This is a genomic window from Tropicibacter naphthalenivorans (assembly GCF_900176475.1).
Lineage (GTDB): Bacteria > Pseudomonadota > Alphaproteobacteria > Rhodobacterales > Rhodobacteraceae > Tropicibacter > Tropicibacter naphthalenivorans.
The window spans coordinates 54,938-144,504 of record NZ_FWXX01000010.1 but is presented as its reverse complement, the minus strand read 5'-3'; the positions used below and the strand labels follow the sequence as shown (position 1 = coordinate 144,504).

The following is an 89,567-nucleotide window of genomic DNA, read 5'->3' as shown; positions in this document are numbered from 1 at the left end:
ACATAAGGGCTCGTGCCAAACTGGCCTCCATCGCAGATGCCAGCTTGAATCATGATCAAAGCCCGATGTGAATCCCTTTTGTCAACACGTCCTAGACAAGCCTCGCTGCGAGGGCAACCTCTCGATCGTCGAAGAGTGGGACTTGCCGCGCAGCATGCGGGTTGCTGGGATGAGACCTGCATTACCTGCATCATTAGAGCAGCCGCCCGTCAGATCCCAAATACACGCCATCCGACAAATAAATCGGCGAGCCCTCGGCAATGCACAGGTCGTCATATAGATCGCGAAGATCGCTGCAGCCGGCGGTGTGGTCGACCTCTGCCGGCTGCCCCAGATATCGGGCCATCTCATCGGCCAGTAGAGTAAGGGCTTCGAACAACTGATCCCGCGTGCCGGACAGGCAGATCTCGGCGAACCTGCGGCCTTTGCCATCGCTGTCGATGCAAAGGTCCACCTCGCCCCCGGCAAGGTTCTGGATCCCCACCTGCAGGGCGTTGATCAACGCTTCGCGGTCCCGGTAGATCGGCGGGGCACCAAAATCGCTAGCGGTGGCCGTCTTGATGGCCCCGCCTTGGTGGCCGCCGATGCTGCCAATGGTCAGGCGGAGCAACGTGTGCTCTCCCGCTACGGCAAAATACTGTTCGCGCGCATGGTAGAATTTTGTGGATTGATAGATAATAGCGGACATGTTGCATCCTTCGCTTGCATGGTCTTGAGATAAGCGCGCAGCGGTATCGTTCGTGGGCGTACCACCCACACGAAGCGCATTCTGCGGTCCCTTGAAAAATCACATGTACTTGGTGTTCCGAAGGCAGGAATTACTGCGGAACGGTCGAGATCGGCCTTTGCGCTGGTGATAACAGGTCACGACATTACCTGCGGCGTCGACAATCGCTCTCACCTTGGTCGCAGCTGCAATCATCTCCCCATCGAGGCCAGCGGCTGTCAGGTGCCGGACGGTCCGTCCTGACAAGATGTACTCCTCGCAATCATGCCGCGCCTTGACCCGTGTCCCATGCAAAAGGACAAGTTCGAGACTGTCTTGCCGAATACTCCGTTGGGCCATACGCGTTGCCGCATGGTTGCTGAGGACGAAAGACGCGTCTGCACACACCGCCATCATGCCCACTCCGCCTCGAACTGCTTTTTGAGCTTGGAGCGGTGACGCTGGAGTTCTTCAAAGCGGCGATAGATCGGATCTTCGAACGGGAGAACCAAGGCAATTTTGCCGCCTTCAGAGGCCGCAGCTTTGCGGCTCTGATACTCAGAAAGCGTATCTTCGTTGAGATGCAGATCTTCCTGAAACGGGTTCACCCAGCTTTGAACACGGTCATCATCCGTATACCGCTCAGGGTACCAACCTTCTTCATGGCAATGCTTCGCCACGAGGTCATCATACTCCGCGGCCAGTTCCGGATGGCGTTCGGCATAGAACGCGCGCCAGGCCTTCAGCTTCTTGAGACCTGCCTTCCGCTGATCCTCCATGCCCTGCTCATGCGCTTCCCGAATGGCCTTAGCAAACTCTTCAATCGAGAGGCCACCGCCCTTGGCTTCCTTGGCCTGATGCAAAACCGAGGACAGCCGAATGCGACCTTTCGCGATGGCCTCAGCCAGCTGCGGTTGCCCCCCAGAGAGAGCCTCTACGAGCTCAATGTCCGATATAAATCCGGCCGCATTCGGGGCCTCTTCGGCCGCTGCCCCCACGAACCACTTTGTGTCGACATGGTCTGAAATCTGCGCCGACAGCCGAATGATTGCCTCGCTGAACAGATTCCGCGACGTTTCGGTGCCAGGGTGTGACGTCTCGATTCCGAAACATTTTTTGAGCTTGCTGGCTTGGTCCTCAAGGTGCCCCCCCTGCAGACGCGGATCGGAGAGGCCGTTTTCAAAGGCAAGGCGAGCTACTTCGTCGTCCTGCACCGGCACTCTCAGTGCATGCCCGGCCACAATGGAAAAGAGAACGGGTGCCAGTTCCATGATCTGCTTCTGGCTGACCCCATAACGCCAACGCATGAGTTCGTAGGCATTGTGGGACGCAGCAGAAACATGGGCCTGGATGGACACTTCTCCCAAGTCCACGTCGGCAAAGAACGGATCGAAATCCTGAGGCTTGCAGTTCAAAACGCGGGCAATCGCCTCCAGATCCTTGGGCTTGGGCGGATTGGTTCCCGCCAGCCAGCGACTCACTGTGCGCTTATGCTTCTTGATCGCCGCGGCGAGTTCGTCGCGCGATTTCCCCTCTGCTTTCAGCTTCTTCTTGAGAAGTTCTGCCTTGAACGCCATCGGTGCCTCCCTTGTGTCCATGACATCAAGGTAGGTGCCATTTTATCCTATGTAAATTTGGCATTTTCTGTCACAAATCGGGGAAAGTTGGCTGGGAATGCCCTCCTTTTCGGCTACATTTGTTTTTACGTGACAAAATTAGTGCCATTTTTGCCGAGATGAATGCTCAAGTCAGCGCAACCAAATCAAGCAATATACGTCAGCAATCGCATAGAGTGTACCTTGGCGGGCCGCTTGCCTTCCTCACAAAATACGGTGGCGGCTTCGGTCGCTTTCACACCGATGGCCATGTCGTAAGCGATAACAACATTGTCGAATGCGTGTTCCGTCCGATCCCCTGAACCCCAAGAACAACGTCCTCGCATCACGCATATTCTGCAATGATGGCCCGTGTCGTCTGGACCGCAGCTGCCAGTTCTGCCCTATCCGGCTCCTTGAGCCCCAGCCCCACCGGATCAAATGACAACTGCACTGGCCCACCTCCACTAGCTCCCGCGCGAGCTGCTCGACCCCGCGCACGATTTGGCCGCGAAGCCGTGGAACTCTGCGTATTCGATGCGGGCATCTCCGCCGTTGCCGGTGAGGTCGCTACCCCAGAACCATTTGCGCCTGCGGCCGCCCGCACTTCCTGCAGCTCTTGCTTCAGCTTCTCGACCGTCTCGCGAGTCTCGGACATCTGTCGGTCCCGCCGCAGGCCTTCCTCGTCCGGATATGGGAAGCTTCCCGATTGACAGGCGTGCAGAACCTTAAACGCCGGGTCCTCGAAATACTTCACCCTTCTAGCCCGGATCGGCATTTGCGCGTCGATCACAAGGATGACCTCGTCGAGGTCCATGCGCCGGGCCTCATCCTCTGTCAGAAGCGGGGTATCTTCTGTCCTCTCCGAAACGCTGCGCCCCTCAAACGGATTGCGCCCGACCGCGCGTGACCGGGTCACCACGCGCTTGGTGGTCTTGCCGACGGCCTGGCTTAACTCCTCGATGGTCTTCTGCTCGGACGGTGTGAGGTAGAGCTTCACACCTGCGCCGCCCTGAAGCGACCTGCGGGTGTTTTCACCATAGATCTCGTCCAGCGCGGGGATCGTCTGTGTCACGATTGCGAGGTTGCCGCCGAAGGAGCGCAGCGTCTTGATGCTCTCGGCGACGATTGGCATTTTCCCGAGCCGGTCAAACTCGTCGAGCATGATCATCACGGGCCAAGGCTCGTCATCGCCGGGTTCCTGCGCTTGCAGCGAGGCAATCAGGTCCGAGAAGAAGAGGCGGATCAGCGGTGCAAGCGGTCGGATCATCTCTGACTCGACCACAAGATAGATCGCATGTGGGCGGCGGCGGATATCCCGGAATGAGAAGTCAGAGGTCGCGGTGGCCGCGTCGATCGCGCGGTTGTCCCAGGTGTCGAGACCCGAGGTCATCAGGAGGGAGAGGTAGGAGGTCAGGGTGTCGTTGTTGGTCGAAGCCATGCGCTCGAAGATCAGCTTGGCCGAGGTGTTCTTCACCTCCTGCGAACGCTTGAGATATTCCTTCTGCTTGTCGCCACCCGAGGCGGTGATCCGATAGATCTCGCCGATGGTCGGCACGCCGCGCTCGAAGGCCAGAAGACCGGCCGCTACGAAGAGGTCGATACCCCCGGCCAGAAGCCCGCTCAGCTTTTCATTGTCGGTCTGCAGGAAGAGCTTGGCGGTGAGTTTCAGCTCCATCTGCTGCCGGTCGGGGTTGGTCATGGCGGCGATGCGCGCGAGCGGGTTGTAGCGATGCGTCGGTCGGTCCCAGTCGGTCGGCGCGAAGCGGAAGACCTTGTCCCCCATGCTGGCGCGGAATCGCGAGGTCTCGCGGAAGTTCTCGCCTTTCACGTCGAGCACTACGGCCGAACCCTTGTAGGTCAGCAGGTTCGGAATCACGAAGCCCACGCCCTTGCCGCGGCCCGTGGGCGCCACGATCAGTGCGTGCGGGAAGGTCTTTGACACGAGAAACGGGCGCTTGGACTTCGCGGAGCCGAGCTTACCCAGAAGGAAGCCGCCGCCGGGCTTGGCAAAGAAACCGTTCCTCTTCATCTCGCTGCGGGTCTGCCAATGCGTCGTCCCGAAGCGGGTCAATGCATCCCCCAGAAGCGTGACGCTCAGCATCAGCGATGTGAGGGCGAAGCCGCCCAGGATGAGGTTCACCCAGAGGAAGTCTTTCGGTGCAGACTGAGACAGACCCCGATATTCGCGGGCAAGCAGGGTGACGTCGAAACGCGAGGGAGAAAGCCCATAGCGGAACATGACAAAGCCGGTCGCCACGACATAGCCCATGGCGAGACCGACCAACACGAGGCTCAAAACTCCTAGGGCAATCTTGCCTTTATCCATGGGTGATCCCCTTCTCACCATGTGCCGCGGCGTGGCGCGCGCGCTGCGCCTCGATCTGCTCTTCGGCCAGAGCATCGAGAACGCGCTCCATGGCCGGGCCATGCGCGGTGACCTCGCTGCTTTGAAGATAGGTCTTGGCGAGTTCCAGCTGGCGCAGCGGATCCTCGGTGAACTTCTCCAGGACGTCCGCGTTTCCGGCCCGCAGCGCGTCGATTGCGTCGGGGCTTAGTCGCTCGTTTATCTGCTGGACGATGTCCTGCTGCTCTGACTCGGAGAGTGGGCCCTCGACGTCGGCGTTTCGCACAATGGCCATGACGGTTGGCGCTGTCTCCTCCAGATACCGGCGCTCGGCGTAGTCCTGTCGCGCCTGGTCCTCGATCTCGAAACTGCGCTCGCTGATATAGGCACGCGACGCACCGAGCGAACGCAGGTGATTGATTTCGCGCCTAACGGCCTGCCCGAACTCGTCATCCGGCATCTCCGTGCGATAGCGGGCGAGGGTGCGGAGCTCTTCGGTGATCGGACCGAGATGATCCGAAGGATCCCGCAAGGCGAGGTCCATGTCGCCAGCATGAAGCGTGCGGTCCTGCTCCGATACCGCATATTGCGGCGGCATTCGACTGTCAGTCATCTGTTCCCAAGCCATCGAGGCCAATTCGGCATGTTGCGGAGATCTATGCGCATAGGCGTCGAACGCGACGCGGGCCTCTTCAACCTCCACGGCGCCGGCCCGCCTTACAGACGGGTCGTCGGAGAACGGATGATCGAAATCCGTCCGACGGAACTGCGCCACCAGCGCCCTGAACGCCTGCCGCTCCGATGGGGCAAAAATGTCGGGCCCGTCCTTCTCGAGATCACCCCCGGGTGCCGCCAACCGCTCGCCGAGCGCTGGCTCAGCGTTGTCCACCTCGTCGATCTCGGTTGGCGCACGCAGGACGCGTACGTCGGTCAGGACATCGCCCAACCGAACATGCACGGCTTCCAGTCGGTCGAGCGCTTCTTCCCGGTCCGCAGATTTCTCCAGATCGAGGTCGCTTGCTTTGGCAATCCCCTGCAGATCCTGTGCCAGCCACTGGCGCTCCAATGCGGCATTGGCTGCCCCCTCCCGCAGGCGCGCGGCCACAGCCTCGGCATCGATGCCCATGCCTTGCAACGCCTCGGCCAGCTTTGGTGCCACCTCTCCATCGTCAAGACGCGCGAGATGTTCTTCACTTAAGTTCGGCCTTGCATAGATGCCGTCCCGGGATGGGGCATCGAGCAGGGCGGCGGAGCGATCCCCGAGCGGGTTCAAATGCGCGACCGAGGCCAGAACGTCGGTCAGCTTGCGCTCGATCACCGGCCTCTCGGCCGCCGGCGCCCTGTCGATCGCCGCCTCGATCTGGCGAATGTTCTGAGAAAACTCGGTGATCAGCGTGTCGAACGCTGCTTCGTCTTGGGACATGTAGATGGCTCCGTCAGATTGAATCTGACCGCCACTGGCAAGGATGGTGCTGGCCCTCTCGAGCGCTTCGGCCACGTCTTCGAAATTCGAGCGTGACGCCTCCGCCGCGAGCCCGCGATAGATCAGGGCATTCTGTCGGACAGTTTCCAAAGCGGCCGCCAGGTCAGCGCCGGTTCTCTGGCGCTCGACAGGGGGACGGCCCTCGTCGCGGGCCTTGTAGATTTCATCGATCTCGGCGCGGTAGGTCGTGACGCCGCGATCCAGACGGCGCGTCGCCTCAAGGCGGATCCCATGAACTTGGGCCGCCTCGACCATCGCCTCGCGAAAGGCGTCGTAGTTGAAGTGATGATCCTTCCCGAGAAAGAACATTTCGCCATCCTTGCTGCGGCGGTTCAGAACGATATGCGCATGTGGATGCGCGCGATCTTGGTGTATTGCAGCAATATAGTCGAATTGCGACCCCTCACCTTGAAAGAACTTCTCGCAGACCGCCTGGGTGATATCGCGCACCTCTTCACCCCTGGTCCCAACCGGGAATGCCATCAGGAGATGCGACGTATGGCCAAGCTTGGGGCTGTAGCGCTCGTTCCACTGGTTCTCGAACCGCCGCGCCACTCGGTTGATCTCGGCTTCCGAGAGCTGCTTCTTCCCGTCATGGGTGCCGCGACTGTCGAGGATATGGGTCGACTTCGTCGTGAGATATGTGAGCTGAGCCCGTAGCTGCGCCCCGGTGTGGCAGCCCCCTTTCGAGATAGCCTTGAAGATCGCTGGCGAATAGCCGCGCGCGGCCCGAACCATCTGCGCGCCCTTGGAAAGCCCCTGCCAGGATCCCGAAACTCGGCTCCAGCCGCGGTCAAATAGCGCCGGGTCGATGCCACGGACCCGGTCACTCCGCGCCATTTTCATCCCTCTCGGCGAGGTCCGCCAGGGTAGAGCTGATCTCAAGGTCCAGCACGCTGCGCCGCGCACGCGACATCTCCTGAACCTGGTCGGCCAGATCGAAGACCAGACCCGCAAGGGCGCGGACGTCACGGTGGCTTGAGGCCGGGTAGGACAGTCTCTCGCCCCGCAGCTTGGCCTCGTTCAGACGTCGCGCGATCTGGTTCACATTGTTGCCGACCCGGTTGAGCGCGGCGCCGAGATTGCGCAACTCGTCACACATCTCGTCGTCGGGCAGGAAGACACCTTCGGCCGCCAGCATCAGGCGGCGCATGGCATCCGAGCGGTGCGCAATCCCGCGCCGCGACAGCGCCGCGTCGAACCGGCGCAGGTCGTCGTCCGAGACCCGGATCCCCACAACCCGCGATCGGCTGCCGTTCGCTGTCTGACGCTCATCCCGGTGGTTCACCACGTTGTAGATCGTCTTCAGGCTGACATCATAGCGCGCGGCCAATGACGCCGCGGAGACGCCGTTCCGGCGCTCCTGGGCGATGGTCGATCGTTCGATCTCTGACAGTCTGCGACGGCGGGGCATTTTGAAGTTAACGTTCCTATTTCTTGCCAACTTCGTACAAGCCCGCCGACTCCCAACGCAAGTGGAGTCGGCTATAAGGGCTTGTACTCAATGTAGAAAATCGCCCTGCAGGGGCGATTTGACGCCTTCTGCGGAGTGCATCCCGCGCGCTGCATTCTGCAGCCCGCGAGATGCGCTTCGCGCCCCGTCTTCCGCGTTCCGCGGCCCGTTTCCCGTCTTCTGCCTGCCGTTCTCTGCGGGATGCTGTCTGTTGTCCGGCACCCGACTCACGTCCAGTGCGCCGCGTCACACGCTGACTTAGCTACGCACCCTGCGGCACGGACCGCGTCCCGTGTCGGGTGCTGCGTGCGATCCGCACCCCGGAGAGTGCGCCACGCCGACTGCCCTATGTCTCGCGCGGTCCGCACAATGCTTGACGTCCACAATTGGTCGGGATACCGACGCGGCAATCGTTTTGCGACGTTTCACCATTTTTGCCGGAGATGCCCAGATGCCCAACGACAACCTTGTGGTGATCGCTGCGATGGCCCGGAAGGGGGGGAGTGGCAAGACCACGCTCTCCCGCGCGCTGATCAGCGCCGCCGTCGCAGCCGGCCGCCGGGTGATGCTCATCGATACCGACAGCACTGGCGTGCTGTCGTCCTGGCACGCGCGCGCCGAAGGGGCAGGGTATGGCTCACCGCACCTGCGCTCGTCGGTGGCGGAAAGCGTCGGCGATGTCGACCGGATGATCGAGCAGGTTTACCTGGACGGCTCGGCGGATTTCATCTTCATCGACACCGCCGGGGTAGGGGCCGAATGGTCCGACGAGATCGCGGTGCTCGCCGATCACATCGTCACCCCGGTCATGCTCTCGACCTCGGATTTCGACGTGGGTGGACAGACGGTGGATTGGTTCCGGCAGCTCGCCGCGCGCGTAGACGACGCTACCGCGCTGCCCCGGCATCATATCATCCTGAACATGGTGGACCCCAAGACCACCAAGGCGGATGCGGCGCTGATCGAGAACGCCATCGGGATATTTCCGCTTATCGAGACCGTGATGCTGCGACGGAACGCTTACAAGGAGATGGATGAGAAGGGGCTGTTGCACGCTATAGCGCTTCGCAAGCAGGCTGATCCAAATCCCCTGATGCGTCCCCATGTCCGCCACATGGTCGAGGCCCTCGAGGAAGCGACCGACATCCTCAACAACATCCTCGCGGCTTGACGTCATGCGCAAGAAGATCCCGACCATCACGCGTCCGGACCCCAGCTATGCTGCGGGTCTGAAGATCACTGCGTCTGTCGAACCGCAATTTCACGAGGAAACCAGATCTGATCTGGAACGGGATACGAATACGCAGGTGGGTCAAGGGTCACAGCCGTTGACGCCCGAACGGACACCGGCGCCCCATGCCGTAGCTGTTCCTGATGTCGTGAAACCTTTGACAGGTGCTGGGCAGCCTCAATCCACTCGGACCCGGAAAGTGGATGTGCGGGTGACCGCTCTCGAGCGCCAGGCAGCCGACCTGAAAGCCTGCGGCATCAATCCGGCCCATGTCGTTCGTGCTGCGTTGAGGCGCGCGACAAAGCACTGGAAGATGAAGCCGGAGTTCGTTCCGCCGAGATGCGACCGAACTGCGAAGCCGTCTTCCTGGCGGATGCGCACGACCGTGGCTGTGGATGCGGAGGCCTTGACCGTGATCATGGCCGCTGAGGATCCGCTCGACGTCTGCAGCAAGTGGTCGCTGATCCGCGGCCAGCTCGAGCCGCTGGTCTGGCAGGAGATCGACAAGATTCTGGCTGAGTTGACCGGAGCTAGAGCGCAAAGCGAAGACCCACACGCACCGGATGCCGCCAACAAAACGTCCGACGATGGCTAGCGCCTCGCAAGCAAGGTTATCGATCACAAACGCAAGAATCCGCGCAGCCCCTTGTCAACTTTGGATTGCATGTTGCGAGTGCAGCATGACGCCAATAAGAGGCGGCCAAGAATGTAACAGCGATGCAAATCAATCGCTTTGCATGACGAGTTGGAAGGAGTTCACCATGTCCCAAGCCCCGCGTTTGACCGGAAAAGCCATCATGAGAATCGTCTCCAAAACGTCGGGCAAACTGGTCGGCCATCTCTATGAATGGGACAACGGAGAACTTCAGCCCTGGTGGCTCGATGGCGAGGTTCAGGGCGTGCTTTATGAGCCGATGGGTGGTCCAGTTTAGGACCGCCTAAGCTGTCGATCATCTGGAGCGAGTAGCTCTGTCCGTCAGCAGAAGAAGCTCTTCGCATAATCGCCCATTATCGGAGATTTGAGCCTTCAACGGTGGATTCACAAATGAAGTGCAAATTCTGTATGAAACCAGAATCTTGCATGGAGAATGTAAATGGGCCGCTGCTACCCTCACCTGACTTTCGAGGAACGCCGGAAGATTGCGAAGTGGAGTTAAGCGAAGATGCCGGTTCCGGAAATCGCGGATCATCTGGGCCGCGCGCCGTCGACGATCTATCGCGAGCTGCGCAGGAATGTCTTTGAAGACAAGGAGATGCCCGAGCTGAACGGCTACCACGCCCTCCTCGCGCAGAAGATCTACGAGGAGCGTCGTGCGATCCATCGAAAGCTGATCCGCCATCCCGAGATCAAGGCCGCCGTGGAGGACGCCCTGAAATCAGGATGGTCGCCGGAACAGATCGCTGGCCGGATGCGGCTGGAACGGCATCCGATCCGCGTCAGCCATGAAACCATCTACCGCTTCGCCTATTCCAAGGAAGGTCGGGCCGTGCAATTCCACCGCCATCTATCCGAGCATCGCAGGCGCCGCCGACCACGTGGCCAGAGGCGCCACCAGCATGGGCATATCTTCGAGGCCCAGAGCCTTCGCAATCGCCCCGACGAGGTGGCTGAACGTCAGGAATTCGGACACTGGGAGTGTGATCTGATGATGTTCCGCAAGGAGCACGGCAAGGTCAACGTCACCTCGCTGGTCGAGCGCGTCAGCCGGTTGACCGTGGTGCTCCGCAACGAAGATCGCCAGTCAAAACCGATCGTGGAGGCGCTGATCGGCGGCCTGTCGAAACTGCCTGCCGATGCCCGACGTTCGATCACCTTCGACCGCGGCACTGAGTTCTCGGCCAGGCCGCAGCTGAAGGACGGCATGGGCACCGACAGCTGGTTCTGTGACCCGCAGGCACCTTGGCAGAAGGGCACCGTCGAGAACACCAACAACCGATTGCGCCGGGACCTGCCCCGCACAACCGATCCGACCACGCTGACCCCGAAGCGGCTGCGCACCATCTGCCGGAAGCTCAACTCCACGCCAAGGAAATGCCTCGGCTACAGAACACCCGCCGTGGTCTTCGAAAGCCGCCTGCTGGAGATCAGTAACCGGCTGGAATAGGCTCAGGTGTCAGGCTTTGCACTTCGGCGTGAGTTCACAAACTACAATTCGGCGCGTCGCAACCGAAGTGCGTTGCCGATGACCGATACGGAAGACAGGCTCATCGCAGCGGCAGCGATCATCGGCGACAATAGAAGCCCGATGAACGGGTACAGGATGCCAGCGGCGATGGGTACGCCTGCAGCGTTGTAGGCGAAGGCAAAGAACAGGTTTTCCTTGATGTTGCGAAGCGTTGCGGTGGCCAGTTTGCGGGCGCGTACAATGCCGGTCAGGTCGCCGCCCAGAAGGGTGATCCCTGCGCTTTCGACAGCCACGTCGGCTCCGGTGCCCATGGCAATCCCGACATCGGCGGCGGCAAGGGCAGGGGCGTCATTCACCCCGTCGCCGGCCATCGCGATATAGGCGCCTTGCGCACGCAACTCCTCGACAAGGGATTTCTTGTCCTCGGGCAGAACGCCCGCGCGGACCTCGTCGATATCGAGTTGGCGCGCGACCGCTTCGGCGGTGCGCTGGTTGTCGCCGGTCGCCATGATGACCCTAAGGCCAAGCGCGTGCAGGTCGCGGATCGCTGCGGCGGTCGTGTCCTTGATCGGGTCGGCAACGGCGACCAGACCGGCCAGCGTTCCGTCAAGGGCAACATACATGGCCGTCTTACCGTCCGCGCGCATCGCATCGGCGGGCGCGTCCCCAGCAGACGTGTCGACCCCCAGAGCCGCCATCAACGCCGGGTTGCCAAGAGCCACATCGCGGCCTTCAACCCGTCCGGTGACGCCTTTGCCCGTTACCGCATCGAATTCACTTGCGTCGTGGCGTGGGGCGCCCCTGTCCCGTGCACCCTGAACGATGGCTTCGGCCAGAGGGTGTTCGGAGCCGCGTTCCAGGGCGGCGGCATAGGCCAGCACGTCAGCCTCGTTCGCGCCCGACAGGCCGACCACGTCGGTCAGGGTGGGCTTGCCCATGGTCAGCGTGCCGGTCTTGTCGACGATGACGGTATCGACGCGGGCCATGCGCTCCAGTGCCTCGGCGTCCTTGATCAGCACGCCCGCCTGCGCGCCACGCCCGGCGGCGGTGGTGATCGAGATCGGCGTAGCCAGCCCCAGCGCACAGGGGCAGGCGATGATCAGTACGGAAACGGCGGCGGTGATGGCAAACGCCAGCGCCGGGTCAGGACCGATCAAAAGCCACGCGAAGAAGGCCAGCGTTGCAATACCGACCACGGTGGGTACGAAGATCGCCGAAACCCGGTCTGCCAGACCTTGGATTGGCGCCCGCGACCGGCGGGCGCCCGCGACCATGTCGACGATCTGGGAAAGCACCGTGTCGGCACCGACTTGCGTGGCGCGGATCGCCAGCGTGCCATTCTTGTTGATCGTGCCGCCGGTGACGCGGTCGCCTGCGGTCTTTTCGATGGGCACGGGTTCGCCGGTGATCATGCTTTCATCAACCGAGGACCGACCCTCGACCACTTCGGCATCCACCGGAATGCTGTCGCCGGGGCGGACGCGCAGCATGTCGCCCGCGACCACGTTTTCCAGCGGCGCATCGTATTCCTCGCCATCGGGCAGGATGCGGCGAGCGGTCTTTGGAGCAAGGTCCAGCAGGGCGCGGATCGCATCGCCGGTGCGTTCGCGCGCGCGGAGTTCCAGCACCTGCCCGACGAAAATCAGGGCGACGATGACGACCGAGGCCTCGAAATAGGTGCCGACGCCTTCGCCCATCCGGTAGTCCTCGGGGAAGACACTTGGCAGGAAGGTGGCAAAGATCGAATAGACATATGCCGACCCGACCCCAAGCGAGATCAGCGTCCACATGTTGGGTGACAGGTTGCGGAACGAGTCCAGCCCGCGTCTGAAGAACGGCAGCGCGGCCCACAGGACGATGGGCGTGGCCAACAGGAATTCGATGTAGGTCGCGATACGGTGACCCAGCCAGTCGCGGACGGGCAGGCCGACAAGCTCTCCCATCGTCAGGATGACCAAAGGCACCGCCGCCGCGGCGCTGATCCACATCCGGCGGGTGAAGTCGGTCAGTTCTTCGGACGGTTCGTCGCTGGGTAGCATCGGTTCCAGCGCCATGCCGCAGATCGGGCAGGCCCCCGGTTCGTCGCGGACGATCTCGGGGTGCATGGGGCAGGTCCATTGCGTGCCGGGTTGGGCCTGTTGGCCTGTCTTGTCGGCATTGCCGGACGCATAGAACCACGGGTCAGCCTTGAACCTGTCCTCGCAGGAGGCCGAGCAGAAATGATGGGTCTCTCCTCCAAAGGTCTGCGTTCGGGTGTCGTCCTTGACTTCGATGGTCATACCACAGACCGGGTCCGTGGCCGTAGGGGCGCCAGCCGGGATCGGGGCATGCTGCGAATGGGAGTGGTGGGCATGGTCGGGCATGATCGAAGTCCTTTCCCGTATCAGTCATGGGCCCTCCAGCAAGGGGAAGGTCAAGCGCCGTGATGGTGATGCATTTTGGGCGGGTGCCGACGCAAGAAGATGTGCTCGAAGCCAAAAACGATGATCATTCCGACACCTGCGATCACCACGATCCAAGGGTCGGCCTGCACCTTCATCCCGGCAAAGGCAGCCAACACGACGGCGTCCAATCCGATTGCGGTCAGCAAGACCCAGCCGCGCGCGCCCACCTCGGTCCGCAGATTGCGGAACACTCCCCAATGGATCAGCATGTCCATCACCAGATAGAAGAACGCCCCCAGCGACGCGATGCGTCCGAGATCGAAGAAGATGGTCAGCAGCGTGGCAATCACAACCGTGTAGACTAAGGTGTGGTCGCGGATGACGCCGGGCATGCCGAAATGGCTGTGCGGGATCATCCGCATCTCGGTCAGCATGGCCAGCATGCGGGACACGGCAAAGACGCTGGCGATCAGGCCGGAGGCCGTCGCCACGAGCGCCAGGCCGACGGTCAGGTAGAACCCGGTCCGCCCCAGGGCCGGTTCCGCGGCCTCGGCCAGCGCATAGTCCCGTGCAGCAACGATCCGGTCCAGCGGCAGACTGCTGCCGACGGCAAAGGCGACCAACAGGTAGACCAGCGTACAGATGGCGATGGAAACGATGATGGCACGGCCAACGTTGCGGTGCGGGTTCGTGATTTCGGCCCCGCTGTTCGTGATGGTCGTGAACCCCTTGAAGGCAAGGATCGCCAGAGCCATCGAGGCGACAAATCCGGTGATCCCGGTGTCTTGCTGTCCCCCGGTCGCCTCGAAGCTGATCCCGCCCGCCCAAAGCGCTGCTATGCCGAAAACGGTGATGCCCCCGACCTTCAGCGCTGCCATCAGCACCGACAGCCAGCCGACGGACCGGTTGCCCGCGACATTGACCAGCCACGCAAACACGATGACGCTCACGCCGATGGCGGGCACAAGCCATGTGTCGCGCGGCATGTCGAGCCCGCGCAGCAGGTAGGTGGCAAAGGTCCGCGCCACGAGGCTTTCGTTGATGACCATCGACAGCGCCATCAGCAGGGCGGCCCCGGCGGCGACAGTCGTTGGGCCATAGGCTTTTTGCAAGATCATCCCTATGCCGCCCGCAGAGGGGTAGGCGTTCGACATCTTGACATAGGTGTAGGCGCTGAAGGCGGTGACAACGGCACCGGCGATGAAGGCGAAGGGGAAGAGCGGCCCCGCCAAAGCTGCGATCTGACCGGTCAGCGCGAGGATCCCGGCGCCGATCATCACGCCGGTACCCATGGCGATGGCATCCAGCAGGGTCAGGCTGTTCTTGCGATAGTCCGAAGTCATTCCGTATTCCTCTTGTCATCGTCCCGGTGCCGCAAGGCCAGCACCAGCAGCGGTACCGCCGTGACCAGCCCCAGGCCGAGGGCCAGCCATTCCGCCGACCCGAAATCTCCCTGCATGGCGACGCTGCCCACATGGGCCAGAACGAAGCTGGCGGGCAGGATTCCGGCCATCGTCGCCAGCGCAAAGCGCCAGGCGTGCAGGCGGCTCAGTCCGGCGGCATAACTCATCGCGTCGAACGATACGAAGGGCAGCAGGCGGCTGACAAAGACCGTCAGTGTCAATGCGTTTTGCGAACCGAACAGCCCGCGATCGGCACTGTGGCCCAATAAACGCTCGACCGTGCCGCGCCCGAGCGTCCTGGCAAGGGCAAAGGCGATGACCGCGCCGATCTCGGACCCGAGGGCGACGTAGGCTGCCCCGGCATAGTGCCCATAGGCGGCACCTGCCGCCAGCGCGATGGGCGCGCTGGGGATCGGGCTGGCGACAACGGCGGCGGTCATCAGTGCGACAACGGCGACAGGCCCCCAAGGGCCCGCGGCATGGACCCAAGTTTCGACCCGCGCGCGGTCGATCGTCGGCATCTGCCCACCCAGCAGCCAGTACAGGGCCAGCGCGCCAAGCAGCGCCGCCGCGATCCACACAAAGGGGCGAAGCGCCGGACTGAACCGATCCACGCCGCGCCCGGTCATGTCAGGTCAGCGCCTCTGGGAGGGATGCAAGCGCCGCATCCAGCGGCACCACGGGCAGCCCGGCGGCGATCCAGCCCGGCCCGGCCCCGGAGCCCAGCATCCCCTCGGAGATATCGGCATACCCGGTGTAGCCCGCCCGCATCAACGCGCCCAGCACCGACAGCGACCGCCCGCCCGTGGCGCAGATCAGCCCGACGGTGCGCTCGCCCGCGTGGGAGCGGGCCGCAAAGAGGCGGTCGGCAAAGCGGGCTTCGTGCATGCTGATCGGCCAGACCCCGGCGCCGATCCCGGTTTCCTGCCATTCCTCGCGAGAGCGGATGTCGATCACCCGCGCAGTATCGTTCAACAGCGCATCATAAGCCTGACCGGCGGACCATGCGCCCGTGCCCTGCGCCCAGGAAGGAACTGCAAACGGCGCCGCGCCCGAAGCCGCCAGCCCTGCCAGCACGAACCGCCGCGTGCGATCAGGCCGCATCGACAGCCCCCATCAGCATGTCGCGGACCTGGCCCGCGACGGCGTGCAACTGGTCGTTGTCGATTGCCGCCATCGACGCGACGGGATCGATCGCGCTGACTTCGGTGCCGCCCTCGACTTCGCGCAGGATGACGTTGCAGGGCAGCATCGCGCCGACGCGCGGTTCCAGCCCGATGGCCTCATACGCCATCTTGGGATTGCAGGCACCAAGGATGCGGTAGCCCTCCATTTCGGCGTCGATCTTCTTTTTCATCGTCGCCTTGACGTCGATTTCGGTCAGCACGCCGAACCCCGCCTCGGACAGGGCTGCGCGCACGCGCATGTCGGCGTCGTCGATCGACACGCCGCTCAGCAGGCGGTCATGGGTATAGCTCATGGCAGGTCTCCTATCGTTGCGGCATGGCCCGATTGCCGGGGCCATGCCCGTGTAACTGGCTCATTCCTGCGCGGGGTCCATCCTCGGCATGGAACCGATCCGCCCGGCAAAGCCCTGCATTTCGGAACCGGTGATCTTGCCGTCGCCGTCGGCATCGAGATGCTGGAAGCGATCGACCATCGTCTCCTTCATCATCTGTGCGTGCCAATCGGCGAATTCGTCAAGGCTCAGGCTGTCGTCCCCGTCGCCGTCATGGGACATCATGCCTTGCCGCATCATGTCGCCCATGTCCCCCATGCCGTCACCGGACGGGCCCATCATGGGGCGCATCATCTGCATCATGTCGCGGTCCATCATCCCCATTGCGGAGGACCCCATGCCCATCATCGGCATGTCGCCGCCCGCGTGCATCCGCATCATCATCTGCATCATGGTGTTGTGCATGTCGCCATTCATCTGGGGAATCGCCATGTCACCGCCCGTCGGGCCGGCGCCGTTTCCGGTGTGGTGGTCTGAGTCCGCAAGGGCGGGCGCTGCGGTCAGTGCCAGAACCGCAAGAACAGAGACAGCTTGTGTAAATCGGGGCATCGTGTGCTCCTTTCGCTTGAGAGTGTCGTTTCCGGCCCCAGTCAAACGCTGTTTTCGGGCGACATGCAGCCCCGGATTTGTAACGATCTGTCGCAAAGCCGGGGCGTGATACAAACCGCTACAAATCGACCGGTGAAGTTCCCGGCCCCGGTCCGTTAGAAGGGGCGCATGGGACAGCAACCGCATATTCTCGTGGTCGACGATCACGCCCAGATCCGCGAAAGCGTCACGCGGTTTCTGCAAAAGAACGGGGTGCGCGCCACCGCAGCCAAGGATGCGGCCGAAATGGATGCCTGCCTTGCGGTCGGCCAATTCGACCTGATGGTGCTGGACGTCATGATGCCGGGCGAGGACGGCCTGTCCGTCTGTCGCCGTCTGTCGCCGCAAGGCGATCTGCCCATCATCCTTCTGACCGCCCTTGGTGAGGAAACCGACCGGATCGTCGGGCTGGAGCTGGGGGCGGATGACTATCTGGCCAAGCCGTTCAATCCCCGCGAATTGCTTGCCCGGATCAAGTCCGTCCTGCGGCGGACCACGCGCGAAGCCCCCATGGCCGGGCGGCTGGCGGGCCAGACGGTGCGTTTTGCCCACCTGCTACTGGACACGGACCGGCAGATTCTGCGCGACGAATCGGGCGCCGAAACGGCGCTGACCAGCGCTGAGTTCAAGCTGCTGTCGGTCTTTTTGGAACGCCCGCGCATTGTGCTGAGCCGGGATCAGTTGCTGGACCTGACGGCAGGCCGCATGGCCGGACCGCTGGACCGCACCATCGACAACCAGATCAGCCGCCTGCGCCGCAAGATCGAGCCCGACGTGTTGCGCCCGCGCATCATTAAGACGGTGCGCAATGGCGGCTACAGCCTTGCCTGCGATGTCGAGGCCGAGGCATGAGCCTGCGTGCCGCGATGACGCTGCGCTGGCAGTTGGTCCTGCTGATCGTAGCGGCGCTGACCGTGGCGCAGATCATCAGCCTGCTGCTGTTCGCCGACGAGCGCAGCCTTGCGATCCGTGCGGCGCTTGGCTTCGAGGCGGCGGGGCGTGCAGCCAACGTGGCGCGCCTGATCGAAGAGGCGCCACCCGATCTGCATGCCTCGATCCTGCGGGCGGCAAATTCGCCTCTCGTGCGGTTCGACCTGTCGCAGACGGCCTTGGTTCAGCACAGCGACCATTCCGATGGCGGTCTGGTCGAAAGCCGCATCCGTACCCTGCTGGATGACAGCTACAGCCGCGACATCCGTGTCGAGCTTCACCAGATCGAGGGCCAGTTGATGCCGCTCGCCAATCTGTCGCGCGAGATGACAGAGATGCACATGGCGATGATGCGGGGCGAGCTGACAGCCATCGAGATGAACCTATCCATAGCCATTTCCGGGGGGCACTGGCTGAATGTGGGCACCCGCTTCGAACGCCCGCCGATCCAGTGGCCGCTGGAATCCATGCTGGCCTTTGTGCTGTCGGCTACGGTGCTGCTGATCGTGGTGATCTGGTTCGTCATGACGCGGTTGACCGGCCCGCTGCGGCGGCTGGCGCGGGCCGCCGACCGGCTGGGGCGGGGCGAGGACGTGCCTGAACTGCCCGTTGCCGGCCCGACCGAGGTCCGCGACCTGACGGTTTCCTTCAACCGGATGCAGGAACGCCTGACCCGCTTCGTCAATGACCGGACGCGGATGCTGGCGGCGCTGGGGCACGACCTGCGCTCGCCCCTGACGGCGATGCGGGTGCGTGCCGAGATGGTCGACGACGACGAAACCCGCGACAGCATCGTCGCCTCGGTCGAGGAAATGCAGGGCATGGTCGAGGCAACGTTGACTTTCGCACGCGGACTGACCGGATCAGAGCAGCCCGAACGCGTCAATCTGCACGACTACCTCGGCGCTCTGTGCCAGACCCTGCCCGCCGGGGTCGACCTGCTGGGAGCCGACGACACCGAACTGCGCTTGCGCCCCAACGCCATGCGCCGCGCCTTGCGCAACCTGATCGAAAACGCCCTGCGCTACGGCCATATGGCGCGCATCGATTGGCAAAAGACTGGCGGGGAGGTGGTTCTGATCGTTGACGACGACGGACCGGGCATCCCCGAGGACCAGTTGGACAAGGTCTTTGACCCGTTTGTGCGGCTCGAAGAGTCGCGGTCGCTGGAAACCGGCGGGCATGGGCTGGGACTGTCCATCGCCCGGACGATCATCCAGTCGCATGGCGGCGATGTCACTCTGACGAACCGGCCCGAAGGCGGGTTGCGGGCACGGGTGCGGCTGCCGAACGGACATGCGGCCAACACCGAAGGAGAAACACCATGAGACAGATCCTGATTTCACTGGGCGCGGCGCTGGCCGGCGCAGCACCTGCGCTGGCCGATGCCGATGACGGCATGATGAACGGCTATGGCATGGGCGGTTTCGGATTTGGCCTTGGCGGGTTCGGGATGCTGCTGTTCTGGGGCCTCGTGATTGCGATCGTCGTACTGGTCGTGATGCGGCTGACGGGCCGTGGCGACAGCGGGCCAGCCGTGTCCGATGCGCCGGATCCCCTTGAGGAACTGCGCCTGCGCTATGCGCGGGGCGAGATCGACGAAGAGGAGTTCCAGCGTCGCAAAGCTGCGCTGGACAAATAACCGCGACACCCCCGAGGGAGGCCAAGCATGATCCCGGAAATCGGACATTTCTCACTGGCATTGGCGCTGGCCTTGGCCATTGTTCAGAGCGTGTTGCCTATTCTGGGCGCGTCGCGCGGCAACGTCGTGTGGATGCAATCCGCGCAATCCTCGGCCATGGGGCAGGTGGTTTTTGTCGGGTTGGCCTTTGCCGCCTTGATGCGCTCTTTCGTGGTCAGCGACTTTACCGTGCTGAACGTGGTTGAGAATTCCCATTCGCTGAAACCGATGCTGTTCAAGATCGCCGGCACATGGGGCAGCCACGAAGGCTCGCTGCTGTTGTGGGTGCTGATCCTTGCGGTGTTCGGCGCGGGCGTGGCCTTGTTCGGATCGAACATCCCCGCCGCCACCAAGGCGCGCGTCCTGTCGGTGCAGGCCTGGATCAGCGTCGGTTTCCTGAGCTTCCTGCTGTTCACCTCGAACCCGTTCGAACGGGTCTTTCCGCCGCCCGCGAATGGCAATGACCTGAACCCGCTGTTGCAGGACGTTGGTCTCGCCATGCATCCGCCGCTGCTGTATTTCGGGTATGTAGGCTTTTCCATCGTGTTTTCCTTTGCGGTTGCGGCCTTGCTCGAAGGGAGGGTCGATGCCGCCTGGGCGCGCTGGGTGCGGCCGTGGACGCTGGCTGCGTGGATGAGCCTGACAGCCGGGATCGCGCTGGGATCGTGGTGGGCTTATTACGAGTTGGGCTGGGGCGGCTGGTGGTTCTGGGACCCGGTGGAGAATGTCAGCTTCATGCCGTGGCTAATGGGAACGGCGCTGCTGCATTCCGCCATCGTCACGGAAAAGCGCGACGCCTTCAAAAGCTGGACGATCCTGCTGGCGATCCTGACATTTTCGTTGTCGCTGCTGGGCACCTTCATCGTGCGTTCGGGGCTGCTGACCTCGGTTCATGCGTTTGCCGTCGATCCAGAGCGCGGGCTGTACATCCTCGGGCTGTTGGGCCTGTCCATCGGCGGGTCGTTGGCGCTTTATGCGTGGCGGGCCCCCGAGATGGAGGGCGGCGGCCTGTTCCGGCCCGTCAGCCGAGAGGCAGGCCTGCTGCTCAACAATCTGATCCTCGCGGCGGCGACCGGGACGGTGCTGTTCGGAACGCTCTACCCGCTGCTGCTGGAGGCGTTGACCGGCGACAAGATTTCGGTCGGACCACCGTTCTTCAACGCCGCTTTCGTCCCGATGATGCTGGTCCTCGTGCTGTTCATGGGGATCGGGCCGTTCCTGTCGTGGAAGCGCGCCGATATTGGCGGGGTGCTCCAACGGGTGCGCTTCGTGGCGCTGCTGTGCCTCGCTGCGACTCTGATGCTTTGGTATGTTCAGACCGGTGCGCCTGTGTTGGCCTATGTCGCGGTTGCCGCAGCGCTCTGGCTGCTGTTTGCGACGCTTCGGGAATGGGCGCTGCGGATCAAGCTGTTCGACGCACCGCTGTCCGAATCGGCCCGCCGCGCCCGCGCACTACCACGGGCGTCGCATGGCATGACGCTGGCTCATGCCGGGCTGGCGGTGGTCATACTGGGCATGGTCGGGTCAAGCGCCTGGAAGAGCGAAGAAATAGCCTTTGTCCGACCTGGGGACCGCATCGAGATTGCCGGGTTCGAGGTCCTGTTCGAGGGGGTCGAGAAGCGTCGCGGGCCGAATTATCTGGCCGATCAGGGCCGGTTGAAGGTTTGGCGCAATGGCAGCTACGTGACGACTTTGTTCCCCGAACGGCGCAGCTATCCCGTGGCCCGGTCGACGACAACGGAATCCGCGATCCGCTCGACCCTGGCAGGGGATCTCTACGCCTCGATCACGGAACCGGCCTCGGACACGGCGGCCAAGGGCGGGGCGTGGACCCTGCGCATCCTGTACGAACCGCTGGTGAACCTGCTGTGGATTGGTGCGGGCCTGCTGGTGCTGGGTGGCGCGCTGTCGCTATCGGACCGTCGCCTGCGCGTCGGGGCGCCACGGCGGGCGCGCCGACCGCAACCCCAGCCCGCCGAATAGGAGTGACCATGAAACGCATGTTAGCCGGGCTGCCGTTGGTGTTGGCGGCCATCCTCGGGGCCTTTTTCCTTTGGGGACTGGACCCTGAGCGTGACCCAAATGATATCCCCTCGGTTCTGATCTCGCACCCGGTGCCGGAGTTTGCGCTGGACCCGGTCCCAGGACTCGACGTGCCGGGCCTTGCAACAGCGGACCTGTCGGGCAATCCCGGCCCCGTGGTGGTCAATGTCTTTGCCTCGTGGTGCGTGCCGTGCAAGGCCGAACATGCGGTCCTGTCGCGGTTCGTCGAACGGGACGGGGTGCGCCTTCTGGGCATCAACTACAAGGACAAGCCCGAGGACGCCCTGCGTTGGCTCGCCGAGTTGGGCAACCCGTACAGTGCCATCGGCTCTGACCTCGATGGTCGGGCGGGTATCGAATGGGGCATTTCCGGCGTTCCGGAAACCTTCATCGTCGGCGGAGACGGAACGGTTCTGTATCGCTATGTCGGGCCGATCGTGGGCGAGGACGCCGTGGCAAAATTCACGCTCGCGTTGCAGCAGGCGCAAGGCGGCCTGTCATGAGGGCGGTGGTGCTCGCCGTTCTGTTGGCTGTCTTGCCCATGCTCGCGCAGGCTGTAGAGCCGGACGAGATCCTGGCCGACCCGGCGCTTGAGGCGCGCGCCCGCGTGATCTCCAAGCAGCTGCGCTGCGTGGTTTGCCAGAACCAGGACATCGACAGTTCCAACGCCGGGGTGGCGCGGGATTTGCGGCTGCTCGTACGTGAACGGCTGACCGCGGGCGACAGCAATGCGGAAGTGGTCGACTACATCCACGCGCGCTACGGAGATTTCGTCCTGTTGAAACCGCCGTTCACACGTCGGACCGTGGTGCTTTGGCTTGCGCCGCTGGTCCTGATTTTTGCAGCGGTGCTGACCGGGGGGCTCAGTCTTTCGCGGGCCCGACGCCGACGCACCGACGCGGCGCTCGATCCCGAAGACGAGGCGCGCATTGCAGCGGCCATGGACCGATACAAACAGGGAGGATCGGAATGATCTGGGGTATTTTCGCCATCATGGCGATTGCTGGTCTGACCATCGCGCTGTTTCCGATGCGCCGGGCAGGCATGGCACCGGTCTTGCGCGCCGACGCCGTGCCGGCGGTTCTGGTCGACCAGCTCGAAGAAATCGACCGCGACATGGCGCGGGGGCTGGTCTCTGCACCCGAAGCAGAGGCCGCAAGGCAGGAAATCCGCCGCCGCATGGCGCAGGTGCTGCGGCGCGCTGATCGGCAGACCGTCACGACGACAGGCGGGCGCGGCGCGCTGATCCTCGCGGCGGTGTTTGTCCCGGCCATGGCCTTTGGCTACTATTCGTTCGCCGGTGCGCCCGACGTGCCGGCTGTGGCCTTCGCCGACCGCGCCGACGAGCGCGCCGACACGCGACGGATCGCCGATTTGGCTGGGCAATTGCGCGAAAGGCTGAGGGCCGATCCCGACGGCGGCCCGACCGATGGCTGGATGTTGTTGGGCCAGACCTATGCGCGCATGGGACAATTCGACGAAGCCGTTACCGCCTTCCGGACGGCCTCTGGCCGTGACGACGCGGTTTCGGCGACATGGTCGATGCTGGCCGAGGCGATGATCCGGGCCAATGACGGAACCGTCACGCCGGACGCGGTGACCGCTTTGAACAGGGCGCTGACGCTGGACCTCTCGAACCCGGCGGCGGCGTTCTACCTTGCGATCGCGGACGCGCAGGCAGGAGAGGTCGGGGCAGCTCATGACCGCCTGACGGCGCGACTGGCCGAGACGCCGGGCTACCAGCCCTGGATGGACACCTATATTGCGCAGGCGAATGCATTCGCACAAACACTCGGCCGGGCGCCCATCGCGTCGCGTGCGCCTGTTGCCCGCAGCCCCAGTGCCGCCGATGTCGCCGCCGCACAGGAGATGAGCGAAGGCGACAGGGCGGTTTTCATACGGTCCATGGTGGATCGTCTGGCGACGCGGCTTGAGGATGAACCGGATGACGTGAACGGATGGCTCAGGCTGGCGAATGCCTATGGCGTGCTCCAAGAGATGGACAAGGCGCGGGACGCTTACCTTCGCGCGGATGCGCTGTTGCCCGAGGGCGATGCGCGCAAGGCAGAGGTCAGGGCAAGCATCGCACGTCTGGAAAACCCGTGATCAGTCCGGGTTACCGGGCCGCCATGTCCATCGTTGACCGTCGTGTACCAGGTGGATCGGGGCGAGAGGATGGATATCCAGCCGGAACCCGGCAATAGGCGGCAGGTCCAGCGCGCTGACAATGACTCCGCGCAGCACGGGCGGGGCCGCCAGAGCCACCACACGATCTGCCGACGAGGCCGCCATCTGGTCCAGCCAGGGTCGTACGGTCGCGCAGAGGTCTGTCAGGGAGGTACCCCCGCCGGGGCGAGCTTCGGGGTCACGGGTCCACAGTGACAGTGCCTCGGGATCGGTGGCGGCGACTTCGTCCAGGGTCATGTCTGTCCAGTGCCCGAAATCCTGCGCGCCGAGCGCCGCGCAGTCGTTTGGCTGCAATCCAAGCTCCAAGGCCAAGACACCGGTCCCTGGCGCGGTCTGGCAAGCACTGCCCCCAAGCCGGCCAGAGAGGGTACGTGCCCGCTGTACCTGCGCAGCGCTCATATCCGCGGCAAGGCGAAAGGGGTGATGCGCAGACATGGGCGCGGCAACGAGGATCAGGCGCATGGGGGGGCTTTCGTACAGGCGAGGCAAGAAAATGTTGGCAGCTCGAGGCATTCTGGCCTATCGATCAGACACAGGGAAATACGGAAGCCGGTGAAAATCCGGAACGGTCGCGCCACTGTGATCGCGCAAGCGTAAGTCAGACACGGATCCCTGGAAAATACTCATGACGCGTCATCAGAAGGAGTACCAAATGACTGTCGCAACCCGTCCCGCCGTTTCGAGCGCTCTTCCCGCCATCCCTATGGGGGACATTGCCCCTTGGGCGATCCTGGCCTCGCTGTTGGCTGTCCTGGTGGTCTATTTCGTCGGTGCAGAGCAGGGCGCATGGTCTGTTATCGCCGGGACCGACGTGCATGAATTCGTGCACGATGCGCGCCATCTTCTTGGCTTTCCCTGCCACTAAGTTACAGCGATGACTCGTCTTCTTGTGCTCGGCCTTCTGGCCGGGCTGTTGGCATCCGTGGTGACGTTCGGCGTGGCGCGACTGGTTGGTGAGCCTGCGCTGGACGCGGCCATCGCGCTGGAAACCACCGACAGCCACACACACGCGGCAGATACGCCGGATCATTCCGACACCGGCGGCATGTCGCGCCGATTGCAGGCTGGTCCGGGATTGTTCGTCGGTCTCGCCGCCGTGGGCGTGGCCTTGGGCGGGATCCTGGCAATCAGCTATGCCGTGGCGCGGGGGCGGTTCCTGCATGGATCGACACGGGCCACGGTGGGCTGGATCACGTCGTTGGGGTTCGCCGCGGTGATCGTCGTTCCCATGCTGAAATTTCCGGGAAATCCGCCGGCAGTGGGCAACCCCGAAACGATCGGGGCGCGCACCCTGGCCTATTTCGCCTTTCTGGCCCTGTCGCTGGCAACGCTCGGGCTGGCTGTCTCGGCGGTGAAAGGGATCGCTTCGCGACGACGCAAGATGCTGATCGGGGCGGGGATCTACGCAGGGGTCATGTCCGGGGCAGCGATCCTGTTGCCCTCGTTCCACGAGGTGGACCCGGCCTTTCCGCGCGATCTGCTCTGGCAGTTCCGGGCATCGACATTGGCGGTGCAGGCAACGCTGTGGGCCAGCACGGGGATCGCCTTTGGCTGGCTGGTCGAACGGTTCGGCCAATCCATTTGACGGGAGGTGTACAGATATCGGCACGGTGACGTTCAGAAAGTAACCTTCACGTTCGGTGCTTGCGGCGGAATTCCGGCGCGACCAAAGCGTTGCCAGATCAGCGAGTTGTTTCCCGATGTCAGGGCCGCAACTGGCCGTCCGCACGCGCGACTGGCCAAGACGCGTGGTTTGCGCGCAAGGCAGAGGTTCAGGCAATACTGGCGCAACTCGGGGGAGACTGAGGTCAGCCGACCCGACGGATCAGGCTAAATTGAAAAGCTTGCTCCGCGCCTTTCGGGGTTTGGTGGAGGTGGCGGCGATGCGCCACCGGCGCGAAACTGTCTGCCAAAAGCACCGCGATATTCTCGGGGCTGTAGCGGACGACCGGCAGGCCGCTGCACCGATCCGGTCCGTCCGGCGCAAAAGTGGCTATGATGGCATGGCCATCGATCCGGACGGCGCGTGTCAAGCTCTCGATATAGGCGGCTCTGTCGGCGGGGTCGGTGAGAAAGTGGAATACCGCCCTGTCATGCCACAGGTCGTACTGTCGCGTCGGCGACCAGGTGGTGATGTCTTTACACAGCCAGGTCAAGCTGCCCCCTGCGGGCCCCAGCCGGTCTCGCGCGGCATCCAAGGCCACTTGCGACAGGTCCAAAATCGTCACGTCGCGCAGCCCCATCGCCAGCACGGCGTCCGTGAAACGGGACATGCCGCCGCCTATGTCGATCACCGACGCGCCTCTGGGAATTCCGGCCATCCGAATTAGGTCGAGCGAAACTGTCGGATCGTCCGTAACCGACCGGTTGAGGCCGCCTGCCGGTTGGAAGCGACCTGATCTAAGACACGTGCTTAACGACGTCCTTTGCGACGTGTCTTGGATGGAGGGGTCATGCTGGGCGAAGTTCTGGGCGTTGAGCGACGCCGACGGTGGAGTGACGACGCAAAGCTCGAGATCGTGCTGGCGGCTGGTGCTGACGGGGCGACGGTGACCCAGGTCGCTCAGCGCTACGAGGTGACACGCTCTCAGATTTACGGTTGGCGGCGGGACCTGAAGCAAAAGGGTCTCTGGTCGCCCGGTCACGGCGCTTACTTCCTTCCCGTCGATTTCCCGGAGTCGGCGGCTCCAGCGCCCACGCCGACCAGATCGGTTCCGGTGGAGTTGCGGTTGACCAACGGGAGATGCTTGAGGTTCGACAGCAGCATGGACGGAGAAGCTCTGACGCGGCTGATCCGGGCCATCGAGGCGGCATGATCGGCCCGGGAACGGGCGTGCGGGTCTACCTTGCCTGCGGCGCCACAGATATGAGGAAGGGCATTTCTGGCCTATCCGCCATGGCACAGGACGTTCTGCGTCAGAAGCCTGCAAGCGGCGCGGTCTTCGCGTTCCGGGGGCGCCGGGGCGACCGGCTCAAGCTGCTCTATTGGGATGGTCAGGGCTTCTGCCTTTACTACAAGGTTCTGGAACGCGGGCGCTTCCCGTGGCCGAGCACCGAAGGCGGCGTTGCCCGGCTTACCTCGGCTCAGCTGGCCATGCTGTGGGAAGGGATCGATTGGCGCCGTCCGGACTGGGGCGCGCCACCTGCGCGCGTGGGATAGATTGTCTCCCTGAAGTCCCTTGTTTTGTTGGCTATTATGGGCGCCGCGTGGTATCTGTCGGCATGTCTGATGACGCCGATATCCTCTCCAACGATCCCGCTGTTCTGAAGGCGATGATCGCCGCCCTCCAGGCGGAGAATGTCCGCATGTCGGTCACGCTGCAGGCTCATGAACACCTGGTCCAGACGCTGCGGCTGAGGATTGCGAAACTGCAGAAACAGGCGTTCGGCAAGTCGTCGGAAAAGATCGAACGGGAGATTGCCCAGCTCGAGCTCGCGCTGGAAGACCTGTTGATCGCGGCGGCCGAGCAGCGCAGCGAACCGATCGAAGATGAGGATGCGGGCCCTCTCGACATGGTGCCCGAAGCCGCCGAGGTGAAACCCCGCCGCAGGCCGCGGGTATCGGATGGGACACCCCGCGAACGCCGCGAACTCGATCCCGGCACCTGCTGCCCGGAGTGCGGGGGCGAGCTGCGCGTGGTAGGAGAAGATGTCAGCGAGTTGCTCGACATGGTTGCCGCGCAGATGAAGGTGATCCAGATCGCACGGGTGAAGAAGTCGTGCCGCCGCTGCGAGAAGATGGTTCAGCCTGCCGCCCCGAGCCGCCCGATCCCCGGCAGCATGGCTGGGCCAGGCCTTCTGGCCCATGTCCTGGTCTCGAAGTTCGATGATCACGTTCCGCTCTATCGCCTCAACGAGATTTATGCCCGCATGGGCGCCGAAGTGCCGGACAGCACGTTGCTGGACTGGTGCGGCCGGGCCATGAAGGTGCTCGAACCGGTCATCGAAAGGATCGAGGCCGAGATCATGGCCGCGCCGATCCTCCATGCAGACGACACTCCGATCCGCGTATTGGACCGGTCACGCCGGGACCGCGGCCTCGGCAAAGGGGTCAAGCAAGGTCGGGTCTGGGCCTATGTCTCAGATCAGAGGCCCTGGGCCGGCAGCGCACCGCCTGGTGTGGTCTACCGCTTCTCGCCGGACCGGAAAGGGGAGCATCCCCGGCAGCACCTGCACGCCAGCAGCGGCATCCTGCAGGCCGATGCCTACGCAGGCTTTGCCCAGCTCTATGAGCCGCGGGCGGACGGCAGTAGCCAGTTCAGGGAGGCGGCCTGCTGGGCCCATCTGCGACGCGACTTCCACGATGTCTGGGAGACAACCAGGTCGGAGATCGCACGCGAGGCGCTCGATCGGATCGGGAAGCTCTACGACGTCGAACGGCAGATCGCCGGTCAACCCGCCGGACTGCGCAAGGCGGCGCGGCAACAGCACTCCAGGCCCAAGGTCGACGCCTTCAAGGCGTGGGCCGAGGCGCAACTCGTGCGCATCCCAGGCAAGGGCGATCTTGCCAAGGCCTTCCGCTATGGGCTCTCCCGTTGGCACTCCTTCGAGCTCTATCTCGAGGACGGGCGCATCGGCATCGACAACAACCCGGCCGAGCGCGCCATGCGCCCAATCGGGATCGGGCGCCGCAACTGGCTGTTCGCCGGCTCCGACAGCGGTGGCGAGACCCTCGCCCGGGCCATGACGTTGATCGAGACCGCCAAGATGAGCGAACTGGACCCGCAGGCCTGGCTAGCCGACGTCCTCGACCGCATCCACGATCACAAGATCAACCGGCTCGACGAACTGCTCCCATGGAATTGGCAGCCGAGAAGCCAGCTTGAGAGCGAGGCCGCCTGATGGCTGAGACAACCTATGTCTGCTTGCTCAGCCACGTTGCCAGCCTGCTCGGAGAGGAGTTGGACCTTCTCGAAGCCATCGTCAGCAACGATGACAACCTCACCTACGGCAATATCGTTAGCGTCCAAGTCGGTCAGGACAACTACCAGACTGCCCTCACGGATGACGGTATCGACGAACTTCGGGACATGCTCATGTCTGCCCGGGTCTCGATCGAGCAATGGCATAGCTTCCTCGAGGACTTCGTGGACGACCCCGACATCATCGAACGCGTCAAGAACATTCCACTGCGGTAGCTATCGGGCGCTTACGATCGTCCTGATGCCAGCTCAGGCTGGTCTCGGGCGTCTTGCCGTAGACGGTGTCCCAGTGTTCTTTTCGATCGACTGACATGGCCATGCCCACTGACGCGGATCTGCAGACCAACTAAAGGTCCAACATATTCCATATACATTATGTTTAAATGTCAGTTCGGCAAGGTTGCCCGATCGAGAGCCTTCAGCACGGATCGGTCCGTCAGGATTTCCGACAGGACGATACCCTCTGGCGCGCCCGGTCCATAGACGACGTTGAAGGGGATGCCGTAACGGTCGAAGCTTTCGAGATAGCGCGCAATCGACTCGTCCGGGCGCGTCCAGTCGGCCTGCATGAGGGTGATGCCGTCAGCGGACAGCGCCGTGCGCACCGGGTCGCGTTCCAGCACCAGGGCTTTGTTGGCCTTGCAGGTCAGGCACCAATCCGCAGTGACATCGACAAAGACGACCTGCCCGCCCGACACCTGCCGCGCGATCTCGGCGCGGGCAAAGCTTTGCCAAGCCAGCGCGCTGCCGTCCGGCGCGGGGGAGGCGGCGGGCGTGGACACGAAGGGAGCGGCCACCAACGTCACAGCGACCAGAAGCGCCGCGCCAGACAGGCGCGGACCCGGTGACAGGCGGCTGAGCGACAGCAACCCGGTCACCGACAGCGCCAATGCCAGCACGATGAGCGCAGTCCACGGCCCGGCGACACCGCTCATGACCCAGACCAGCCACCCGAGCGTGGCCAACAGCATCAGCCCCAGAACCACCTTGACCAGCAGCATCCAGCGCCCGGGCTTCGGCAGGCACGTCACCACTCCTGGCCACGCCGCGACCAGCAGGTATGGCAGAGCCAGCCCCAGCCCCAGCGCGGTAAAGATCACGGCGATATCGAGACCCCGACCGGCCAGCGCAAAGGCTATGGCGGTGCCCAGCAGCGGCGCGGAACAGGGCGTGGCCATGACCGCCGCGAAAAGGCCTGTGGCAAAATCTCCGCCGCCGTTATTGGCCATCCATGTCTGGAGCCTGGACGGCAAGGAAATCTCGAACGCGCCCAGCAGGTTGCCGGAAAAAACCGTCATCACGACGATCAGACCTGCAAGGAAGACCGGGTTCTGGAATTGCAGACCCCAACCCACGGACACACCCGCCCATTTCAATCCGTAGAGTACCGCCGCAAGCGCCCACATGAAGGTGAGGACCCCGGCGGCGGCGGCAAGAAAACCGCGGCGGATGCGCGGGCGATCCTCTGAGCCGTGGCGCAGGACAGACGAGAACTTGATCGACAGGACGGGCAGCACGCAGGGCATAACGTTCAGGATCAGACCGCCAAGGAAGGCAAGCGCGGCGATCCCGGCCAGCATCCCCGCCCCGGTCCTCCGCGTTGCCAGACGAAAGGGCGGGGCAGGGGCGCTTGCCACCTTTGTGGCTGGCACCGTAAAGGCGCGGGTGTCCCCGTCGGTCACTGTGATACGCGGTGTCTCGGGCGGGCCAGAGGACAGGATCGGGAGCCGCGCCCAAAGCAGGCGTCCGTCTTCGCCCAGCCGAATGTCGGGTGCACCGAAGGTGACGCCGTCACCGGCCTCGGGGAAGATGTCGGGCGCGTCGAAGGCCTTGGTGCTGCGCAGCGCGACGGTCAGGCTGCGGGCCGCGTCATCCACATGGAATTGCGCCGAGGTGATGCGCGGAACGGGGGCCATTTGCGGGACCTTGTCCACGAAACGCGCAATCCTGTCGGCAGAGGTCTGGTCGATGCCGCTGCCCGGCGGCAGGTCGAGCGTCAGGACGAAATCCTCAGGCACGCAGATGTCGGAGCATACCAGCAGCGACACGGCCGCGTGCAGCCGGGCCGCGGTGCCGGGCTGTTTCAGCGTGATCCGCAAGGGGAACACAACCTCTCCATGATAGCCGAAATTCTGGATGCCGAAGGCGGTGAAGCGTTCCGGTGCAGGCCATTGAAAATCGACTTCGGCGATGTTGGTCGAGCCGGACCAGTCGACCCGGGGCGGTGTGCCGACCTCTCCCGGCGTGCGCCAATAGGTCTTCCATCCCTCGGATATGGTCAGGTCCAACCCGGCGGCCAAGCTGCGTGATCCCGGCGCCACACCGTTTTGCGCGGTGATGAGCCGGGCAATGACAGGGGTCGAACGATAAACGTCCGACGTGGCGGCCAAGGCCCCGCTCGCAATCAGCGACAGGGCGGTCAGAAACCCGACAAAATACGTCTTCCGGCGCAGCATGGTCACGTCAGTTTCCCGTGTTCAGAACGAATCCTGTCCGGCCATCTGCGCAACGCAGTTGTGCAACGCCGGGCGACGATCCGTCCACGATCTCGCAGCCAGGGGGAAGCAAGGCCGCGACCGTATCTCCACCCTGCGTCGACAGGGCTGAGGGCGAACGGAAGCAGTCACTGAGCGTGGCAGAACAGCCCGACACAACCGCCATTGCCCCAAGCACAAAGACGCGAGGGGTCAAGTCCTTCAGGCCTCCTCGGGGCGGCGCTCCGAGCGCGCCTCGGATTTGGCAGTGTCGTGGCTGTGGCACGATTTGCCCATCATCTTGTGCATGACAAGGTGCGCACCGACGCATAGCACCAGCGGCGCAAAGGCCAGTGCATTCGATCCCAGCCCCGACAATGTGCCGCCGCCGATGAAATATCCGGCGATCGGCAGCAGCATCACGGCGCAGCAGGCCATCATGCCCCAATGCATCAGCTTTCCTGCGCCCCTGGCAGAGTGCCTGTCATCCTTCATCGCCCAATCCTTTCGCGGTGTCGTCGATGGCGGTTATGCCACCCTCCGGCAGCGGAAGGTCAAGGATACAAACAGATACATTTCTCTGGCCCTGCTGCGATTGATGTGTGCGGCCCGGCCTGTATCTATCATTGCCAAAGTTGACGGAGGGTATGACCATGACCAGACAGAAACAGACGCGTCGCGCCGTTCTGCGCGCGGCCATGGCCTCTGCCGGTCTGATCGGAGCGCCGGGCATCCTGCGCGCCGCCGGGGATGTGCAACGGCGCAACATCTCGGCATTTCGGACCCATGACTGGCATGACCATTTCGATAACCTTGGCAAGGGCATCATCATCGCCGACACCGCCAGCAAGATGCTGCAGCACTGGACTGCAGAGGGTGAAATGCGGATCTATCCGACATCGGTTCCGCTGACGGATGAACTGACCAAGCGTGGCTACACCGAAGTCGTCGAAAAACGCAAGAATCCCGGCTGGGCGCCGACCCCGTCGATGCGCGAACGCAACCCGGAATGGCCCGCATATGTCGAGGGCGGCGACCCGACCAATCCCCTGGGAACACGGGCGCTATACCTGTCATGGACCTACTACCGGATCCACGGAACGCAGGACACGCGCAAGATCGGACGCAAGTCCTCGAACGGTTGCATTGGTCTCTACAACCGACAGATCGAAGAGGTCTACGACCGCGCGCCGCTTGGCACACAGGTCAAACTGATCTGAAATCAAACAAGCAGGACAGACAAGATGGACAAGTTGACGGGCCTGATCGGGGTCGTTCTGATCGGTGGTGTCGCGGCACTGGGATGGCAGGTGTTTGGCGCGCAGGACGCGCCGCAAGGGCATTCGATGGTGCCGCCGGACACCAGCAATATTGCTGAAGGTGCGCCCATTGCCGAGGTCTCTCTTCCCGATGACCTGTCGGCCAGTGCAAAGCTGGGCAAGACCATGTTCGAAGCGGCCTGCGCCAAGTGTCATGGCGATAACGCCGCAGGACAGAACGGCATCGCGCCGCCGCTGGTCCACAAGATCTACGAGCCGAACCATCATGGCGACATGGCCTTTCTCATGGCAGCCAAGAACGGCGTGCAATCTCATCACTGGAACTTCGGCAACATGCCGAAAATCGACGGCGTGACCGACGGCGACGTCAAGATGATCGTCGCCTATGTGCGGGAATTGCAGCGGGCGAACGGGATCAACTGATGCGGGTTCGGGTGGGACTTCGGCTGTGTCTGGTGTTGCTCTGCACGATGGTGCTGGCGTCGCTTGGCGTGACCGAGTTCGACCCGCATCCCGAAAGCCGCCGGATCGCCTCCGTCGAGGACCATGTGCATGATTCCGAGGCACAGGGCCATTGCCACCCCGGTATCGACTGCGCCCCTGCGGTGATCTTCCTTGCGCTTCATATGCCGGAGGTCACACCTGTTCGGCTCGACACGCCACGGCTTTCGGAGGCTCGGTTGGACGAGGGTTGGCGCTTTACCGATGATCCACCCCCGCCGCGATATCGTGTCTGATGACTCAGCTGAAAAACGATCAACGGAGACATGAGACTATGAAAAAAACGACTTTGACCGCCGCCATCCTGATTGCCGGCACCACCGTGACCGCACTTGCCCATGGCAGCGCCACAGGCATCGTCAAGGAACGCATGGAGGCCATGATGGCGATGGGAAAGGCGGTGAAAACCGTCACTCCCATGATGCGCGGCGAAACGGCCTATAACGCGGAGGCCCTGCGCGCCGCCGCCCTCACCTTTCAGGCCCATGCCGGCAAAGCCCTGACAGAGCAATTCCCCGAAGGCAGCGGCGGTGCCCCGTCGGAGGCCAAGGATGAGATCTGGCAGGACTGGGCCCGCTTCACTGATCTGGCTGACCAGTTGGAAACCTATGCGCGCGGGCTGGAATTGGCGGCGGCCAACGGTCTGGGAAGCGATGGCAGCATGGGCGCTGGTGCCATGATGGGCGGGAGCAGCATGATGGGGGGCGGGTCCATGATGGGCGACTCAGCCGACATGATGAGCGCTGAGGCCATCGGTGCCATGCCCGCCGATGCGGCCTTCAACATGACCACGCAGGTCTGTTCCGCCTGCCATGCGCGCTTCCGCGCCGAGGATGACTGACCATGCGTCGCATCCTTATGGGCGCGGCGGTGCTGGGCACGGTCGCGCTTGCGGGGGTGGTGTCGCTGGTCGTCTGGCCGGTCGGCGCTGCCACCGTCCCGATCACCTTGTCAGGCAATGTTGATCGCGGTGCCTATCTCGCACGGGCCAGCGGCTGCATCTCTTGCCACTCGAATTTCGAGGCAGGCGGTGCGCCTCTTGCGGGCGGCGCGCCGCTGGATACGCCTTTTGGCACGTTCCACCCGCCAAATCTGACCACTGACCCGGTCAGTGGCCTTGGCAACTGGACGGTCGAGCAATTCGCAAGGGCGGTCCGGCAGGGGGTCGGGCCAAACGGAACCCCGTATTATCCGGCCTTTCCCTATGCGTTTTACGCGGACTTCACCGATCAGGACATCGCCGATCTCTGGGCGGCGTTCCAGACGGTGCCGCCCGTTGCAGACCCTGCGCCCGATCATGTGGTGGGGTTCCCCTTCGATCAGCGTTGGGGGCTGAAACTGTGGCGCGCGGCCTTTCTCCACGACCCGGACACCCGGCCGGTCGAGGGCCGCAGCGACGCATGGAACCGGGGACGGGAACTGGTCCGCGGCCCAGCCCATTGCGGTGCCTGCCATACCCCCCGCAATCTTGCCGGGGGGCGAGACCTTGCTGCACGGTTCGCCGGAAACGCGGCTCTGCCCGGCGGCAGCAAGGCACCCTCGATTCAACCGCAGGCGCTGGAAGAGGGCGGCTGGACGGTTTCGGCGCTGGCGTATGCGCTGGAAACCGGGTTGACGCCTTCGGGTGATGCCTTTGGTGGAAGCATGTCCGAAGTGGTGCGCGAGAACACGCGCTTCATGACACCCGAGGACCGGACCGCCATGGCGACCTACCTTCTGCAAGGCGAAGACGGCGGGCAGACGGACTGACACGAGACGGGCGGGGGCCACGGTGGCCCTCGTCCCCTGCAAAGGACACAAGCGTATGACATACACGCGGCGCACTTTCCTTGCCCTCGCGGGGGCGGCGGCGGGTCTGGGCCTGCCACTGCGGGCGCAGTCCCTCAGCGGTGCCATACCTCTGGTCACGCGCGAGGCCAGCCTGCAACTGCTGCCCAATGGTTACCCGCAGACGCGCATCTGGGGCTATGACGGCGCGGTCCCCGGCACCGAGATCCGTGTGCCGCAAGGCGCGCGCGTGCAACGACAACTGGTCAATGACCTGCCCGAGGCCACCTCCGTGCATTGGCATGGCATCCGCATCGACAACGTCATGGACGGTGTGTCGGGCCTGACGCAGGACGCGGTGCGGCCGGGCGAGACCTTTGATTATGACTTCACCGTGCCGGATGCCGGAACTTATTGGTATCACGCGCATAACCGATCATACGTGCAGGTTGCGCGCGGACTGCGCGGTGCGTTGATCGTCGAAGAGCCTCATGCCCCTGACGTGGATCGCGACGAGGTGCTGATCCTCGACGACTGGCTGATCGACCCTGAAACCGGTCAGATCGCCGACACGTTTGACCAGCCGATGATGATGAGCCACGGCGGGCGAAGCGGGAACTACGTCACCACCAACGGTCAGTATAATCTGACCCTGACGGCACAGCGGAACGACCGACTGCGGCTGCGCCTGATCAATGCCGCCAACGCGCGCATTTTTGCGCTGCGGCTACAGGGGATGACGGGCTGGACCGTCGCACTTGACGGGATGCCCTTGGCACAGCCGCAGCCGGTCGCGGACACGCTCCTGCTGGGTCCGGCGCAGCGGATCGACTTGTTCGTCGACATCACCGCCGCGCAGGGCGAACCGGCGGCGCTGTTGAATGTCGATACCAATGAACCCTTTCCGCAGGTGGCCTTTACGGTGACGGGGCAGGGTGCGCAGGTGGCTCGCGCCGCCCCCGCCGCGTTGCCACCCAATCCGCGAATGGATTTGCTCGATCTGGCCAATGCCACGCCAGTCAAGCTGTACATGTCGGGCGGCGCGATGGGACGGATGAACGCGGCGGTGCTGAACGGTGAACGCAAGGGCTTTCGCCAGCTCGCGGCAGCGGGCTATTTCTGGGCGTTGAACGACGTGGCGAATATGCCCGACACGCCCTTGACGACGCTGTCGCGGGGCGACCACGCGCGGGTCGCGATCACCAATGACACCGTATTTCCCCACGCCATGCACCTTCACGGTATGCACTTCCGTGAGGTCACCCAAGGTAAGACAGGATCGATGCGCGACACGCTGCTGATCGGCGCGAACGAGACCCGGGAAATCGCCTTTGTCGCGGACAACCCGGGCAAGTGGCTCTTCCATTGCCACATGCTTGAACACGCCGCGTCCGGCATGACCACATGGTTGGAGGTCACATGAAGGGGTCAGTATCCATCATCGGGGCCGCGCTGGTTCTGGCGCAGACCGCATTGGCCGACACGCCGGATATCGCCGAAGGCGAGGTCTTGTATGCCGAGAATTGCGCCTCTTGCCACGGGGCCGAGTTGCAGGGGCAGCCCGACTGGCGCGCGCCCGGCCCGGATGGCCGACTGCCTGCCCCGCCGCATGACGAAACCGGCCACACCTGGCATCACAGCGACCGCGTGCTGTTCGGCTATACCAAGCTGGGCGGCAAGGGCTTCATGGCACAGCAGGGCATGGAGTTCGATAGCGGCATGCCCGGCTTTGACGACCGACTGAGCGATCAACAGATCAGGAACATCCTCGCCTACATCCGCTCCACCTGGCCAGACCGGACCCAGCAGGTGCAGGCCGAACGCAGCAAGGCCGACATGGAAAACGGAGACAACTGACATGACATTCAAAACCCCCATACTTGCTCTGGCGCTGGTCGCGCTGACGCCGTTGCCGACCCTGGCGCAGGATCTCGACGAGGCGCGGATCAAGGAGCTGGTTCTCGAAGCGATACGCGAGAACCCGGAAATCGTGATGGAAGCGGTGGCGATCCTTGAGCAACGTCAGGCGGGCGCGCAGGCCGATGCGCAGGCGCGTGCGCTGGACACACAGCGCGAGTTGATCGAGAATGACCCGAACGCCCCGGTGCTGGGCAATCCCGACGGCGACGTGACCGTGGTCGAGTTCTTTGACTACAACTGCCCCTATTGCCGCCGCGTGAAACCCGAGGTCCGCGCGCTCATCGACGCGGATCCGAACATCCGTCTGGTTTATCGCGAATGGCCGATTCTCGGCGACGGCTCGGTCTTTGCCGCAAAGGCTGCGCTGGCGGCCCGCAAGCAGGGAAAATACGAAGACTTCCATTGGGCGATGATGGGTAACGAAGGCCGCGCCGAAGAGGCCAGCGTGCTACGCGTGGCCGAAGAGGTGGGTCTGGACATCGAGCAATTACGTGCCGACATGGATGCCCCGGAAGTCGAAGACCATATCGCGACCTCGATGCAGTTGACGCAGGCGCTTGGGTTCAACGGCACCCCGTCTTTCGTGATCGGCGACGCATTGGTGCCCGGTTTCGTTGAAACCGACCAATTGGCCAAGCTGGTTGCCGAAGCGCGCCAAGCCGCTGAATGAATGTGCGCTGCCCGCGTCCATGCGCGGGCAGCGGTGTCGCTCAGGCTGCGGTGGACTCGTATCCGGCGTCCTTGATCGCAGCCGACAGCTGATCGGCGCTGAGCGCGCTGTCGATACGCACCGTGCGGGTGTCCAGATCGCAGGCGATCTGCGCCGCCGGGTCTGCCGATTTGACCGATTTCTCGATGGCCGAGGTGCAGTGGCCGCAGCTCATGTCGGGAACCTTGAAGTCCATGTTCATACCTTTCCGGATTTTGACTGACAGGGAGATAGAGGTTCCAGCGGGGGGAAGGTCAAGATGGTCGGAGCGGCGCAGAAATTTATTTTCGGCCCTTGACCCTCCAGTGACTGGAAGCCCTATCTCTGCCGCAAGATCAAAGCGAAGGAGCCCCCCATGTCGGACCCGATTCCCCTGACCCTGTCTGTCGAAGGCATGTCCTGCGCGTCCTGCGTGGGCCGCGTGGATCGCGGACTGTCGACTCTGGAGGGCGTGAGCGACGTGTCGGTGAACCTCGCGTCTGAATCGGCGCGGATGCAGGTGGACAGCCCCGACCGCGCGGGCGAGGTCGTGGCTGCGCTGGCCGATCTGGGCTATCCGGCGCGCACCGGGCGGGTGACGATGACCGTCGAGTCCATGTCCTGCGCGTCTTGTGTCGGGCGGGTGGATCGTGCGCTGGCGGCGGTGCCGGGCGTGCTGGAGGTCAACGTGAACCTCGCCGCCGAAACCGCCACCGTCACCTATGCCGAAGGGGCCGTCACCCCGGCCCAGCTGGTCGCGACCAGCACGCAGGCGGGCTATCCCGCCCGGCTGGCCGAGGCCACCGACACCGAGGATCGCAGCACCCGCAAGGCCGAAGAGGCCCGCGCGTTGTCGCGGCGCATGGCCTTTGCCGCGGCGCTGGCGCTGCCGGTCTTCATCGTGGAGATGGGCGGGCATGTCTTCCCGGCCTTTCACCACTGGATCAACGCCACCATCGGCCAGCAGACCAGCTGGGTGCTGCAATTCCTGCTGACGACCCTCGTGCTGGCCGGGCCGGGGCGGATGTTCTACGCCAAGGGCATCCCCGCATTGCTGAAGGGCGCGCCGGACATGAACAGCCTTGTCGCGGTGGGCACCGGGGCGGCGTATATGTATTCGGTCGTGGCGACCTTCTTGCCGGGGCTTTTGCCCGACGCCCTGCGTGCCGTCTATTTCGAGGCAGCGGCGGTGATCGTCGTGTTGATCCTGCTGGGCCGGTTCCTTGAGGCCCGCGCCAAGGGGCGCACCGGTGCCGCCATCGAGAAACTGCTGGGGTTGCAGGTCAAGACCGCGCGCGTGCTGCGCGGCGGCGAGACCGTGGAAATCCCGGTCGAGGAACTGGCGCAAGGGGACATCGTTCTGGTCCGCCCGGGCGAGCGTATTGCCGTCGATGGCGAGGTGACAGAGGGCGCCAGCCGTGTCGATGAAAGCATGCTCACCGGAGAGCCGGTTCCGGCGGCCAAGGCCATTGGCGACAGCGTGACCGGCGGCACGGTCAACGGCACCGGCAGCCTGACGGTCCGCGCGGGGCGCGTCGGGCAGGATACGACGCTGGCGCAGATCATCCGCATGGTCAAAGAGGCGCAGGGGGCAAAGCTGCCGATTCAGGGCTTGGTCGACCGCATCACCCTGTGGTTCGTCCCCGCCGTCATGAGCGTCGCTGTGCTGACCGTGCTGGTCTGGTTGGTCGTCGGGCCGCAGCCCGCGCTGACCATGGCTTTGGTGGCGGGTGTGTCGGTGCTGATTATTGCCTGCCCCTGTGCGATGGGTCTTGCCACGCCGACCTCGATCATGGTGGGCACGGGGCGCGCCGCCGAACTGGGCGTGCTGTTTCGCAAGGGTGACGCGTTGCAGGCGCTGGATGGCGTGCAGGTCGTGGCTTTGGACAAGACCGGCACCGTGACCGAGGGTCGCCCGGAATTGACGGACCTCGTGCTGGCGCCGGGCTTTGACCGCGCCGGGGTGCTGCCCGTGGTGGCCGCTGTCGAGGCGCAGTCCGAGCACCCGATCGCCGAGGCGATCGTGCGTGCCGCACAGGCCGAGGGGATGACCCTGCCGCAGATCGCGGGGTTTGCCTCGGTCACGGGCTACGGTGTGCGCGCCGAGGTCGAGGGCCGGGAGGTGTTGATCGGTGCCGACCGCTTGATGACGCGTGAAGGTGTGGATGTCAGTGCCTTGGCGGATCGCGAGGCGGAACTGGCGGAGACTGGCCGCACCGCGCTGTTCGCCGCCATCGGCGGGCAGGTCGCGGCGGTGATCGGTGTGGCCGATCCGGTGAAACCCGCCAGCAAGGCGGCCATCGCCGCCCTGCGCGCCAAGGGGCTGACCGTCGCCATGATTACTGGTGACAAGCAGGCCACGGCGGATGTCATCGCCCGCGAAACCGGCATCGATCATGTCGTCGCCGGGGTGCTGCCCGATGGCAAGGTCGCCGCGCTGGAGGCCTTGCGCCAAGGCCGCCGCGTCGCCTTTGTCGGGGATGGCATCAATGATGCCCCCGAGCTGGCCCATGCGGATGTGGGCATTGCCATCGGCACCGGCACCGACGTGGCCATCGAATCCGCCGATGTGGTCTTGATGTCGGGCGACCTGCGCGGGGTGGTCAACGCGGTCGAGGTCTCGACCCGGACCATGCGCAACATCCGCGAGAACCTGTTCTGGGCCTTCGCCTACAACACCGCGCTGATCCCGGTGGCGGCAGGGGCCCTGTACCCGGTCTGGGGTGTGCTGCTGTCGCCGATGCTGGCGGCGGGGGCGATGGCGCTGTCCTCGGTCCTTGTCCTGACCAACGCGCTGCGCCTGCGCCGCGTCGCGCCCGCGATGTCGGAACGGGCCGATCCGGCCCGCAGCGGCGCGGCGCCCGTGGCCGCCCCGGCGGAATAAGGAGGCAAGAATGAACATCGGAGACGTCGCCCGCCAATCGGGCTTGCCACCCAAGACCATCCGCTATTACGAGGATATCGGGCTGATCCGCCCGCAGCGCAGCGAAAACGGCTATCGCAGCTTCCGCGAAAGCGACCTGCACAAGCTGGCCTTTCTGGGCCGGGCCCGCGCGCTTGGCTTCACCATCGAGGATTGCCGGACGCTGATGGCGCTGTATGAGGACGATCACCGCGAAAGTGCGCAGGTCAAGGCGGTGGCCGAGGAACACCTGCGGCAGATCGATGAGAAGATCGCGCAGCTGCAATCCATGCGCGCCACCCTCGACACGCTGATCCACGCCTGCGCCGGGGATCACCGCCCCGACTGCCCGATCCTTCAGGATCTGGCGCGCAGCGACGCGAACCAAGCCTGACGTGCAAGCGCGCCCCGCAACAGGGGCGCGCAGCAGTTTCACTTCGACAGTTCGGTGACGGTCAGTTTACCGTTCACCCGCTCTGCAAGGAAGGTGATCCTGGCACCCTCGCTCAAACCGTCGAGCATGGTCGGATCAGACAGATCGAACACCATCTTCATGGCGGGCATGTCGAGATTTTCCAGCGGGCCGTGATCGATTGTGACCTTGTTCCACTTGGTGTCGATCTTGGTTACGGTCCCCGAGGACATCGGGTGGTCGCCCTCAGCCAACGCGGCCCCGGCTGCAAGGATCATGGCGGCGGACAGTTTCAGAAGTTTGTTCATTTTGGATTTCCTGTGGATTGAAGATCAGTTGACGATAAGGGCGCCGTGCATGCCGCCCTCGTAGTGGCCGGGCAGGAGGCAGGCGAATTCGAACTTGCCCGCTTTGTTGAAGGTCCAGAGGATGTCGGCCTCTTCGCCGGGATCCAGTCGTACCGAGTTCGGGTCGTCGTGTTCCATCTCGGGGAACTTTGCCATCAACACCTTGTGCTCGGCGTTTTCCGCCATCGTGTCCATGACGAACTCGTGGGTTTCCTCGCCCATGTTGACGATGTGCAGACGGACGGTTTCACCCGCCGCAAAGACCATGTCAGCCGAGGGTTCAAAGACGAAAGGCGCGTCCTTGTCGTAATCCTCCCGCATGATGACGTCGATCGTGCGGGTGGGTTCATGGCCGTGCATGGCGGGCATGCCGACGGCCATCTGCCCGCTGCCATGTCCGGCGTCTGCCAAGCCCGGGACAGGGGCCAGGGCGGGCGCCATGGCCAGCCCCAGTATCAGAAGTGCAGTTCTCATGAGCGCGTTTCTCCTGTGCTCTTGCATCAACCCTGCCGCACGCCGCCGCGCGGCGTGATCACGGTTTTGGGGCTGGTGTTGCTTGCGTGTTCGGGCAGCTCGCCCGTCCATTCGTAGGCTTCGGTTCCGGGCGGGTTCTGATACCAGCCGGGATCGCTGTAATCGTCGCGGTCGATGCCCTCGCGGACCTTCACGACACTGAACATGCCACCCATTTCCAGCGGGCCATGGGGTCCCCAGCCCGCCATCATCGGGATGGTGTTCTCGGGGATTTCCATGGACATCTCGCCCATGTCGGCCATTCCGGCGGTGCCCATCGGCATGTAACCGGGCTGATGGCGGCGCATCATCTGGGTCAGTCGGGTCTTGTCGGCACCGATCACCGTGGGCAATTCATGGCCCATGGCGTTCATCGTGTGGTGTGACTTGTGGCAATGGATCGCCCAGTCACCTTCGTGGATTGCGTCGAATTCATAGGCCCGCATGGCACCGACGGGAATGTCGATGCTGACCTCCGGCCAGCGGGCTGTTTCGGGCACCCAGCCGCCATCTGTACAGGTGACATGGAAGTCGTAGCCGTGCATGTGGATCGGGTGGTTGGTCATCGTCAGGTTACCACAGCGCACCCTCACCCGGTCGCCCTTGTTCACCACCAAGGGATCAATGTCAGGGAAAATCCGGCTGTTCCAGGTCCACATGTTGAAGTTGGTCATCTCGGCCACGCGCGGGATGTAGGTGCCGGGATCGATGTCGTAGGCCGCCAGCAGAAACGCAAAATCCCGATCCACCGGCATGAAGGCCGGGTCGCGCGGATGCACGATGAACAGGCCCATCATGCCCATGGCCATCTGCACCATCTCATCCGCATGCGGGTGGTACATGAAGGTGCCGGACTTGGTCAGGTCGAACTCATACACAAAGGTCTTGCCCGGCGGGATCGCGGGGTGGCTGAGGCCACCGACGCCGTCCATCCCCGAAGGCAATATCAGCCCGTGCCAATGCACGGATGTGTGTTCCGGCAAGCGGTTGGTCACGTAGATGCGCACGCGCTCGCCCTCGACCGCCTCGATGGTGGGGCCGGTGGATTGGCCGTTATAGCCCCACAGCCGCGCCATCATGCCATCCGCCATGATGCGCTCGACCGGCTCGGCGACGAGGTGGAATTCCTTCACGTTGCCGTTCATCCGCCACGGCAGGGACCAGCCGTTCAGCGTCACGACCGGGTTATAATCCAGTCCGGTCATGGGACGGTCTGGCACCTGCGTGTAGGGGATGTCGGTAAAGGCGGCCTCTGGCAGGTCGCGGAAACGGGTTTCCGCGGCGGCGGCCGAGGCCAGCACGGCACCGGCACCGGCGGTCAGCCCGGCGCCCAGCAATTGACGACGGTTCATCATTCTTCCCCTCCTTTGGACAGGGTTACGGATCCGCCCCAGATCGCGGCGGTCGCTTCGGTTTCGGCGAGCCAGTAGTCTCGCTTGGCCTCGGCGGCGGACAGCCGGGAGTCCAGCCCCTCCTGCGCGTCGGCGATCAGTTCGAAGGTAGAGGTCAGCATGCCGTTGTAGGACAGCAGCGCCTCTTCATCGATCTGGCGGCGCAGCGGCAGTACCTGGTCGCGCCAATGTCGCGCGATGTTGTGCCGCCCCGTGACCGCCTTGTAGGCCATGCGCGCGTCCGACCGCGCGTCGATGGCCTGCTGTGCAAGGGTGTTCGCCGCCTGCAGGTAGGCCATGCGGCCGCGTTTCGACACCAGCGGGCCAGTGTCATACAGCGGGATTTCGAAATCCAGCGCCAGCGCGGGCGTGGCCTCGGTTTCGCCGTTCGCGCGCTCCAGCTCGACCCCGGCGACCAGCGCCGCGTCGGACACCATGCGGGTCTTGCCGGTCAGACGATAATCCAAGGCGATGGCCTGCAGTTCCAGCTTGCCCGCGGCCAGGTCGACGCGGTTGGCCAGTGCCTGCTGCTCAATGTTGCCTGCCGCGCGCGGACCGCGCGGCAGGGCGGGCAGCGCATCGGGCACGTAGACGGTGGTGGCGCTCCCCCACAGACCCATCAGGCGCAGCAGCTTTTCCTTGGCCAGCTGTGCCTCCAGCCGGGCGGCGGCGCGTTCAGCCGCCAGTTCTGCGGTAAAGGCATGTTCGCGCGCCTGGTCGGCCTTGTTCATGGCGCCGGTCCGGCCCAACTGCACCGCCAGCTCCGATGCGGCCTCGGCCGTGCCGTGGGTCTGTCCGATCAGCGCGGCCGCCTCGAAGGCCCCGACCGCTTCGATCCAGGCGCGGCGGGTTTCCACGGCAAGGTCAATGGTTTGTGCCAGCGCCGCCAGTTCCGCCTGGCGAAAGCGGACTTCGGCCAGCTGGGTACGCGGCTTGGTCGTTGCAAGATCCAGAAGCGCGCCCGCCACGGTCGCCTCGAGCGTGCGGGTCACGTCACCCGCCAGGCCCGAAACGGATACGCCGAGCGTGGGCACCGGGCCCATGGCCACCTCCCACAGGTCCGTCGAAGACAGTCCCAGCTCGGCAAAGCTGGCCTGAAGCGCGCGGTTGTTGATCAGCGCGACCTGCACTGCGGTATCGGCGCTGATCGTCTTGCCATGGACCAGGGCGTGCACGCGCCTTTCCGTGGCCTCGATATCGGCAGCGGACTGGTTCCAAACGGGCACAGCCCCGACGGCCTTGCGGGCGCCCTCTTCGACGCTGACGAAACCGGCACGGTCGGCCTTTGCGCGCTCGATTACAGCGGGATTGGCGCAGGCTGCCACCAGCAGCGCCGCGCCGAGCATCAACGGCAGTTTCATTTGCCGCCCTCCCGCTGTGCATCGTTCAGGCTGCGCCAGTCAGCGGGTTCTTGAAGCCGGTAGCCAAGATAGGCCACATTCGGTCCAGGTTGCGCCATGGTCGCAGGCGGCGTCACAGACGCGGCCGTCAACCCAGGCGCGGTGTCAAGCTCGGGAAGTGCCGCACAGGCACCCACGAGCAGCGGCAATCCAGCCGCAATAGCAAGTTTCACTGGTAGTCCCTCGTCGTGTCAGATGCAGTTATCCGCAGGCGAATCGCCGCGGCGGGGCTGCATCAGGCACGTGGGGGGCGCTGCAAACCTTCGGGAATTGCGGTGATGACAAGCGAAGCTATGTCCCAGGACCGGATCGACACTGGAATGGCGCGCGGCGCCTCCGCATCCGCTGACCGTAGATCGCCGAGGACGCAAATATGCGATGCGCAATGATCCGTAGCGTGATCAACCGCGTGGTCCGTTGTTTGACTGGCGTGGTCGTGCGCCTGCTCAATGGTCGCCTCGTGTCCGTCGCACAGGATCATCGCGGACGCGTTGGACGGCATCAGGGCCATCGCCAGAAAAAGGGCGACGACCTGAAATTTGACCAGAAGTGCGCGAATCCAGTGAGACATTCGTGAATCGATAAGCGAGAAAACGACACCCGGCAAGTCACCAAAACGTGTGGCCAAAATTTCCGTGCCGAGCATGTAGGCGCGGGAAAAAAGGCATTTTTCAGACCATCACCCGAACAGTGCCTTGCTGCCCATCCACAGGCCCATGGCGATCATCATCAGGTTCTCGGTCAGCGACACAAACCCCAAGGGCACTTTCGACGACCCGCCGACGCAGGCGCATTTCAGCGCGCGCTTGTCGATGTAGACAGCCTTGAAGACGCTGACGGCGCCAACCGTGCCGATGAACAGCGCGACCGGGGCCGACAGCCATGTCAGGGCTCCGGCGGTCATCAGGATGCCCGCCAACGCCTCGCCGAACGGGTAAACCTTGCCGTAGGGCACCCAGCGGCGGGCGAGCAGGTCGTAGTTCAGGAACATGGTCGAGAAACTCTCGACGTCCTGCAATTTCTGGATCGCGAGGATCGTCATCGACAGCGAAATGAACCATTCCAGCGCGCGCAGCGTCAGGACCGTGCCGTATTGGTGCCACGACAGCCCCAGCGCCAGCAGCGCCGCGACGGAAAAGATCGCGATGACCGGCTGGTAGCTGGTGTCGCTTTGTTCGTCCTTGGGCGGGTCGAGGTCGAAATGCACACGCAGGTCGTCATAGCCGCCGATCCGCACACCGTCGATGAAGGTCTGCGGCGTCGTTTCGACCCCGTGCTTTTCCATGAACGCGTCGGTTTCTTCGCGCGTTGTCAGGTGGTGGTCATCGACCGTATAGCCCTGACGTTCCAGCAAGTCCTTGGATTTCAGGCCAAACGGGCAAAGATGGTCGGGCATGACCATCCGATACAGCGTGGCGGTTTGCGTTGTATCCTTGGGCATCATTGACCTCCTTCGCAGGTATATTGGCCGCGGAACCCGGCGGAGTAATCCGGCCCGGCCGTGACGATCAGATCGGTCAGGTCATCACCCTTGTGCAGTTCGGCACTCAGCGGGTCGGCGGCAAAGCCGTCACCCTGCCGGTCAAGTCGCACGAGGTCGCCGCTGATCTTCATCACTGCCGCGTCCTTGCCCACGGCCAGAACGGCGGGGCTGGTGGCGGTGTAGGTAAACCGGCAGGTGGCACCTTCGGGCAGGGCCTTGGTGATGTCGTCGGCGGTCAGGAATTCCGGGTCGACGGTGGCGGTCACCTCGGTCGACAGAGCCTGTCGGGCGTCGACCACCTCGGGCGCGGCGGTCTCGCCGGTCGGATCAGCCTCGCCATTGGCCGAGATATCGGCGATCAAATAGCGCATCTCGGCGATTTCCTTGTCCTGCGCATAGACGATGGCCTCGGCCAGTGTCGCCACGCGCGGATCGGTGATCTCGGCCCGCGATGAGGTCATGATGGCAATCGAATGGTGCGGGATCATCGCCCGCATGAAGGACCGGTCCTGCACCGTGACCTGACTGCGCACCAGCCAGAGCGACAGCGCAAAGACCACGACGGAGCCCACGAAGATGCCCGCGTTCAGCGCCTTGTTGGTGTACATCGACAGCATGAAGGACAGCATGACAAAGGCCATCGTGGCCCCCATCAGCACAGCCATCCAAGCCCGCGTTTCCGAAAAGAAGACGTGCCCCAGAAGGTAGGTGTTCAGATACATCAGCACGAACATCACCAGCGTCGACGTGCCGATCATCAGGAAAAATCTGGAATACTTCATCAATCCTCTCCCGCTTGGCTCACATGTGAAGCAAACGCCCTTCCAGCGCTGGAGGGTTCCGAAATGGCGCGAATTCCGTGCTTTCGGGGAAACAGGCCCGCCTGCGCAGGGCAGGATCACGGGCATTTGACTGGGCGCAGGCATTGCGGGCTGGCCTGCTGAAACGCATGCGAGAACAGGAGATGTCATGACTGGATATACACGCCGCACGATCATAACGGGGCTGGCCATGGCCTTGGCCGCGCCGACGCTGGCGCGCGCCCATCAGGTCACATTGCCCGACCACTTCAACCCGACGGCCGTGCAGACCGGTCGCACAGACTGGCTGCCTGGGGACATCCACGTGGTGCCAGACGAGTTCCACCTGTATCTGATGGGGAAGGACGGGGCGGCGATCCGGTATGGCGTGGGCGTCGGGCGCAAGGGGCTGTACGAATCCGGCGTCTTTACTGTCGCGCGCAAGGCCAAGTGGCCGTGGTGGCGCCCGACCCAGTCGATGATCCGCCGCGATCCGGGGAAATATGCCAAATACAAGAACGGCATGAAGGGCGGCCCGAACAATCCGCTCGGCGCAAGGGCGCTGTACCTGCATGACGATCAGGGGCGTGACACCTATCTGCGCATCCACGGCACCAATGCGCCCTCGACCATCGGCAGCGCCGTGTCCAACGGCTGCGCGCGGCTGACTAACGAGCACGTCAAGGACCTGTATGAACGGGTCGAGATCGGCGCCCGCGTCACCCTGCACCCCAAGGTGACGACCGCGTGAGGCCCCGGCGGGTTGGTTGACCTTTGTCCGCGCCTGTCTGAAAAGCGCCTCCGCAATTTTGGATAACGGGGTTTCCATGAAGGTGAACCGACGACAGGCCTTGTCCCTGCTGGCCGCCTGCTTGGCGACGCCAGCTTTGGGCGGCTCCCGCATTACGCTGCGCCCCGAAGAGATCGTCACGCAGGTCGCCGGGCGGCGCCTGCCGATGCTGGGCTTCAACGGCGGGGTGCCGGGGCCGGACATCCGCTTCCGCCAAGGTGATACGGCGCAGATCCGGTTGGACAATGGGCTGAACGACGGGGCCTTGGTGCATTGGCACGGGCTGCGCGTGCCCAACCGCATGGACGGCGTGAACGTGCTGACGCAGGATGTGGTCATCCCCGGCGAACGCTTTGACTACCGGTTCGACTTAGCCGATGCGGGAACCTATTGGTACCATTCGCATTATCTGTCGTATGAACAAGTCAGCAGGGGCCTCTTCGGGGCATTCATCGTCGAGGAACGCGACCCGCCCGCCGTCGACCACGACATCACCGTGCAGTTGTTCGACCTGCTGCTGGATGCGGACGGTCAGTATGATGACAGCTTCGATCCCGCGCGCTTTGCCACCGAGGGACGGCTTGGCAATATCAAGACCGCGATCCTGTCGCGGAACAGCGTGCAGCAAGGCGACAGGCTGCGCCTGCGGATCATCAACCCGTCCATCGACCGCATTTATCGATTGTCCGTGACCGGGCTGGCGGGCAAGATCGTGGCGCTGGACGGGATGCCGTTGGAGGTCCCGCAGGCGCTGGCGCCGATGGCGCTGGCCCCCAGTCAACGCTGCGACGTGATCGCAGATGTGACCGGCCCGGTGGCGCTGCGCGACACCTATGACGGGGCGAACGACTTGCTGGGGCATTTGACAGTGACCGGCACGCGCAGCCCCTCGACTGCGCCGATCCCGACCCTGCCGCCAAACCGCATGACCCGTCCCGGCACGCCGGATCACACCACAAGGCTGGTGCTGCAAGGCGGCGCGGGCGCGCCTGCGCATCGCGGCACTGGAACATGGGCGCTGAACGACGTGTCGGGCCTTCCAAGCCGTCCCTTGATCGCGGCAAAGCGCAGCCAGACCATGCGCATCGAGATCGAGAACCGCACCGGCTTTCCCCATGTCATGCACTTGCATGGCCACCATTTCCACGAACTGGACACCTCGGGAGACCTCGGGCCACTGCGCGACTCGACCCTGCTGGCGGCGGGAGAGACACGCGCCATCACCGCCGTCCTCGACAATCCGGGCGCGTGGATGCTGCATTGCCACATGCTCAGCCATCAAGCCGATGGCATGGCGACGTGGCTGACTGTCAGTTGAAGGCAGCTATTTCTGATATATTATGAAGGGCGTACCAAAAGGAGTCGTAAGCAACATAATTAGGACTACGCGCGAAACGTCAGCCCGCTTGGCAGACCCAAGTACCGCCACCGAAGCACTGCGACATTCAGGAAACCGCTGTGCACCGCAAATCCACGCTGACGAAACGGTGTTTCCGGATCAGGAATCGACCCATATGGAGACCGAGACACCTTTCGGTTCTTTGACGAAACCATCGATGTCGACGACCTTGATCCTAAACTTGCGTGCCTCCGCCATGAAAGGCTGTATACGCCGGCAGTGAGTTTCATCGATTTGGCCAACTGGTTTCGCATCGCCGCCAAACATCCAGGCGATCAGACCCTTGGGTTTGGCAAGGACCTCGACCCGGTCTTCGACCTAGCGGAGATCGAGCTGGTCTCCAGGTTTCAGGCCAAATCTCGCGAGGTTTCGCGGGATTTCGACCAACTTGCACGAGTAGATCAGTGGATGCATCTGCTGTCCTCTTGTTGGCAGCGCTCTTGATGGCGCTTGAGTCTCTTCACGCAGGGTATTGCAGCTTTGATCTGCGGCAAAGCGCAAGATTGATGTGGCCAGCAAAGCTGACCATGGACGCACATTGGGCAATCTCCTTTCCGGATTTCTGAGCCATAGCATTGACCTCTATGCCTCACCAATGCTCTAATCTTGATTTATAGAAAGGGTGCCTATACCTCATGACCTGGAACTGGACACTGCCCGACTGGCCGGATTTCCGGTATGACGCCTCCGCTCTGGAGCCGTTCGAACAGAGGTTTCTGCTGTCATCCGGAGAAATCCTCGGCGCAGTCCATCATGTCAACCCGCCGGATCGCGAGCAACTCCGCATCGAGTTACTCAGCGACGAAGCCATGCAGACCAGCGCCATCGAAGGCGAAATCCTCGACCGGCTCAGCGTCCAGTCTTCGCTGCGGCGCCATCTGGGACTCGATCCCGACAGTTATCCCGCCAAACCGCGCGAACAGGGCGTCGCGGAAATGATGGTTGACGTCTATTCCAGCTTTGCGGAGCCGCTGAGCCACGAGACGCTGTACCGCTGGCATCGGATGCTGCTGTCCCATGACCGTCGGTTAGAGACCATCGGAGCCTACCGACAACACGCCGAATCGATGCAAATCGTTTCCGGCCGCTTTGACCGACCGACGATCCATTTCGAAGCGCCGCCTTCGGCGCAGGTCATGCCTGAGATGGAGCGATACGCGGATTGGTTCAATAGGACCGGCCCGCGGGGAGCAGAGCCGCTTCCCGCCCTGACGCGTGCCGGGCTAAGCCACCACTATTTCGAGAGCATCCACCCATTCGAAGACGGCAACGGCCGCCTGGGCCGCGCGCTCGCTGAAAAGTCGCTGGCGCAGAACATTGGCCAGCCGACCCTAATCTCGCTCGCCTTCACCATCGAGAAAGAGCGGAAAGAGTACTACGACCAACTCAAGCGGCATCAAACGACGCTTGACGTGACGGCGTGGCTCATCTGGTTCGCAGAGATTGTCTTGAAGGCGCAGCAGATCACACTCGACCGCGTAGCGTTCTTCATCAACAAGGCACACTTTTACGATCGACATAGAGATCACCTGAACGACCGCCAGGCCAAGGCCATCGCGCGGATGTTCCGTGAAGGACCCGAAGGTTTCAGCGGCGGCCTAAGCGCGGATAACTACCTCAAGATCACCGGCACATCCCGCGCAACCGCGACCCGCGATCTACAGGACTTGGTCGAGAAGGGCGCGCTGAACCGAACTGGCGAGCTGAGACACACGCGATACTGGTTGAAGCTCGATGGAGACAAGGGTTTTTCTGCAGCAAAAACAGTACAATAACAAAAATCCGAGAATTCGTTTTATGTAACATAGTCGAAGACGGACCAAGCACAGTACCGCATTCAGTTGGGACAACGCCAACATTGCGGTCGATCATGCGGGTCGCAGCGAAAGACCACCTTGTGTTAAGACTCGTAAAGGCTCAGTTAGCTTGGCGGGTCGATCTCAGACAAGAACAAACCAAATACAGACGTGGGGTTTACACCGGATTGATAGAGGGCTTTTCCCGGATTGATATGGAAACTTTTCCCGGCTAATCTGGCGTTATGCGTTACACTCAGAGCCAGATCCGCGAGTTGCTGTCCATTTCAGTGGACGCCTTTCGAACTTGGAAAACAGCAATCCCGGCCTTGGCCTCGCACAAGGGGCATGCGCCGAGCTTCACGCCTGGCGACGTCGTTTCGTTGGCGATAGTGGCTGAGATGGTCCGAGATTTCGGCATGCGTGTGGGAACGATGGGCAACCGTTTCGATCAACTCTTCAGCGAGTGCCAGGGAAGGTCCTGGCTCTCACTCGAAAACTGCGTCGCCATGATGGAAGCCGACAACTGTCGCTTGGTAGAGATAAGCCTTGTCCAACGCCAACCACTGGAAGTTTCTACTCACTGTGTGCCGTGCGCGCCGATAATTGCGCGCCTACGATCGTCTCTGATGGCGGTGGAAGTTGAACAAGCCCAAGGTCATCTGCAGTTCCCACCCACTTCAGTGGACATTCAGCCGGGAAAGCGCGGTAAACGAGCATGACCACCACCCTGGCATCCTCATTGGCACCGGAGTGGAAAGACCGTCTGGGGCTCACACATCGGCGCTCGCCTGAGCTCTACGAGTCAGCCGAGACCGTCAGCGACGTACCGCATGCGCCGGCTATCCGAGCCGCCCTCACCGAAATGGGCGTATCGGCGATCTTCTGCGTACAAGGCGTCCCAACCGTCGCGATCTTAGAAGCCGATCACTATGACCGTGCCGCCATAATAGATCTTCACGGCGCACTCTGGAATCAGGGCCTGGCAAGCCTGTTGCTGGTTATCGCCGACGATACGTTAAGAGCGTTTTCGCTCGCCCGCACTCCGCTGAGGGATCCAGGCGACGCCTTCGAGACCCGTTGCCTCATCGATAGCCTGAGCCTGACAACCGAAGCATTGCGGTTCCAGAACCTTATCTACGGCGCGGAATCCGGACGTCTTTGGAAGGACTACGGCGAATTTTTCCCCTCGAAAGAACGCATCGATCAGGTTCTCCTCGACAATCTGAATGAGTCCCATCATCTCCTGCAAAAGGCTGCGCTCGCTCCCGATGCGGCCCAGGCCCTGCTTATTCAGGCGATGTTTATCGCCTACCTTGAAGACCGAGACATTGTAACCCCCGCCTACTTTGCCGCCGTCTCCGAGAAGCGCGCGGAAAGTTTTTCGGCACTTCTGAAAACCGGTGACGTCAATCTCTTCCGGTCCTTCTTTCGGACCCTTCAGGCAGATTTCAATGGCGATCTGTTCGTCGCGCCGTGCTCCTTCGAGGCCACAAGCGAGGCGCCAGAAGTCACGCCTGCCCATCTGACGATCTTGGCGCGGTTCCGGGCAGGCCGTGAAGAAATGGCGCGTTCCGGGCAGCTGCGGTTCTGGGGCTATGACTTCCGCTATATTCCAATCGAGCTCGTCAGCGCCGTCTACGATCGGTTCTTAGGTGAACGCGAGGCCGAACGCCGTGCCAACGGTGCCTACTACACGCCCATGTTCCTCGCCGACACGGTCGTTTCACAAGCGTGGGACTTGTTGCCGGATGCGACAAGGACGACAGGAAACTTCCTCGACCCTGCCTGCGGTTCAGGCGTTTTTCTCGTCCGTTCGTTCCAGCGGCTCTGCGAACACTGGCGAGCCAAACACAAAACCCAGACGATTTCCTGGAAAACGCTGTTGAACTTACTGAGCCAAATCCATGGCTGGGATTTGAATGGCGGCGCTGTTCGAGTCGCCGTGTTTTCGCTCTACGTAGCCTTGCTCGAAGAGGTCTCGCCACGTGACATCCGCAAGCTCATCACTCGGGGTAAACTCCTCCCGGAACTTTGGGGCAAGAACCTCGTCTGCCGCGACTTTTTCGAAGTGTCTCCTAACGGTGCCCGATACGAGGTAATCATCGGCAATCCGCCATGGACTAGCCGCCGCGGTCCGGCTCGTTCGTCTGTACAGTGGAGCAAGAGGGCCGGCCATCCGATGCCTGGTGGCGAGGATGCCTGGGCATTCAGCTGGAAGGCCCTTTCGCATCTGGCCGACGGGGGACTGATCGCCTTCCTGCTGCCAGCGATGGGGTTCCTGCACAACCACGCTCAGAAAACGGTCGAAGCGCGTGACGCTTTCTTCCGAAAGTCACAGGTCCGCCGCGTCATCAATTTCGCTGACCTTCGCTTTCAGCTTTTCGAGAAAGCCCATCGCCCTACAGCTCTGATAATCTACAGCAATGCGAGTGCCGGTAGTTTCCCGTATCGCTTTGACTATTGGGCGCCAAAGGCCGACCTCAACTTGCGCATCAAGCGTGTCATCACGTTGAGCAGCGCGGACAAAGCCTCGCTTGGGGTGGGCACCGTTCTCGATAATCCGCTCATCTTCAAGCAGCGCCTTTGGATGCGGGAACCGGACGCCAAGCTTTTCGGCTACCTAGCACGGTATCCCAAGCTAGAGGCCTTCGTCCAAGACTTCGGCGGCTTAAGCCGTCGCCGCGAAGACCCGGGCGATCGCTGGGTGATCGGGCAAGGCTATCAGCCCTTCAATGAAGACAGCGGTAGCGATGCGCCTCCACTCGAAAGTGCATATGTCGGCCGACTGCCGGACCTACCCATCGCGGCCTATTCACGCCTAGCCCAGACTGTGGAAGGCTTAACGCCGGCCGCATCGTCGTCGGTTCGTCGTCGCGGGTTTGAAGCCGGATTCGATGGCTCGCGGATCCTTATCCCGCGTGGGGTCGAGACTTCGCAGAACCGCCTTCGTGCTGCCTATTGCGATCAGCCACTGACCTTCCAGCATATCTTCCAGGCGATCGTGGTGCCGGGGGACGACAGCGACCGTGCCAAGCTCTTGACAGCGATACTCAATAGTCGCATCGCGGTCTGGTACGCATTTCATGGCACCGCTTCGTTTGGTTCGGATCGACCCGAAGTCCAGCAGGCCGACCTGCTCCGCTTGCCGTTCCCATCGCCCGACGATGTTCCGGACCATGCCGCAGCAGCACAAGCCGCTGTTGAGCTGATCGCAATTGTGGACGACGCGTGCGAGCGTTCCAACGAGCCGTTCTCGATTCAGGTCGATGACAACGATGTTCTTCGTAAGATCGATCGGCTCGCGTATCAATATTTCTGCCTGTCTCCCGATGAGATCGCGCTAGTCGACGATACTGTCGAGATAATCCTTCCTGCGCTTCAGCCCCATGAAGGTAACTTCCCGAAACTCTGGAGCGCGCCTGACGAACCCCAACGCACTCTATATGCGCGCACATTGTCGGCGAGCCTCGCGGACTGGTTCAAAGGCAAGAAGATCGATGCACGCCTTGTCGCGCGCGGCGCCGATCTCGCGATCCTACGCCTGCATTTGGGCGGGCATGAAGACTATGCCGAAGATGCGACCGGCGAACTCAGCAACGTACTCAACACGCTTGCAGCCCACATCCACAGGCCTCTCAACGGTAACTTCCAGCTCATGCCGGATCTGCGCATTTTCGTCGGGGACTGCCTCTACCTAATCAAGCCTATGCAGATGCGCTTCTGGCTGCGCTCCACGGCGCTCGCCGATGCCGATGGAATAGCGCTCGACCTCCAGCAAGCTGCCGCCAAGCCCCAACAGCAGGGCGCCGATTGATGCTGATCGGTGATGTGCAGGGATGGATCGACAACTTCGTTTCGTTTGACGATCGCTTCCTAGAGCGGATCGCGGCAGCGTGGCCAGAGTGCATGGCGGTTCTTCCCGAGCAACCAAGGGAAGATGATATCACCATCAACCTCGTTGATCGCCTCCCCAAGGACGTCGTCGTGCGTCGGTTATGCCATTGGGTCGAGTACCAGTTCGAGCCATTCGGCTTAGCCGCTGACGGGTCTAAATATAGCAAGGGCATCATCGACATCGCTGTGCTCTTCGACTGGGATCGGGAGCGATACCTCGCCTATGAGTGCAAGCGGCTAAACGTGATTAATGGCGGAAGCCGAAGTTCCTTGGCTACTGTGTACGTCACTCAGGGCATGATGCGCTTTCTCACCGAGCAGTATGCTGAGCAGCTGCCTGTGGGGTGCATGCTAGGTTATGTGCTCGATGGCGACGTACCCTTCGCTCATTCGCGGATTGCCGCCGCCATCGGCAGCCATGTACCTCTCGGGCTCGCTGAGGGCCCCACACCCCTTGCCGTGATCGAAACGATTGAGCGCTTCCGCACAAGGCATAACCGCCAAAGCGGATTACAGATTGAACTACGCCACGCGCTGTTTTCAAAGTCGGCCACAACCCCTCCGGATGGCTGACGAAAGGACCGGGACGCGTGGCTGCCATCACGGCTTTGGTCAAGTCAATGCTGCATTGCGACACGCATTATACGGCGCATCCAATTGATCAAAAAGCAGGATAGGGTTGTCGGTCGGGGTACCACAGCAGTTTGGTGGCAGCATCTACCGAGCGACAGCTTTAAGGTGCACAACCTGCAATATTCTGGAATCCAACTGTCCGGTCAGGGCCGTTCTCAACGCTCGCCCAGCAACCGATACCCCCGCCGCTTCTTCATCGCCGACAGCTTCATCAAAGCGTTGACCGCCCTACCCTCGTCATCATGTTGTTCAATCAGCATCTGACCTCGAAACCCGATCCGGCCCCATTCTCGCACCAGGCTCACTCCGCCGAAGAGATCGGGCTGAACGCTCATCCGATAGAAGCGCCGCATGTTGAGGGACGGGTCGATCCGTTTCAGATCGACCACCGTCGGAAACACGTCCAGTTGCTGCGATTCGTCGAACATCTTGCGGTCACCTTTCGCTGCTTCACAATATCAGGTAGCCGGCGTCGTTTCCACTATCATCTGTCCCGAGACGGGTGGGGGCTCACGCCCCCTTCTCGAACTTCATGACCGGGATGCCGAGCTTCTTGGCCTTGTCGGCGAGGTTTTCCTGGATACCGGTCCCGGGGAAGACGAGGACCCCGACCGGGAGCACATCCAGCATTGCGTCATTTCGTTTGAAGGGCGCGGCCTTGGCGTGCTTGGTCCAGTCAGGCTTGAAGGCGACCTGCGTCACGCCCCGGGCTTCGGCCCATTTAGCGGCGATGAGTTCTGCGCCTTTTGGGCTGCCACCGTGCAAAAGGACCATGTCGGGATACTTGGTCCGGACCTGGTCGAGCTTGCCCCAGATCAGGCGATGATCGTTGAAATCGGTCCCGCCGGTGAGGGCGACCTTGGGGCCAGCGGGCAACATCACCTCGGTCTCGGCGCGGCGCTTGGCGGCCAGGAAATCGCGGCTGTCGATCAGGGCGGCGGTCATGTGCTGGCGGTTCACCATCGAGCCGGTGCGGGGGCGCCAGGTCGATCCCGTGTGCTGAACAAACTCGGATGCGGCGTGATCGCGCATCATGTCCATGCAGTTCCGCCGTTCGACGAGGGTCAGGCCTTCGGCCGTCAGGCGCTCGAGCTCGACGGATTTCACCTCCGAGCCGTCCTGCTCGCGTTGGAGGCGGCGCTGCGCCTGTTCGTTCTCATCGAGCGACCGCTCGATCCGGGCCGTGGCGCGGTGGAAAAGGTTGACCTGGCCCCAGAGCACCTCTTCGAGATCGGGTTCCATACGGGTGTCTTCCAGGGTCGCGACGAGGGCGTCGAAGATGTCGGCGACGGCGACCGCGAGGCGCTGCCCATCGGGCATCGGGCGCGGATCGGGCTCGTCGAAGGGGCGGTAGCCATACAGCTGCAGCTCGTCGAGCGCATGGGCGGTCTGGGATGCGCTATGGGCGGGTTCATACGCGTCGTCGTGGGTATGGATCGTCATCGGTTTCTTGCCTCCGGGCCTGTCTCGTCCGCGCGTCATCCCGCGCGGCCTTCATGGGCAGACCCGAGCCGTCGGGGCGGTTGCCCCTTCACCCCGGCTTCACCGGGGCCGGAACAGCGTGGAGGAGGTCGGCAGGGAAGCTATTTGTCTCGCGATGCAAAGGCGGCTTTGCCGCCGGCGGAAATAGGTTCCCTGCCGACCTTGCAGGGGCAACCGCTTTGACGGCCTGCCCATCTCTTGAATGCCGCGCAGGGCTGACGGGTGGATGCGCAAGGCCCTGGATGGGGTGAGGACGACGATCCAGAGCCACGACGGGATGCAGCCCCCTGCCCCGCACTCCCAGCCCCCCACCTGCGCGATGCAGCTCAGCTGGGCAGGCGATGCCGATCCTCTGGCCCGATCTGACCTGCCAGATGCTGGCGCAGCGCGTCCTTGCCGTTCGCCCGAAGATCATCATTGAAATCCCCGAGCCGCGGTTCCAGCACCCGCACGCGCACCCCGACCTCGGAGGCTCTGGCGCTCAACTTCTCTGCCGCGCGCTGCCCGGCCGGATCGCGATCGATCGCGACGTAAAGGCGCTTGAGCCCCTCCGGCAACAGGACCGCCCCGAGGTGACCCGAAGAGAGTGCCGCCCAGACGGGCAGACCTGGGATTGCCTCGGACAGGGACAGCATGGTCTCGATGCCTTCGCCGACGACGAGGATGTCATCGTGCGGGGTGAGCCTGACAGCATTGCAGAGGAGGTGACCCATAGCCCGACGCTGTGGATTCACTGCCGCCTTCCCCTGTCCGTCAGGCGCCAGCCAGGTGCGATGCACGCCCTGCACGGCCCCTGCCCCATCGGTGACCGCCGCGATTATCGCAGGTCTGGGGATGCTCCGGGTCTGCCCCTCTTCCCGATGCCAGCACTTCGGGTGGAAGCGTAAGGCGCCGTTCGCCCCGAATTGGGTGATGCCTCGGGAACGGAGGTAGGTCTCAGCAAGCGTGCCTGTGATCGGGTTCGAGGCAGCAAACAAGCGCGCCGCCGCGGGAGTGCCACCGGGCGCCTTGGCCTTCCTCGGCTCTTGCCTATCCGGGGCGACCGGCTGCGGACGGCCAAGATGCGCTCGGGCCTCGGCGAGAAGGTCGGGGAAGCGCGTGATCCCCGTCCGGGCGCGGATGATGTCCAGGAGATCGCCATGCTCGCCTGTGGCCCCATCCGTAAACTTGCCCGCTGCTCCTGGTCCCGACGCCGGGCCCGTCAATCGCACGAAGAGCGACCGGCCGGGGTTGTTCTGCAGATCGCCGACGATCCAGTAGGATCCTTCCCGCCGTCCGGCGGGAAGATAGGCACGACAGACGCCTTCGGCATTTTCTGCCAGATCGCGCACGAGGTCTTCGGTCTCGGAATACATGGGTCAACAACCTCCGCGATCATGTAGCCTTGCGACAGGACAACGTGCAAGCAGACGATCCAGTATCGCGACGCCATCGGCGTCGGTCGGGCAGAACAGCCGAAGCTTCCAACTGATGATCTCCGAGAAGAAGCCATCGGCCTTGAGCCGATCCTTGGCTGCCTCCGAGAAGCCCGACAGTTCGATCCGGTTCGCGCCCATGACGCGCGAGCGGTGCAATTCCATCCCTTCGGACAGGCGCACCACGGTCTTGCCCTCCAGAACGAGGGCATGGACCTGCGCCGCCGAGAGCTTCGGCGCGTCTTTGGCCAGCGTGGTCGCGACCCAAGCGGGCGAGACGCGGCGGCCGATGATGCGTTGCCCGTCATCGGTCTGCAGGCGGTAGACGCGGGTTTCATCCTGGGGAAGCTGCTTCCAGATCGGCAGCAGCAGGCCTGCCACGATGTGCAGCGTGGCTTCGGAGAACTCCGGCACCTCGGCCAGTTCCGCGGTCCAGGCGGCGGAGAAGGCCGCGCGGTCGGCCTCGAGCCAGCGGGTGTCCTCCATGATCTTTGCCGGGACTGTGCTGGCATCGGTCGGGCGGATCAGGCGCAGGCGCGGCTCGATGGTCCCATCTTCCAGCATGTGACTGGTGGCGGGAACCTGCACGGCAGCCCGGCCCGAGCGGCTGTTGACCAGAAGCCGCGCCTGCGGGTCATCCAGCCATTCGAGCGCATCGGCCAGCGAGGTAGGCGTGTTGCGGCGCTTTTCCGCGATGGTCAGCAGCTGGGTTTTCGCGCCGGAGCCCGGATGGGTGTAGATGACCTGTACGTCGGTCACCCGGAAGCTCTCAGCACGGAGTGTCTCGAGCCCGAGATCATAGACCCCGGCGGCGATGGCGCCCTCAATTCGCTGATCGAGCAGCTCCTCGAAACCCGCGAACAGCACGGCCTGCATGTCGATCGTCAGCGCCAGCAGGCGATTGAGGAAGGTCGTGATCGGCGGCAGGTCATCCTTCAGCCCGTTATCATCGGTCAGGCTGAGCCCGGTCGCATCCTCGAAAGCCCCGAGCGAACATCCGGCCAGATCGCCGCGATAGATACGGCGGTAAAGCTGGCGCAGGGCGTCGCGGGCGTAGGGCGACTCGAGGTTGTCTTCGGGCCGGAACAGCCCTTGCCCGCCGGTCTGGCGCTGGCCGCGCGTTATAGCGCCAAGCGTGTCGAGACGTCGCGCGATGGTCGACAGGAACCGCTTCTCCGCTTTGACATCGGTGGCCACCGGCCGGAACAGCGGCGGCTGCGCCTGGTTGGTCCGGTTGGTGCGTCCGAGGCCCTGAATCGCCGAGTCTGCCTTCCAGCCGGGTTCCAAGAGGTAGTGGACCCGCAGGCGTTGGTTCTTCGCCCCGAGATCGGCGTGATAGCTGCGCCCGGTGCCGCCGGCATCCGAGAAGATCAGGATACGCTTTTCGTCATCCATGAAGGCTTGGGTTTCCGCGAGGTTCGCGGCTCCGGCCCGGTTCTCCACCACGAGCCGTGCCGAATGCCCTTCGCCCTTCCGCACGATGCGCCGCGAGCGCCCTGTGACTTCGGCCACGAGATCCGTGCCGAAGCGCTGGACGATCTGGTCGAGTGCACCCGGCACCGGCGGAAGCGAAGCCAGTTTTTCGATCAGCGCGTCACGACGCCGGACGGCTTCGCGGCACTCCACCGGTTGGCCGTCGCGCGTGACGGGGCGCGACGAGAGGTTGCCCTCGCTGTCGGTGAAAGGCTCGTAGAGCTGCACCGGGAAGGAATGGGCGAGGTAATCGAGGACGTATTCCCTGGGCGTGATATCACAGCGGATATCGTTCCACTCCTCGGTCGGGATCTCCGACAGGCGACGTTCCATCAGTGCCTCGCCCGTCGAGACGATCTGGATGACCGCCGCATGACCCGCAGCCAGATCGGCATCGATGGATGCAATCAGCGTGGGGGTCTTCATCGAGGTGAGCAAATGGCCGAAGAAGCGCTGTTTGGCGCTCTCGAAGGCTGACCGCGCGGCGGATTTCGCCTGGCGGTTGAGCGTGCCCGACCCGCTCGGCCCGTCGGCCGCGCCGGAAATGTTCGCCGCCTCCAGCGCCGCGGTCAGGTTGTGGTGGATGATGGCGAAGGCCCCGGCATAGGCATCGTAGATGCCGCGCTGCTCGAGGCTGAGCGCGTGTTCCAGCATCTCGTATTCGACACCGTCATAGGACAGCGACCGCGCCGTGTAGAGGCCGAGCGCCCGAAGGTCGCGGGCCAGAACCTCCATCGCCGCGACCCCGCCAGCCTCAATGGCTTCCACGAATTCCGACCGGGTCTGGAAGGGGAAATCCTCCCCGCCCCAAAGCCCGAGACGCTGCGCATAGGCGAGGTTGTGGACGGTCGTGGCACCCGTGGCCGAGACATAGACCACGCGGGCATTCGGAAGTTTGTGCTGCAGCCGCAGACCCGCCCTGCCCTGCTGCGAGGCCATGGTATCGCCCCGATCGCCTTTACCCCCGGCAGCATTCGCCATGGCATGGCTTTCGTCGAAGAGGATCACCCCGTCGAAATCCGCCCCGAGCCAGTCGACGATCTGGTCGACGCGGGATTTCTTGGCCCCCCGTTCTTCAGAACGCAGTGTGGCGTAGGTGGTGAAGAGAATGCCCTCGGTCAGCGGGATGTCGCGGCCTTGGGCAAAGCGCGAGAGCGGTGTGACCAGCAGGCGCTCCTGGCCAAGGGCCGACCAGTCGCGCTGTGCGTCCTCGAGAAGCTTGTCGCTTTTCGAGATCCAGAGCGCCTTGCGTCTTCCTCGAGCCCAGTTGTCGAGCAAGATCCCGGCCGACTGACGGCCCTTGCCTGCCCCCGTACCATCGCCGAGGAAATAGCCCCGCCGGAAACGGACGGCGTCCGCGGCATCCTCGGGAGCGGCCGAAACCATATCGCCGGTTTCATCCACGGTCCAAGATCCGGCGAGATGCGCGCCATGCGCCTCCCCCGCGTAGATAACGGTCTCGAGCTGCGCGTCGGACAGCAGGCCGTCGCCCAGAACGGCCGCCGGAAGCTTGGGACGATAGCTCGGTTTCGGAGGCGCGACAGAGGCCATGGCCGCCGATTGCACAAGCTTGGTCGGGTGCGATGCGGCGTCTGGGATGTCGATAGCCTGCAGACGGAAGGTCTCGTAGATCGCGTCGGACAGCCGTGTCGCGTCTTCGCCCTCGGCGGCGTCGCGGAGAGCGTAGTTTAGTTCCTCGGCCTCGATCGGTGTGTCTGATTTCGCCGGTAGAGTCGCAGACGTCGCACGGGATCGGCTGGTGGTTGTGTGAGTGGCGCGGGCAGGACTTCCCGGAAAGAGGGAAGAGTGGCCCAGACCCGCATTTACGGCCTGTTCCATCTCGAGACGCTTCGGAACCTCTGCAGTGACCCGGGACATCAGATGCGCCACGTCCGGGGACGTGGGATGGCGCAGGTCAGCGGTGATGCCGCCCTGCTCACCGCCGCGGCATTTATCGAAAACAGAAATCCGCGTCTCGAAGCTGGTGCCGTGCTTGACGAAAGCCGCGCCAGACACCGCGCCGGTGAAGACGAGATGGGCCGTTTCGGTCAGACGGCCGAAGGTCTCGTCCCAGGCAGGCGCATCCGGCGCGAAACCGGCTCCGGTGATGGCGACGAGCCGTCCGCCGGGGGCCAGACGCGCGAGGGCCGAGCGCAGATGCCGGGCCGTCGCCTCGGTCGACCGACCATCGACATTGGCTTGGGCCGAGAAGGGCGGGTTCATCAGGATGACGCTCGGGCTTGAGGAGGCGTCGAGATGATCATTGATCTGCGCGGCATCGAACCGCGTGACCGGTCGGCCCGGGAACAGCAAGCGAAGAAGGTCGGCGCGGGTGTCCGCCAACTCGTTCAGAGCCAGAGTGCCGCCGGCGATCTCGGCGAGGATCGCTAGAAGCCCGGTCCCGGCGGACGGCTCCAAGACCAAATCGCGGGGCGTGATCTGTGCTGCCGCCAGTGCCGCGAGCCCCATGGGCAAGGGCGTCGAGAATTGCTGAAAGCGCTCCATCTCTTCCGACCGCCGGGTGTGCGTGGGCAAAAGGCCCGCCACCTTGGCGAGGATGGGCAACAGCGCCGCAGGCGAGCCGGCCCGGGCCAGCAGCGCACGACCGAATTTCCGCAAGAACAGAACCAGCGCCACCTCGCCGGCCTCATAGGCGAGCTTCCAGTCCCAGGCACCGGTCGCATCGGAACCGCCAAAGGCACGCTCCATCTCGAAGCGCAGGCGCAGCGCGTCGATCTGAAGCCCTTGCGCCAGATCGGGCTGCAGCGCTTCGGCAACAGCAACGATCGCAGGGGCGGGATTTGCTGCCAACGAGACAATGGGCGCAGGCAAGGACGCCTGCGCAACAGGGGCAAGATGGGTCATCGGGAAACTCCGGAATGAAGGACAGGATCAGGCCCGTACACCCTCTCTCGGGCAGCCTCGGACCTGATCTTTCCCGGCCCCTCTCTCCCTCTCGCACCAAGGTGTTCCCGACGCTTGGCTTGATTTTGTTCTTGTTATGTTCTATGTTCAGAGCCAAGCCAGAATGGGGGTTCCACCATGGAAAGCACCAAGCACGCCCTGCCCGTAACGCCCAAGCAGATCGCCTATGCGCGGTCGCTCGTCCTGCGCAACCGGACGCTCCTGCCCTGGGAAGTTCAGCAAGACCGGAGATCTTTGAGCGGTTGGATCGAGGCTCAGGCCCGGCTGAAGCCGGTATCGGACATGGACCGTCTGCCGACCTCGAAGCAGGTAGCCTTCGCGGAGAAGCTTGCCCGGATCAAACGGCGCGCCGTTCCGGAGGAATGTTTCCGTGACAAGGGGCTCATGTCGAAATGGATCGACGGGAACAAGTGATCCCGGCACTGGCTAGCTCCGGCCTTCCGGAGCTTCTGCCATACCGTGGCTTGGCAAACCGAGCGTAGTTGCCAACCTGTAGATTGGCAGATTGGACCTTCGGGACGTCAGCCTCGGTCAAACTCCTGTCCGAAGGACACCGAAGGGCCAAGGTCTGGTCGCGGCGGCACACCAGGAGGTACACCACTGCGACCTTCGGCAACCACTGCAAGTCGTTGCCGTCTTTCGACCCAGCGCCTTCAGATCTCCCTCCACGTGGGACTAGTCCATAAATTCTTTGGAAATGGTGAGATTGGAGCGTCCACAACGCTGGAAAAGCAACCTCATCGAAGAAAACTATAGTGGTCTTTTGGGGCAGAGACGTCGCCGTGTGCCAGTCTCATGTCTTCGGACCCCGCCAAACAGGCGCTTGCGCCGCAACGCGTCAGCCGACGGCCGTAAGCGAGTAGTGCGGTGTCCCATCCCAAACAAGATCCCAAGACGCGCCAGGCCGGACGTTCTGGATGGCGTGGGGCTCGAAGCAGACGAGGCAATTCCCGCCCGGCGCGGGAGCCCGAACTGAGGGGTAGATCAGGCCACGCGATCCAGCCCGGCGCAGATGCTGGGCGAGGCTTTGGCCCTCGGGATATCCGACAGCCGGATCCGGATGCAGTGCGGGATGGCCCGGCTCGTCGGTCATGTCATCGAAGACGCCGATGAAATCCGCCAGCAATTCCACATAGCGGGCGCTGTCATGGAAACTGCCGGTAAAGCCGAGTTCGCGTGTTCGGTGCCAGGCCACTTCGCTGACGGACACCATGACATCCCATGCGCAATACCAGGCGCCGCGCTCCTCGGTGTTGAAGCGGTTTCCGCCGGCGCGGGTATAGGTGAAGGCGGCGTTGACATGGCTGTCGCCGTAGATGCGCAGATCTTGGCTCCGGCGCTGCCAGGCAAGCTCGCGCGGGTCCAGATGGGGATTGCGGCCACGTTCCGCCAGAAGACGACCGCTGGTCAGGCCCTCGATCTCTGCCAGGATCTCCATCTCGTCATCGGAATCGACGAGACCGCGCAGCGACGGTGGCTTGTGGTAAGTGGCGGGCAGGAGACGAACGAGACCGCGATCGGAAATCTCGGTCTGCTTCATGCCCCACCACGCAACGCATCAAGATAGGTCCGAACCGCGAGGATCTGCGGCAAACCCCCGTCGATGGCGGTGTCGACTGGTCGGCTTCCACCAAAGAGCGGCCCCTTGTTCGGTCGGGTGAACCAGCTTTTTGCCAGAGGCTCCGAGAAGTAGAGTTCGAGCGACTTGAAGATGCCAATTACAGCGCTGAGCCGCAGCAGTTGGTCCTTGGTGAGCTCTCCGGCGAAATCCGGCTTCTTGGCGCGCTTCCACGTGCTCTCTGACATGTCGGCAAGGCCAGCCGCTTCCTTGAGACTGAGACCCCAAGCATCGGCCACGCGTGCATAAGCTTTCAACGCGACGGCGTTGATCTGTGCGGGTTCCCGGATTTTCTCTGCAACGTACATGGCGTCCTCCATTGGCTTCAATATAGTCCATATGGACTTACTGTAAAGATCAAATGAACCTTACGCTTTGATCTCTGTTACCCGAACCGCCGCCCTCCTTCCGTGAACGTATACGCGTTGACGATGATCCCCTCCTCGATGGCCTGGTCTGAGGTGAGGTGGTCGTATTCGGCTTCAAGCTGGCGGTAGAGCCAGCGGGCCAGATCACGCAGCGCCTCGGTCACGACTTCTTCCGCATCCTCGGTCGGCGGCTGCCAGGTCGCGCTGTCCCGCGTGATGTCCACCGACATGGTGTATTCATGGTAGTAGCGGCCACGGTGGCTGGCCTCGGCGGCGAGTTGGTAGAAGTTCCGCCGCTGGATAGCCTGCAGCCGGTCGGCGATGCCGTGCAACGTCGCGTCCTTGGGCGCGTAGTCCCGAATGCGCGCGGCGGCGCCCTTGACGTGGGACCAGTAGCCTTCGAACGAAGCTCCATCACCCTGGCTCCAGAAGCCGGAGAACCAGATGCAGGGCTTGGCCCGTGTCCCGCCACTCATCAGGCGGACGGAGGTGGCTTTCAGGCGGATGCCGAGGAGCTCGCAGACCCGCTCGAAATCCTCATAGACCGCGTCCCACCAATCGTCATGGGGACCAAGCTCGCGATACCAGCTGCGCGCCTTCTCCTTGGCGGCATCCGAGAGTTCGGGGAACTGGTAGACGGTGGTGCAGATCACCTCAGGCATCGATATCCTCCCCGTTCAGCGCAGCGACCAACCATTCTTGCGTGCTGGACCAGCAGATGGATTTGCGAGCGCCGAGATCGATGGCATGCGCGCCACCGCCGAAGGCGTCGAGGCGCGGTCGGGAGCAGGTCAGAGCATACTGGAATCCCCAAAGGCCGGTGAGGTCGAGGTCTTCGGCGAGGCGCAGCACAAAGCGGATGACGGCTTCGACATCGCCGTGCTCGTCGTCATGGATCCAGAGGGTGCTGCCCTCGGACGCGTCCTGGCGCGCGAGGTCGAAGCCCGCGACCTCCGGGTCGTCAGCGTCCTGATCCGCAGCGCGGAGTTCCTGAAACAGCGCGAGCGCGCGGGCGGCCTTTTCGGGTGTGCCGACGTCGAGCAGGCATGAGAAATGGGTGAAGTAATCCGCCATGGGAACCTCCTGAATGGGGAAGACCCGGCCAAGAGGCCGGGTACTGAATCGGGATGAAGGGTCGGCCGGGAGCGATCAGCCGATCGACGTGTCGTTTGCCGCCTTTCGTGCGGCATGCGCGCAGAGCATCTGCCGGTAGAAACGCTTGCGCGCGGTCCGGAGGCCGCAAACAGCGCGCGTGTCGGGGTGCAGCGCCCGGACCGCCGCGCGGACCACTGCCAGTGGCGAAGCGGTCGGCGGCAAGCCAAGACTTAGATAAGTGGGATCGGTCATGTCACGTGACCTCGACCACGGGCGAGACGAGATGCGGATCGACCTGTGCCTCGATCCGTTCGGTCCGACCCATCCAAGGCTGGGGCCGAATGGCCTTCACCCAATCGGCGAAGCTCGGGATGAAGCCGAGGTCCTCCTTAACATGCTGCTCGCCGACCCAGCGGGTCGGGATGACGCGCCCGGTCGACAGCATGAGGGTCGGGCCGAAAATCGTCTCGGCCATGAAGATGCCCTCCGCATGGTGGCGCAGCGCCCGGTGCCGAAAGTCGGCTGTGATCTCCTTGCTCTGGTCGAACCAGGAATGCACGGCGAGGTAGTCGTCGACCGTGCCGCCCCATTTCTTCACCGAGGACAGGGCGTGGTGATAGGGATGTGCCATCGTCGCCTCCTCACAATTCATGGGTGTAGAGTTCGGACGAGGTGAAGCGCTCGTTGAACTCGAGGTGGATGGAACGAGCGCTCGCATCGAAGCAGAACTCGCCGTAAGCCCCGTCGTTGTTTTCCCAACCGCCATGGGTATCAGAAAGGAAGTCGTAGGCCAGTTGCTCAACGACATCTTCGAGCGAAAGCGCCCGCATCTCGACCTCCGGGTCGTCCCAGGTCAATGCGGCATAGGCGATCGCGGTCTTGGGGAAAGCAACCTCGGTCTCGCCAGCGTAGGCTTCGATGCTTTCAACCTGGCCGCTATCGCCATAGCCGTCAAAGCTCACGGTCACATGGGTGATGCCCGCGGCAGTCAGGCCATCGAAGAGGCGCTCCTTGTTGGCTGGACGCAAAGCTGCGATCCGCGCGTCACGCTCGGCCTGCCGGGCCAGCACGGCGGCGAAATCAATCCTGGACGGCGCCATCGGCGCGGCCAGGGTGGGTTCGATCTTGGACATTGGAAACTCCGAAATGAGGGAAAGGATCTGAACCCCGAGGCTCTCTCTCGTCCTCCTAGGCTCACATCCTCCCCTGCCCTTCTCTGACTCTCGGGCGTCACGCCGCGATCTGCAGGGCGCGAGACGCGAAGACACGCCAGAGCGGATCGACAAGACGGGCATCGAGAACGTCGGCGTGGTGCCGCAGCCGTCGCGCGAGGCTATGTTCATGCCACTCGGCCGCCCGCATGGCCTGCGCGCGGGTCTGGCTGGCCTCGGACACGACGGCGCGGGCTTCGGCGGCATCCGAGACCGGGTGGCACCATGCGACCCCGCCATCATTGGTAGCCCCGGCCAGAACGAGGCGGCCCTCCCGATCGAGGATTGCCAGGATGCGCGGAGCGTCTTCAGGTGTGATATCTTCGGCGTGAACGATTGCCCCCTGCATGGCGTCGGCCAGCGTTGCAAACCGCTCCAGTACCTTGGGGTGTGCCTGCCCGGACATGAGAGCCGCGGGCGCATGGCAAGCCGTCGTGAGCGCAAACGGCAAGTCTTGATCTGCAAGAACGGTCAGGAAGCTCGGCGGCAAACCTGTTTTCTGCGTTTCCGGCTGAGTTTGGAGAGGAAGGTCGAACATGGGCATATCTCCGACGGTGCGGAGAGCCTCTCTCCCCGCTTCAAACCGTCAAAGACCAAACCGCCCCCTCGGACTCTCTGTCGCTGATCGGGCCGATCATTTCGGCGTTGGTAAATCGCCCCATCGAACCCGCAAGTAGCGCCCTTCGCGCTTTGGAAGATCTTTTCGGTCGATCATGCGACCCGAGACCTGAAAATCCTCGTTGATCTTTACAACCAAGAGCTTGTTGAAATGCCCATTGGTATCGACCACAACCACATCCTTTGTCTTGAATGGCGTAATGGTTTTGACCTCGACATGATCATTGCCAAGTCTTCCGTCAGCACCCTGGGCGTAGGTCTTGTTCAGCTTGATACCGTACGTGATAGCACCGAACAGCTCACCGATATCGCCGTAGACAGAGAGGTGAAGGCCGGTCTCGAGGTGATAGCTTTCCGCGAGGGACAGGAGATCCTCAAAATATGGGATCATAGACCGGATCGCGTTCGGGTATTTAGCGCCCCACTCCTTGTAGCGAAGCTGCTCGTCGACTTCCGACCAGGTAACCCATTCGCCGTCATCATAAAATGCACGATCTGACCAATCGATTTCTTCCATGCGCGTACTTCCAATACCTAAACATGTCGGGCACGGTAGCAGATCGATGAAACAGGGACGAGACCGGAGGCGATATCGCCTCCGGTCGCCACATTAGCCAACGCGGTCGAGGAGCTTCTTGGCGCGCCCTTCCATGTCGAGGCGTGCATCCTGCTGAGTCTTGTCGCGAGCGAGCCGCGTGATGCCCTGCACGAAATCGAAGATGCTCTCGGGCGGGCGGCCTTCCTCCATCAGCACCTTCTCGATGATCTTGCCGGATTCGGCCTTCGAGAAACCGCGCTTGCGCAGGAAATCCGCGCGGTCCGCGTCGCTGCGCGCCACGATCTGCTGGCGCGCCGCCTTGATGCCGTTCACGAACCCCTGCGGCGAGGAATTGGCAAACCGCGTCAACGCGGGCGCGGCCTCATGTGCGAAGCGCGAAGCGGCGTATTTCGAGTGACGGATCTTGATCTCCTGGAAATCCTCGACGCCCCAGAGGTTGCGGTTCTGGCACACCGCCCGCAGATAGAAGCTCGCCATGCCGAGGGTCTTCGCGCCCACCTCGGAATTCCAGCAATAGAAGCCCCGGAAATAGAGATCGGGGGAGCCGTCCGCCAGCTTGCCCGCCTCGATCGGGTTGCGATCATCGACCAGGAACAGGAAGACATCGCGGTCCGAGGCGTAGAGCGTGGTCGTGTCGCGGCTGATTTCGACATCGGGGTTGTAGACCCCGGTCGACCAATCCAGCACACCCGGCACCTTCCAGCGCGTATCGCCCGTGCCATTGCCCGCGATGCGCTGAACCGCCTCGACAAGCTCGAAGTCATGGATGCGGCCGTAGTCGGGACCGGTCACGGCGCGCAGTTCCGTGCGGCCATCCTCGGTCTCGAAGGTCTTCACCTGCTCGGCGCGGTGGTTGGTCAAACCGTATTGCAGGTTGATCCCCGCCAGAGGCGCGGGAAGCTGCCGCAGGTAGGATGCCGGGGCACCGACGATGCTGGCAAGCTGGCCGAAGGCCCAGTGCGTGGGTGCGATCGGCTCATGCGCTTTCGGCAGGACCAAGTGCAGCCGCTCTGCACTGTCGCGCGCTGCCTCGACACGGATGTCGGCGGTTTGCACCACCCGGCTGCGGCTGCGCTCAGAGCGACCCTTCACATTGGCCCAGAGATCGTCGAGCGACAGGTACCGCTCGTCATCCGGCCTGTTGAACCATTCGGACGACACCCGCCCATTCCGGTCACCCCGGCTCACATCCACTTTCCAGCCACCAGCCCGCGTCGGCTGTACCGCATCCAGAACTTCCACAACGCCCATCGGCATTCCTCCGCGACAGGCGCCGGGAGCCACTCTCCCAGCCCTCAACCCGTCACCGGGAAACCGGCCAACCTCAAACTCTCTCGGGCAAACGGCGCTAAGTCGGAGGCGCCGCACGCCCGCAACTCGCTGGTGTTGACCTGCGTTCAAAAATGGCAGAGGTTAAACAAGGCCTTTCTCGCAGGCCGGTGTGCCCGCCACGCGAAGCTTTGCAGCGATCTTAATTTCGAACAGCAGACCTCATGCCATCGGCGGGTCTGATTAGCAGCGGGCACCTAGTCAGATCCGGCTTGGACATGGATCATGACAGAGAACACTAAGCTCAAGACTTTGAAACTACTGGCGAAGCGTTACGCTAGGGCGACGGGTCAACCACAGCACGTAGCGCTCGACTTTGTTGCCAGTCGAATGGGCTTTGCTCATTGGAATGCGTTGACAGGCAGCGCCAAAGGAGAGTGGGTTCCCTCCGAAGCACAAGTTGCCACTATCAAGGCCTTCGTGGAGCGGATCACTTCCTACGAGGGTGCGACCTTCGACCATATCTTCGGAAGCCCCGATGCCGTCACTCGAGGAGAAGTACGGGGGCATCCATACGAACTGAAAACAATGCTTGGTGACGTCCGCATGGATGGTGAGGGTTGGCAGATCGTGCTGCCAGAAAACCCTTTGGCCGCCCCTCGTGTCGAGATCGACATCAAGCATGCCCAGACCAGCCCGATGAACGATCGCGTGCTACGTGAAGAAGCCATCGGGATTGCGAGGGAATTGATGCAGAGCGTCAAGGCGCGGCGATTTGCCGATTGGCCACGGCGCGCCACAAAGCCGGATGCGGAAGGAAATGTGCGGCACCCGTTCTTGGAGATGGAGGAATCGAACCTCTGGTACTGCCTTCACTGCAACTCAGAGATCACCGGCCCACAGATCGCTGGAAACCAATGGCACTGCCCCAGCTGCGGCGCATCACCAATCAACATTTTTCCAGAAGCCTTCTGGCTGGAACCGACCGATGAAAAACCAGTGCCAGTCCAATCCCGCGCCGAAAGGCAAGAGATTGAACCCATCGTGTCAATTATAGATCCGCGGCCAAGGCTTGACCTCAACAGTGACCAGGTGACCCATTTGATCCGGGCTGCCCTGTTCGAGGATGCGACCAATGCCAGCGAGCGCATGGGAGCGAGTCTGGCCGAAATCTGGGTTGATGCCGATCTCGACGTGGTTGTTTCCTTCGAGGATCACTACTGGCCCGAGGACAAGGAGCCGACTGCTGCGATCGAAGTGGCCGCACTGCTTGGAATCGAGATTGAGTTGGAAGTTACTTGGTCGGATCCGTTGTTCGCATGGCCCGGTTTGGGCACCGTGACCCAGAGCACGGCCGAATATACGCGTTTGATGCTCGACGCGTATCGCAGTCACGGCGCGACCAGAACCAAAGACGAAATCTAGCTCGTGCGCAGGTTGAACAATTAGGCGCATTCAAGGCGCTCAGCACCGGTAGGCAAGCGTGGATGCCTTTTCCAGGGGCCCGAAGAGACTTTTAGCCCGGCGGTTTAACCCGCCGGGCCGAGGGGGAGACCCCGCTCCTCAGAACGGGATCTCATCGTCGCGGTCGACCAACTCGGGGTTTTCGTTCTCGGCCGACTTCGGGCGGCTCAGGAAGTCGACCTTCTCGGCGATGATCTCGCAACCGTAGCGGTCGTTCCCCATGCTGTCGATCCACTTGGTGTAGTGGATGCGACCGTGGACGAGGACCTTCATGCCCTTTTCGCAATGCTCAGCGACCGTCTTGCCGAGACCGTTGAAGCAGGTGATGCGGTGCCATTCGGTGTCCATGACACGGTAGCCGTTCTCGTCGCGCATCACACGGCCTTCCGAGAGGCGGGGGCGCGAGGTGGCGAGGCTGAAGTTGGTGATCTTGGTGCCGCTCTGGGTGGTGCGGACTTCGGGGGTCTGACCGATGTTGCCGGCGAGGATGACGATGTTCTGCATGATAAGCTCCTGTTTTTCCTGTCTTCGGGACCGTCCCTTCGACAAGACCCTGAAAAAGCCCGTCGGGTGACGCGTGCACGGTGGACGGAACGGACGCCGGAAACCCCCAGAGGACCGGGGTGGAGCGGGCAGGACGCCATAGGCGGCCAACTCGGCCCGGGCTGACGCGGGGTTGCGCGCGAGAGCCCGAACGGGATTAGGGGATTGTCAGTCGAAGGGACGGCCCAGAAGACAGAGAGATACGGGGAGCCCATGCCAGACCATGTCTCCTTGCCAATCGGGACTGTTTGACCCAAAGCCCAGCACACCGCTAGCGGCCTAAGTGGCTATCACCAGCTCTCACCCCTGCCCGCGCCTGCCGAGAAATCCAGGGCCCTACCGCGATGGGTTATCGATACCGGGAAATCCAGGACACGGACCGCACCAACGGCTGCTTTCGATCTCGACGTACTGTCGCTCAGCGAGCTGAAGAAAATGCAGAATGACGTCGCCAAAGCGCTTGCCACATTCGAGGATCGGCACAAGGTGGAAGCCCGCGCCAAGGTGGAAGCTTTCGCCCGGGAACTCGGCTACTCCCTAGCCTACGGCGACCCCGAACAGCGCACCGACTCCAGCGGTCGCCGCCATGGCGAGTGCACCCCAGAGCGTGACCCTTGCAGCACCTCGAATAACACCAGCACCGCCAGCAGAAGCGCCTAATCCACCAAGAACCGCGAGGCCGAGGATCGTCGACACGGCGACCAAGAAAACGATCCGTGCATCCGGGACGACCAGTGCGACGATCAAGGGCAGCACCGCACCCACGGCGAAGGTCAGCGCCGACACCAAGGCGGCCTGGATCGGGCGGGCTGTCACGGTCTCGGAGATGCCAAGCTCGTCGCGGGCATGCGATCCGAGCGCGTCACGTTCGGTCAGTTGCACGGCCACCTTTTCGGCAAGGTCTCGGTCCAGCCCTCGCTCGACATAGATTTGGGTAAGTTCTTCGAGTTCGGCCTCGGGTGTTTCCGCCAGTTCGCGGGTCTCGCGCGCAAGGTCAGCGTTTTCCGCGTCAGTCTGAGAACTGACTGAGACGTACTCGCCTGCCGCCATGGACATCGCGCCGGCCACGAGGCCAGCCAGCCCCGCTATAAGGACCTCCGGCTTTCCCGATCCTGCTGCGGCGACGCCGACCACGAGGCTTGCCGTCGACACCAGCCCGTCGTTCGCGCCGAGAACGGCGGCCCGCAGCCAGCCGATGCGATGCACCATGTGGATTTCGGAATGCGAGAGGCGGCTCATGGCGTGGCTCCTTGCGCGATGTCATCCTGCCCGGAGGAGACAGCCTTTGGTTTCGGAATAGTGGGTTCATGGGGCGCGATGCGCAGCGCGCGGAGGGCGTTCAGGATCACTGCAACGTCGATGACCTCCTGCAGGAGCGCCCCCTGCACCGGAGTGAGATAGCCGAAAGCCGCCGCGATCATGCCCATGACCGAAAGGCCGATCCCGGCGACAACGCTTTCGACAGCGATGCGGCGCGCGCCGCGCGCGATCTCGATCCCTAGCCCGAGCCGGTCGATACGGTCGACAAGCAGCACGACATCCGCCGCCTCCGCCGATGCTGCGGCCCCGCGTGCGCCCATCGCGACACCCACATCGGCCGCCGCAAGCGCGGGCGCGTCGTTCACGCCGTCGCCCACCATCATGACGGGCCCGTGCTTGCGCTCGCTGAGGACGAGCAGGACCTTCTGGTCCGGCGTCAGCCCGGCCCTCAGACCGTCGAGCCCAAGCCCCTCGGTGACACGCTCGGCCACGTCGGCGCGGTCTCCGGTCGCGAGCAGGATCCGCGCGATCCCCTCGCGGCGCAGGCCTTCCAGCATGGCGCCCGCGCCGTCGCGCAACGGGTCGGACATCACCAGATACCCCGCCAGGTGACCGTCCACTGCCACAGCGACCAGGACCGATCCTGCGCCTTTGGCGGGGTGATCGTCTCCCATTCGCCCAACGCGGGACACAACGAAACCGTCGCCGCCGACGATCACGCTGTGGCCCTCGACATGACCCGCGACCCCTTCACCCGGAAACTCGGCAACCTCGGATGGCACGGGCAACGAGAAGCCCCGCGCCTTCGCGGCCGCAACGATGGCCTGCGCGACAGGGTGCTTGGAGGCCTGATCGAGCGCGGCAGCGAAGCGCAGGATGTCGCCCTCGGCCATGCCGTCATGGCTGTCGATCGAGACGATTTGCGGCCGGCCGTCCGTCAGCGTGCCGGTCTTGTCGAGGATCAGCGTGCGGATGCGCGCCATCGTCTCGAGCGGTCCCGCGCCTTTGATCAGCACCCCGAAATGCGCCGCGCGCGACAGGCCTGCGACCAGCGCGACCGGCACGGCCAGGATCAGGGGACATGGCGTTGCGACGACGAGCACGGCGACGGCCCGGATCGGATCGCCCGTGAACCACCAGGCAGCGAAGGCAATGCTGACCGTGACCGCCAGAAACCCCAGCGACCAACGGTCGGCCAGCCGCGACATCGGCGCCTTGGAGGCCTGCGCCTCTTCCACCAGCCGGACGATCCCGGCATAGGTGCTGTCCTTGGCCTCGTGAGTTGCGATCAGGTCGAAGGCTTCGCCCGCATTGGTCGATCCGCTCATGGCCTCGGCGCCGTAACGGAGCCGGACGGGCAGGGATTCCCCCGTCAGCGCCGAGGTATCGACGAAGGCCGTCTCTGAGCTCACGGTGCCATCCACCGGCACCACGTCGCCCTGCCGGATCAGAAGGCGGTCGCCGGGCGCAATTTCGTTCAGCGGCACTTCCTCCAGCCCGCCATTCCGGTGTCTTGTCGCGGTCCGAGGCACACGGGACAGCAGGTCGTGCATTTCACGGCGGGCACGCCCTTCCGCGAAGGCTTCGAGGAAGGTGCCGCCGGAATACATTACGGCGACCACCGCCGCGGCGAGGGTCTCGCCGAAGACGAGCGCCGCCGACATGGAGAGCGCGGCGACAATATCGAGGCCCACTTCGCCGGAACGCAGGCTGCGCAGGATCTCGACCACGAGCGCGGCGAGCGCGGGAACGACGCCCGCGATCCAGACCGCGTTCGCGACGTCGGGTTCGCCGGAAAAGTAGAAGGCAAGTCCCGCAATCAGGCCGGTCGCGGCAATGAGCAGGATAGCGGTCTTGAAGCGGTCGGTCCGTGTCGTTTCCATGCGGCTCATCTCCCCTCGGCTGAGGCGATTGCCGCTGGCTCTTCGGAAAATAGTCGTCCGACTCCCACGCCCCTTACGTTGACAACATCATCGCGCAAGAGGAACAGGGCGTCGAGGCCGCTTTGTTTTGCGAGCGTCGCGCCTTTGACCGGCCCAAGCACCATGAGGGCCGTCGCCCAGGCATCTGCCTCTGCACAGCTGCGGGCCACGACCGTGATGGAGGCCGGCGACGCGATCAGCGGCGCTCCCCGCCTCGGGTCCATCGTGTGCGACAGGCGGCGCCCCTGCACCTCGACCCAGTGACGGTAGTCGCCCGAGGTCGCGACGGCGGCATCCTGAAGCGCGAGGATCGAATGCGGCGTCCGGCGCTCGGCGTCCGGCGCCTCGACCGCGATGGTCCAGGCTTCACCGTCCGGCCTGAGGCCCATTGCACGCATCTCGCCATCGATCCCGACGAGTCCGTCGGATATGCCTTGATTGCGGAGGATTTCGGCCAGTCGATCCACGCCGTAGCCCTTGGCGATGCCATTCAGGTCCAGCGCGATGGGTGCGGCCTTGCGCACGTGTTCGCCGTTGATCTCGAGCACGTCATGCGCCGGGCGGCGCGAGGCGGCCATCGCGGTGCGGATGCCATCCGGCGCGGCGGCCTCCGGTCCGAAGCCCCAGGCCATCACCGCGTCGCCCATGCCGATGTCGAAGGCTCCACCAGAGGCGCGGCCAATTTCCAGGCCGAGGCGTAGCACCTCGAGCAATCGTGCAGGAACAGCGATCCATTCACCGATCGGTGCCGCGTTGAGCCGCATAAGGTCGCTGTCCGGCTTCCAGGTCGACATCTGTCCGTCCACCTCATCCACGGCCGCCTGCAATGCCGAGCGGACCGGCCCCGGGTCGAAACCGGGGTCCGCGAATAACAGCGCCGACCACCTCGTGCCCATCGTCGGCCCGTTCAGCGCGATGCGCGCCCGCTCAGTAGACATCTTCGACATACCGCCCCTCCGCCTTCAGGACTGCTGGTGTCAGCCCGGCCGGCGCGAGGATCTCGGCCAGCGCCTCGGCCACGCCGGCGGCCATGTCTCGTCCGCCGCAGACCATCACGCGCGCCCCATTGCGGATGAGCTCCGCGACCTGAGTGGCCTCGCTGCGCAGCGCGTCCTGGACGTAATGGGGACGCGCCCCGCGCGAGACGGCCGTGACCAGCCGGCTTACACGCCCTTCGTCCTGCCATCCGGGGAACTCCTCGCCGTAGAAGAAATCGCTGTCGGGATGGCGCATGCCGAAGAACAGGTGGATCGGCCTGCGGCGCGTATTGCCGCGCACAAAGCCCGCTAGCGGCCCGATGCCGGTCCCCGCGCCGATCAGGATCAGGGGCGCCCGGCTTCGGCCCGGACGGAAGCCGGGGTTGGGGCGCAGGAAGGCGCTCACCGTGTCGCCAGGTTCCAGCGCTGTGAGCTGACCCGAGCAGAGCCCGCCGGGATGCTTCTTGACCACGATCTCGATGAAGCCGTCGCGGCGCCCAGAGGCGAGCGAATAGAGCCGCGGGACGGTCCCGCCTTCGGGCAGAATGCCGATCAGGTCACCCGTCTGGAACCGTGCGAACCCGCCCCCGAGCAACCGTTGCCAGAGCGCAACGCGGGGAAGCGCGAAGCGGAGGATCGCCGTCGGGGCCTGCACCTCGGCGCCGTAGTCGCGCCGCGAGACGAGGGTCAGCGTGGTCGTTTGCGGCTGGACAGGCCGGTGCGACAGTTCGAGTTCGATCCCGAGAGCGTCTCCGAGCGCCCGGCCCCAGCGCGCGAAATCCTGCGGCGACTGGCGGTCGATTGTGTCGAAAGCCAGCAGTTCGGGCCAGCCCTTCGCCTCTGCCGCAGTTGCGACGGACTCCGCGTAGGCGCAATAGGCCGGAAAGCTTCTATCGCCGAAGCCGAGCACCGCAATAGGGATGTCCGCCGCCCGGTCGCACGCGTTGAGCCGGTCGAGAAAGCCCTTGGCCGAGGCAGGCGCGGCCCCGTCGCCATAGGTCGCGGCGAGCAGGATGATCCGCCGGGCGTTGGTGTAGCGCTCAGGGCCGAAGCCCGACATCGGGCCGACATGGACGCTCTGCCCGGCTTTCGTCAGCGCGGCGTGCAGCGTCGCGGCAAAGCCCCAGGTGCTGCCGCCCTCGCTGCCGACAAGCAAGATCGTCTCGGCGCGTCCGGCGGGCTGGTTGCCCCGGATGCGTGGTCGCCCGGGCCGCCCGGCGAGCCAGACCAGCACGCCGGTCGCGCCCATGGCCGGCACGCCGAGCGCCATGAGCCCCAGCACGAGCCCCAGCGTCGCCGCACCCTGTCCGGTGTGCAGCATGTAGATGGTCTCCGAGACGCGCTCCCACCCGGTCAGGTCGGCCCAGGCCAGCAGCGCCCCGTCGCCCTGATCGAGATATCCGGTGCCCCGGTCGGTCTTGAGCGTGAATACGTCTGTTGCGTCGCCGGGATAGGGAAAGCTCAGCTCGCGCAACTCGGCGACCGGCGTTCGCCGAAGCGTGGGCATCCGGCCCGGAGCGAAGCCGGTCTCCCCACTGACCTCGGCAGGGGCGACCGGCAGGACGCCTCCGTCCGGCAGGAGATCGAAGGTAGACGCCGTCATCCAAAGCGCGGTCGTGGAGGACAGGACGAGGCCGACAACGGCGATGCGTGCGATCTCGGCGTGCAGCCGCCCGGCAAGCGGTCCGCGCAAGGGTGAAAACCAGCGTCGCCAGCCGCCCACCCGCCGCGCGACCAGCGTCGCGCCGGAGAGCGAGAGGATCAGCATCGCGGCCGCCCCTGCGGCCATGGCGATGCGGCCGCCGTCCCCGAGGAACAGCGAGCGGTGCAGGTTGGTGAGCCAGCGTTCGGCCTGGTTCGGGTCGGCCGAGGCTACGCCCTCACCCGTCGCCGGGTTGATTACGGCGGCACCCGGCGCGCCCTGATCGAACCAGTAGGCAGTGATCCGACCGGAGGGCGACCGGCGGATCTGCTCGACGCCCGGATAGACGGCCTGGATGCGGTCCGCGAGAGCGGCTACGGTCAGTCCGGCTTCCGCCTGCGGCGCGGCGATGCGCTCGGCCGCAGGGAAGACCGACAGTGCCGCGCCGCTCAGGCCCAGGATGGTGACGAGCGCAAGGGCCAGAAGACCCGGCCAGCGATGGAGTGCACGGATCATGGCCCCACCCTTCACATGTCGTAGGCGAAGCTGGCGATGTACCGGCGCCCGCGCACCGGCGTGCCCGCGCCGTCGGTCGTGAGCGGTACGGCCACCTCGTTCGGACTGTCGCGCATGTCCTCGACGGCCGCGTCGATGTGGAGCGTGTAGCCCGCATCAAAGAGCGCGTCGGCGAGGTCGAGCGTGATCTCGAGCGTGCGGCCCGCGCCGACGCTGGCGCCGGTGATTCCGTTCACCTGCGCGGTGTCGCCGCCGGTGGCGCGGTACCAATCGCTGAGGTGCTCGTAGTACTTGGACTTGCCGCCAGCCATCCAGAGACTGCCGACATAGGCGCCCGAGGTGTCGGTGACGTAGAGCGCGAGATAGGCCCCGTCGCCGCCGTAATTGTTGAGGGTCGTGGTGAGCGTCACCGGCCGCGCCATGGCGAGGCCGGGGAGCGTCAGCGCGGTGGTGAGCGCGAGCGTTGCGAGAAGCGATTTCATCGGGTTGATCCTTGTTCGGAGAGGAGCTTGAGAGCGGTTCAGTTCACCTGAACCTGCGGCGGGGTGCCGTTCCCGAAGAGGCCGTTCTGCGGAGGGGCGACCGTGCCGGCGGGCGCGGGATTGCGGGCGCCGCCACGGTCGTCGTCCTCATCCTCGTAATCCATCTCGACGATCTGCAACGTCGCCGGATCGAGCTTCACCTCGATCTCCCGGCCATCCTGATCTCGGCCCTCGATCTCGTAGCAGCCATCGTCGATCTCGAAGTCGCGCACGGTCCAGCCGTTTTGCTCAGCCAGCTGCATCACGGCCTCGCGCGGCTGCCACTGGTCACGGGGCACGCGGCACTCGTCGTCGTCGGCCAGGGCGGCGCCAGCGGGCAACAGGGCGATCAGGGCGAAGGCGGTCAGGGTCTTCTTCATGGCAGGGTCTCCTTGTCATCTGCTGAGGACAATCTGGAGACAGGACCTGAGGCCTTCCTGACGCGTCGGCGATTCCCGCTTCAGCTTGCCGTCAGGAAAATGGCCCCGCCGATGAGGGCGGGGCCAAAAAGGTGCGAGCGCAGGCCACAGGGCTGACATGGCGATGCGCCCTGCCCCGCGGTTAAGCGAATTCGAACTGCTCGAAACGGACACGGCGAGGCGTTTGGCCTTGCGCCTTCAAGCCCTTCAGGACCCCGTCCTTCAGGCCGGTTGGGCCACAGAACCACAGATCGGCTTGCCGGACTGCGAAAGGGGTGGCGCTGATCAGCCGCTCAGCCGTGAGCCTGCCATCGCGCGCCGTGACGAACACCTCGAAACTGAACCTCGGGTTGCGGGCAACCGCAGCGCGCAGCGTCTCTACGCCAATCGCTTCATCTTGTGTCGGAACGCAGTAGATGAGGTGAATGTCGCGACTCTCCGCCTCTGTCAGGCTTTCCGCCCAGGCGAGGAACGGCGTGATACCGATGCCGCCGGCAAGCCATATTTGGCGCGCACCGCCCTTGCGGAAATTGAACCGTCCATATGGCCCTTCGACCTGCACACGCGTTCCGGTCCGCAAGATGGCGGGCAGGCTTCGTGTCCAGCCACCCAAGCCCCGGATGGAGAACGTCAGGGTGCCGTCAGGGCGCGGGGCGCTGGCGATCGTGAAGGGGTGCGGCTCGGACAGTCCCGCCTCTGGCGCGCGGAAGAAGGCGAATTGCCCCGGCCGCCACCGCATGGCCCGCCCCTCGGGGCGGAGGGTCAAGGTGGTCGTGTCACCGGTCTGCCTGATCTGGCTGACGGTGAAGTCTCTACGCCGTAGGTGCGGAGCGAGCAACTCGGTGAAGATCCAGGCGACCACTCCGGCGATGCCGAAAGCATTCAGCACCAACATGAATGTCGGTTCTACCCCAGCAGGCATGTCGACAAAAAACTGGTGAAACACCACGATTGCAAAAAGGGCTCCCATGAAACGATGGCTGAACCGCCAGAGCTGATAGGGAATCTCGAGCCCGATGAAGGGCAATCTCCGGAACCAGCTGACAGCGACTAGGGCGAGAAGTGCGTTGAAGGCAAGTTCGCCCGCCTCTTCACCTAGGTCCCCAAGGGAGGTTTCACGCACCAAACGCTCGAAATCCGGCTCTATCTGCTGGTGCAGTATCATCAGGACCATCGCGGAAATGCCGAGCCATTTGTGGACCCGGTACATTCGATCGAGACCGCCGAACAATGGTTCCACCAGTGGCGGCCGTGCGGCGAGGATCAAGGTCTGTGCCATCGCGACAACTGCCGCGGCCCCGACGGCAATACCAAATGCTGCATCCGCACCATAAGGCGCATAGGTGTTCATCCCGAGCAGAGCCGCCAGCAGGCATGGCAGCGCCACCAGCACCGGGCCCGTCAGGGCCAGAGGAGAGTTGAGGGAAAGCCGAGGGAGTGTGGGAAGGCCCGGCGCGGAGACATTACCATCACGATGCGCCGTATCAGTCATCGTCGCGTCTCTCGTGATCGCGGTCGCGACGATCATGCTCGTCGTCCTCAAACTCGAACTCGATTACTTCCAACGTGGCCGGGTGGACCGTCACCTCGATCGCACGCCCTTGGGCATCCCGGCCGTCAATTTCGTAGCAGCCATCGTCGATCTTGATGCGGCGCACCGCCCAGCCATTTTCCTCGGCAAGACGGGCAACCGCGTCGCGCGGCTGCCAATCGGCCATCGGGACGAAGCAGTCGTCGTCAGCCAGCACCGCGCCGGCCGGGAAGACCGCGAGAAAGCCGATAATTGTCAATGTCTTCTTCATGGGGCACACTCCTAGTGGCTGGCCTCTTGATGCACTTCATGCGCTGCGAAACTGACGGCAGCCTGAACGGGGTCGACCCGCAGGCTTCAGCTTCGTGTCAGGCAGACGGATCATGGAGGGACAACGGACAAGGACGGGTACGACCATGCGCATATTGCTGATCGAAGACGACACGACCCTCGGCGCTGCCGTGCGCGACCAGATCGCAGCCGATGGCCAGTCAGTGGATTGGGTTACGCGGTTGGATGCGGCGGGCGATGCGATGGCTGCTACGTCCTACGACTTGATCCTGCTCGACCTGATGCTGCCGGACGGGCGTGGCATCGGGTTCCTCAAGGTTTTGCGCACGCGGGGCGACGTGACGCCGGTCATCATTCTTACCGCACTCGACCAAGTGTCGGACCGCATCGAAGGCCTCAACGCGGGCGCAGACGACTACCTTGTGAAGCCTTTCGACCTGTCGGAACTGTCGGCGCGGATCGGATCGGTCGCGCGGCGCTACAGCGGCAACCCCAACCCGATCCTGACCCACGGACCGCTCGACATCGACCTTGCTGCGCGCAGCGTCCATCGGGATGGCAGACATGTGCCGCTGACGGCGCGGGAATGGGCGCTCTTCGAAGCCTTCCTCGCGCGCCCCGGGCAGCTCCTGTCCAAGGCGCAGTTGGAGGAGAAGCTCTACGCCTTCGACGCCGAGGTCGAGAGCAACACCATCGAGGTCCATGTCAGCCGCCTGCGGAAGAAACTGGGGAGCGCAATCATCGAAACCGAGCGCGGCATGGGCTACCGCCTGGGCAGGCCATGAGGTGGCCCGCAAGCCTTCAGGCGCGGCTCGGCCTATCCGTGGGGCTGGTGCTGACGGTGCTGTGGCTGCTGGCTGCGACGGTGACGGCCGTGATCGTCCGGGCCGAAATGGACGAGGTCTTCGACAGCGCGCTCCGTGAGACAGCGGAGCGGATCCTGCCGCTGGCAGTAACCGACATCGTCGGGCGGGAAGATCAGGGTGTGACCCAGCGGCTCGCCCCGATCCGTGCGCACGACGAGTTCTTCACCTATCTCGTGCGCGATGCCGAAGGCCGCATCCTGCTGCAATCGCATGCGGCGGACCCCACCGTGTTCCCCTCCTATGACGGGCCCGGGTTTCGCCAGACCGCGACGCACCGTCTCTACAGCGACGCGGCGCTTCAGGACACGATCCGCATCACAGTGGCCGAGCCGCTGGCCCACCGCATGTCGGTGGCTCGCGAAATCCAGATGGGTCTCGGCCTGCCCTTGCTGATCGTGCTTCCAGTGGCCTTGATCGCGATCATCCTGGCAGTTCGCTTCAGCCTTGATCCTCTGCGCCGGTTCCGCGCGCGGCTGGAAGCACGTGGCGCTCGCGACCTTTCGCAGGTTCCTCACGAGGGGCTTCCAACTGAAATCGGCCCGTTGGCTGATACGCTGAACAGCCTGCTGGCCAGATTACGTGAGGCGTTCGAGGCCGAGCGAAGCTTCGCCGCGAACGCCGCTCACGAGTTGCGCACACCACTCGCGGGAGCGATCGCGCAGGCGCAAAGGCTCAGGTCGGAAACCAAGGACCGAGCGGCTGCACAACGTGCGACCGACATCGAGGAGACGCTGAAAAGGCTGACGCGACGCACAGAACGCATGATGCAACTCGCGCGGGCAGAAGGCGGGCGATTGAGGATGGACAAAAGCTCGGATCTGAGGGGCGTTGCGAGAATTGTGGTGGACGATATTGGCCGCACGGGCACGCCAGATCGTATCAGGCTAAATCTTCCCGACATGGCTGTCATGTCAGATCTTGATCCCGACGCCTTCGCCATTCTGTGCCGGAACCTCGTGGAAAACGCTCTTCGTCATGGGGGACAGACTACCCCGGTCGACGTCACGCTGACCGCATCTGGCCAGTTCACCGTGGCAAATGACGGCCCTGTCGTGCCAGGCGAAACACTCGACCGGCTGACAGCGCGTTTCGAGCGGGCCTCTGCCACCTCCGACGGCAGCGGCCTGGGTCTTGCCATCGTCGCCGCAATCGCAGAGCGGATCAGCAGCCGCCTTGTCCTTCAATCGCCGCGGCCGGGCCGGACCACAGGTTTTCAAGTATCGCTCAGGTTGCCGATAGACGACAGCGAGTGACAGCGACATCCACTTTGGTTCCCAAAGGGTCAAATGCAGCCTTGGGATCAAGATCATCAGGGCCTGGCCTGGCGCGTCGGTTACCGTGCTATGCAGCGTCACGCTCGGAAAGGCAGCGCACAGCGCCAGCAGCCTGTTCGGAATGGACCCCGCGCTGATGAACGTCATGTAACCAGCGCTCACCATGAGGGTGACCGCTGTTTCCAGCATATAGGGATGGTCGACGAAAAGGCTTCCCGAACATGGTAGAAGCAGACTGTCGGAAGCGATTGTTAGCCGACTGACTATCCCCGGTCACGGGGGCATTACTAGGCCCAGGTGCACACCTGTGCCACGCCTGGGCCCTCGGGAAGTGAGGCCGAAGCTTCACCCGAACGGGTCGTATTCCGAGACGATCACGACCTCGTCGCCGTCGATTTCATCGGCGGGGACGGCACCATAGGTTCCATCACCTGCCTGGAAGACGACGATCGAGACCATGAGCGTGGCGGCGAGGGAAGCGGCGAAGGCGTGAGCATCTTTGCGGGACATCTGTTTGGCTCCTGTCTTGGAGGCGGAGGACCATCCCCCGCGCGACAGGACCCCGCAGGCCCGAAGACTGGCTGACATCACCGGGTGCGTTCGGCTCGTCCGAATCCACCCGGCGGCACGGGTTCGCCCGTAGTCCGACCCCTCGCGGGTTGATCTCGAAGACAGGATTCGGGGCAAGGAAGGGAATGGCGAGCGGGGGATGGTGCGACCGCTGACTGGAGCCGTATGTTCCACTGGTGCTTTCGCTGCCAGCCTCCCGGGCAGGCTCTTGGATGACGATCCCTTTCCGTATTGGAATGGATCCTATGGTGCCCCGCGATCTCGCGGGACAGGGGCGTCATGGATGAGAGGCCCGCTCTTGGGCGGGCCCCTTGGGTTCTACATAGGCTCAGGCGGCAAGCTCCGCGTCCCCTGCCCTACCGGCGTCTTCTTCGCCGACAATCTCCAGCCGCGCGTTGCGATAGCCTTCTCTGGCGATCCAGAGTTCGGCAGCCGTGACGGACTCGGCCAGGTGGAGCAGCTCCGTGCAGCCGCCGAAATCCAGCACGACGCGCACCTGTCCGGGCTTCGGCTCCTCAGCCACTTCGAATGTCAACGCACTGTCAGCCGAATGAGTCCGCATGATGGTGACAAGAATGACCCCGTCCGAAGAGAAGTTCCCCTCGTGCAGCGTGAACGACGCCGGCGCCGTCCAGGTCGGATAGGGTCGCGGCGGCTCCTTCTTGACGAGACGGCCGACGCCGTTCGAGCGCTCCCAGGCCGCGAGCTTCTTTGTGAACCGGGCGGGCGGTTTCGTTGTGCTATCGGTGTAGCGAATGAGCGCGCCCAGGGGCGCGGTGTCGAGAATGGTGGTTGGAGACATGATTCCTCATCCTGAATGCGTCATTTTGCATTCATCTTATTGATATTGTTGTATTTTATGTGATTGAGCGCGGGTTTCCCCGCCCTCGGATGGAGCGGATCACTCCGCGGCCATCATCGACGCATCATCACCCGGCAGGTCAGCGGTGAGGAAGGCGGGCAGATCGACATCCTCGGACAACTCGGTGTCGGGAACGTCACCAGACGCCCCCTGCCCTTCTTCACCTTCGAGTGCCGCCAGATCGTGACGGCGAAGCACCTCCGGCAACCAGCCGCTGCCCTTCAGAAGGCGCTCGGCCTCGGTCGCCATCTCGGCCTTCTTCAGGTGATCGAGGAGCTGCGCCGTCCCCTCCCCTTTTGCCTCGCGCACGGCTTCAAGGATCCGGGCCTTGGGCACGCGGTTCAGGTAGGTATCGGCCGTCGGCTCCCAGCCAGCCTCGACCATATCGAGATCGACTGCCTGTGCAAGCAAGTCGGCCTGCGCCATCCGTCGGGTCAGACCACTGGCGGAGATACCGGCACCGTAGGGGTTCACCTTCTCGTGGAGCGCGTTGATCCCGAAGCTAAGGCAATGCGCGAGCAAGGACAGCCGGCTCACCTGATCGAGGGAGGTCAGGTATTCCCAGAGAGCGGCATCGTCGCCAAGCGGAAGGTCGGCCTCCCACTCCGCGTGGCGATCGTCCACCAGCTTGGCAACCACGCTGTCCTTCAGATCGCTGGCCTGCGCCGACATGTAGACGTGACGCACCGATGCCTCGCAGCACCCGCCTGAAGCGCTCGACATCCGGAAAGTGTCGTTGACGAGCTTCAGGAGCAGCAGCGTCAGCGCGATGTCGGGAGAACGCCCGACAGCTTCGCGCAATGCCAAGGTGCGGTACGCCGTCAGCTCCATGACCAGCCGCTCGGGCAAGGGCTTCAAGGCACCATCGTCTTCTTCGTCCGACAGACCCGCCCCGAGCGCTTGACCAGCAGAGGTGATCACCGTGCCATGGCCGATACCATCCACGTTGCTCGTCGCCGAAAGCTCAGCGCCCTGCCTGTCTGCCGCCTGTTCACCGCTGTGGACGTCGGCCTCTGTCCGAGGTTCATCCTCCGGCCGCACAAAGCCCCGATAGACGGAAAGCTCGCCAGAGCGATCAAGCGTCACAAAGGCCCCTGCCCGCGCGATCTCCTCCGCGTCGAAGATCAGCGGCCGCGTCTCGAGCTTCTCCATCGCGACTTCGAGTTCGCCAAGGCGGGCGTCGGTCTCTTCAGGGAATTCGTCCTGGCCCTCGTACTCCTCTTCGAACGCCCGGTATTCGGCGAGCAGCTTGGCATGGGCCGCGCCTTCGTCATCCGACATCGGCGCCGGATTACCGTTGAGCCGTCGCAGGCCGTGGCTGTAGCCATAGGGCAGGTCGAGCGAGACCTCGATCCATTTCCAACCTTCGGTCGCGATGGCTTCGGCTTCAGCCTGAAGCTTCTCGCTGACCAGGCGATCGAGCAGGGCAGGGTCTTCCAGCCATCCGCCGTCGTCGCCCTGGAAGAGGTCGTGCAACATGGTGCCGCCCGCCGCCTCGTAGGCCTCGACGCCGACAAAGACGGCGCGCCGGTCAGAGGCCCGCACGGAGGTTTCCGTCAGCATGCGCCGGATCTGATAGGGCTCCTTGTTCCAGGACGACTTGATCGCCTCCCAGACCTGAATCTGACGCTCGTGGTCCGGATTGACCGTGAAGGCCATCAGCTGCTCCAGCGTCATTTCATCCTCGGCATAGAGCTCGAGCAGGGCAGGGGCCACGGCGGCGAGTTTCAGGCGCTGTTTCACCACCTGCGGCGTGACGAAGAAGGCGGCTGCGATCTCTTCATCGCCTTGACCCTTCTCCCGAAGCGCCACGAAGGCGCGGAACTGGTCGAGCGGATGCAGGGCTGCGCGCTGCATGTTCTCAGCGAGCGAGTCGTCTTCGGCGAGGATCGCGGAAGTGGCATCCCGCACGATGCAGGGAATGGGCGTGGTCTTGGCCAAGCGTTTCTGCTTCACCAGGAGAGACAGGGCCTGGAAGCGCCGACCGCCAGCGGGGATTTCGAACTTGCCGGTCTCGGAACCATCATCCGCCAGAACGGGTCGAACGCTCAGGCTCTGCAGCAACCCGCGGCGGGCGATGTCTTCGGCCAGTTCCTCGATGGAGATGCCGGCCTTGATGCGCCGGACGTTGGACTGGCTCAGCATGAGTTTGTCGAAGGGAATGTCCCGGGACGGGGACAGGGTGACTTTCTGGGCAGATTTCGCCATCAGATCTTCTCCGCGACGGGCGCCGGAAGCCACTCTCCCGATCTCACTTCCCGTCACCCCTTTCACAGCCCATCTCTACCTCTCGACATGTCCACCGCGGTGGACATCACGCAGTTGCTGCCCCAGAACGAGAAAGCCTTTCCAACAACAGTGATGGGTTGAAGTCAGTTTCTCTGCGACCGAGCGTGATGCTGTGGAAATACGCTCCAAAGTCTCGGATGCGATTGCTCATCTGGAGAATTATGAAGATGGCGCATGATGCTTTTTGAGAGCCTATCTTCTTAGCAGCCTTTTCGAAGGTGCTTTCGTGGATTCCCATCATTGGAGCGAGCGTTCTCGCGTGGCTTTCGACATCGTGCCAGTTCCTAAGTGAGTTCGTTGCGAACGATGTAGCCTGGTCACAAACGGTTGTGAGCGTTTGCAGGGGAGGTGTTTGGCTGTTGGTCCCGCTTTCTAAATCTTTTTGTTCTTTTTTAGACTTAGAATGGTGGCGGACAGTTTGCCCGTCATTGGCGGGCAGTTTCATTGTTTCTGGTGCGTCCACCGCGGTGGACATCTGTTTGCATTGAGCCTCCAGTTCGCCGAGCAAAGTACGATACTCCGCGATCGAGAGCTTCCTCCGAAGAACTCGGCGTACCTGATGAGTGAGTTCGTTCTCGGGGTCAGCTTCGTCGATCTGAGCAAGTTTGGTTAGGATTTGCTTTCGCAAAAACACGCGATCCCGACGAGCGTTTTCCATCGCTTGGGCTGTCGCAAGTAGTTCGCCGGCACGCGCGAGCAACGGAGCCAGCGACAACCCATAGCTAATGGACTGACCTTCGGAGGACTTCACTCGGTATCTCTTGCGATTTGGGCTGTCGTGGCGCTTCATGAAACCGAGTTCAACAAAGCGATCGATGTGCCTACGGAGGGTTCGTTCATCGATCCCGCCAACTCGACGGCAGATCTCGTCGTTGGAAGCGAAGACTGTGTCTCCATGCCGAGGCTTGAGAAAGCTCAGCATCGCTTGGAGCGTTTGAACATGTCCTGGACGGAGACCGAACAGGCTGCGAGTATCTCTGAGCGCGCGGAAGACTGCCCAGATGTCGGTTTCAGGTGTTGACGTGGCGGGGGTGCCCTTGCCGACGCCAAAGGTCTGAACGGAAAGCTTTGTGAATGCCATGTTTGTTGAACGACGACCGTTGCGGCCCACAACTTCCCCGGCTCTTCCCGCTGTTTTTGGCGAGAAAAGGCAACAAAAAGACGTCCACCGAATCGGTGACTCTTGACCGGTATGTCGGAGATTGCTACATCACAGGTGCTAATCAGATGATGAGGGCTCTCCGGGGGAAACCTTGGGGGGCTCTTTTCTTTTTGGTCTTCGCCTTTCTCCTCTGCTCGTGTTTTTGGTTATGACCGGGGATCAGCTCCCCGAGCCTCTCTCATTCTGCCATTGTTCAAAAAGCTGTCGCAGCGTGGTTTCCGCGCGCTCTTCGAGCCATTGGCCGAATTCCGGGTTGTCCTTGCGGGTGATCTTGATAGCGATCGACTTGCCATCGACTGAAAGTGTGCCGACAGGGCTACCACTATTGTCCTTTACCACGGTCGTTTGGCCACGGGCGCTTTGGTCGGCTGCGCCACGCGCCTTGCTGGAGCAAGCAACATAGACGGCTTGAAACTTGTCCGAGCTTGGAGTGGTGTCAGGCAGAGAGGCAAGTGTCTCACGCGCAATGTCGACAAGCGGAACCTTCTCTGAAAGTGCAGCAAGATCACCCCATTGGCGTCGACCTACGCCATGAGCCGGGCCGATAAGCCGGACAAGTTCGTCAGGCAGCTGCTCGATGACTACACGATGGTTCGACACACCTTGCCGGGTGAGGCCTAGGGCGTCCTGAATGACGCCAGGCTTGTAACCGGCCTCCTGCATCTCTTTGATAAAAAGAGATTTTTCAATGAAGGACGGATCCAGCCGCAGGTTGTTTTCCTGACCTTGCGCGATCAGAGAAGCATCATCATCGAGCGTTCGAACGATCGCTTTGACGGTTCCACCAACTCTTCGAATGGCTGCAAGTCTGCGACGCCCGTAGATGATGCGGTATCGATCCGGTTGGTCAGAGGGGCGAACCATGATCGGCACTTGCTGACCATGCTTGCGAATGCTTTCGGCGAGATCTTCAATGCTACTATCTTCCAGGATCAGGCGATCCCGGAGGCCATCCATATCGATCCGGTCGGGTTCGATATCTCGGATTGAGTTGGCAGTGATTTCCCGGAGAGAGTCCCGCAATCCGCCAACCGAGCCAGGTAGCTTCGAGGATTTGACCGGGGCAGGGGAGGGGGCTGCCGACTCTTTCTCGTCTTTCGGTGGCTGGTTGAAGATATTTCGAGCCATCAGCGACGCCCCCATGCCATTTGGATTGTCTGCTCCAGCTCATCGGCAACGCTGTTCACGCTGGTCAAAGCCCGATCAATGGTCTTCCGAATGAGCTGGCTCGGGTCTACCTCATAGATGGTTTGCTGAGTCATGCCGGCGTCAGAAATGGCTGTCGACTTCAGCATCGGTTCAGTCATGACTTGGCCCGCAAGGATTGAACGTAGGTACCCGGCCATTTGCGTTTGTGGTCCGTCCGACGGCTCGTAGCGTGTGATCAGGAACTTTACGAAGTCCCAAGTGACATGTCGTCCAATCGCCTCTTCGACGGCTTTGACCGTTTCCGAAGCGAGTTTGAGGAACTGGCTCATCGAAGCGATGTCGAGCATGCCGGGGACGACCGTCACAAGTAAGCCCGTGGACGCTGCCAATGCTGTCAATGTCAGGAAGCCCAACTGCGGAGGGCAATCGATCAGCACGATGTCATAGTCTGAGTCGACTTCCTCTAGCGCCAGAGCAAGACGCTCTGCAAAAATCGGCTGAACCCTGCGCGCAAGGGCATTCGCTGTCTCGGTTTCGTACTCGGACAACATCAAGCCAGCCGGGACCATGTCGAGCTTGTGGAAGTATGTTTTCTGGATGACCTCCGAGAGCGGAACCTGATCATCGTATCTCAATGCGTCGTAGATTGTGCCGCCTTCGGCGAATTCGAGCTCAGGCCGGAAGCCGAAAAATGTCGTCAAACTGGCTTGTGGGTCGAGGTCCAGCACAAGCACGCGGTAGCCACGAAGGGCATACCTGTGTGCCAAATGGATCGTCGCTGTTGTCTTCGAGCTGCCGCCTTTGAAATTCACGACCGAAATGACCTGAAGACGGTCGCCGTCTCGGCGGCCAGGTCTGTACGCGTCAGCATTTTTGCCTGTCCGCGCTAAAATGTTGCGGAGGTCGTCAACTTCTTCGGCTGTGTAGAACCTATGACCACGACCGTCAGTGTGAACTTCTGGGAAGCTGCCATCTTTGTGGCGGTTGCGCAGGTTGGACGTACTAACGCGCAGCAACTCGGCGACCTCGGTCGAGCTGAAGCGGCGCAAGGACTTGCGTTCTTCTGGCTCGAACGCAACTTTCATCTGCCGGTCAAGCGACTCAGCAAGACTGTCTGCGAATGCTCCGATGTCGGAAGAGCCTATTCCTTGCGCGTAGCCCGTATTTCGATCATCCATGTTCTGCCGCCTCTCATGGCCTTTGCTAAGGCTCTTTGTCGTTCTGACGGTCGAAGCCACGTCTGACGCGTTTTGCCGTCAGAATGGAAATGCCACGAACATCTAAG

88 protein-coding genes, 1 pseudogene and 1 riboswitch are annotated in these 89,567 nt (G+C 63.2%); of the genes and pseudogenes, 37 read left to right on the top strand and 52 right to left on the bottom strand.

The window, feature by feature from the left end; all coding sequences use genetic code 11:
* Positions 1-193: 193 nt before the first annotated feature.
* The 5 genes from B9A11_RS17750 to mobC all read right to left on the bottom strand — a co-directional run bounded on the left by B9A11_RS17750 (position 194) and on the right by mobC (position 7,545).
* Positions 194-688, bottom strand: a complete 495-nt coding sequence (locus B9A11_RS17750; RefSeq protein WP_058249097.1) for a hypothetical protein — start codon at positions 686-688, stop codon at positions 194-196.
* 431 nt (positions 689-1,119) lie between these two features.
* Complete coding sequence (locus B9A11_RS17740) at positions 1,120-2,283, bottom strand: helix-turn-helix domain-containing protein (protein ID WP_058249095.1); 1,164 nt, start codon at positions 2,281-2,283, stop codon at positions 1,120-1,122.
* 364 nt (positions 2,284-2,647) lie between these two features.
* Positions 2,648-4,630: a type IV secretory system conjugative DNA transfer family protein gene (locus tag B9A11_RS17735; protein ID WP_058249094.1), complete on the bottom strand. Its 1,983-nt coding sequence runs from the start codon at positions 4,628-4,630 to the stop codon at positions 2,648-2,650.
* On the bottom strand, positions 4,623-6,971 hold the full coding sequence (locus B9A11_RS17730) for a relaxase/mobilization nuclease domain-containing protein (RefSeq protein WP_058249093.1): 2,349 nt from the start codon (positions 6,969-6,971) through the stop codon (positions 4,623-4,625). Before B9A11_RS17730 ends, B9A11_RS17735 begins: the two co-directional genes overlap by 8 nt.
* Entirely contained in the window at positions 6,958-7,545 is a 588-nt protein-coding gene (gene mobC, locus B9A11_RS17725; RefSeq protein ID WP_058249092.1) for a plasmid mobilization relaxosome protein MobC, read from the bottom strand. Before mobC ends, B9A11_RS17730 begins: the two co-directional genes overlap by 14 nt.
* A 490-nt stretch (positions 7,546-8,035) precedes the next feature.
* Here mobC and B9A11_RS17720 point away from each other — a divergent pair, with 490 nt between their 5' ends.
* From B9A11_RS17720 to B9A11_RS17710, 4 genes and pseudogenes are all read left to right on the top strand, one after another.
* Positions 8,036-8,755: a ParA family protein gene (locus B9A11_RS17720; RefSeq protein ID WP_058249091.1), complete on the top strand. Its 720-nt coding sequence runs from the start codon at positions 8,036-8,038 to the stop codon at positions 8,753-8,755.
* A gap of 4 nt (positions 8,756-8,759) precedes the next feature.
* Positions 8,760-9,410: a hypothetical protein gene (locus B9A11_RS17715; RefSeq protein ID WP_083499942.1), complete on the top strand. Its 651-nt coding sequence runs from the start codon at positions 8,760-8,762 to the stop codon at positions 9,408-9,410.
* A gap of 166 nt (positions 9,411-9,576) precedes the next feature.
* The gene (locus tag B9A11_RS21455) at positions 9,577-9,747 is read left to right on the top strand and encodes a hypothetical protein (protein ID WP_159452517.1); all 171 of its coding nucleotides are present in this window, start codon (positions 9,577-9,579) and stop codon (positions 9,745-9,747) included.
* Between the two features lie 162 nt (positions 9,748-9,909).
* A pseudogene (locus B9A11_RS17710) lies at positions 9,910-10,920 on the top strand (IS30 family transposase).
* Positions 10,921-10,961: 41 nt separating this feature from the next.
* Here B9A11_RS17710 and B9A11_RS17705 read toward each other — a convergent pair.
* The 6 genes from B9A11_RS17705 to B9A11_RS22310 are packed head-to-tail and all read right to left on the bottom strand — an operon-like array spanning position 10,962 to position 16,796.
* Positions 10,962-13,304 carry a heavy metal translocating P-type ATPase gene (locus B9A11_RS17705; RefSeq protein WP_058249089.1) on the bottom strand — a complete coding sequence of 781 codons (2,343 nt, stop codon included), beginning with the start codon at positions 13,302-13,304 and terminating at the stop codon, positions 10,962-10,964.
* 50 nt (positions 13,305-13,354) lie between these two features.
* On the bottom strand, positions 13,355-14,668 hold the full coding sequence (locus B9A11_RS17700; protein WP_058249088.1) for an APC family permease: 1,314 nt from the start codon (positions 14,666-14,668) through the stop codon (positions 13,355-13,357).
* Positions 14,665-15,342 (bottom strand): TVP38/TMEM64 family protein, encoded by a 678-nt coding sequence (locus B9A11_RS17695; protein ID WP_234988891.1) that lies wholly within the window; start codon positions 15,340-15,342, stop codon positions 14,665-14,667. The genes B9A11_RS17700 and B9A11_RS17695 overlap by 4 nt, the downstream gene beginning before the upstream one ends.
* 16 nt (positions 15,343-15,358) lie before the next feature.
* The gene (locus B9A11_RS17690) at positions 15,359-15,832 is read right to left on the bottom strand and encodes a rhodanese-like domain-containing protein (RefSeq protein ID WP_106268377.1); all 474 of its coding nucleotides are present in this window, start codon (positions 15,830-15,832) and stop codon (positions 15,359-15,361) included.
* Positions 15,822-16,208 (bottom strand): DUF302 domain-containing protein, encoded by a 387-nt coding sequence (locus B9A11_RS17685; protein WP_058249086.1) that lies wholly within the window; start codon positions 16,206-16,208, stop codon positions 15,822-15,824. The genes B9A11_RS17690 and B9A11_RS17685 overlap by 11 nt, the downstream gene beginning before the upstream one ends.
* Positions 16,209-16,268: 60 nt before the next feature.
* Positions 16,269-16,796 (bottom strand): EF-hand domain-containing protein, encoded by a 528-nt coding sequence (locus B9A11_RS22310; protein ID WP_058249085.1) that lies wholly within the window; start codon positions 16,794-16,796, stop codon positions 16,269-16,271.
* A 168-nt stretch (positions 16,797-16,964) separates the two neighbouring features.
* Between B9A11_RS22310 and B9A11_RS17675 the strand changes: the two genes are divergently transcribed.
* The 7 genes from B9A11_RS17675 to ccmI are packed head-to-tail and all read left to right on the top strand — an operon-like array spanning position 16,965 to position 23,595.
* Positions 16,965-17,687: a response regulator gene (locus B9A11_RS17675; RefSeq protein ID WP_058249084.1), complete on the top strand. Its 723-nt coding sequence runs from the start codon at positions 16,965-16,967 to the stop codon at positions 17,685-17,687.
* The gene (locus tag B9A11_RS17670; protein ID WP_058249083.1) at positions 17,684-19,093 is read left to right on the top strand and encodes an ATP-binding protein; all 1,410 of its coding nucleotides are present in this window, start codon (positions 17,684-17,686) and stop codon (positions 19,091-19,093) included. The genes B9A11_RS17675 and B9A11_RS17670 overlap by 4 nt, the downstream gene beginning before the upstream one ends.
* A complete protein-coding gene (locus tag B9A11_RS17665; protein ID WP_234988890.1) occupies positions 19,090-19,407 on the top strand; it encodes an SHOCT domain-containing protein in 318 nt (105 codons plus the stop codon). The genes B9A11_RS17670 and B9A11_RS17665 overlap by 4 nt, the downstream gene beginning before the upstream one ends.
* Before the next feature lie 27 nt (positions 19,408-19,434).
* On the top strand, positions 19,435-21,429 hold the full coding sequence (locus tag B9A11_RS17660; protein ID WP_058249082.1) for a heme lyase CcmF/NrfE family subunit: 1,995 nt from the start codon (positions 19,435-19,437) through the stop codon (positions 21,427-21,429).
* A gap of 8 nt (positions 21,430-21,437) precedes the next feature.
* On the top strand, positions 21,438-21,992 hold the full coding sequence (locus tag B9A11_RS17655; protein WP_058249081.1) for a DsbE family thiol:disulfide interchange protein: 555 nt from the start codon (positions 21,438-21,440) through the stop codon (positions 21,990-21,992).
* On the top strand, positions 21,989-22,462 hold the full coding sequence (locus B9A11_RS17650) for a cytochrome c-type biogenesis protein (RefSeq protein WP_058249080.1): 474 nt from the start codon (positions 21,989-21,991) through the stop codon (positions 22,460-22,462). The genes B9A11_RS17655 and B9A11_RS17650 overlap by 4 nt, the downstream gene beginning before the upstream one ends.
* Positions 22,459-23,595, top strand: a complete 1,137-nt coding sequence (gene ccmI / locus B9A11_RS17645; protein WP_058249079.1) for a c-type cytochrome biogenesis protein CcmI — start codon at positions 22,459-22,461, stop codon at positions 23,593-23,595. The genes B9A11_RS17650 and ccmI overlap by 4 nt, the downstream gene beginning before the upstream one ends.
* Here the strand turns inward: ccmI and B9A11_RS17640 are convergent, their stop codons facing one another.
* On the bottom strand, positions 23,596-24,189 hold the full coding sequence (locus B9A11_RS17640; protein ID WP_159452516.1) for a histidine phosphatase family protein: 594 nt from the start codon (positions 24,187-24,189) through the stop codon (positions 23,596-23,598).
* Positions 24,175-24,306, top strand: a riboswitch (cobalamin riboswitch). (Overlaps the previous gene by 15 nt.)
* A gap of 22 nt (positions 24,307-24,328) precedes the next feature.
* Between B9A11_RS17640 and B9A11_RS17635 the strand changes: the two genes are divergently transcribed.
* Both B9A11_RS17635 and B9A11_RS17630 read left to right on the top strand, forming a co-directional pair.
* Positions 24,329-24,541 (top strand): CbtB domain-containing protein, encoded by a 213-nt coding sequence (locus tag B9A11_RS17635; protein ID WP_143595919.1) that lies wholly within the window; start codon positions 24,329-24,331, stop codon positions 24,539-24,541.
* A gap of 9 nt (positions 24,542-24,550) precedes the next feature.
* Complete coding sequence (locus B9A11_RS17630) at positions 24,551-25,261, top strand: CbtA family protein (RefSeq protein ID WP_058249076.1); 711 nt, start codon at positions 24,551-24,553, stop codon at positions 25,259-25,261.
* 223 nt (positions 25,262-25,484) lie between these two features.
* On the opposite strand, the gene B9A11_RS17625 is transcribed toward B9A11_RS17630, so the two are convergent.
* Positions 25,485-25,997: a class I SAM-dependent methyltransferase gene (locus B9A11_RS17625; protein WP_083499941.1), complete on the bottom strand. Its 513-nt coding sequence runs from the start codon at positions 25,995-25,997 to the stop codon at positions 25,485-25,487.
* Positions 25,998-26,114: 117 nt separating this feature from the next.
* Here B9A11_RS17625 and tnpA point away from each other — a divergent pair, with 117 nt between their 5' ends.
* From tnpA to B9A11_RS17605, 4 genes are all read left to right on the top strand, one after another.
* Entirely contained in the window at positions 26,115-26,492 is a 378-nt protein-coding gene (gene tnpA / locus B9A11_RS17620) for an IS66-like element accessory protein TnpA (protein WP_200807311.1), read from the top strand.
* Entirely contained in the window at positions 26,489-26,836 is a 348-nt protein-coding gene (tnpB, locus tag B9A11_RS17615) for an IS66 family insertion sequence element accessory protein TnpB (RefSeq protein ID WP_058249075.1), read from the top strand. Before tnpA ends, tnpB begins: the two co-directional genes overlap by 4 nt.
* A 62-nt stretch (positions 26,837-26,898) precedes the next feature.
* The gene (gene tnpC / locus B9A11_RS17610) at positions 26,899-28,518 is read left to right on the top strand and encodes an IS66 family transposase (protein WP_058249074.1); all 1,620 of its coding nucleotides are present in this window, start codon (positions 26,899-26,901) and stop codon (positions 28,516-28,518) included.
* The gene (locus tag B9A11_RS17605) at positions 28,518-28,814 is read left to right on the top strand and encodes a hypothetical protein (protein ID WP_058249073.1); all 297 of its coding nucleotides are present in this window, start codon (positions 28,518-28,520) and stop codon (positions 28,812-28,814) included. The genes tnpC and B9A11_RS17605 overlap by 1 nt, the downstream gene beginning before the upstream one ends.
* Before the next feature lie 170 nt (positions 28,815-28,984).
* Here B9A11_RS17605 and B9A11_RS17600 read toward each other — a convergent pair whose 3' ends face one another.
* Both B9A11_RS17600 and B9A11_RS17595 read right to left on the bottom strand, forming a co-directional pair.
* Positions 28,985-31,054 (bottom strand): protein-disulfide reductase DsbD family protein, encoded by a 2,070-nt coding sequence (locus B9A11_RS17600; RefSeq protein ID WP_058249072.1) that lies wholly within the window; start codon positions 31,052-31,054, stop codon positions 28,985-28,987.
* A gap of 240 nt (positions 31,055-31,294) precedes the next feature.
* A complete protein-coding gene (locus B9A11_RS17595; RefSeq protein ID WP_058249071.1) occupies positions 31,295-31,567 on the bottom strand; it encodes a DUF2933 domain-containing protein in 273 nt (90 codons plus the stop codon).
* 152 nt (positions 31,568-31,719) lie between these two features.
* Here B9A11_RS17595 and B9A11_RS17590 point away from each other — a divergent pair, with 152 nt between their 5' ends.
* Genes B9A11_RS17590 through B9A11_RS17560 form a run of 8 tightly spaced genes read left to right on the top strand, consistent with a single transcriptional unit; the run spans position 31,720 to position 37,210 of the window.
* Positions 31,720-32,292: a L,D-transpeptidase gene (locus B9A11_RS17590; protein ID WP_058249070.1), complete on the top strand. Its 573-nt coding sequence runs from the start codon at positions 31,720-31,722 to the stop codon at positions 32,290-32,292.
* Between the two features lie 24 nt (positions 32,293-32,316).
* The gene (locus B9A11_RS17585; protein ID WP_058249069.1) at positions 32,317-32,775 is read left to right on the top strand and encodes a c-type cytochrome; all 459 of its coding nucleotides are present in this window, start codon (positions 32,317-32,319) and stop codon (positions 32,773-32,775) included.
* Positions 32,775-33,089: a hypothetical protein gene (locus tag B9A11_RS17580; RefSeq protein ID WP_058249068.1), complete on the top strand. Its 315-nt coding sequence runs from the start codon at positions 32,775-32,777 to the stop codon at positions 33,087-33,089. The genes B9A11_RS17585 and B9A11_RS17580 overlap by 1 nt, the downstream gene beginning before the upstream one ends.
* A gap of 38 nt (positions 33,090-33,127) precedes the next feature.
* The gene (locus B9A11_RS17575) at positions 33,128-33,694 is read left to right on the top strand and encodes a c-type cytochrome (RefSeq protein WP_058249067.1); all 567 of its coding nucleotides are present in this window, start codon (positions 33,128-33,130) and stop codon (positions 33,692-33,694) included.
* 2 nt (positions 33,695-33,696) lie between these two features.
* On the top strand, positions 33,697-34,602 hold the full coding sequence (locus tag B9A11_RS17570) for a c-type cytochrome (protein WP_058249066.1): 906 nt from the start codon (positions 33,697-33,699) through the stop codon (positions 34,600-34,602).
* 55 nt (positions 34,603-34,657) lie between these two features.
* Positions 34,658-36,043, top strand: coding sequence for a multicopper oxidase family protein (locus B9A11_RS17565; RefSeq protein ID WP_058249065.1), 1,386 nt, complete (start codon positions 34,658-34,660; stop codon positions 36,041-36,043).
* The gene (locus B9A11_RS21220; protein ID WP_106268390.1) at positions 36,040-36,477 is read left to right on the top strand and encodes a c-type cytochrome; all 438 of its coding nucleotides are present in this window, start codon (positions 36,040-36,042) and stop codon (positions 36,475-36,477) included. The genes B9A11_RS17565 and B9A11_RS21220 overlap by 4 nt, the downstream gene beginning before the upstream one ends.
* Position 36,478: 1 nt before the next feature.
* Positions 36,479-37,210, top strand: coding sequence for a DsbA family protein (locus tag B9A11_RS17560; RefSeq protein WP_058249063.1), 732 nt, complete (start codon positions 36,479-36,481; stop codon positions 37,208-37,210).
* 40 nt (positions 37,211-37,250) lie between these two features.
* Here B9A11_RS17560 and B9A11_RS17555 read toward each other — a convergent pair whose 3' ends face one another.
* Positions 37,251-37,445 carry a heavy-metal-associated domain-containing protein gene (locus B9A11_RS17555; RefSeq protein WP_058249062.1) on the bottom strand — a complete coding sequence of 65 codons (195 nt, stop codon included), beginning with the start codon at positions 37,443-37,445 and terminating at the stop codon, positions 37,251-37,253.
* 159 nt (positions 37,446-37,604) lie between these two features.
* Between B9A11_RS17555 and B9A11_RS17550 the strand changes: the two genes are divergently transcribed.
* Positions 37,605-40,112: a heavy metal translocating P-type ATPase gene (locus tag B9A11_RS17550; protein ID WP_058249061.1), complete on the top strand. Its 2,508-nt coding sequence runs from the start codon at positions 37,605-37,607 to the stop codon at positions 40,110-40,112.
* A gap of 10 nt (positions 40,113-40,122) precedes the next feature.
* Positions 40,123-40,524: a Cu(I)-responsive transcriptional regulator gene (gene cueR / locus B9A11_RS17545; RefSeq protein ID WP_058249060.1), complete on the top strand. Its 402-nt coding sequence runs from the start codon at positions 40,123-40,125 to the stop codon at positions 40,522-40,524.
* A 38-nt stretch (positions 40,525-40,562) separates the two neighbouring features.
* Here cueR and B9A11_RS21925 read toward each other — a convergent pair whose 3' ends face one another.
* From B9A11_RS21925 to B9A11_RS17510, 7 genes are all read right to left on the bottom strand, one after another.
* Positions 40,563-40,850, bottom strand: coding sequence for a copper-binding protein (locus B9A11_RS21925; protein ID WP_058249059.1), 288 nt, complete (start codon positions 40,848-40,850; stop codon positions 40,563-40,565).
* A gap of 24 nt (positions 40,851-40,874) precedes the next feature.
* Entirely contained in the window at positions 40,875-41,363 is a 489-nt protein-coding gene (locus B9A11_RS21920; RefSeq protein WP_058249058.1) for a cupredoxin domain-containing protein, read from the bottom strand.
* A gap of 26 nt (positions 41,364-41,389) precedes the next feature.
* The gene (locus tag B9A11_RS17530; protein WP_058249057.1) at positions 41,390-42,757 is read right to left on the bottom strand and encodes a multicopper oxidase family protein; all 1,368 of its coding nucleotides are present in this window, start codon (positions 42,755-42,757) and stop codon (positions 41,390-41,392) included.
* Entirely contained in the window at positions 42,754-44,154 is a 1,401-nt protein-coding gene (locus tag B9A11_RS17525; protein ID WP_058249056.1) for a TolC family protein, read from the bottom strand. The genes B9A11_RS17530 and B9A11_RS17525 overlap by 4 nt, the downstream gene beginning before the upstream one ends.
* Positions 44,155-44,428: 274 nt before the next feature.
* Complete coding sequence (locus B9A11_RS17520; RefSeq protein ID WP_058249055.1) at positions 44,429-44,839, bottom strand: hypothetical protein; 411 nt, start codon at positions 44,837-44,839, stop codon at positions 44,429-44,431.
* A gap of 33 nt (positions 44,840-44,872) precedes the next feature.
* A complete protein-coding gene (locus tag B9A11_RS17515) occupies positions 44,873-45,634 on the bottom strand; it encodes a glutaredoxin family protein (RefSeq protein ID WP_186009227.1) in 762 nt (253 codons plus the stop codon).
* Positions 45,634-46,458 (bottom strand): DUF305 domain-containing protein, encoded by an 825-nt coding sequence (locus tag B9A11_RS17510; RefSeq protein ID WP_186009226.1) that lies wholly within the window; start codon positions 46,456-46,458, stop codon positions 45,634-45,636. Before B9A11_RS17510 ends, B9A11_RS17515 begins: the two co-directional genes overlap by 1 nt.
* Positions 46,459-46,645: 187 nt before the next feature.
* On the opposite strand from B9A11_RS17510, the gene B9A11_RS17505 reads away from it, so the two are divergent.
* From B9A11_RS17505 to B9A11_RS17475, 6 genes are all read left to right on the top strand, one after another.
* Positions 46,646-47,227, top strand: a complete 582-nt coding sequence (locus B9A11_RS17505; RefSeq protein WP_058249054.1) for a L,D-transpeptidase — start codon at positions 46,646-46,648, stop codon at positions 47,225-47,227.
* Positions 47,228-47,303: 76 nt separating this feature from the next.
* Positions 47,304-48,584, top strand: coding sequence for a multicopper oxidase family protein (locus B9A11_RS17500; RefSeq protein ID WP_058249053.1), 1,281 nt, complete (start codon positions 47,304-47,306; stop codon positions 48,582-48,584).
* Positions 48,585-48,884: 300 nt separating this feature from the next.
* On the top strand, positions 48,885-49,109 hold the full coding sequence (locus B9A11_RS17495; protein ID WP_058249052.1) for a hypothetical protein: 225 nt from the start codon (positions 48,885-48,887) through the stop codon (positions 49,107-49,109).
* Positions 49,110-49,300: 191 nt separating this feature from the next.
* Positions 49,301-50,440 (top strand): Fic family protein, encoded by a 1,140-nt coding sequence (locus B9A11_RS17490; RefSeq protein WP_058249051.1) that lies wholly within the window; start codon positions 49,301-49,303, stop codon positions 50,438-50,440.
* Positions 50,441-51,179: 739 nt separating this feature from the next.
* Positions 51,180-54,278, top strand: a complete 3,099-nt coding sequence (locus B9A11_RS17480) for an HsdM family class I SAM-dependent methyltransferase (RefSeq protein ID WP_058249049.1) — start codon at positions 51,180-51,182, stop codon at positions 54,276-54,278.
* Positions 54,278-54,931, top strand: a complete 654-nt coding sequence (locus B9A11_RS17475; RefSeq protein ID WP_058249048.1) for a hypothetical protein — start codon at positions 54,278-54,280, stop codon at positions 54,929-54,931. The genes B9A11_RS17480 and B9A11_RS17475 overlap by 1 nt, the downstream gene beginning before the upstream one ends.
* Before the next feature lie 215 nt (positions 54,932-55,146).
* Here the strand turns inward: B9A11_RS17475 and B9A11_RS17470 are convergent, their stop codons facing one another.
* From B9A11_RS17470 to B9A11_RS17455, 4 genes are all read right to left on the bottom strand, one after another.
* Complete coding sequence (locus tag B9A11_RS17470; protein ID WP_058249047.1) at positions 55,147-55,419, bottom strand: WGR domain-containing protein; 273 nt, start codon at positions 55,417-55,419, stop codon at positions 55,147-55,149.
* An 82-nt stretch (positions 55,420-55,501) separates the two neighbouring features.
* A complete protein-coding gene (locus B9A11_RS17465; RefSeq protein WP_054540778.1) occupies positions 55,502-56,434 on the bottom strand; it encodes a DUF2493 domain-containing protein in 933 nt (310 codons plus the stop codon).
* A gap of 365 nt (positions 56,435-56,799) precedes the next feature.
* Entirely contained in the window at positions 56,800-57,828 is a 1,029-nt protein-coding gene (locus tag B9A11_RS17460; RefSeq protein ID WP_058249046.1) for a DUF7146 domain-containing protein, read from the bottom strand.
* 3 nt (positions 57,829-57,831) lie between these two features.
* Positions 57,832-62,226, bottom strand: coding sequence for a strawberry notch family protein (locus B9A11_RS17455; RefSeq protein WP_058249045.1), 4,395 nt, complete (start codon positions 62,224-62,226; stop codon positions 57,832-57,834).
* A gap of 177 nt (positions 62,227-62,403) precedes the next feature.
* On the opposite strand from B9A11_RS17455, the gene B9A11_RS17450 reads away from it, so the two are divergent.
* Positions 62,404-62,700, top strand: coding sequence for a hypothetical protein (locus B9A11_RS17450; RefSeq protein WP_054540781.1), 297 nt, complete (start codon positions 62,404-62,406; stop codon positions 62,698-62,700).
* 424 nt (positions 62,701-63,124) lie between these two features.
* On the opposite strand, the gene B9A11_RS17445 is transcribed toward B9A11_RS17450, so the two are convergent.
* The 10 genes from B9A11_RS17445 to B9A11_RS17400 form a co-directional block, all read right to left on the bottom strand.
* Entirely contained in the window at positions 63,125-63,826 is a 702-nt protein-coding gene (locus B9A11_RS17445) for an RES family NAD+ phosphorylase (protein ID WP_054540782.1), read from the bottom strand.
* Positions 63,823-64,224, bottom strand: a complete 402-nt coding sequence (locus tag B9A11_RS17440; RefSeq protein ID WP_028095451.1) for an MbcA/ParS/Xre antitoxin family protein — start codon at positions 64,222-64,224, stop codon at positions 63,823-63,825. The genes B9A11_RS17445 and B9A11_RS17440 overlap by 4 nt, the downstream gene beginning before the upstream one ends.
* A gap of 65 nt (positions 64,225-64,289) precedes the next feature.
* Positions 64,290-64,934 (bottom strand): hypothetical protein, encoded by a 645-nt coding sequence (locus tag B9A11_RS17435; protein WP_054540783.1) that lies wholly within the window; start codon positions 64,932-64,934, stop codon positions 64,290-64,292.
* Positions 64,927-65,346 (bottom strand): hypothetical protein, encoded by a 420-nt coding sequence (locus B9A11_RS17430; RefSeq protein WP_054540784.1) that lies wholly within the window; start codon positions 65,344-65,346, stop codon positions 64,927-64,929. Before B9A11_RS17430 ends, B9A11_RS17435 begins: the two co-directional genes overlap by 8 nt.
* Positions 65,347-65,421: 75 nt before the next feature.
* Complete coding sequence (locus B9A11_RS17425; RefSeq protein WP_058249044.1) at positions 65,422-65,619, bottom strand: hypothetical protein; 198 nt, start codon at positions 65,617-65,619, stop codon at positions 65,422-65,424.
* A 1-nt stretch (position 65,620) separates the two neighbouring features.
* Positions 65,621-65,998, bottom strand: a complete 378-nt coding sequence (locus tag B9A11_RS17420) for a DUF6915 family protein (RefSeq protein ID WP_054540785.1) — start codon at positions 65,996-65,998, stop codon at positions 65,621-65,623.
* A gap of 10 nt (positions 65,999-66,008) precedes the next feature.
* On the bottom strand, positions 66,009-66,500 hold the full coding sequence (locus tag B9A11_RS17415) for a DUF6878 family protein (protein WP_054540786.1): 492 nt from the start codon (positions 66,498-66,500) through the stop codon (positions 66,009-66,011).
* A gap of 97 nt (positions 66,501-66,597) precedes the next feature.
* A complete protein-coding gene (locus tag B9A11_RS17410; protein WP_054540835.1) occupies positions 66,598-67,116 on the bottom strand; it encodes a hypothetical protein in 519 nt (172 codons plus the stop codon).
* Positions 67,117-67,212: 96 nt separating this feature from the next.
* Positions 67,213-67,713, bottom strand: a complete 501-nt coding sequence (locus tag B9A11_RS17405; protein WP_058249043.1) for a hypothetical protein — start codon at positions 67,711-67,713, stop codon at positions 67,213-67,215.
* Positions 67,714-67,806: 93 nt separating this feature from the next.
* A complete protein-coding gene (locus B9A11_RS17400) occupies positions 67,807-69,006 on the bottom strand; it encodes a hypothetical protein (RefSeq protein ID WP_038147531.1) in 1,200 nt (399 codons plus the stop codon).
* Positions 69,007-69,309: 303 nt separating this feature from the next.
* Here B9A11_RS17400 and B9A11_RS17395 point away from each other — a divergent pair, with 303 nt between their 5' ends.
* Positions 69,310-70,449 carry a hypothetical protein gene (locus B9A11_RS17395; protein WP_234988888.1) on the top strand — a complete coding sequence of 380 codons (1,140 nt, stop codon included), beginning with the start codon at positions 69,310-69,312 and terminating at the stop codon, positions 70,447-70,449.
* A gap of 138 nt (positions 70,450-70,587) precedes the next feature.
* Here B9A11_RS17395 and B9A11_RS17390 read toward each other — a convergent pair whose 3' ends face one another.
* From B9A11_RS17390 to B9A11_RS17345, 9 genes are all read right to left on the bottom strand, one after another.
* Positions 70,588-70,992: a single-stranded DNA-binding protein gene (locus B9A11_RS17390; protein ID WP_008335991.1), complete on the bottom strand. Its 405-nt coding sequence runs from the start codon at positions 70,990-70,992 to the stop codon at positions 70,588-70,590.
* A 576-nt stretch (positions 70,993-71,568) separates the two neighbouring features.
* On the bottom strand, positions 71,569-72,270 hold the full coding sequence (locus B9A11_RS17380) for a VIT1/CCC1 transporter family protein (protein WP_007803257.1): 702 nt from the start codon (positions 72,268-72,270) through the stop codon (positions 71,569-71,571).
* Positions 72,267-74,174: a heavy metal translocating P-type ATPase gene (locus B9A11_RS17375; protein ID WP_058249042.1), complete on the bottom strand. Its 1,908-nt coding sequence runs from the start codon at positions 74,172-74,174 to the stop codon at positions 72,267-72,269. The genes B9A11_RS17380 and B9A11_RS17375 overlap by 4 nt, the downstream gene beginning before the upstream one ends.
* A gap of 5 nt (positions 74,175-74,179) precedes the next feature.
* Positions 74,180-75,160, bottom strand: a complete 981-nt coding sequence (locus B9A11_RS17370; protein ID WP_007803253.1) for an FAD:protein FMN transferase — start codon at positions 75,158-75,160, stop codon at positions 74,180-74,182.
* The gene (locus tag B9A11_RS17365) at positions 75,141-77,348 is read right to left on the bottom strand and encodes a PepSY domain-containing protein (protein ID WP_058249041.1); all 2,208 of its coding nucleotides are present in this window, start codon (positions 77,346-77,348) and stop codon (positions 75,141-75,143) included. The genes B9A11_RS17370 and B9A11_RS17365 overlap by 20 nt, the downstream gene beginning before the upstream one ends.
* An 11-nt stretch (positions 77,349-77,359) precedes the next feature.
* Entirely contained in the window at positions 77,360-77,830 is a 471-nt protein-coding gene (locus tag B9A11_RS17360; RefSeq protein ID WP_054540790.1) for a DUF2271 domain-containing protein, read from the bottom strand.
* A gap of 38 nt (positions 77,831-77,868) precedes the next feature.
* Entirely contained in the window at positions 77,869-78,249 is a 381-nt protein-coding gene (locus B9A11_RS17355; protein ID WP_038070264.1) for a PepSY domain-containing protein, read from the bottom strand.
* A 181-nt stretch (positions 78,250-78,430) separates the two neighbouring features.
* A complete protein-coding gene (locus B9A11_RS17350) occupies positions 78,431-79,816 on the bottom strand; it encodes a ferredoxin reductase family protein (RefSeq protein WP_058249040.1) in 1,386 nt (461 codons plus the stop codon).
* Positions 79,773-80,090 (bottom strand): PepSY domain-containing protein, encoded by a 318-nt coding sequence (locus B9A11_RS17345; RefSeq protein WP_054540793.1) that lies wholly within the window; start codon positions 80,088-80,090, stop codon positions 79,773-79,775. Before B9A11_RS17345 ends, B9A11_RS17350 begins: the two co-directional genes overlap by 44 nt.
* 145 nt (positions 80,091-80,235) lie before the next feature.
* On the opposite strand from B9A11_RS17345, the gene B9A11_RS17340 reads away from it, so the two are divergent.
* Together B9A11_RS17340 and B9A11_RS17335 are read left to right on the top strand one after the other, a co-directional pair.
* Positions 80,236-80,895 (top strand): response regulator transcription factor, encoded by a 660-nt coding sequence (locus B9A11_RS17340; RefSeq protein WP_054540794.1) that lies wholly within the window; start codon positions 80,236-80,238, stop codon positions 80,893-80,895.
* Positions 80,892-82,229 carry an ATP-binding protein gene (locus B9A11_RS17335; protein ID WP_054540795.1) on the top strand — a complete coding sequence of 446 codons (1,338 nt, stop codon included), beginning with the start codon at positions 80,892-80,894 and terminating at the stop codon, positions 82,227-82,229. Before B9A11_RS17340 ends, B9A11_RS17335 begins: the two co-directional genes overlap by 4 nt.
* Positions 82,230-82,595: 366 nt before the next feature.
* On the opposite strand, the gene B9A11_RS21915 is transcribed toward B9A11_RS17335, so the two are convergent.
* The 6 genes from B9A11_RS21915 to repA all read right to left on the bottom strand — a co-directional run bounded on the left by B9A11_RS21915 (position 82,596) and on the right by repA (position 89,460).
* Positions 82,596-82,760 (bottom strand): hypothetical protein, encoded by a 165-nt coding sequence (locus B9A11_RS21915; RefSeq protein ID WP_009574204.1) that lies wholly within the window; start codon positions 82,758-82,760, stop codon positions 82,596-82,598.
* A 388-nt stretch (positions 82,761-83,148) separates the two neighbouring features.
* A complete protein-coding gene (locus B9A11_RS17330; RefSeq protein WP_058249039.1) occupies positions 83,149-83,622 on the bottom strand; it encodes a hypothetical protein in 474 nt (157 codons plus the stop codon).
* Positions 83,623-83,721: 99 nt separating this feature from the next.
* Positions 83,722-85,890 carry a ParB/RepB/Spo0J family partition protein gene (locus B9A11_RS17325; protein ID WP_058249038.1) on the bottom strand — a complete coding sequence of 723 codons (2,169 nt, stop codon included), beginning with the start codon at positions 85,888-85,890 and terminating at the stop codon, positions 83,722-83,724.
* 106 nt (positions 85,891-85,996) lie between these two features.
* Positions 85,997-87,082 carry a plasmid replication protein RepC gene (gene repC / locus B9A11_RS17320; RefSeq protein ID WP_234988887.1) on the bottom strand — a complete coding sequence of 362 codons (1,086 nt, stop codon included), beginning with the start codon at positions 87,080-87,082 and terminating at the stop codon, positions 85,997-85,999.
* A gap of 210 nt (positions 87,083-87,292) precedes the next feature.
* Positions 87,293-88,261, bottom strand: coding sequence for a plasmid partitioning protein RepB (gene repB, locus B9A11_RS17315; protein WP_233678008.1), 969 nt, complete (start codon positions 88,259-88,261; stop codon positions 87,293-87,295).
* On the bottom strand, positions 88,261-89,460 hold the full coding sequence (repA, locus tag B9A11_RS17310; RefSeq protein ID WP_028288490.1) for a plasmid partitioning protein RepA: 1,200 nt from the start codon (positions 89,458-89,460) through the stop codon (positions 88,261-88,263). The genes repB and repA overlap by 1 nt, the downstream gene beginning before the upstream one ends.
* Between the last annotated feature and the right edge of the window lie 107 nt (positions 89,461-89,567).

Excerpts from the sequence above, each read along its gene's own strand:
- B9A11_RS17380 (WP_007803257.1), bottom strand. The coding sequence starts at position 72,270 with ATGAGCCGCCTCTCGCATTCCGAAATCCACATGGTGCATCGCATCGGC.
- B9A11_RS17470 (WP_058249047.1), bottom strand. The coding sequence starts at position 55,419 with ATGTTCGACGAATCGCAGCAACTGGACGTGTTTCCGACGGTGGTCGAT.
- B9A11_RS17455 (WP_058249045.1), bottom strand. The coding sequence starts at position 62,226 with ATGACCCATCTTGCCCCTGTTGCGCAGGCGTCCTTGCCTGCGCCCATT.
- B9A11_RS17475 (WP_058249048.1), top strand. The coding sequence starts at position 54,278 with ATGCTGATCGGTGATGTGCAGGGATGGATCGACAACTTCGTTTCGTTT.
- B9A11_RS17425 (WP_058249044.1), bottom strand. The coding sequence starts at position 65,619 with ATGACCGATCCCACTTATCTAAGTCTTGGCTTGCCGCCGACCGCTTCG.
- B9A11_RS17505 (WP_058249054.1), top strand. The coding sequence starts at position 46,646 with ATGACTGGATATACACGCCGCACGATCATAACGGGGCTGGCCATGGCC.
- B9A11_RS17585 (WP_058249069.1), top strand. The coding sequence starts at position 32,317 with ATGGACAAGTTGACGGGCCTGATCGGGGTCGTTCTGATCGGTGGTGTC.
- repB (WP_233678008.1), bottom strand. The coding sequence starts at position 88,261 with ATGGCTCGAAATATCTTCAACCAGCCACCGAAAGACGAGAAAGAGTCG.
- B9A11_RS17340 (WP_054540794.1), top strand. The coding sequence starts at position 80,236 with ATGCGCATATTGCTGATCGAAGACGACACGACCCTCGGCGCTGCCGTG.
- B9A11_RS17685 (WP_058249086.1), bottom strand. The coding sequence starts at position 16,208 with ATGAGCTATACCCATGACCGCCTGCTGAGCGGCGTGTCGATCGACGAC.
- B9A11_RS22310 (WP_058249085.1), bottom strand. The coding sequence starts at position 16,796 with ATGCCCCGATTTACACAAGCTGTCTCTGTTCTTGCGGTTCTGGCACTG.
- B9A11_RS17395 (WP_234988888.1), top strand. The coding sequence starts at position 69,310 with ATGACAGAGAACACTAAGCTCAAGACTTTGAAACTACTGGCGAAGCGT.
- B9A11_RS17525 (WP_058249056.1), bottom strand. The coding sequence starts at position 44,154 with ATGAAACTGCCGTTGATGCTCGGCGCGGCGCTGCTGGTGGCAGCCTGC.
- B9A11_RS17460 (WP_058249046.1), bottom strand. The coding sequence starts at position 57,828 with ATGTATTCCGAGACCGAAGACCTCGTGCGCGATCTGGCAGAAAATGCC.
- B9A11_RS17590 (WP_058249070.1), top strand. The coding sequence starts at position 31,720 with ATGACCATGACCAGACAGAAACAGACGCGTCGCGCCGTTCTGCGCGCG.
- B9A11_RS17405 (WP_058249043.1), bottom strand. The coding sequence starts at position 67,713 with ATGGAAGAAATCGATTGGTCAGATCGTGCATTTTATGATGACGGCGAA.
- B9A11_RS17730 (WP_058249093.1), bottom strand. The coding sequence starts at position 6,971 with ATGGCGCGGAGTGACCGGGTCCGTGGCATCGACCCGGCGCTATTTGAC.
- B9A11_RS17640 (WP_159452516.1), bottom strand. The coding sequence starts at position 24,189 with ATGCCTCGAGCTGCCAACATTTTCTTGCCTCGCCTGTACGAAAGCCCC.
- B9A11_RS17520 (WP_058249055.1), bottom strand. The coding sequence starts at position 44,839 with ATGCTCGGCACGGAAATTTTGGCCACACGTTTTGGTGACTTGCCGGGT.
- B9A11_RS17430 (WP_054540784.1), bottom strand. The coding sequence starts at position 65,346 with ATGGCGGATTACTTCACCCATTTCTCATGCCTGCTCGACGTCGGCACA.
- B9A11_RS17435 (WP_054540783.1), bottom strand. The coding sequence starts at position 64,934 with ATGCCTGAGGTGATCTGCACCACCGTCTACCAGTTCCCCGAACTCTCG.
- B9A11_RS17445 (WP_054540782.1), bottom strand. The coding sequence starts at position 63,826 with ATGAAGCAGACCGAGATTTCCGATCGCGGTCTCGTTCGTCTCCTGCCC.
- B9A11_RS17515 (WP_186009227.1), bottom strand. The coding sequence starts at position 45,634 with ATGCCCAAGGATACAACGCAAACCGCCACGCTGTATCGGATGGTCATG.
- B9A11_RS17595 (WP_058249071.1), bottom strand. The coding sequence starts at position 31,567 with ATGAAGGATGACAGGCACTCTGCCAGGGGCGCAGGAAAGCTGATGCAT.
- B9A11_RS17735 (WP_058249094.1), bottom strand. The coding sequence starts at position 4,630 with ATGGATAAAGGCAAGATTGCCCTAGGAGTTTTGAGCCTCGTGTTGGTC.
- tnpB (WP_058249075.1), top strand. The coding sequence starts at position 26,489 with ATGATCGGCCCGGGAACGGGCGTGCGGGTCTACCTTGCCTGCGGCGCC.
- B9A11_RS17350 (WP_058249040.1), bottom strand. The coding sequence starts at position 79,816 with ATGATCGTCGCGACCGCGATCACGAGAGACGCGACGATGACTGATACG.
- B9A11_RS17570 (WP_058249066.1), top strand. The coding sequence starts at position 33,697 with ATGCGTCGCATCCTTATGGGCGCGGCGGTGCTGGGCACGGTCGCGCTT.
- B9A11_RS21220 (WP_106268390.1), top strand. The coding sequence starts at position 36,040 with ATGAAGGGGTCAGTATCCATCATCGGGGCCGCGCTGGTTCTGGCGCAG.
- B9A11_RS17400 (WP_038147531.1), bottom strand. The coding sequence starts at position 69,006 with ATGGGCGTTGTGGAAGTTCTGGATGCGGTACAGCCGACGCGGGCTGGT.
- B9A11_RS17740 (WP_058249095.1), bottom strand. The coding sequence starts at position 2,283 with ATGGCGTTCAAGGCAGAACTTCTCAAGAAGAAGCTGAAAGCAGAGGGG.
- B9A11_RS17450 (WP_054540781.1), top strand. The coding sequence starts at position 62,404 with ATGGAAAGCACCAAGCACGCCCTGCCCGTAACGCCCAAGCAGATCGCC.
- mobC (WP_058249092.1), bottom strand. The coding sequence starts at position 7,545 with ATGCCCCGCCGTCGCAGACTGTCAGAGATCGAACGATCGACCATCGCC.
- B9A11_RS17335 (WP_054540795.1), top strand. The coding sequence starts at position 80,892 with ATGAGGTGGCCCGCAAGCCTTCAGGCGCGGCTCGGCCTATCCGTGGGG.
- B9A11_RS17655 (WP_058249081.1), top strand. The coding sequence starts at position 21,438 with ATGAAACGCATGTTAGCCGGGCTGCCGTTGGTGTTGGCGGCCATCCTC.
- B9A11_RS17650 (WP_058249080.1), top strand. The coding sequence starts at position 21,989 with ATGAGGGCGGTGGTGCTCGCCGTTCTGTTGGCTGTCTTGCCCATGCTC.
- B9A11_RS17345 (WP_054540793.1), bottom strand. The coding sequence starts at position 80,090 with ATGAAGAAGACATTGACAATTATCGGCTTTCTCGCGGTCTTCCCGGCC.
- ccmI (WP_058249079.1), top strand. The coding sequence starts at position 22,459 with ATGATCTGGGGTATTTTCGCCATCATGGCGATTGCTGGTCTGACCATC.
- B9A11_RS17605 (WP_058249073.1), top strand. The coding sequence starts at position 28,518 with ATGGCTGAGACAACCTATGTCTGCTTGCTCAGCCACGTTGCCAGCCTG.
- B9A11_RS17635 (WP_143595919.1), top strand. The coding sequence starts at position 24,329 with ATGACTGTCGCAACCCGTCCCGCCGTTTCGAGCGCTCTTCCCGCCATC.
- B9A11_RS17355 (WP_038070264.1), bottom strand. The coding sequence starts at position 78,249 with ATGAAGAAGACCCTGACCGCCTTCGCCCTGATCGCCCTGTTGCCCGCT.
- B9A11_RS17375 (WP_058249042.1), bottom strand. The coding sequence starts at position 74,174 with ATGGAAACGACACGGACCGACCGCTTCAAGACCGCTATCCTGCTCATT.
- B9A11_RS17550 (WP_058249061.1), top strand. The coding sequence starts at position 37,605 with ATGTCGGACCCGATTCCCCTGACCCTGTCTGTCGAAGGCATGTCCTGC.
- B9A11_RS17360 (WP_054540790.1), bottom strand. The coding sequence starts at position 77,830 with ATGAAATCGCTTCTCGCAACGCTCGCGCTCACCACCGCGCTGACGCTC.
- B9A11_RS17480 (WP_058249049.1), top strand. The coding sequence starts at position 51,180 with ATGACCACCACCCTGGCATCCTCATTGGCACCGGAGTGGAAAGACCGT.
- tnpC (WP_058249074.1), top strand. The coding sequence starts at position 26,899 with ATGTCTGATGACGCCGATATCCTCTCCAACGATCCCGCTGTTCTGAAG.
- B9A11_RS17555 (WP_058249062.1), bottom strand. The coding sequence starts at position 37,445 with ATGGACTTCAAGGTTCCCGACATGAGCTGCGGCCACTGCACCTCGGCC.
- B9A11_RS17575 (WP_058249067.1), top strand. The coding sequence starts at position 33,128 with ATGAAAAAAACGACTTTGACCGCCGCCATCCTGATTGCCGGCACCACC.
- B9A11_RS17630 (WP_058249076.1), top strand. The coding sequence starts at position 24,551 with ATGACTCGTCTTCTTGTGCTCGGCCTTCTGGCCGGGCTGTTGGCATCC.
- B9A11_RS17465 (WP_054540778.1), bottom strand. The coding sequence starts at position 56,434 with ATGACGATCCATACCCACGACGACGCGTATGAACCCGCCCATAGCGCA.
- B9A11_RS17510 (WP_186009226.1), bottom strand. The coding sequence starts at position 46,458 with ATGAAGTATTCCAGATTTTTCCTGATGATCGGCACGTCGACGCTGGTG.
- B9A11_RS17660 (WP_058249082.1), top strand. The coding sequence starts at position 19,435 with ATGATCCCGGAAATCGGACATTTCTCACTGGCATTGGCGCTGGCCTTG.
- B9A11_RS17670 (WP_058249083.1), top strand. The coding sequence starts at position 17,684 with ATGAGCCTGCGTGCCGCGATGACGCTGCGCTGGCAGTTGGTCCTGCTG.
- B9A11_RS17410 (WP_054540835.1), bottom strand. The coding sequence starts at position 67,116 with ATGTTCGACCTTCCTCTCCAAACTCAGCCGGAAACGCAGAAAACAGGT.
- cueR (WP_058249060.1), top strand. The coding sequence starts at position 40,123 with ATGAACATCGGAGACGTCGCCCGCCAATCGGGCTTGCCACCCAAGACC.
- B9A11_RS17600 (WP_058249072.1), bottom strand. The coding sequence starts at position 31,054 with ATGCTGCGCCGGAAGACGTATTTTGTCGGGTTTCTGACCGCCCTGTCG.
- B9A11_RS17415 (WP_054540786.1), bottom strand. The coding sequence starts at position 66,500 with ATGTCCAAGATCGAACCCACCCTGGCCGCGCCGATGGCGCCGTCCAGG.
- B9A11_RS17365 (WP_058249041.1), bottom strand. The coding sequence starts at position 77,348 with ATGATCCGTGCACTCCATCGCTGGCCGGGTCTTCTGGCCCTTGCGCTC.
- repA (WP_028288490.1), bottom strand. The coding sequence starts at position 89,460 with ATGGATGATCGAAATACGGGCTACGCGCAAGGAATAGGCTCTTCCGAC.
- B9A11_RS17720 (WP_058249091.1), top strand. The coding sequence starts at position 8,036 with ATGCCCAACGACAACCTTGTGGTGATCGCTGCGATGGCCCGGAAGGGG.
- B9A11_RS17330 (WP_058249039.1), bottom strand. The coding sequence starts at position 83,622 with ATGTCTCCAACCACCATTCTCGACACCGCGCCCCTGGGCGCGCTCATT.
- B9A11_RS17440 (WP_028095451.1), bottom strand. The coding sequence starts at position 64,224 with ATGGAGGACGCCATGTACGTTGCAGAGAAAATCCGGGAACCCGCACAG.
- B9A11_RS17560 (WP_058249063.1), top strand. The coding sequence starts at position 36,479 with ATGACATTCAAAACCCCCATACTTGCTCTGGCGCTGGTCGCGCTGACG.
- B9A11_RS21920 (WP_058249058.1), bottom strand. The coding sequence starts at position 41,363 with ATGAGAACTGCACTTCTGATACTGGGGCTGGCCATGGCGCCCGCCCTG.
- B9A11_RS17665 (WP_234988890.1), top strand. The coding sequence starts at position 19,090 with ATGAGACAGATCCTGATTTCACTGGGCGCGGCGCTGGCCGGCGCAGCA.
- B9A11_RS17625 (WP_083499941.1), bottom strand. The coding sequence starts at position 25,997 with ATGGCCGGAATTCCCAGAGGCGCGTCGGTGATCGACATAGGCGGCGGC.
- B9A11_RS21915 (WP_009574204.1), bottom strand. The coding sequence starts at position 82,760 with ATGTCCCGCAAAGATGCTCACGCCTTCGCCGCTTCCCTCGCCGCCACG.
- B9A11_RS17565 (WP_058249065.1), top strand. The coding sequence starts at position 34,658 with ATGACATACACGCGGCGCACTTTCCTTGCCCTCGCGGGGGCGGCGGCG.
- B9A11_RS17530 (WP_058249057.1), bottom strand. The coding sequence starts at position 42,757 with ATGATGAACCGTCGTCAATTGCTGGGCGCCGGGCTGACCGCCGGTGCC.
- B9A11_RS17675 (WP_058249084.1), top strand. The coding sequence starts at position 16,965 with ATGGGACAGCAACCGCATATTCTCGTGGTCGACGATCACGCCCAGATC.
- B9A11_RS21925 (WP_058249059.1), bottom strand. The coding sequence starts at position 40,850 with ATGAACAAACTTCTGAAACTGTCCGCCGCCATGATCCTTGCAGCCGGG.
- B9A11_RS17705 (WP_058249089.1), bottom strand. The coding sequence starts at position 13,304 with ATGCCCGACCATGCCCACCACTCCCATTCGCAGCATGCCCCGATCCCG.
- B9A11_RS17715 (WP_083499942.1), top strand. The coding sequence starts at position 8,760 with ATGCGCAAGAAGATCCCGACCATCACGCGTCCGGACCCCAGCTATGCT.
- B9A11_RS17690 (WP_106268377.1), bottom strand. The coding sequence starts at position 15,832 with ATGCGGCCTGATCGCACGCGGCGGTTCGTGCTGGCAGGGCTGGCGGCT.
- B9A11_RS17390 (WP_008335991.1), bottom strand. The coding sequence starts at position 70,992 with ATGCAGAACATCGTCATCCTCGCCGGCAACATCGGTCAGACCCCCGAA.
- B9A11_RS17325 (WP_058249038.1), bottom strand. The coding sequence starts at position 85,890 with ATGGCGAAATCTGCCCAGAAAGTCACCCTGTCCCCGTCCCGGGACATT.
- B9A11_RS21455 (WP_159452517.1), top strand. The coding sequence starts at position 9,577 with ATGTCCCAAGCCCCGCGTTTGACCGGAAAAGCCATCATGAGAATCGTC.
- B9A11_RS17750 (WP_058249097.1), bottom strand. The coding sequence starts at position 688 with ATGTCCGCTATTATCTATCAATCCACAAAATTCTACCATGCGCGCGAA.
- B9A11_RS17370 (WP_007803253.1), bottom strand. The coding sequence starts at position 75,160 with ATGTCGAAGATGTCTACTGAGCGGGCGCGCATCGCGCTGAACGGGCCG.
- B9A11_RS17580 (WP_058249068.1), top strand. The coding sequence starts at position 32,775 with ATGCGGGTTCGGGTGGGACTTCGGCTGTGTCTGGTGTTGCTCTGCACG.
- B9A11_RS17420 (WP_054540785.1), bottom strand. The coding sequence starts at position 65,998 with ATGGCACATCCCTATCACCACGCCCTGTCCTCGGTGAAGAAATGGGGC.
- B9A11_RS17490 (WP_058249051.1), top strand. The coding sequence starts at position 49,301 with ATGACCTGGAACTGGACACTGCCCGACTGGCCGGATTTCCGGTATGAC.
- B9A11_RS17500 (WP_058249053.1), top strand. The coding sequence starts at position 47,304 with ATGAAGGTGAACCGACGACAGGCCTTGTCCCTGCTGGCCGCCTGCTTG.
- B9A11_RS17700 (WP_058249088.1), bottom strand. The coding sequence starts at position 14,668 with ATGACTTCGGACTATCGCAAGAACAGCCTGACCCTGCTGGATGCCATC.